Annotated in this window: 85 protein-coding genes, 1 tRNA gene and 2 pseudogenes (2 of these 88 running past the window's edge); 44 read left to right on the top strand and 44 right to left on the bottom strand. The window is 62.9% G+C overall.

Annotation, left to right across the window (positions count from 1 at the left end):
* The 4 genes from CFB17_RS10375 to CFB17_RS10390 form a co-directional block, all read left to right on the top strand.
* On the top strand, positions 1–651 hold the 3' portion of the coding sequence (locus CFB17_RS10375) for an ABC transporter substrate-binding protein (RefSeq protein ID WP_165769546.1). It extends 612 nt beyond the left edge of the window; the window shows 651 of its 1,263 coding nt (coding positions 613–1,263); the start codon falls outside the window, past its left edge; it ends in the stop codon at positions 649–651.
* A gap of 116 nt (positions 652–767) precedes the next feature.
* Positions 768–1,691, top strand: a complete 924-nt coding sequence (locus CFB17_RS10380) for a carbohydrate ABC transporter permease (protein WP_207762010.1) — start codon at positions 768–770, stop codon at positions 1,689–1,691.
* Entirely contained in the window at positions 1,684–2,739 is a 1,056-nt protein-coding gene (locus tag CFB17_RS10385; RefSeq protein WP_088561467.1) for a carbohydrate ABC transporter permease, read from the top strand. Before CFB17_RS10380 ends, CFB17_RS10385 begins: the two co-directional genes overlap by 8 nt.
* An 18-nt stretch (positions 2,740–2,757) precedes the next feature.
* Positions 2,758–3,876: an ABC transporter ATP-binding protein gene (locus tag CFB17_RS10390; RefSeq protein ID WP_088561468.1), complete on the top strand. Its 1,119-nt coding sequence runs from the start codon at positions 2,758–2,760 to the stop codon at positions 3,874–3,876.
* 504 nt (positions 3,877–4,380) lie between these two features.
* Here CFB17_RS10390 and CFB17_RS10395 read toward each other — a convergent pair.
* The gene (locus tag CFB17_RS10395) at positions 4,381–5,298 is read right to left on the bottom strand and encodes an aliphatic sulfonate ABC transporter substrate-binding protein (protein ID WP_165769547.1); all 918 of its coding nucleotides are present in this window, start codon (positions 5,296–5,298) and stop codon (positions 4,381–4,383) included.
* A gap of 719 nt (positions 5,299–6,017) precedes the next feature.
* On the opposite strand from CFB17_RS10395, the gene CFB17_RS19815 reads away from it, so the two are divergent.
* The 4 genes from CFB17_RS19815 (at position 6,018) to CFB17_RS19015 (ending at position 8,622) form a co-directional block, all read left to right on the top strand.
* Positions 6,018–6,152, top strand: a complete 135-nt coding sequence (locus CFB17_RS19815; protein ID WP_279311740.1) for a hypothetical protein — start codon at positions 6,018–6,020, stop codon at positions 6,150–6,152.
* Between the two features lie 249 nt (positions 6,153–6,401).
* Positions 6,402–6,857, top strand: coding sequence for a DUF488 domain-containing protein (locus tag CFB17_RS10400; protein ID WP_088561470.1), 456 nt, complete (start codon positions 6,402–6,404; stop codon positions 6,855–6,857).
* A 97-nt stretch (positions 6,858–6,954) separates the two neighbouring features.
* The gene (locus CFB17_RS10405; protein WP_088561471.1) at positions 6,955–7,695 is read left to right on the top strand and encodes a carbonic anhydrase; all 741 of its coding nucleotides are present in this window, start codon (positions 6,955–6,957) and stop codon (positions 7,693–7,695) included.
* 60 nt (positions 7,696–7,755) lie between these two features.
* Positions 7,756–8,622: a glycosyltransferase family 25 protein gene (locus tag CFB17_RS19015; protein ID WP_133063890.1), complete on the top strand. Its 867-nt coding sequence runs from the start codon at positions 7,756–7,758 to the stop codon at positions 8,620–8,622.
* A gap of 22 nt (positions 8,623–8,644) precedes the next feature.
* On the opposite strand, the gene CFB17_RS10415 is transcribed toward CFB17_RS19015, so the two are convergent.
* From CFB17_RS10415 to CFB17_RS10435, 5 genes are all read right to left on the bottom strand, one after another.
* Entirely contained in the window at positions 8,645–9,844 is a 1,200-nt protein-coding gene (locus tag CFB17_RS10415) for an MFS transporter (protein ID WP_207762011.1), read from the bottom strand.
* Between the two features lie 104 nt (positions 9,845–9,948).
* Complete coding sequence (locus CFB17_RS10420; RefSeq protein WP_088561474.1) at positions 9,949–13,056, bottom strand: efflux RND transporter permease subunit; 3,108 nt, start codon at positions 13,054–13,056, stop codon at positions 9,949–9,951.
* Between the two features lie 5 nt (positions 13,057–13,061).
* Positions 13,062–16,193 carry an efflux RND transporter permease subunit gene (locus tag CFB17_RS10425; protein WP_088561475.1) on the bottom strand — a complete coding sequence of 1,044 codons (3,132 nt, stop codon included), beginning with the start codon at positions 16,191–16,193 and terminating at the stop codon, positions 13,062–13,064.
* The gene (locus tag CFB17_RS10430) at positions 16,190–17,377 is read right to left on the bottom strand and encodes an efflux RND transporter periplasmic adaptor subunit (RefSeq protein WP_165769548.1); all 1,188 of its coding nucleotides are present in this window, start codon (positions 17,375–17,377) and stop codon (positions 16,190–16,192) included. Before CFB17_RS10430 ends, CFB17_RS10425 begins: the two co-directional genes overlap by 4 nt.
* Positions 17,377–18,837, bottom strand: coding sequence for an efflux transporter outer membrane subunit (locus tag CFB17_RS10435; protein WP_165769549.1), 1,461 nt, complete (start codon positions 18,835–18,837; stop codon positions 17,377–17,379). The genes CFB17_RS10430 and CFB17_RS10435 overlap by 1 nt, the downstream gene beginning before the upstream one ends.
* Before the next feature lie 328 nt (positions 18,838–19,165).
* Between CFB17_RS10435 and CFB17_RS10445 the strand changes: the two genes are divergently transcribed.
* Positions 19,166–19,843, top strand: a complete 678-nt coding sequence (locus CFB17_RS10445) for an HAD family hydrolase (protein ID WP_088561479.1) — start codon at positions 19,166–19,168, stop codon at positions 19,841–19,843.
* On the opposite strand, the gene CFB17_RS10450 is transcribed toward CFB17_RS10445, so the two are convergent.
* A complete protein-coding gene (locus CFB17_RS10450) occupies positions 19,840–21,891 on the bottom strand; it encodes an NAD(+) synthase (protein WP_088561571.1) in 2,052 nt (683 codons plus the stop codon). The genes CFB17_RS10445 and CFB17_RS10450 overlap by 4 nt on opposite strands.
* A 312-nt stretch (positions 21,892–22,203) precedes the next feature.
* On the opposite strand from CFB17_RS10450, the gene CFB17_RS10455 reads away from it, so the two are divergent.
* The gene (locus CFB17_RS10455) at positions 22,204–23,307 is read left to right on the top strand and encodes a glycosyltransferase family 4 protein (protein WP_088561480.1); all 1,104 of its coding nucleotides are present in this window, start codon (positions 22,204–22,206) and stop codon (positions 23,305–23,307) included.
* 185 nt (positions 23,308–23,492) lie between these two features.
* Complete coding sequence (gene dps / locus CFB17_RS10460) at positions 23,493–24,056, top strand: DNA starvation/stationary phase protection protein Dps (RefSeq protein ID WP_207762012.1); 564 nt, start codon at positions 23,493–23,495, stop codon at positions 24,054–24,056.
* A 38-nt stretch (positions 24,057–24,094) separates the two neighbouring features.
* On the opposite strand, the gene betA is transcribed toward dps, so the two are convergent.
* Positions 24,095–25,819, bottom strand: coding sequence for a choline dehydrogenase (gene betA / locus CFB17_RS10465; RefSeq protein ID WP_088561481.1), 1,725 nt, complete (start codon positions 25,817–25,819; stop codon positions 24,095–24,097).
* 44 nt (positions 25,820–25,863) lie between these two features.
* Positions 25,864–27,321, bottom strand: coding sequence for a betaine-aldehyde dehydrogenase (gene betB / locus CFB17_RS10470; RefSeq protein ID WP_088561573.1), 1,458 nt, complete (start codon positions 27,319–27,321; stop codon positions 25,864–25,866).
* A gap of 127 nt (positions 27,322–27,448) precedes the next feature.
* Between betB and CFB17_RS10475 the strand changes: the two genes are divergently transcribed.
* Positions 27,449–28,327, top strand: coding sequence for an HpcH/HpaI aldolase/citrate lyase family protein (locus CFB17_RS10475; protein ID WP_088561482.1), 879 nt, complete (start codon positions 27,449–27,451; stop codon positions 28,325–28,327).
* On the opposite strand, the gene serA is transcribed toward CFB17_RS10475, so the two are convergent.
* Entirely contained in the window at positions 28,312–29,550 is a 1,239-nt protein-coding gene (gene serA / locus CFB17_RS10480) for a phosphoglycerate dehydrogenase (protein ID WP_088561483.1), read from the bottom strand. The genes CFB17_RS10475 and serA overlap by 16 nt on opposite strands.
* 493 nt (positions 29,551–30,043) lie before the next feature.
* On the opposite strand from serA, the gene CFB17_RS10485 reads away from it, so the two are divergent.
* The 6 genes from CFB17_RS10485 to CFB17_RS10510 all read left to right on the top strand — a co-directional run bounded on the left by CFB17_RS10485 (position 30,044) and on the right by CFB17_RS10510 (position 40,387).
* A complete protein-coding gene (locus tag CFB17_RS10485) occupies positions 30,044–33,079 on the top strand; it encodes an alpha-1,4-glucan--maltose-1-phosphate maltosyltransferase (protein WP_243389845.1) in 3,036 nt (1,011 codons plus the stop codon).
* Positions 33,076–36,444: a maltose alpha-D-glucosyltransferase gene (gene treS / locus CFB17_RS10490; protein WP_088561574.1), complete on the top strand. Its 3,369-nt coding sequence runs from the start codon at positions 33,076–33,078 to the stop codon at positions 36,442–36,444. The genes CFB17_RS10485 and treS overlap by 4 nt, the downstream gene beginning before the upstream one ends.
* Positions 36,431–38,650 (top strand): 1,4-alpha-glucan branching protein GlgB, encoded by a 2,220-nt coding sequence (gene glgB / locus CFB17_RS10495; RefSeq protein ID WP_088561485.1) that lies wholly within the window; start codon positions 36,431–36,433, stop codon positions 38,648–38,650. Before treS ends, glgB begins: the two co-directional genes overlap by 14 nt.
* Before the next feature lie 113 nt (positions 38,651–38,763).
* The gene (locus tag CFB17_RS10500) at positions 38,764–39,720 is read left to right on the top strand and encodes an acetyl-CoA carboxylase carboxyltransferase subunit alpha (protein WP_088561486.1); all 957 of its coding nucleotides are present in this window, start codon (positions 38,764–38,766) and stop codon (positions 39,718–39,720) included.
* Positions 39,721–39,730: 10 nt separating this feature from the next.
* Entirely contained in the window at positions 39,731–40,237 is a 507-nt protein-coding gene (locus CFB17_RS10505; protein WP_088561487.1) for a prolyl-tRNA synthetase associated domain-containing protein, read from the top strand.
* Positions 40,238–40,312: 75 nt separating this feature from the next.
* Positions 40,313–40,387: transfer RNA gene (locus tag CFB17_RS10510), tRNA-Gly, on the top strand.
* A 781-nt stretch (positions 40,388–41,168) separates the two neighbouring features.
* Here the strand turns inward: CFB17_RS10510 and CFB17_RS10520 are convergent.
* The 3 genes and pseudogenes from CFB17_RS10520 to CFB17_RS10535 all read right to left on the bottom strand — a co-directional run bounded on the left by CFB17_RS10520 (position 41,169) and on the right by CFB17_RS10535 (position 43,053).
* Complete coding sequence (locus CFB17_RS10520; RefSeq protein WP_088561489.1) at positions 41,169–41,486, bottom strand: EthD family reductase; 318 nt, start codon at positions 41,484–41,486, stop codon at positions 41,169–41,171.
* Positions 41,487–41,502: 16 nt separating this feature from the next.
* Positions 41,503–41,865 (bottom strand): annotated as a pseudogene (locus CFB17_RS19935) (SDR family oxidoreductase); the annotation flags it as partial.
* Positions 41,866–42,186: 321 nt separating this feature from the next.
* Positions 42,187–43,053, bottom strand: coding sequence for a LysR family transcriptional regulator (locus CFB17_RS10535; protein ID WP_088561492.1), 867 nt, complete (start codon positions 43,051–43,053; stop codon positions 42,187–42,189).
* A 100-nt stretch (positions 43,054–43,153) separates the two neighbouring features.
* Between CFB17_RS10535 and CFB17_RS10540 the strand changes: the two genes are divergently transcribed.
* Together CFB17_RS10540 and CFB17_RS10545 are read left to right on the top strand one after the other, a co-directional pair.
* Entirely contained in the window at positions 43,154–44,236 is a 1,083-nt protein-coding gene (locus CFB17_RS10540) for an SDR family oxidoreductase (RefSeq protein ID WP_088561493.1), read from the top strand.
* 380 nt (positions 44,237–44,616) lie between these two features.
* Entirely contained in the window at positions 44,617–44,991 is a 375-nt protein-coding gene (locus CFB17_RS10545) for a DUF427 domain-containing protein (protein WP_088561494.1), read from the top strand.
* A gap of 2,748 nt (positions 44,992–47,739) precedes the next feature.
* Here CFB17_RS10545 and CFB17_RS10565 read toward each other — a convergent pair.
* From CFB17_RS10565 to CFB17_RS10575, 3 genes are all read right to left on the bottom strand, one after another.
* Entirely contained in the window at positions 47,740–48,378 is a 639-nt protein-coding gene (locus CFB17_RS10565; RefSeq protein ID WP_165769550.1) for a LolA family protein, read from the bottom strand.
* 107 nt (positions 48,379–48,485) lie between these two features.
* Entirely contained in the window at positions 48,486–51,368 is a 2,883-nt protein-coding gene (locus CFB17_RS10570; RefSeq protein ID WP_088561499.1) for a DNA translocase FtsK, read from the bottom strand.
* The gene (locus CFB17_RS10575) at positions 51,334–52,542 is read right to left on the bottom strand and encodes an aminotransferase class I/II-fold pyridoxal phosphate-dependent enzyme (protein WP_243389846.1); all 1,209 of its coding nucleotides are present in this window, start codon (positions 52,540–52,542) and stop codon (positions 51,334–51,336) included. Before CFB17_RS10575 ends, CFB17_RS10570 begins: the two co-directional genes overlap by 35 nt.
* Before the next feature lie 239 nt (positions 52,543–52,781).
* Between CFB17_RS10575 and CFB17_RS10580 the strand changes: the two genes are divergently transcribed.
* From CFB17_RS10580 to CFB17_RS10595, 4 genes are all read left to right on the top strand, one after another.
* Positions 52,782–53,819, top strand: coding sequence for a TAXI family TRAP transporter solute-binding subunit (locus CFB17_RS10580; RefSeq protein WP_165769551.1), 1,038 nt, complete (start codon positions 52,782–52,784; stop codon positions 53,817–53,819).
* Positions 53,809–54,582 carry an ABC transporter ATP-binding protein gene (locus CFB17_RS10585; RefSeq protein ID WP_088561501.1) on the top strand — a complete coding sequence of 258 codons (774 nt, stop codon included), beginning with the start codon at positions 53,809–53,811 and terminating at the stop codon, positions 54,580–54,582. The genes CFB17_RS10580 and CFB17_RS10585 overlap by 11 nt, the downstream gene beginning before the upstream one ends.
* Positions 54,572–55,423: an ABC transporter permease gene (locus CFB17_RS10590; RefSeq protein WP_088561502.1), complete on the top strand. Its 852-nt coding sequence runs from the start codon at positions 54,572–54,574 to the stop codon at positions 55,421–55,423. Before CFB17_RS10585 ends, CFB17_RS10590 begins: the two co-directional genes overlap by 11 nt.
* 102 nt (positions 55,424–55,525) lie before the next feature.
* A complete protein-coding gene (locus CFB17_RS10595) occupies positions 55,526–56,749 on the top strand; it encodes a M20/M25/M40 family metallo-hydrolase (RefSeq protein WP_207762014.1) in 1,224 nt (407 codons plus the stop codon).
* A 31-nt stretch (positions 56,750–56,780) separates the two neighbouring features.
* Here CFB17_RS10595 and CFB17_RS10600 read toward each other — a convergent pair whose 3' ends face one another.
* The 11 genes from CFB17_RS10600 to CFB17_RS10650 all read right to left on the bottom strand — a co-directional run bounded on the left by CFB17_RS10600 (position 56,781) and on the right by CFB17_RS10650 (position 71,439).
* Positions 56,781–57,095 (bottom strand): 2Fe-2S iron-sulfur cluster-binding protein, encoded by a 315-nt coding sequence (locus CFB17_RS10600; RefSeq protein WP_088561503.1) that lies wholly within the window; start codon positions 57,093–57,095, stop codon positions 56,781–56,783.
* 12 nt (positions 57,096–57,107) lie between these two features.
* Entirely contained in the window at positions 57,108–58,400 is a 1,293-nt protein-coding gene (locus CFB17_RS10605; RefSeq protein ID WP_088561504.1) for a quaternary amine ABC transporter ATP-binding protein, read from the bottom strand.
* A gap of 54 nt (positions 58,401–58,454) precedes the next feature.
* On the bottom strand, positions 58,455–59,285 hold the full coding sequence (locus CFB17_RS10610) for an electron transfer flavoprotein subunit beta (protein ID WP_088561505.1): 831 nt from the start codon (positions 59,283–59,285) through the stop codon (positions 58,455–58,457).
* Entirely contained in the window at positions 59,282–60,481 is a 1,200-nt protein-coding gene (locus CFB17_RS10615; RefSeq protein WP_088561506.1) for an electron transfer flavoprotein subunit alpha/FixB family protein, read from the bottom strand. Before CFB17_RS10615 ends, CFB17_RS10610 begins: the two co-directional genes overlap by 4 nt.
* A complete protein-coding gene (locus CFB17_RS10620) occupies positions 60,478–62,397 on the bottom strand; it encodes a DUF3483 domain-containing protein (RefSeq protein ID WP_088561507.1) in 1,920 nt (639 codons plus the stop codon). The genes CFB17_RS10615 and CFB17_RS10620 overlap by 4 nt, the downstream gene beginning before the upstream one ends.
* A 5-nt stretch (positions 62,398–62,402) precedes the next feature.
* A complete protein-coding gene (locus CFB17_RS10625; protein WP_088561508.1) occupies positions 62,403–64,445 on the bottom strand; it encodes an oxidoreductase in 2,043 nt (680 codons plus the stop codon).
* Positions 64,446–64,631: 186 nt separating this feature from the next.
* Entirely contained in the window at positions 64,632–66,008 is a 1,377-nt protein-coding gene (locus tag CFB17_RS10630) for an L-serine ammonia-lyase (RefSeq protein ID WP_088561509.1), read from the bottom strand.
* Positions 66,009–66,029: 21 nt separating this feature from the next.
* Complete coding sequence (locus CFB17_RS10635) at positions 66,030–66,641, bottom strand: sarcosine oxidase subunit gamma (RefSeq protein ID WP_165769552.1); 612 nt, start codon at positions 66,639–66,641, stop codon at positions 66,030–66,032.
* An 89-nt stretch (positions 66,642–66,730) separates the two neighbouring features.
* Entirely contained in the window at positions 66,731–69,781 is a 3,051-nt protein-coding gene (locus tag CFB17_RS10640; protein WP_088561511.1) for a sarcosine oxidase subunit alpha family protein, read from the bottom strand.
* On the bottom strand, positions 69,778–70,092 hold the full coding sequence (locus CFB17_RS10645) for a sarcosine oxidase subunit delta (protein ID WP_088561512.1): 315 nt from the start codon (positions 70,090–70,092) through the stop codon (positions 69,778–69,780). The genes CFB17_RS10640 and CFB17_RS10645 overlap by 4 nt, the downstream gene beginning before the upstream one ends.
* Before the next feature lie 96 nt (positions 70,093–70,188).
* Positions 70,189–71,439 (bottom strand): sarcosine oxidase subunit beta family protein, encoded by a 1,251-nt coding sequence (locus CFB17_RS10650; RefSeq protein WP_088561577.1) that lies wholly within the window; start codon positions 71,437–71,439, stop codon positions 70,189–70,191.
* Positions 71,440–71,650: 211 nt separating this feature from the next.
* Between CFB17_RS10650 and CFB17_RS10655 the strand changes: the two genes are divergently transcribed.
* Genes CFB17_RS10655 through CFB17_RS10680 form a run of 6 tightly spaced genes read left to right on the top strand, consistent with a single transcriptional unit; the run spans position 71,651 to position 77,922 of the window.
* Positions 71,651–73,258, top strand: coding sequence for an ABC transporter substrate-binding protein (locus CFB17_RS10655; protein ID WP_088561513.1), 1,608 nt, complete (start codon positions 71,651–71,653; stop codon positions 73,256–73,258).
* Positions 73,258–74,205, top strand: coding sequence for an ABC transporter permease (locus CFB17_RS10660; RefSeq protein ID WP_088561514.1), 948 nt, complete (start codon positions 73,258–73,260; stop codon positions 74,203–74,205). The genes CFB17_RS10655 and CFB17_RS10660 overlap by 1 nt, the downstream gene beginning before the upstream one ends.
* 2 nt (positions 74,206–74,207) lie before the next feature.
* Entirely contained in the window at positions 74,208–75,092 is an 885-nt protein-coding gene (locus tag CFB17_RS10665) for an ABC transporter permease (RefSeq protein WP_088561515.1), read from the top strand.
* Between the two features lie 9 nt (positions 75,093–75,101).
* Positions 75,102–76,082: an ABC transporter ATP-binding protein gene (locus CFB17_RS10670; protein WP_207762015.1), complete on the top strand. Its 981-nt coding sequence runs from the start codon at positions 75,102–75,104 to the stop codon at positions 76,080–76,082.
* A complete protein-coding gene (locus tag CFB17_RS10675; protein WP_088561516.1) occupies positions 76,079–77,059 on the top strand; it encodes an ABC transporter ATP-binding protein in 981 nt (326 codons plus the stop codon). The genes CFB17_RS10670 and CFB17_RS10675 overlap by 4 nt, the downstream gene beginning before the upstream one ends.
* Before the next feature lie 8 nt (positions 77,060–77,067).
* On the top strand, positions 77,068–77,922 hold the full coding sequence (locus CFB17_RS10680; protein WP_088561517.1) for an MOSC domain-containing protein: 855 nt from the start codon (positions 77,068–77,070) through the stop codon (positions 77,920–77,922).
* Here CFB17_RS10680 and CFB17_RS10685 read toward each other — a convergent pair.
* Positions 77,906–79,297: an ABC1 kinase family protein gene (locus CFB17_RS10685; protein ID WP_088561518.1), complete on the bottom strand. Its 1,392-nt coding sequence runs from the start codon at positions 79,295–79,297 to the stop codon at positions 77,906–77,908. The genes CFB17_RS10680 and CFB17_RS10685 overlap by 17 nt on opposite strands.
* Positions 79,294–81,144, bottom strand: coding sequence for a M3 family oligoendopeptidase (locus CFB17_RS10690; protein WP_088561519.1), 1,851 nt, complete (start codon positions 81,142–81,144; stop codon positions 79,294–79,296). Before CFB17_RS10690 ends, CFB17_RS10685 begins: the two co-directional genes overlap by 4 nt.
* A gap of 152 nt (positions 81,145–81,296) precedes the next feature.
* Between CFB17_RS10690 and CFB17_RS10695 the strand changes: the two genes are divergently transcribed.
* Complete coding sequence (locus CFB17_RS10695) at positions 81,297–83,060, top strand: AMP-dependent synthetase/ligase (RefSeq protein ID WP_165769553.1); 1,764 nt, start codon at positions 81,297–81,299, stop codon at positions 83,058–83,060.
* Between the two features lie 308 nt (positions 83,061–83,368).
* Here CFB17_RS10695 and CFB17_RS10700 read toward each other — a convergent pair whose 3' ends face one another.
* The 4 genes from CFB17_RS10700 to mnmG are packed head-to-tail and all read right to left on the bottom strand — an operon-like array spanning position 83,369 to position 87,627.
* Positions 83,369–84,256, bottom strand: a complete 888-nt coding sequence (locus CFB17_RS10700) for a ParB/RepB/Spo0J family partition protein (protein WP_088561521.1) — start codon at positions 84,254–84,256, stop codon at positions 83,369–83,371.
* Positions 84,256–85,068, bottom strand: coding sequence for a ParA family protein (locus tag CFB17_RS10705; RefSeq protein ID WP_088561579.1), 813 nt, complete (start codon positions 85,066–85,068; stop codon positions 84,256–84,258). Before CFB17_RS10705 ends, CFB17_RS10700 begins: the two co-directional genes overlap by 1 nt.
* 49 nt (positions 85,069–85,117) lie before the next feature.
* Entirely contained in the window at positions 85,118–85,744 is a 627-nt protein-coding gene (rsmG, locus tag CFB17_RS10710; RefSeq protein WP_088561522.1) for a 16S rRNA (guanine(527)-N(7))-methyltransferase RsmG, read from the bottom strand.
* 23 nt (positions 85,745–85,767) lie between these two features.
* The gene (gene mnmG, locus CFB17_RS10715) at positions 85,768–87,627 is read right to left on the bottom strand and encodes a tRNA uridine-5-carboxymethylaminomethyl(34) synthesis enzyme MnmG (RefSeq protein WP_088561523.1); all 1,860 of its coding nucleotides are present in this window, start codon (positions 87,625–87,627) and stop codon (positions 85,768–85,770) included.
* A gap of 185 nt (positions 87,628–87,812) precedes the next feature.
* On the opposite strand from mnmG, the gene CFB17_RS10720 reads away from it, so the two are divergent.
* Positions 87,813–90,395, top strand: a complete 2,583-nt coding sequence (locus tag CFB17_RS10720) for a cation:proton antiporter (protein ID WP_165769554.1) — start codon at positions 87,813–87,815, stop codon at positions 90,393–90,395.
* Positions 90,396–90,437: 42 nt separating this feature from the next.
* On the opposite strand, the gene mnmE is transcribed toward CFB17_RS10720, so the two are convergent.
* Both mnmE and CFB17_RS10730 read right to left on the bottom strand, forming a co-directional pair.
* Entirely contained in the window at positions 90,438–91,754 is a 1,317-nt protein-coding gene (mnmE, locus tag CFB17_RS10725) for a tRNA uridine-5-carboxymethylaminomethyl(34) synthesis GTPase MnmE (RefSeq protein WP_088561580.1), read from the bottom strand.
* A complete protein-coding gene (locus CFB17_RS10730) occupies positions 91,751–92,029 on the bottom strand; it encodes a DUF6489 family protein (protein WP_088561525.1) in 279 nt (92 codons plus the stop codon). Before CFB17_RS10730 ends, mnmE begins: the two co-directional genes overlap by 4 nt.
* 75 nt (positions 92,030–92,104) lie before the next feature.
* On the opposite strand from CFB17_RS10730, the gene CFB17_RS10735 reads away from it, so the two are divergent.
* From CFB17_RS10735 to CFB17_RS10745, 3 genes are read left to right on the top strand one after another with little or no spacing between them, the layout of a single operon-like run.
* Positions 92,105–94,129, top strand: coding sequence for a thioredoxin domain-containing protein (locus CFB17_RS10735; protein ID WP_207762017.1), 2,025 nt, complete (start codon positions 92,105–92,107; stop codon positions 94,127–94,129).
* A gap of 3 nt (positions 94,130–94,132) precedes the next feature.
* Positions 94,133–95,110, top strand: coding sequence for a quinone oxidoreductase family protein (locus tag CFB17_RS10740; RefSeq protein WP_088561527.1), 978 nt, complete (start codon positions 94,133–94,135; stop codon positions 95,108–95,110).
* A gap of 33 nt (positions 95,111–95,143) precedes the next feature.
* Positions 95,144–95,440, top strand: a complete 297-nt coding sequence (locus CFB17_RS10745; protein ID WP_088561528.1) for a YciI family protein — start codon at positions 95,144–95,146, stop codon at positions 95,438–95,440.
* A 59-nt stretch (positions 95,441–95,499) separates the two neighbouring features.
* Here CFB17_RS10745 and mgtE read toward each other — a convergent pair whose 3' ends face one another.
* The 4 genes from mgtE to hemE form a co-directional block, all read right to left on the bottom strand.
* Positions 95,500–96,876 (bottom strand): magnesium transporter, encoded by a 1,377-nt coding sequence (gene mgtE / locus CFB17_RS10750; RefSeq protein WP_088561529.1) that lies wholly within the window; start codon positions 96,874–96,876, stop codon positions 95,500–95,502.
* A gap of 467 nt (positions 96,877–97,343) precedes the next feature.
* Complete coding sequence (gene rho / locus CFB17_RS10755) at positions 97,344–98,594, bottom strand: transcription termination factor Rho (RefSeq protein ID WP_088561581.1); 1,251 nt, start codon at positions 98,592–98,594, stop codon at positions 97,344–97,346.
* A 680-nt stretch (positions 98,595–99,274) separates the two neighbouring features.
* Positions 99,275–99,694 (bottom strand): protoporphyrinogen oxidase HemJ, encoded by a 420-nt coding sequence (gene hemJ / locus CFB17_RS10760; protein WP_088561530.1) that lies wholly within the window; start codon positions 99,692–99,694, stop codon positions 99,275–99,277.
* A 226-nt stretch (positions 99,695–99,920) separates the two neighbouring features.
* The gene (hemE, locus tag CFB17_RS10765) at positions 99,921–100,991 is read right to left on the bottom strand and encodes a uroporphyrinogen decarboxylase (RefSeq protein ID WP_088561531.1); all 1,071 of its coding nucleotides are present in this window, start codon (positions 100,989–100,991) and stop codon (positions 99,921–99,923) included.
* Positions 100,992–101,467: 476 nt separating this feature from the next.
* On the opposite strand from hemE, the gene CFB17_RS10770 reads away from it, so the two are divergent.
* Complete coding sequence (locus tag CFB17_RS10770; protein ID WP_088561532.1) at positions 101,468–102,352, top strand: pyruvate, water dikinase regulatory protein; 885 nt, start codon at positions 101,468–101,470, stop codon at positions 102,350–102,352.
* Positions 102,353–102,372: 20 nt separating this feature from the next.
* Entirely contained in the window at positions 102,373–103,173 is an 801-nt protein-coding gene (locus CFB17_RS10775) for a hypothetical protein (RefSeq protein WP_088561533.1), read from the top strand.
* Between the two features lie 13 nt (positions 103,174–103,186).
* On the opposite strand, the gene dinB is transcribed toward CFB17_RS10775, so the two are convergent.
* Positions 103,187–104,338: a DNA polymerase IV gene (dinB, locus tag CFB17_RS10780; protein ID WP_243389848.1), complete on the bottom strand. Its 1,152-nt coding sequence runs from the start codon at positions 104,336–104,338 to the stop codon at positions 103,187–103,189.
* A 138-nt stretch (positions 104,339–104,476) separates the two neighbouring features.
* Between dinB and CFB17_RS10785 the strand changes: the two genes are divergently transcribed.
* From CFB17_RS10785 to CFB17_RS19650, 3 genes and pseudogenes are all read left to right on the top strand, one after another.
* Entirely contained in the window at positions 104,477–105,868 is a 1,392-nt protein-coding gene (locus tag CFB17_RS10785; RefSeq protein ID WP_088561535.1) for a TolC family outer membrane protein, read from the top strand.
* A gap of 440 nt (positions 105,869–106,308) precedes the next feature.
* Positions 106,309–106,617: pseudogene (locus tag CFB17_RS20075) on the top strand (FkbM family methyltransferase); the annotation flags it as partial.
* Positions 106,618–106,699: 82 nt separating this feature from the next.
* The gene (locus CFB17_RS19650) at positions 106,700–106,879 is read left to right on the top strand and encodes a hypothetical protein (RefSeq protein WP_243389850.1); all 180 of its coding nucleotides are present in this window, start codon (positions 106,700–106,702) and stop codon (positions 106,877–106,879) included.
* A 5-nt stretch (positions 106,880–106,884) separates the two neighbouring features.
* Here the strand turns inward: CFB17_RS19650 and ybaL are convergent, their stop codons facing one another.
* Complete coding sequence (gene ybaL / locus CFB17_RS10800) at positions 106,885–108,591, bottom strand: YbaL family putative K(+) efflux transporter (RefSeq protein WP_088561582.1); 1,707 nt, start codon at positions 108,589–108,591, stop codon at positions 106,885–106,887.
* Positions 108,592–108,709: 118 nt separating this feature from the next.
* On the opposite strand from ybaL, the gene CFB17_RS10805 reads away from it, so the two are divergent.
* Positions 108,710–108,991 carry a helix-turn-helix transcriptional regulator gene (locus CFB17_RS10805; protein WP_088561538.1) on the top strand — a complete coding sequence of 94 codons (282 nt, stop codon included), beginning with the start codon at positions 108,710–108,712 and terminating at the stop codon, positions 108,989–108,991.
* A 69-nt stretch (positions 108,992–109,060) separates the two neighbouring features.
* The gene (locus CFB17_RS10810) at positions 109,061–109,732 is read left to right on the top strand and encodes an ATP-dependent Clp protease proteolytic subunit (RefSeq protein WP_088561583.1); all 672 of its coding nucleotides are present in this window, start codon (positions 109,061–109,063) and stop codon (positions 109,730–109,732) included.
* 55 nt (positions 109,733–109,787) lie between these two features.
* Here CFB17_RS10810 and CFB17_RS10815 read toward each other — a convergent pair whose 3' ends face one another.
* The 3 genes from CFB17_RS10815 to CFB17_RS10825 form a co-directional block, all read right to left on the bottom strand.
* Complete coding sequence (locus CFB17_RS10815; RefSeq protein ID WP_088561584.1) at positions 109,788–110,048, bottom strand: GlsB/YeaQ/YmgE family stress response membrane protein; 261 nt, start codon at positions 110,046–110,048, stop codon at positions 109,788–109,790.
* Between the two features lie 174 nt (positions 110,049–110,222).
* Entirely contained in the window at positions 110,223–112,403 is a 2,181-nt protein-coding gene (gene scpA / locus CFB17_RS10820) for a methylmalonyl-CoA mutase (protein WP_088561539.1), read from the bottom strand.
* On the bottom strand, positions 112,400–114,325 hold the full coding sequence (locus tag CFB17_RS10825; protein ID WP_088561540.1) for a methylmalonyl-CoA mutase family protein: 1,926 nt from the start codon (positions 114,323–114,325) through the stop codon (positions 112,400–112,402). The genes scpA and CFB17_RS10825 overlap by 4 nt, the downstream gene beginning before the upstream one ends.
* 427 nt (positions 114,326–114,752) lie before the next feature.
* Here CFB17_RS10825 and CFB17_RS19185 point away from each other — a divergent pair, with 427 nt between their 5' ends.
* On the top strand, positions 114,753–114,899 hold the full coding sequence (locus CFB17_RS19185; protein WP_165769556.1) for a hypothetical protein: 147 nt from the start codon (positions 114,753–114,755) through the stop codon (positions 114,897–114,899).
* A gap of 73 nt (positions 114,900–114,972) precedes the next feature.
* A protein-coding gene (locus CFB17_RS10830; RefSeq protein WP_088561541.1) for a DMT family transporter crosses the window boundary here: on the top strand, positions 114,973–115,343 show its 5' end (the start). It continues 697 nt past the right edge of the window; the window shows 371 of its 1,068 coding nt (coding positions 1–371); the start codon lies at positions 114,973–114,975; the stop codon falls past the right edge of the window.

Here is a 115,343-nt window from a genome sequence, read left to right on the forward strand (position 1 = left end):
CACGTCGTGGATGACGGCTTCCGCCTCTTTGCCGACAAGTTCGTCGAATGGACGAAAGACGGCACCATCACCAAGGAACTCTGGGTAAGCCCGAGTGCTACGACACCACAGGATGCCGTTCAGCAATTCATCAATGGCAAGGTTGTCTTCTATTATGGCAGCAGCAATCAGGTTGGACGCTTCGAGGAAGCGATCAAGGACCGATTTGACTGGAAGGCCGCTGTAGCGCCTTGCGGTCCTGCAACTTGCACGGCGATGCCGGGGGGCGTTGCCGTCGTCGGCTTCAAAACGAGCAAGCACCCCGAGGCGGTCGCCAAGGTGCTGGATTTTCTCAGCCAGGAATCAACGCAAAAGGAACTGGCAGTGCGAACCCTCTCGATCCCCGCGAACGAGTCGCTGCTTCGCGCAGGCTTCAGCTATGGAGGCGCGTCGTCTCAGGCGGTCGATGCACTAGGCGTGTTGTCTCGCGAAATCGGCAAAATCGCGGAGCCGGCAGAGCTCTTGGAATCCTACAGGTTTAGCCAGGCCATCTTTAACGCTACGGTAGTGCGGCTGACCCAGGCAATCATCGGCGAGTCGAGCCTTGATGAGGCGCTCGAGAGGGTCAATCGAGACATCGCAGAAGCAGTGAAGGCTGCCGAAGGTCAGTAGGATGGGCGCTCCATAGGATGATTGACAACAGCTTCGGATCCAACGCGGATCGCCGGGGTTTTGGTCGCCGCCTTGCAAGCGCACTCGCGGCAGTGACCCGATTCGTTGAGCGGCCGATGGCCGCGCTGCAAAAGCGCGTCGGCCGCCGCGCCATGCCCTGGCTCTTTCTGCTGCCGAACTTCATTCTATTCGCCGTGTTCGCCTTCCTCCCGCTGGCCCTGGACCTCGTCTACGCGCTGACCGGTGGGGACCAACTCTCCCTCAGCTCACGTCCCTTCATCGGCGGAGAAAATTTTTCGAGCCTCCTCAGTTGCGGGAACTACCTGGATCCGACGACCTGCGAACGCGACCTCTTCTGGCGATCTCTGTTCAACACGTTACTCTTCGTCGTTGTTCAGGTGACAGCCATGGTATTGATCGCCTTGACGACGGCGCTGATACTTAATCGCAATCTTCGAGCGCGAGGCTTTTTTCGCAGCCTCGTTTTTTTCCCTGTCATGCTTTCACCCGTTGTCGTCGCATTGATCTGGAAATGGATGCTTTTGCGCCAAGGCGTCTTCAATGCTTGGCTGGAGAATGTCGGTATCGCGCCGATCGATTGGCTCTCAAGCCCCAATTGGGCCTTCTTTTGGGCAGTTCTCGTCAGCATCTGGGCGCATGTCGGATTTTACGTGCTCATCCTGCTCGCGGGTTTACAAGCCATTCCGCGCGACATCTACGAAGCGGCCGATATGGATGCTACCGGCAGATGGCGGAAGCTGACACGGATAACGCTGCCGCTTCTATGGCCGAATCTCCTCGTGGTCATCGTTTTGGCCTTGATCCGGGGCGTTCAGACATTCGACGAAGTCTATGTCCTGACGGGCGGCGGCCCCGGGTCCGCGACCAAGCTGATCGTCCAATTCATCTACGAGACCGGCTTTGCCACGCAGCCGAGATTGTACGGACTGGCTGCGGCGGCGTCTGTCTGTCTGGCCGTCCTTCTCATTGGGCTCACTCTTGCCCAACTGAGAGCAAACCGGAGGCCGGTCAATGAATAGCCTGCTCACCTTCGTATCGCGCCGCCGCGGCACGCACGGCAGCCTCCATTGGACCGACTGGGTATCTTATGCCTATCTCTGCCTAGGCACGATCGCGATGCTGTGGCCTGTTGCTTGGCTTGTCTTGTCCTCGTTCAAATCGGAGGGCCAGCTGCAGGATTTTCCCGCCAGCGTCATGCCTTATAGCCAGGTCAAGGTCGATGTCGCAGGCATGCAGGACCAATTGCCGCTCTTCAATGTTAAGACCACCGACGGCACCGTTACGCAGATGGTACAGATACGTCGGGTCGGCATCACGGCCGAGATGGCATTCCCGAACGAGCCGGGTCGGACCATCGAAGTCAACATTGATCAGCGACAGCCGGTAACCGAAACGAAATTCGCCTGGGGCAACTATCGAGATTTGTTCCATAGCTCGGATTTCGTCGGCTATGCCTGGAACAGTATTTTCATCACGGCGATGTCGACGATCATCGTGCTCTTCGTGAACAGTCTGGCTGCCTTCGCATTGTCGAAATATGAGTTCCGCGGCCGATCCACCGCCTACGTCCTCAGCATCGCCACGCTGATGATCCCACCTACGATTGTGCTCGTGCCGCTCTTTCTTGTCGTGAACCAATTGGGTTTGCTCAACACCCCCTGGGGCATCATATTGCCGGGCGCAGCGACGCCGGCCGGGGTATTCCTGTTGCGGCAATATATGCTCACGATCCCCGATGACCTGCTGGATGCCGCAAGGCTCGATGCGGCAAGCGAGTGGAAAATCTATTGGCGCATCGTCCTGCCGCTCGCTGCCCCGGCGCTGGCGGTCCTTGCGGTCTTCGCCATCGTCTGGCGTTGGAACGATTTCTTGTGGCCGCTCATCGTGCTCACGCGAGACGACCAGTTCACGTTGCAACTGGCCTTGAATTCCTACCAGGGGGAACCGCAAATGCAGTGGAGCAGCATTCTCGCGATGACGGTGCTGACGTTATTGCCGATCGCTTGTGTATTTACCTTTCTGCAACGCTATATTCAAACCGGCATTGCCGAAACCGGCATCCGCTAGAAAGATCCGATCTCACACATGGCGACGCTCGAGCTCATCAACGTCACCAAGCGCTTCGGCTCCACAGAAGTCGTCCGCGACGTCAATCTCTCGATTCGTACCGGAGAGTTCTTCGTGTTTGTCGGTCCTTCCGGCTGCGGAAAATCGACGATTCTTCGCATGATGGCGGGGCTGGAAAGTGTCAGCAGCGGTGAAATCCGCATTGACGGGACCGCCATCAACGATAAGCCTGCGGCCGAGCGCGGCTTCGCCATGGTGTTTCAGTCCTACTCATTATATCCGCACATGACCGTGCGGCAGAATCTCGCGTTCGGTCTCGAAAACATCGGCACGGCGCGGCCTGAGATCAACAGGCGGATCGAGGAAACAGCGCGGTTATTAAGAATAGACTCCTATCTCGATCGACGCCCCAAAGCTCTCTCGGGCGGCCAGCGACAGCGGGCAGCCATCGGCAGAGCCGTGGTCCGCGAGCCGGCGATGTTTCTTTTTGACGAACCGCTGTCCAACCTCGATCCCGAGCTCAGGGTGGCCATGCGTATCGAGATCGGCACCATTCATGCCAGGCTCGGCAACACGATGATCTATGTGACGCATGACCAGCTGGAAGCCATGTCGATGGCGGATAGGATCTGCGTACTGCGCGATGGCCAGGTAGAGCAGATTGGTGCGCCGCTCGACCTGTATAATCGACCGGCCAACCGTTTCGTTGCCGGGTTCATCGGCAATCCCAGAATGAATTTTCTCGACGCGAAAATTGAGAAGATCGAGTCAAACGGCGTCCAGGTTGTCGTCGAGGGCGTGGCTCCCATCTTTGTGTTAGCGGACGCAGGCGACTTGCGGCCTGGCGATCCTGTGACACTCGGAATCAGGCCGCAGGCGGTCGAGGTCCAGCAAGGTACCGGCCTCGACTTCATCGTCGAGGCGACGGAGCAACTGGGTGTCGAGAGCTATATCTATGGCGAACTGGTCAAGGGGTCCAAACTGATCATCCAGCAGCGAGGTCAGACGCCGGTCACGCGAGGCCAGCGAATCAAGATCTCATTGCATCCAAGATTCTGTCACCTTTTTAGAACCTCGCCAGGTGAGCCGGCGCTGGAGCCGGTAGAACAACGCCCATTGGTCACCGCCGCTCAGTAGCATCGCGCTCTATTAGCGCGATGCGGCCAGCGTGCGGCTGGCCCGGCGAAAATTGCGGTAGCCAAGCGACAATCCAATTGCCAGCGAGCATAGAGCAGAGGCGATCGCAAGAGATACCGACTGGGTAGACCACCATACAGCGGCGCCGCTCGTCAGCCCTATCCAGAAGCCGGCATCGGTCGAAGAATCGAAGGCACGATGAGATCGGGCATTACGTCTTCGTGTTTTGTCTATTCCGAGACCCGACATCGTGGGCGCCTCTAGCTTTTCGACATCGCCGCTCACGCCAATCCGAGAGCCTACCTGCCGATTATCAACCCTAGGTTTCCTAACCAATAGCGATAGTAAATACGATTAAAAATCACTCTAGCGTGATCGAACGCAGGAAACACGGTAATTTTGTTCGCGCCTGTATCCTGGAGCGGCACCCAACAAGGTCCAGATCGTAAGCCCTAGCTTACATTCCAACGGAAATCACTGTCGCGTAAGTTGGATGCTACAGCATCAGTTGCGCTCGGGTCCAGCAGGTAGGCTTGGCTCCAACTCGACAATCGCCTTCGACAGGTTTGGCAATTGGCCGATCATGCCGGCTTGCCGATACCATCGGCCGATCGTCTCCAATGTCTTAAGGTCGCCTCTCGCGATCCCTCTCTCCGGCACCGCATTGTGATTGCCCAGCGGCGCTCCGAGCGTCGACGGCAGATCCATCGCGGCCGCCCACATCGACCCGGCTTGCTCCGGATGAGCCACTGCCCATTGGTTCGCCTGCAATAGGGCGTCGAATAGAAGTTGCAGGCACTTAGGATCACGGGCGACGAATTCTTCGCTGGCCAATGTAACGATCGCGTTTTCGGAGCCAATGGCACTTCGATCCAGGAGGACCCGCGCGTCGTAACGCGTTAATGCGATCGTCAGCCATGGATCCCAGATGGCCCATGCATCCACGGCGCCCTGCAGGAATGCGTTGCCCGCATCAGCGGGACTGAGATAGACGGTCGTGAGCGATCCCTCAGGCAGGTCATATCGGCTCATCGCGAGCCTCAAGAGGTACTCACCCGTTCCGCCCCGATTGACGGCCACACGTCGTCCGACTAAGTCCGCGACCGTTCGAATGTCATCGGCCTTGCGAACGATAATAGCTTCGCCCTGTGGTCCCAGCGGCTGATAGGTAAACAGGACGATCGGAGCACCGGCGGCCAACGCTACGACCGATGACGTGGAGCTGCCCACCGTCACATCGATCGCACTAGCGGTCATCGCCTCGACGGCGGGAGAAGATGCCGGAAACGGCCCCGCCCATTCGACGTCAATGCCTTCCGCACCCATCCCCGCCAAAAACTCCTGGCGGGCTTTCAGCAACGTCAGGGTGTTGGTTCCCTTAAGCCAGCCGATGCGAAGGACGCTTGACGGCTTGGCAGACACGGCCCGATTGCCCGCGAGGGTGGCGGAGGTCGCTATCGCGCCTATAATGCGACGCCTCGTTTGACCTCGTAATATCATAGCTTCTCTTCAACGTGTGCAGGCCTGAGTCGGATCTCTCTGGATCGATGCGAGCGATGCGCTCGGGTGGGTGGAACAGGCATTGAACACGACCCACGAATGGTTCGGCAACCGGAAGCAGGGGGGGCGTGCATGAGAGCCAGCGGATCGTTGCCGCATCGCAACACGCAAGACTTACCCCCCTCTTCAGAGACCATTATCGGACGCCAGTCGTGGATCTACGGCGAAAATAACGCTCTATCGAGCTTTAGCTAAAAAAATTTTCTGCGCGTTTTTGAAATTAAATTGTTTGTATTTTTGCCTCATAAAAAAATATATCGATGCATGTAGCAGCACATATATTAATACGATCTGCTTATGTGAAGAACAAATAACTATATTATCAATATTTTGTTTTTTATTATATTTGTAGATTTGATTTTTTGCGTTTTATGGCTAATTTTATTTGAAATTTTGCATATCATTGCAAATTTATTATTTTACGATACTTATATATACCTAATAAATAATTTTATCACCTTTGTTTTCTTCAAAACATCGACATTTAGACACCTCGTTTTTGCATTGCACCATTGTCTTACTGACAGGGTCTCGCTACATGACGTTTTAGTGACATGATAAAAGGGCGCGGAGGCATTCAAATGAACGACACCACAACGCGGCGGCTGGATGCTGGGCATCGACCTCTAGGCGATTTCGCGTTTGCTGCAGGCGTGAGCCTTGCATCATGGCTGGTCATCGTGATCCTTGGAGTGTCGCTGTTCAAGCTGATCTGAGCTGTCTCGGCACAGCCGGCGGCAAGGTACGCAAAAAGCCTGCGCCCTTTGATAGCGCTTGCTGTCCAGGATGAACGGCGCGCCTGCTGAATCTTCGGATCGGCAGGCTTACTGACGTCCTCTTCGTCTGACGCCCGCCCGCGCGTACCGACGGGCATCTTTTCTCGCCTTGAACCCCGCTTATTTTTCATCTGATAAGACGTCGAGCTACAGCTCTGGGTGCTGCGGCCATCTTCTTGTGGGGTCCACATGGTAGCGTCGACTATCGGTTATCAGGACACGACGCTCGCTGCCTTTCACGACACGCTTCGTCAAAACGGCGTTGAAGTACTGATCGACGTGCGTGCCATAGCGGCGTCGCGACGGCCGGGCTTTTCCAAACGCCTTCTGGCAAACGGGATAGCGACGTTCGGCATAGACTATTTACATCTGCGTGATCTTGGTACTCCGGCGAGCGGCAGACAGGCCGCCCGTGAAGGCCGAACTGCCGAGATGCGGGCGATCTACGAAAAGCATCTTGAGACGCCCGAGGCTAATTTTGCCTTCATGGAGCTCAAGGAACTGGTCCGTGGAGGCAAGCATATCTGCCTGCTTTGCTTTGAGCGGGACCATAAGAGCTGCCACCGTGCGGTTCTAGCCGAGCGGCTCGAACAAGGCATTGGTGCCAAGTTCATCCACCTGGAACCGCTCCCTCCCCAACCGTGAACCCGATTGGCGAGACGTTGGGTCGCATCGAGAACGACCCAGCTTTCCCTTGGCAGACGATCGGGGCATAGAGCAGCAGCATTTGAGATGAGGCGGGATGGGACAGAGCGAAGTCGATGACGGGCCATTGACGCGGCTTATCAATGGGTTTGAGAAGTTTCGAGCGGATCATTTCGATACCGACGACCAGCTCATGGCCGACCTTGCGCAGTTTGGCCAGCGGCCCGCTGTCCTCGTGATCGCCTGTTCCGACAGCCGGGTCGATCCTGCCATCATGACTCGGGCTCGGCCGGGCGAGCTCTTCATTATCCGGAATGTCGCGGCAATCGTACCTCCCTATGCGCCCGCCTCAAAGGTGCAGGGTACGAGCTCGGCGATTGAATTCGCAGTACGAGCCCTCCGCGTTGACCATGTCGTCGTCCTCGGCCATGCCAAGTGTGGTGGCATGAAGCTACTTCATGAACGCGGCACCGCCGGTCATGAGGACCGCTTTGAGTTCGTCGATGCTTGGGTTGAACGAGCAGCGGCGGCGCGAACTGCCGTTCAACGTACCAAACTGCCGCCGGAGCAAGAAGAACGATTGCTGGAAGAGGCAGGCGTCGTGCTGTCGCTACAAAATCTTCTCACCTTTCCTTGGGTCAAAGAACGCGTGGCACACAATGACCTCGCCCTGCACGGGTGGTATTTCGACCTCACTATCGGCGAGCTTCTGGCGTTCGATGACAAAGATGCGCGATTTGTGCCGGCCAAAGGTGCAGCTCACCCGCTCTCAGGCGCCCGAGTCCTAGATAACGGATGGATCGCGCCCGAACGCTTCGTGCAGCACGCCGTCTCTTAGCACCCGCACGCTTTTGCGATCTGCTAAGAAGCTGCTTCCTACAGCAGCGTCGGTTACCCCATGCCCTCCGATCTAGCGGCGGATCACGACCGTACCGCCCTCTTTCATCCTTGCCAGGACGATCCAGACTGCCCGTACTGCAACGGCACGAAACAGGACACGCCCTGTGACTGGAGTTTTCTCGACGGCGCCTATTGCATATCGCTGCAGAGCCGGGCCGAAAGAACCGACCGTGCTACAAAGCATTTTCACGCCCTCGGCCTCTGTCGTCATGTCACGTTTTATAGGCCCGAGCGTCACCCAACTCGGGTAGTGGCCGGCATATGGGAATCGCACCGCGCGGTGGCGATGGACGCCTTAGCGAGAGGGCTGAAAAACGTTCTTATCATGGAAGACGATGTACGTTTCATGAACCGTGCTACCCCGAAGCGTATAGCTCGCATCCCGCGCGAAATTGCGAAATTGCCGGCTGACTGGCGTATCTATTTTCTCGGCCACTGGCCATTTTGGGCGCGCTTCCATACGCCATTCACGCTCAGGGTGTCCTCGGCTTGTGCCCATGCCTACATTGCCAACCGCCCACTGCTGCAATGGCTGGAAGCCCACTCATTCGACCAGCGACGGCACCTCCCTCGCCGTCAGATAGCCGGCAAGGGCATCGACGCTTACTACGCCATGCTGCCGGAGACGTTCGCGGCACTGCCTATGCTCGCGATCCAGGATGGTAGTGCCAGTGACCATTTCGCCGAGGCTCGCGCAAAGCGCTCACTGCGCCTTCACCATTTGATCACGAAGCCTCTCTGGTTCGAAAAAGTCTTCGCCCGCTTGCCGCTCCTTTTCGAAGCCTATGCAGTCTTCACAGCACTGCCGGTTGTCATCGGGTATGCAGTGTATCAGCGTCTTTGGGGTGGGCGCTCGAAGGTTTGAGGGCTTCTAACATCAGTTCAAGTTAGACTTTCTCGGCGCGTCCGGCGGCCGCTCTCGTATGCGTGGCAAGCACCATGGTGAGGACCAATCCGGCAGCCGATGCCATGGCAGCGGCGAGGAACGCCGTTTCGTATCCCGCTCGCGCTATCAAAAACCCTACAAGCGGGCCGCTTATACCGAGTGCCAAGTCGAGAAAGACTGAGTAGACGCCGAGCGCCGTGCCACGGCTCGCAGGCGCGATCTGACCCACAGCTTCGACGCCAAGCGCCGGAAAGACGAGCGCAAACCCACCACCAGTCAAAGCCGCGCCAAGCTGAGCGGCAATCGGGCCATTAGCGTGCCATAGCACCAATAGCCCCAGCCCCTCGACGACAAAGGAAGCCATCGCCACTTTGAAGCCACCAAAGCGTGCGATCGAGTCGGCAAAGAAAAGCCGGCTTAGAATGAAGAAGAGCCCAAAAGCACTGAGGGCCATGGCCGCATGTGGCCATGATTTGCTGGCGAAATAAAGCGTGATGAATGTCGCAATCGTGCCGAAGCCGATGGAACCTAACGCCAGTCCTAGGCCATGCGGCAGCACACGTAAGAGTACGCGTCTAAATGGCAGCCGTATGCCGGCGACAATCGCCGTCGCCTGTTTACGCCACGCAATCGATGCGCCGAGGACGGCTATGAAGAGGATGGTTGCACCGATCACACCAAAGCCAAAGGAGTCGAACATGACCACCCCCACCGGGGCGCCGATCGCTAGGGCGCCGAAGGTGGCGATGCCGTTCCATGAGATAACCTTGGCCGTCGATTCCGGGCCGACCGTTGCCACGGCCCATAGAATTGCACCTGTGCCAATGCAGCTTTCGCCGAAGCCGACGGCCAAACGGCCCATAATGAGGAATGCGAGGCTGAGAAGGGGGTAGCTCGAGGTGTAGGCGGCCGCCAGCATCAGGATGCCGCTGAGGAAGCAGGCGGCCATACCTCTGAGGACAGTCTTTCGCGGACCGTCGACATCGGCCATTCGCCCGGCTGACGAGCGAGATAGCAGGGTTGCCACATACTGGCTGCTGATCGCGAGACCGGCCAGCATTGATCCAAAACCCAGCTGCTCGTGCACGAAGCCCGGAACCACCGCCAGAGGAATGCCGATGGTAAGGTAGCATAGGAACGTGAGGATGACGAACCCGACGATAATCAACGTGGTTCGAACCGACTTATCGTTGCCGCGCACGATAATGGCCTTTGCAGAGAGAATAAAACCGGGAAGAGGCGGATGAAATGTCGGGGAGGACGTCTAACAGGTTTTTAGGCTCGAAGGGCTGCAACTTTATCGGATCACGGTTCCATCAACGGGGCCTGGCGGACCTTGGCCTCGCCGGAACGGCTGGCGAACGGCCAACGGATCTTATCCATCAACAGGTAGATGACGGGCGTGGTGTAGATCGTCAAAAGCTGGGAGATGAGAAGGCCGCCCACGATCGCAACGCCAAGAGGCCGCCTCAAAGCTGAGCCTGGACCTGTAAATATCAGGAGCGGTACCGCGCCGAGCAGGGCTGCCAGCGTCGTCATCATGATCGGGCGGAATCGCTCCACGGCAGCCCGTGTGATCGCTTCCTTAGCCGGCAACCCTTGATTGCGCTCGGCCTGCAGCGCGAAGTCGACCAGCATGATCCCGTTCTTCTTGACGATACCTATCAGAAGAAGGATCCCGATCAGCGCGATGAGCGAGAGATCCATGCCGAAAAGCTTGAGCGCCAGCAGCGCGCCCAATCCGGCGGACGGAAGGGTCGAGATGATCGTCAAGGGATGACGAAGGCTCTCATAGAGAATGCCAAGGGTGAGATAGACGGCGATTACGGCCGCAATAAGTAGCAGTCCCTCCTGGCTGCTGGACGCGGAGAAACCCGAAATGGGTATGGTGTGGATCTCGTCCGGCAAGTGTAAGCCGTCCACCATTTCATTGATGGCGGCGAGCGCTGTTCCTGGCGCGGTACCCGGTCGAAGATTGTAGCTTATAGTGACCGAGGGAAACTGCCCTTGGTGGTTGACGGTCAAGGGCGAAACATCACGGACGATTCTGATTAGCGCTGAGAGTGGTACCGAGGCCCCGTCCGTGCCCGCCAAGTAGATATGGCCGATGCCGGCAAGGCTACGATGCGTCCCACCTTCGGCCTCGAGCACCACCTGATACTGATTGCGCGAGCCGTACATCGTCGAGATCTGGCGCTGAGAGAATGCGTCGTTCAAAGCGGCGTCTATGTCCTGCATCGAAACGCCGAGACGCGATGCGGCATCTCGATCGACGATGAGGCGTGCTTGCGGTCCTGGCTCATTCCGGTCATTCGACACGTCGGTGACGCCATCGACCTTGCGCATCGCCTCCGTAACGGTCGCTGCATACCGAGTGAGCAGCGTAAGATCGGGGCTCCAGAGCGTGTATTGGAACTGGCCGGATGTCTGCCTTGGGCCCGTCGGCACCTCCTGAGCCGGAAAGAAAAACACTTGGGCACCGATAATACGCTGCATCTGTGGACGTAGGCGTTCGATAACCTGAAAGATCGATGCATCTCGTTGCTCGAACGGCTTGAGAGCAACAAACATGTTACTCGAATTTCCCGCCGAGAAGACGCTCGAGCCGATCGATGAGGCGACCGATTCGATGGCGGGATCCTGACGCAGGATGGCGATGACCTCTTCCTGCAGCGCCTTCATCCGTTCGAACGACGCATTGGCCGGTCCCTGCACGCTCCCGAACATCAAGCTCGTGTCGTCCTGCGGCAACGTGCCCGCCGGGATGATTCGAAATAGGCCAATCGTCATGATCAGGACGACCAAGGTGGCCCCGCTCATCCATGCCCGGCGCTTCAAAGCCCAACGAAGGCTGCGTTCGTAACCGCTGGCCAGGGCGTCGAGCAATGGTTCGATCCGGCGATCGAGCCAGGTCTCGCCAGGGCGTGGGCTGCGCTTGATGAAATAGGCGCAGACGACAGGGGTAACGACCAAAGAGACGATGGCCGAGATGACGACCGCCACGGAGAGCGTCACCGCGAACTCGCGCAGAAAACGCCCCTGGATGCCACTCATGAACAGAATCGGGATGAAGGCTGCCACCAGCGAAATGCTGATCGAGATGACAGTAAAGCCGATCTGCCGCGCCCCTTCCATGGCCGCACGCAGCGGCCGCATGCCGCGCTCCAGGTGGGCAAAGACGTTCTCGATCATGACGATCGCATCGTCGACGACGAAGCCGACCGATATGGTCAATGCCATCAACGAGAGATTGTCCAAGCTGTAATCGAGGATCCACATGACAGCGAGGGTGCCCGCGAGCGAGAGCGGCAACGCTAGGCCCGCGGCCAGGGTCGGCACAATGCGTCTTAGGAAAACGGCAACGACCGCCATCACCAGGACGGCGCTCAAGAGCAAGGTGAACTGCAAGTCGTGGACGGAGGCCTGGATGACCTCGGTCCGATCGGAAACGATGTTGACCGACATGCCCGCAGGGATGAATTCCGCCAGCTTCGGCAGTTGCGCCCTGATGCGGGCAACGGTGGCAACCGTATTCGCGTCCGCCGCCTTCTGTACGAAGAGAAGAATGGCCGGCTTCTGATTGAACCAGCCAGCGTTGAGTCTTGAACGACTGCCCTCTCGGATCGTGGCGATATCGCCCAGTCGCACGATCGTGCCGTCAGCCAGCTTTATCGGTACCTCGGCATAAGCAGCAGGCGTCTTCAACTGCCCATTCAGGCCGATGGTGATCGAAAGATCGCTGCTATCGAAGACGCCAAGAGGGCTGAGAACGTTCGAATTAGCTATCGCCGTCCGAACGTCATCCAGCTTGATTCCTCTGGCAGCGAGACGCCGGGGATCGACTGCGACCCGGATGGCGGGTTGTTCGCCACCGCTGACGGTCACTTCAGCCACCCCCTCGATCTGAGACAAACGGGGTCCCACCGTCGTGTCCGCGACGTCGTAGAGATCCCGGCTTGGCGATTGATCGGAAGTCATGGCCAAAATGAGAATGGGGATTGAGGCCGGGTTGGATTTGCGCAGCCGTGGTTGTTGGGTGAGGTCGGAGGGCAAGTCCTCGGCGGCTGCATTGATCGCGGCTTGAACGTCGCGCGCGGCGCCATCGATATCGCGCGAAAGATCGAACTGGACGTTAATATTGGTTGATCCGAGCGTGCTGCTCGATGTGATCGAGGTGACCCCGGCAATCTCGCCCATGCGCCGCTCCAGGGGCGCAGCCAGCGTTGCCGCGATCGTCTCGGGATCCGCGCCAGGCTCGCTAGCCGTCACCCTGATCGTCGGCAGGTCGACCATCGGCAAAGACGCGACCGGTAGAAAAGGATACGCGATGAGGCCTGTCAGAAGCAGCGCTATCGACAGCAGCAACGTTGCGATCGGCCGGCGGATGAAAGGTGCCGAGACGCTGAGCCGCATGGCCGCTACTCAGCGGGCCGGGCAAGGCCCGACGAACGAGGCCCTGCGACACTTCGAGATTTCGACCGACTGACTAGTCTGTCCTTGAGGCCACCCATCGCAAGGTAGATGACCGGGGTCGTGTAGAGGGTAAGAAGCTGGCTGAGCAGAAGGCCGCCGATGATGGTGATACCAAGCGGGACGCGCAATTCGGCCCCCGGACCGCTGCCTATTGCCAGCGGCACGGCGCCGAACAAGGCTGCTAGGGTAGTCATCGTGATTGGCCGGAAGCGGAGCGTTGCGGCCTGAAAAATTGCATCCAGCGGTGCAAGCTTGTCACGGCGCTCCGCCTCGATGGCGAAGTCAATCATGATGATGGCGTTCTTTTTGACGATGCCCATGAGGAGAACGATCCCGATCAGGCCCGGAAGCGTCAGTTCCAAATTGAAGAGCATCAGGGCAACGAGCGCCCCGACACCTGCCGATGGCAGGGTCGTCAGGATCGTGAAGGGATGGACGAGACTCTCATACAGAACACCCAGGACGATGTAGATGACTACAATCGCCGCCAAGATCAAAAAGGGCTCGTTCGCCGTGGATTTGGCGAACTCGGCGGCATCGCCGACAAAGACGCCCGATACTGTCTCAGGCATACGGATATCTTGCCGGGTAGCCTCGATCGCCGAGACGGCAGCACCCAGCGACATTGATGATGCAAGGTCGAAGCTGATCGTCGCAGCGGGAAACTGATCCTGGCGAAGGACGACCAGCGGTGCGGTCGTCCGCGAGATGCGCGCGACGGCCGTCAGAGGCACTTGCGTTCCATCGCTCGCACTGACGTAAAGCCGACTAAGCGTCGCTGGGTCGCGCTGGAACCGGGGCTCGGCTTCGAGGACGACGCGGTATTGGTTGGACTGACCGAAAATGGTCGAGATCTGCCGCTGCCCGAATGCGTCCGACAGCGCGTTCTGCACAGCACTCATCGTGACGCCGAGACGGCCGGCCAGGACGCGATCGACGTCGATTTGAACGCGTGGCCCGTAATCTTGAAGGTCTGAGGATACACCAATCAGTCCGGGGAGTGCCGACATCGCCGAGGTCAGACGCCCGGTCCATAGCTGAAGTGTTTTGCTGTCGCTGGAAGTCAGACGATACTGATACTGCGTCCTGCCTGTCGTCGTGCCGAGTTGCACGTCCTGGACGGGCTGGAAAAAAACTCGGACGGACGGCAACACCGCCAGACGTTGCTGCAGGCGGTCGACGACGGCCGAGATCGTCTGATCCCTGTCTTCCTTGGGCTTAAGAACGATCTGCAATCGCCCGGCATTCGGAGCCGAGACCGCTGTCCCGACACCGACTAGCGATGTCGTGCTGACGACGTCAGGATCCTGCCCCACAATTTCAGCAACCTGTTCCTGCGCGCGGCTCATAGCGTCGAAGGACACATCCTGCGCCGCTTCGGTTGTCGCAATGATCAGGCTGGTATCCTGTCGCGGCAAGAATCCTTTAGGCACGATGAGATATAGCCAGACGGTCAGGACGGCGGTGCCAATCGCCACCAGGAGCATCAGGATGCGATGCCTCAGGACGACACGCAGACTGCTGGCATAACCGGCTTGAAAGCCGTCCAGAATGCGTTCGATCCCGCGGCCAATAGGGCCTGGTTGCTTTGCATGGGAGCGATCGCGCATCAGGCGCGAGCACATCATGGGCGTGAGGGTCAAGGAGACGACCGCCGAGACGACGACGGCGATCGTCAAGGTCAGGGCAAACTCCCGGAACAGGCGCCCGACCACGCCAGTCATGAAAAGTAGAGGAATGAAGACCGCGATCAGGGACACGGTCAGCGAGATCACCGTAAAGCCGATCTCGCCAGCACCCTCGAAGGCTGCGCGTAGCGGCGGCATGCCAGCCTCGAGCCGACGGGAGATGTTCTCGATCATGACGATCGCATCGTCGACCACGAAGCCCGTGCCGATCGTGAGCGCCATAAGCGACAAATTGTCGAGCGAGAAGCCGCAAAGCCACATGACGCCAAACGTGCCGAGCAGGGACAAGGGCAGCGCGGTAGCGGCGATGAGCGTAGCACTTACCTGGCGAAGAAAGATGAAGACGACCATGACCACGAGGGCGGTCGAGAGCATGAGGGTGAATTGAACATCCTGCACGGAAGCGCGGATCGTCTCCGTTCGGTCATTGACGATCGAAAGGGCCGCACCTCGCGGCATCGCCTGCTTAAGGCGCGGCACAAGTTCGCGAAGGCTCTGAACCGTCTGGACAATGTTCGCGCCCGGCTGCCGTTGCACGTCGATCACGACCGCCGCACTCGCAGCCGACCAGGCGGCAACCTTGTCGTTTTCGACGCCATCAATGACGGAGGCGACATCACGCAGTCGGACAGGGGCGCCGTTCGCATAGGCAACGACAACGTCTTTATAGGCTTGTGCGTCCTCGAGCTGATCGTTGGCGGCGACGGTGAACGCCTTGTCCGCCCCGTTCAAGCTTCCTTTGGGCCCGTTCGTATTGGCATCGGCGATCGCCGTTCTAACGGTATCGAGGCCCAGCCCCAGACTGGCGAGCTTGTCGAGATCGACCTGGATCCGGACCGCTGGCTTGATGCCCCCTTGAACGGACACGCGCCCGACGCCGGCTACCTGACTCAGGCGCTGTGCTAGAAAAGTATCGGCAAGGTCCGCCAGCCTAGAAACGGGTAGCTCGCTGGAGGTCAGCGCGATGGTGAGGATCGGCACATCCGCCGGATTGACCTTCGAATAGGTTGGCGGATAGGGTAGGTTGCTTGGTAGCGTCGAGTCGGCCGCATTGATGGCGGATTGGATGTCCTGTGCCGCCGCATCGATATCGCGGTCCAATGCGAACTGAAGTGTGATCTGCGACAGACCGGCAGCGCTGGTAGAGCTCATCGACGTCAAGGACGGTACCTGGCCGAGCTGACGCTCGAGCGGTGCCGTCACCAGGTTGGCCATCGTATCAGCGCTGGCACCGGGCAGGCGGGTCGAAACCTGGATGGTGGGGAAATCGACCTCCGGCAATGAAGCCACGGGCAGTTCGCGATAGCCCATGATGCCCGCCAGCAGGAGGCCGACGGCCAACAACAATGTTGCTATCGGTCGGGCAATAAAAGGCGCCGAGACGTTCACGATCCTGATGCCGCACGGCTACCGGCGGCACCCGCATCACCAGCCGTACTGCGATCGATCCGGACCGCTTCCCCGTCGGTCAATCGGACAAACCCGGTCGTTATGACCTCGTCCTCTGCCGACAGGCCGCTCGTCACCACCGCCCGCTTTTCATCTTCTTGGGCCACCTGGATGGACTTGAGGCGAGCCACAGTCGCTGTATCGCCCTGCCTCTCGACAACGTAGGCAAAGGTACCATCGGGACCCTGCTGTACCGCTGCTGCCGGAATCGTCAGCGCATCCTTGCGAGTATCGATCTGCAACCTGACATTAACGAATTGACCGGGCCAGAGCTGCAACTCCGCATTTGGGAAGGTTGCCTTCAGCTTGATCGTTCCGGTGGTCGTGTCGACCTCGTTGTCGACGACTTCCAGTGAGCCCCGATCCAGCGGTTCGTCGGCACCACTCCGGAAGGCCTGCGCGGCTAGCGGCACGCCCGCAGCCATTGCGTTGCCTAGCGATGAAAGCTGGGTCTCGGGGAGAGTGAAGAGGACGGATATAGGCCGAAGCTGGGTGATCGTCACGATACCCGTTGTGTCCGATGCGCGCACGATATTGCCGACATCGACTTTGCGGATGCCAGTTCGCCCGTCGATCGGTGAGGTGATGCGCGTATAGCCAAGCGATGTGCGCGCGCTGTCGATGGCGGCCTGATCGGACTGGACCAGTGCCGTATATTGACGGACCTGCGCTGCCGCCGTGTCGGCTTCCTGCTTGGTGGCATAGTCGGTCTTGGCCAGCCGTTGATACCTTGCCGCGTCGAGCCTGGCATTGGCTAACTGCGCGTAGTCCTGGCCCATCTTGCCGATCGCCTCGTCCAATTGCGCCTGATATAGGGCAGGGTCGATGAGGGCCAGCAGGTCGCCTTTCTTGATATCCTGGCCTTCGCGGAAACGCAGCTCGAGCAGGCGGCCGTCGATCTGCGGCTGTACCAGCACGGATTGATAAGCCTGGACGGTCCCCACACCCTCCAAATAGACGGGCACGTTGGCTTGCTGAACGCGTGCTGTCAGAACCGGCACGATTGTCGATGAGGTAGCCTGCGCGTCGTGCTGGCCGGCGGTCTCGTGCCGCCGCCAAAAATACCAGCCAGCGCCGGCCAGAACGACGACCAGGAGAGAAATCAAGATCCACCGTTTGCGCATCACGGACGCCCACCGGCTCTGGAGACGCTGACGAGCTGCGCTTGCGCCGGTGTTTGGATAGGGTCGCCCGGTCGACTCCATCCACCGCCCAATGCCTGATAGAGGGTAACGATGGCTTGCAGACGGTCCAGCCGGACCTGTGCCAGCGAGTCGCGCGCGCTAAAGAGCGTCTGCTCCGTGCTGAGGGTGGTTTGGAGATCCACGATACCTTCCCCAAGACGCGCCAACGATATGTCATAGGCGCGTTGCGCCGCCTCAACTGAACGTTGTTGCAGGATTTCCTGCTCCTTGCTCTTTTGCACGGCGATGAGCGCGTCATCGACGTCCTGAAATGAGGCCAGGACGGCAGCTCGGTAATTAGCGAGCAGTTCCTCATAGACTGCCCTCTCGCCCGCGACCTGACCCTCCAACCCATAGAGGTCGAAGAGCGGCTGCGTGACGCCGGTGGCGAGTTGCCAGAACCGGCCGACGGGATCGAACAGTTCATGCAGGGCCGAACTCGTATAACCGGCGCTTCCAGTGAGCTGAATCGAGGGGAACATTTGCGCCTTCAACGCCTGGACATCGAATCGCGCTGCATCCAGGCTCGCTTCGGCATAAGCCACATCCGGCCGCCGGGCGAGAAGCTCGGAAGGAAGGCCGGGCAGGATTTGCGGCAACTGTAGGGAGGCAGGGTCGCTGCCCGCCACCTTCAACCGTTCTGGAGGTTCACCGACCAGAATGGCCAGAGCGTTGGTGTTCTGCTCGATAGCCTGCTCCAGCGGCGGAATGGCGACGCGAAGATCTGCTACCGCCGATTCCTGCTGGGTCTCGTCGAGCGCTGTGGCAAGGCCCGCTTCGCGTCTCGCCTGTAGGGCCTTGAGAATGTCCTCTGCCGCCTGGAGATTATCGTGCGCGATGCGAAGCCGTTCTTGGCCGACCAGGATGGCAAAATAAGTATTGGCGATCGACGCATCGATCCCAATCGCCACGTTTGCCTGATCGAAGCGCGTCGCTACCGCGCTAGCTTCGGCCGATTGGCGTTGCGCCCGGTTCTTGCCCCAGAAATCGATTTCATAGGATGCATCTAGCACCGCTTCATAGCTCTTCGAATCGTTGGAGCCGCCGGACGAGCTTCCCAGACTGGTTCCATCGACGCTCGTGAGTTTAGATGACGTTCCGCGCGTTTCCTGATGCGTGCGCGTCGCCGTCCCCGAGGCATCCAAACTGGGAAGCAGTGCTTGGGTAGCCACGCGGATCTGCGCGTCCGCCTGACGAACACGGGCGACGGCCGCCGCGATGTCCTGGTTGCTTGCTCGACCCCGGGCGATCAGGCCATCAAGTTCACCGGACCCGAACCCTCTCCACCATTCAGCATCAGGCCAAGCCGATGCGGCGCTCGCCGGCGTGGCTTTGAATGCTGCGGGAATATCGAGATCTGCTGGCGGTACGTTCGGGTTGAGCGCACACGCAGAGACCATGGCCGCCATCAATACCGTTGCGGATCCGCGAATGAGCACTGCGCGATGGAACGGGCGCCAGAACATTGCGCATGATTGGAGGTTCGGTGGGGCCATTCATGTCTCGACAGCTTCTTCGATAGAACCGGTTGTGCCAAGCTGGGTCATAAGGATCGAACGTTCGATCCGGGCAATCCCGTCGGTACAAGATGTGATCGTTAGCTTGGCCGCAAAATTGCCGGCGAAGCTACGCTGATGCACTCGCCTCGGCACTTCTTGCGCGACGCCGAGTTCCAGATTGATCGGGGGACGCAAGGTTCCGCGAATTGACGACAGCAAGGAGCTGCCTATGGCAAATGACGAGCAGGGTTTCCTCTTCGATCTCGACGGAACGTTGATGGACAGCGTGTATCAGCATGTGGTCGCCTGGTCCGAGGCACTGCAAAGCGTGGGGCTCGCCATTCCCGTCTGGCGCATTCACCGTCGCATCGGAATGAGTGGTGGGTTATTTGCCAGGGCATTGCAAAGAGAATCACCCATCCCGATCACCGACGAGCTCAGAGAGCAGCTCAACACGCTCCATACGGCCGCCTTCGAGCGCCACCTCGTCAACGTTCGTCCCCTGCCTGGAACCCGCGAGTTGCTCCAACGCCTCACCGACGAAGACGTGCCTTGGGCGATCGCAACGAGTGGAAGGGCGAGAACTGCTATGCCCATGATTGAGACGATCGGCCTCGACATGAGCAAGATGAAGATCGTCACCCGCGACGTGGTGCCGTATGCCAAGCCCAACCCAGACCTATTCCTGGAGGGTGCGCGTCAAATCGGCCTGCCGCCTGAAAAATGCTTCGTGATCGGTGACAGCATCTGGGACATCCTGGCGGCCCGCAGGGCAGGGTCCCTGGCCGTCGGCGTGCTGAGCGGCGGTTATGGCGAAAACGAACTCGTTCAAGCCGGGGCCTTTCGCGTGTTCGAGGATCCGGCACACCTCGATCGAGGCCTCTTCGAGCTGGGAGTTCGAATCTAGGCGCCCTCCCGATCGGGCACATACCGCTCGATGTCTGCAAGCCAAGCCCTCGCATTACCGTCCGAGGGCGCACGCCAGTCTCCGCGCGGGCTCAGTGAGCCGCCTGCCGCGACCTTGGGGCCATTGGGCAGGGCAGAGCGCTTGAATTGGCTGAACGCGAAGAACCGGCGAACGAACACCGTCAACCAGTGCTTGATGGCAGCGAGGTCGTAGGAAGGCCGGCGATCTGCCGGAAAATTCGACGGCCATGCGCCGGCGTCAGCGTCGCGCCAAGCGTGCCAAGCCAGAAAGGCAATCTTGGAGGGCCGCATTCCGTAGCGGAGCGTGTAGAAAAGGTTGAAGTCCTGCAAGGCATAGGGTCCGATGACCGATTCCGTGCTCTGGAGCGGCTGGCCTTCGCGCTGCGGCACCAGCTCGGGGGATATCTCCGTGGCGAGAATATCGGCCAGCACGGCCTCCGCCTGGCCCTTGAAGGCGGGCGTCGCCCCGACCCAACGGATCAAATGCTGAATGAGCGTCTTTGGCACCCCCGCATTCACGTTGTAGTGGGACATCTGATCGCCCACACCGTAGGTGCACCAGCCAAGCGCCAGCTCGGACAGGTCACCCGTGCCAAGGACGATGCCGTCATGCATGTTGGCCAAGCGAAAGAGATAGTCGGTGCGCAGGCCCGCCTGGACGTTCTCAAACGTGACGTCGAATTGCTCCTCACCTCGCGCGAACGGATGGCCGAGATCCGCCAGCATCAGGCGTGCCGCCGGGCGAATATCGAGTTCCCGCGCCGTCACACCCAGAGCAGTCATCAGGCGGTGGGCATTGGCCTTCGTCGCCTCGCCCGTGGCAAAGCCCGGCAGGGTGTAGGCGAGGATGTCGGCACGGGGCTTCTTGAGGACGTCCATGGCATGCGCCGCCACGATCAGAGCGTGGGTTGAATCGAGGCCGCCCGACACACCAATGACGATCTTGCCTATTCGCCCTGCTCGAAGGCGCTGCACCAGACCCGAGACCTGGATGTTATAGGCTTCATAGCAATCCTCTGAAAGTCGCGCTGCATTGGCAGGCACGAAGGGAAATCGCTCGAGCGGACGGCGTAAACCCAGGTCGATCGTGGGGGGATCCAACTCGAAGGTGACGCGCCGGTAGTCATTCGCGTTGACGGCAGCCTTGCGCGCATCGTCGAACGTACCGGTAGTCATCCGCTCCTGAGCGAGAAGGCCAAGATCGATATCGGCGATCGTGAGGGCCTCCACGTCGCTGAACCGGGGGCCCTCGGCCAGCAAAGCGCCATTCTCGAAGATGGATGTCTGTCCGTCCCAACTCAGATCTGTCGTCGATTCGCCAGCGCCTGCTGCCGAATATATGTAGGCGGCAAGACAACGTGCCGACTGCGAGCGGCAAAGGAGGGCCCGTTGCTCGGCCCGTCCGATCGTGATGGGGCTGCCCGAAAGATTAAAAAGCATATGCGCGCCAGCCAGCGCCAAGCTCGAGGAAGGCGGATTAGGAATCCACATATCCTCGCAAATCTCGATGCCGAAGGTGACGAGAGGAAGATCGGTGGCCGCAAAAAGGAGGTCCCAGCCAAATGGGACTTCACTGCCGCCGATAACGAGGCTGGCATTTGCGACGTCGTCGCCGGAAGCAAAGTGTCGACGCTCGTAGAACTCTCGATAGTTTGGCAAATAGATCTTTGGGACGATGCCCAAAATGGTCCCACGATGCAGGGCTATGGCGGTATTGTAGAGCCGCCCGCGATATCTGAGCGGGGCGCCGACGATCAGGACGGGCATCAATTCCCGCGTCGCCTGGCAGAGCTCGATCAGAGCGGCTTCAACGGCATCCAGAAGGGCGTTCTGATGCAAGAGATCTTCGATAGAATAGCCCGATAGGCTGAGCTCCGGGAACACCGCAACAGCCACGCCTTCGGCATGACATCGATGGGCGATCTTCAATATGGCGGCGCCATTGCCGCTAGGATCGGCCAACACCGTCGAGAAGGTACAGGACGCAGCCCGCACGAATCCGTGACTATAGAGCGAATGGAACGTCATGTTGCCCAACGTCGGCCGATCATTTGCCGCCATGATAGAACGCGCTCCGTTCCTTGTCACAGCCAGGTTGGGGCCCTGCCGCGCGGCGGCCGGAGGTTCGCGAAAAAACGCGACGGATCAGGAACTTCTATGCCCTCTCATCGCTTTATTTGCTGGCTGCAAATGAGCGAACCGTCGTATCAAGCGATGTCGTTATTTGAGGCCATCAACCTTGGGATCAGGGCAGCACGAACTTATCACGCCAAGGATTGGTTCCGCGATCGTGGCATAGGTTGTTGTGCTTCATGATGGTGTAGAGATGGATCGGATCGCATGAGAATTGCCCAGGTTTCGCCGCTCTTCGAGAGCGTGCCGCCCAGGCTTTACGGGGGCACGGAACGCATCGTGTCGTTTCTGACCGAGGAATTGGTGCGCAAGGGGCATCAGATCTCTCTGTTCGCCAGCGGTGATTCTTTGACGACATCCGAGCTTGTTCCTTGCGCACCGCGTGCGCTGCGCCTCGACAGTCGGGTCAAGGACCCCCTGCCACACTACACGCTCATGATGGAGAAAGTTCGCCAGCGGGCGCACGAGTTCGACATCATCCACTTCCATATCGACCATCTTCAGCATCCGCTCATGCGCATGGTCGACGTTCCGCACGTAACCACACTGCACGGCCGCCAGGACATGACGGATCTGCAGCCGCTTTATCGCGAATTCGACCGCGATCCGCGGGTATCGATCTCCATGTCGCAGCGCCAGCCTGTGCCTTTCTTGAACTTTGCGGGAAATGTCTATCACGGCCTGCCCAAGGATCTCTTGACGTTCAGCCCTTCGCCGACACGGGGCTATCTGGCGTTTCTTGGCCGCATGTCGCCAGAGAAAGGGCCGGAGGAAGCCATAGAGATCGCCGTTCGCGCGGGCATCCCCTTGAAGATGGCTGCCAAGATCGATCCCGCTGACCAGGCCTATTTCGACCAGCGCATCAAGCCGCTACTCGATCAGCCGCTGATTGAATATGTGGGCGAGATCAACGATCATCATAAGGCGGAATTCCTGGGCGGCGCCCAAGCGATGCTCTTCCCCATCAATTGGCCCGAGCCCTTCGGCATCGTGATGATTGAGGCCATGGCCTGTGGAACGCCGGTGATAGCGTTTCCCTGCGGCTCGGTTCTCGAAGTCATCGACGATGGCGTAACCGGGGTACTCGTCAACGACATCGAGCAGGCCGTTGAAGCGGCTCGAACCATTCATCGCTTCGATCGCCGGCGAGTCAGGGCGCATTTCGAGCGACGCTTTACTGCCAACCGCATGGCGGATGATTATTTGGCGATCTACGAGCGCGTGATCGCTGAGCGGCGACGAGACAAAGGTGAGCCGACGTCTGCTAGGTCAGGGATTGCCTCCATGAAGGCCAAGCCTCTGGCCTCGTGAGATAGGCGACGGAATGATGGGCAGGAAGCGGTCCGCGAGCAAAAAGTACGGTCAATTCATCATTGCTTATTGCCCTATCACGACATTGAGCGATCGGGTCTGCTCGTCGATCCGACGCGAGACTTCTACCAGCCCAAATTCCCGCTAGAGCCAGAGTTGGACGATCCTAGGAAAGGACCCTCGCCATGGCTACCGCCAAGAAGCCCGCCGACCTAAAGAGCCAAGGCGACGGCGCTCGCATGCATGCCACCCGTAACAACACGACCTCGAACGCGAAGACGGTATCGATCGATCTTCTATCCAAGCGTTTGGCCGACGGCATCGATCTCTCTTTGACGATCAAACAAGCGCACTGGAATCTCAAAGGACCGCAATTTATCGGCATCCACGAGATGCTAGACGGCTTTCGTGACGAGATGGACGATTTCAACGACAAGGTTGCCGAGCGCATTGCGCAGTTGGGCGGCACGGCCAAGGGTACCGTCCAGGCGGTTAGTGCATCGACTGCGCTCGATCCTTATCCAACTGATATCTATGCCATCGCCGATCATCTAGCGGCTCTTATTGATCGTTTTGCGGCTTACGCGAATGCGGTCCGTCAGAACATTGATGAGACAGACGAGGCGGGTGATCCCGGGACCGCCGACCTGTTTACCGAGATCTCGCGCGGCGTCGACAAGCAGCTCTGGTTCCTCGAAGCTCACGTGCAAGAGCCCACCGGCAAGCTGCGGGATGGCAACAAAGCCTGACCATACCAAAGCAGGTCGGGCTGCTAGGTAGCATTGCTCTAGGCAGCTTGTTCCTGATTGCCGGCGGCAGTGCTCGTCGCGCGAAGCGGTTGTCGCTCGCGAGGCGGTGCGGAACCCGCGACATGGTAGGGTGCATTGTCGCGCGGCAGAGGCTGCCGGCGTCGTAGGACATCAGCCATTTTTTCCGCGATCATGATCGTAGCCGCGTTGAGATTGCCCGTGATAATTTCCGGCATGATCGACGCATCGATGACTCGTAATCCTTCGATTCCATGCACGCGTCCCTCGGCGTCCACGACGGCATGATCGTCTGTTCCCATCCTGCAGGAACAGGAGGGATGATAGGCGGTCTCGGCGTGTCCTCTGACGAAGGCATCAAGCTCGGCGTCGCTCTGCGCGTCGATCCCCGGCTTGAGTTCCTGGCCACGGAACGGATCGAGCGCCGGCTGCGCCATAATCTCCCGCGTCAGGCGGATAGCCTGGCGAAACTCCAACCAATCCTGCTCGTGGCTCATATAATTGAAGAGTATGCTGGGCATGCTGCGAGGGTTTCTGTCGCGTATCTGGACGCGGCCTCGCGAAGGTGAACGCATAGAACCCACGTGAGCTTGAAACCCGTGCATTTCTATACCCTTCGAGCCATTGTAGTTGATGGCTATCGGCAGGAAATGAAACTGGATGTTGGGCCAGGCGAAACGCTCATCGGATCGGATAAAGCCACCGGCTTCGAATTGATTGGACGCTCCTATGCCTCGGCCGAAGAGAAGCCATTCAAGACCGATTTTCGGCTGGTTCCACCATTTTGTCGCGGGATAGAGCGACACGGGTTTGAGGCAGGCATATTGCAAATACATCTCAAGGTGATCCTGGAGATTACTTCCTACCCCCGGCATATCCTGAACAAGTTGAATATCATGCTGCCGCAGGAGGGCAGCCGGCCCCACGCCAGAGCGCTGTAGAATGATTGGCGAGGCGATGGCACCGGCGCAGAGCAGAACCTCGCGCTCGGCAATGGCCTCGAAGATCTGGCCCCTATGTTCGTAACGTACCTTAGTTGCCCGCCTGCCGTCAAAAACGATCACGTCGGTTAGAGCGTGCGTCCGGATGGTGACGTTCGGTCTACTCTTCGCCTGATCGAGATAGCCCCGGGCGGTTGAGGAACGACGCCCGTTGCGGGTAACCGAACGGTCCATCGGACCAAAGCCTTCCTGGCTATAGCCGTTGAGATCCTCCGTGCGTCGATAGCCAGCCTGAACGCCCGCCTCGACCATTGCTTCAAAGAGCGGATTCGCCCCGGGCTTGGACGTGGTGACGGATAGCGGCCCGCTATCCCCGTGATAGTCGTTGCCGCCAATATCGCGCGATTCCGCCTTCTTGAAATAGGGCAGGCAGTCGGCATAGCTCCAGTTCTGGAGGCCCGGCTTCTGCGCCCAGTTGTCATAATCCAACGCGTTCCCGCGGATATAGCACATCCCATTTATCAGAGATGAGCCGCCCAGCCCCTTGCCTCGCCCGCATTCCATGCGGCGATTATCCATGAATGGCTCGGGTTCGGTCTCATAGGCCCAGTTATATCGCCGTCCCTGGAGGGGATAGGCTAGTGCCGCTGGCATCTGCGTGCGGAAGTCGAAGCGATAGTCAGGTCCACCTGCCTCAAGCAAAAGCACGGTGATGTCTGGATCTTCGCTCAGTCGGGTGGCCAGAACGTTACCCGCCGAGCCGGCGCCGATGATGACATAGTCGAATGAGGTGCGCGGCTTCATTGGGATAGCTCCGATCGCTGAAATCTGCAGGCACGCATCCGGACCTAAAAGCTCGGCGGATAGGGACCCAACTCGACCTGAACGGCCTTGATGCGCGTATACTGCTGTAAAGTAGCCAGGCCATTCTCGCGCCCGATACCTGAACGCTTGAACCCGCCGACGGGCATCTCAGGTGGCGAACCGCCCCACGTATTGATCCAGCATATGCCGGCTTCCAGCCGGTGGATGACCCGGTGGGCACGGGCCAGATTTTCGGTCACGACCCCGCCGGCCAAGCCGTACGGCGTCGCATTGGCACGCCGAACAACCTCCTCTTCATCATCGAAGACAAGCAGACAGAGTACGGGCCCGAAAATCTCCTCGCGGACGATACGCATCGAATCATGGCAATCGGCGAAGATGGTGGGCTCGACGAAGCAGCCTCTGACAAAGGCGCCCTCCATCCTGTTGCCCCCGCTAAGGAGCGTCGCCCCTTCCCTTTTGCCGGCGGCGATATAGTCCAGCACCTTGGCCATGTGGGCAGCGCTGACCAGCGGGCCGAAATTCGTCGCCGGATCTTCGGGATCGCCGACGCGGACACGCTTGATCCGCTTCAGCAGACGTTGCACGAAGTCATCATAAACGCGCCGTTCGACGAAGACTCGGGTACCGTTGGTACATACTTGGCCGGAGCTATAGAAATTGGCCGTCATCGCAATGTCGGCGGCACGCTCAAGATCGGCATCGGCAAAGACGATAAGCGGCGACTTGCCGCCCAACTCCATCGTGACGTCTTTCAAGGTCGAGAGGGCTGCATCGGCCATGACCCGGCGTCCGGTTTCGACGCCGCCAGTGAACGAAATCTTCTCGATACCATTATGCTTGGTGAGGGCGCTCCCGACCTCCCGGCCGCCCTGGACGACATTGAAGACGCCCGGAGGAAGACCGGCCTCCAGGTAGATGCGTGCAAGCTCCAGCGCACTCAGCGGCGTGACCTCCGAGGGCTTGAAGATCATGGCATTCCCAGCGGCTAGCGCCGGTGCTGACTTCCAGAGGGCGATCTGGATGGGATAGTTCCAGGCTCCGATCCCGGCCGTGACACCCAGAGGCTCCCGGCGCGTATAGGCAAAGAGCGTCGAATTGAGCGGGATCGCTTCGCCTTCGATGGCACTGGTCAGGCCCGCGTAATATTCGAGCACATCGGCGCCCGTGGTGATATCGACGGTGCTTGTCTCGGCGATCGGCTTGCCGGTGTCCCGGGTCTCGAGCAGGGCCAGCGCCTCATTACGCGCGCGCAGAATATCCACTGCCCGCCGCAAAACGCGACCGCGCTCGACGCCGGTATAAGCGGCCCAGCGGCCCTGCCCCTCCGTGGCGCTTCGAACGGCCATGTCTATTTCAGCCGGGCCACTCGGCACGATCTCCGCTAGGATCTCGCCATTAGCCGGGTTGATCGAGTGGAAAGGTTCACCGCCAGCCTGGACTTCCCGTCCGTCTATGAAGCTTCCAACCCGTCCAACCATGCTCTTGGCTCCAATAACCGGTACGCCCATTATTTAACTTGGATGATCAATATAAATCCAGAACGGATTGGTCATAGGTGTCCACGGGTCTAAAGCTCGCGGATCACCACCTGTCGGACGAGGCGCAATGATTGGCCAGGATCGACCGCGACGAAGCGGTCTCTTTCTGCCGGCATCGAACGAGCGGGCGTTGAAGAAGGCGCGAAGCTTGGCAGCCGATGCCCTGATCCTGGATCTCGAGGATGCTGTGGCCCCGGAGAAAAAGCACTTGGCGCGGGATGCCATGATCGCGGCATTGACGGAACGGTCGAGCTTCAGGCCCCGGGAGATCGTCATCCGCGCGAATGCGCTGCGCACTCCTTGGGGGGAAGCTGATCTTACTGCTATCGGTAAGGCTGGACCGGATGCCGTCCTGTTGCCCAAGGTGGAGGCGGTGGCCGAGATCGAGGCTGCCTGTGCCGTTTTGGCTCATACTGGCAACAAAGACCTGCCCGTCTGGTGCATGATCGAGACTGCGTTGGGCGTCGTCAATGTCGAGGCGATCGCGTTCCATTCCCGGGTCCGGGGAATCGTCATGGGCACGTCCGATCTCGGCAATGACCTGAGGCTTCGCCCAGGACGAGACCGAGCACCGCTCCTCTATGCGCTCGGACGCTGCGTCCTGGCGGCTCGGGCCGCCGGCAGGATCGTCCTGGATGGCGTCCATCTCGACATGGACGACATGGAGGGCTTTCTGAGCGCTTGTCAGCAGGGCCGCGACATGGGGTTCGATGGCAAGACGCTGATCCATCCAGCTCAGATCGAGGGAGCGAACACCGCTTTCGGCCCATCGGCCGACGAAATCGAGGCGGCGTACCGCGTCATCGAAGCCTTCGAGTCGGCCCGTCAACACGGCAGCGGCCTTGCCGTCCTCGATGGCCGGCTTGTGGAGAATCTGCATGTCGAGGAGGCACGGCGCCTCCTGGCCCAGGCCGATGCTATCAGCGACGTTCAGGCGCGCTCATAGATGAAACGCGCGCGAATGGTCCCCTCGATGCTGACCAGATCGTTCAAAATGCCTTCGGGGTTGGCAGCCGTTCCCTCGACGTCCATGACGACATAGCCAATATCGCTATCGGTTTCGAGATATTGCGCGTTGATGTTGACGCCGCGCCGCGTGAAGACATCGACGGCGCGTGCCAGCATGCCCGGCATATTGCGATGCACATGCATGAAGCGGAGCCCCGACGGGCGCGGGTGTAACTGGACCTGAGGGAAATTGACGGCACCAGCAGTGGTGCCGACGTCGGAATACTCGATCAGTTTTTGCGCCACCTCATGGCCGATCCGCGCCTGTGCCTCGGATGTCGAACCGCCGATATGGGGGGTGAGGATGACGTTCGGGATGCCTCGCAGAGGCGAGATGAAGTCTTCATCGCCGCCCTTTGGCTCTCGGGGAAAGACGTCGACCGCAGCACCCAGGAGATGGCGGCGCCGCAAGGCATCGGCTAGCGCCTCAACATCGACCACGCGGCCCCGGGCGGCATTAATGAGAAAGCTGCCCTGGCGCATGCGGGCCAGTTCCTCGGCGCCGATCATGCCTTGCGTGCTAAGGGTGTCGGGAACGTGCAGGGAGATCACGTCCGCTGCTTCCAAAAGCTCGCCTAAGGATGAGACGCGCTCCGCCTGGCCCAAGGCTAGCTTGGGGACGGGATCGAAGAACAGGACGCGCATGCCGAGGGCCTCGGCCATCACCGAGAGCTGAGTGCCGATATTGCCATAGCCGACAATGCCCAACGTCTTGCCACGGACCTCCCAGCTGTTGGCAGCCGATTTGATCCACTGGCCCTCGTGCGCGGCGCTGGATTTAGGAAAGATCCCACGCATGAGCATGATGATCTCGCCGATGACCAATTCGGCCACGCTGCGCGTATTAGAGAAAGGGGCGTTGAATACCGGGATGCCCCTGCGTTTCGCACTGCTCAGCTCAACCTGGTCGGTACCGATGCAAAAGCAGCCGACTGAGACTAGGCTGTCGGCAGCCGCCAGCACGCGTTCCGTCACCTGGGTCCGCGAACGAATGCCGAGGAACCAGACGCCCGGGATTCGACGGATCAACTCTTCCTCGGAAATGGAGGCCGGATAATGTTCGACGTCGAGATAACCGGCGTTGTGAAGATCCAAAACGGCGTTCTCATGCACGCCTTCCAGCAGCATGATACGGATCTTGTCCTTGGCTAGAGGTGCCATGGTGACATTGCTTTCTCGTAGTGACCCGATCGGTCAAAGGGCGCCCTGAATAAGCCCCTCGACATCGGAGGGGAAGAGCCGATCCGAGGATCCTGCCACAAGAGGCGAGGCAGGCGTTCATGCTCTGAGGAAGAGGGCCGCGAGGGAACTGGCTTATCTCTATGCCGTTTGCCGTGTCGAGACGCAGGGATATCGGGGAGTTGTATTGATGCCGTCAGTGGCGCCGAGAATCTATGACCTCAACCCCCTGCTGGCAGGACCGATCGAGAGTTGGGGGCCACATCTAGAACGCATAGCCGCCATGGGATTCGACACTGTCCATGTGTTGGGGCTCATGGCGCCGGGCGCATCAGGCAGCTTGACGGCCGTCGCGGACCCTTTTGAGCTGCATCCGAGTCTGAGAGGCAACTCCCCACTATCTGCTGAAAAGCTCATCGCAGCGATGGTCCTTGCTGCTACCGGGCTTGGACTCAAAGTTTCGACCGATCTCCCGGTGTCACGGGTCGCAATCGATGCCAAACTGGTGCAATCCAACCCCAGCTGGTTCTCCTGGGAAAATGGACGCCCAGCGATTGCCGTCGAGGCAGGCCCAGGCGGCCAACCTCACGCCCTGGGCGATAGCACGGATCTTCCTTTCGACAATTCCAATCTTCTGGTCGAACAAGCAGACCATTCGGCAAAGATCGCAAGCCATTTCCTGGATCTGGGGCTGGCCGGATTCCGTTGCCCTCGAGCTTCGGCCGCACCATCGGATCTCTGGCGGAACCTTATCGGCCGGGTACGTACGTCCCATCCTGACGCGACCTTCATCGCAGCATCGTTGGGCGTGCCCTTCGAAGCCGTGGCGGCACTTGAGGGGTGCGGCTTTGATTACGTGCTCGACAGCAGCCGCTGGTGGGATCTTCGCGAGCGTTGGTTTCCCATGCAGCGCGAAGAACTCCGTCGGGTAGCCTCTCCGGCCGCTTTCCCGGAGGAGCCGCAAGGGCAGCGGCTGGCCGAATCGTTCGATGTCGGTGATACAAAATCACTACGCCGCCTCTATCTGGCGCGTTACAAAATCGCAGCTTGCATCGGCACCGCGCTGATCATGCCCATGGGCTACGAGTACGCCTCCCGCCGACGCTTTGATCCCATCCACGGAACGAAGGACGAATGGGACGCCGACGTGGCGGCAGCTGAAATAGAGCTCGGCCCCGACATCGCGATCATCAACGCCGCCAAATCGGCAAGCGCCGCGCTCAATTATAACGGCCCGCTGATCGTGGCGACGCCACCCAACGGTAATATCGTCGGCCTCATCCGTCTGGATAAGAGTGCAGCCGGCCTGGCGACGGCAGGGGCTGCTCTGGTCATCAACCCGGATCTGTCCCGCGTCTTTCCGGCTGAGGCCGGCCCCCTGCTCACTGCATCCGGCGGCAAACTCGGCGCCTTCGTTGAGATTGGCGATGGCGGTGCTCTCGACGCCAACCGGACCCTCGACGTCCAGCCCTTGGAAGCACGCCTCTTTCTGGCGACCGAGCCGCCTGCGCGAGCAATGCCCGCTCTCGAACCGCCAATTACCCACGGGCGCGTCGCCATCGAACGGGTCGAGCCCGAGGTGGATGGCGGCCGTTTTCCCGCCAAGCGGATCGTTGGCGAAAAAGTGGACGTCGAGGCCGATATCGTTTGCGACGGGCATGACATCATCGCAGCGCAGGTTCTCTTCAGAGCGATCGACGAGGCAGGGTGGCAGACGGCCCCGATGGCGTTCGTCAATAACGATCGCTGGCGGGGCAGCTTCATCGTCAGCCGCAACACACGCTATGTCTTCACCCTCGAAGGCTGGAAGGATCCGTTCGCCTCCTGGCGTTATGAGGTCACGAAAAAATTCGACGCGGGCGTGCCGATTGCCCTGGAACTGATCGAAGGGCGCCACATCGTCGAGCGGGCCGTCAAGGAGATGGACGGGAAGGAGAATGCGGCCGACGGCCAAGCACTGGCCGAACTTTTGACAAAGCTGAACCAGATCGAGGATGCGGACCAGGCCGGACAGTTGGCTCTTCTCCTCTCGCCTGCGGTGCAAGCACTGATGGAGCGGGTCGGCCCCCGCAACCAGATCAGCCGCTACGAGCGCGAGCTCGAAATCACTGTCGATCGCACGGCTGCCGCTTTTGCCGCCTGGTATGAGCTTTTTCCCCGCTCGATGAGCGATGATCCGGCACGACATGGGACGTTCGACGACGTCATCAAGAAGCTGCCTTACGTCAAATCAATGGGGTTCGACGTTCTCTATTTTCCTCCTATCCACCCGATTGGCCGGAGCAATCGCAAAGGCCGAAACAACACGCTCAAAGCCACAAAGAACGACCCTGGCAGCCCCTACGCGATCGGCTCCCCAGAAGGAGGCCACGACGCTATCCATCCGGAGCTTGGTACTATGGCGGGCTTCAAGCGCCTGATCGATGCAGCTGCGGATGCCGGTCTTGAGATCGCAATTGACTTCGCCATTCAATGCTCGCCGGATCACCCCTGGATAAAGACGCATCATGGCTGGTTCGAATGGCGGCCCGACGGCAGCATCCGCTATGCTGAGAACCCGCCCAAAAAATACCAGGACATCGTCAATGTCGATTTCTACGCGAAGGATGCCGTTCCTGGCTTGTGGGAGGCTCTGCGCGACGTCGTTCTTTTCTGGTGCGAGGCGGGCATCAAGATCTTCCGGGTCGACAATCCGCACACCAAACCTCTTCCGTTCTGGGAATGGCTGATTGCTCAGGTCCAAAAGCGCTATCCCGAGACGATCTATCTGGCCGAGGCCTTCACCAGACCAAAAATGATGAAGCGACTGGCAAAGCTCGGCTTCACACAGTCTTATAGTTATTTTACTTGGCGAAATACAAAATTTGAACTTTCTAATTATTTGACAGAACTCATTCAGGAAGATACCAAGGAGTATATGCGAGTCAATTTCTTCGTGAATACGCCCGACATCAATCCGGTCCCGCTGCAGACGGCCGGCCGTGCCGGTTTCAGGATTCGCGCGCTCATGGCGTCGACCCTCTCGCCCGTCTGGGGGCTCTATTGCGGTTTCGAGCTCTGCGAGGCAACGCCGATCCCGGGCCGGGAAGAGTATCTGGATTCGGAGAAATACGAGATTAGGGCCTGGGACTGGGATCGGCCCGGCAATATCCGCGAGGATATTGCGTTCTTCAATCGGCTACGACGGGAAAATCAGGCGCTTTGGGGTTTTCGCAATCTCGAATTCTTGCCGAGCTCAAATGACCAAGTGCTAGTCTACGTGAAGTCGACGGCAACCTTGGATAATATTATCGTCATCGCGGCCAACCTCGACACTTACAATCCGCAGCAGACCTATTTCGAGCTGCCCCTATGGCGTTACGGCCTTGCCGACGACGCTGCCGTCATCGTCGAGGATCTAGTAAGCGGCCAGCGCTTCGACTGGCACGGTAAAAATCAGCACGTGTGGCTCGACCATAATAACAATCCCTACGCAATTTGGCGCGTGGTGCTGCCTGGGCTTCCATCATGACGAAAACTATTTCGAATCCCTCGCCGATCAGCGCCGCCCTGGGAACCATCCCGGAGTCGGTGACCGTACCGCCTCTGCACGAAAAAGATCCTCAGTGGTATAAAGATGCGGTCATCTATCAGACCCACATCAAGGCTTTCGCTGATAGTAATTCCGACGGAATCGGCGACTTCGAGGGACTTATATCGAAACTAGATTATATTGCTGAGCTTGGTGTTTCGGCAATCTGGCTTTTGCCATTCTATCCCTCGCCTTTACGCGACGACGGGTACGACATCTCCGACTATCGAACGGTCAACCCGGCTTACGGGACGATGCGGGATGTTCGACGCTTGGTACACGAGGCCCATAGACGCAATCTACGTGTCATCACTGAGCTGGTGATCAACCACACCAGCGACCAGCACCCCTGGTTTCAGAAATCCCGTGCGGCTAAGCCCGGCTCCAAATGGCGGGACTATTATGTCTGGAGCGACAGCGACCAGAAATACAAAGACACCCGGATCATTTTTATCGACACCGAGAAGTCAAACTGGACTTGGGACCCGGTGGCGGGTGCTTATTACTGGCATCGGTTCTACAGCCACCAGCCTGATCTCAATTTCGACAATCCACGTGTGATGGACGAGGTGCTGGCCCTGCTCCGCTACTGGCTGGACATGGGTATCGACGGGCTGAGGCTTGACGCGATCCCCTATCTTATCGAGCGCGATGGCACAAATTGCGAGAACCTGCCCGAGACGCATGGCGTCCTCAAGCGTATCCGCGCTGCGATGGAGGAACGCTACCCCGACAAGATGCTATTGGCCGAGGCCAATCAGTGGCCCGAGGACACGCGACCTTATTTCGGTGACGGCGATGAATGCCACATGGCCTTTCATTTCCCGCTCATGCCGCGAATGTACATGGCAATCGCCCAGGAGGACAGGCATCCGATCACCGATGTGATGCGTCAGACCCCGGAGATCCCGGAGAATTGCCAGTGGGCAATCTTCCTGCGCAATCATGACGAGTTGACGCTCGAAATGGTGACGGAGAACGAGCGGGAATATCTTTGGAACACATATGCCGCCGATCGCCGGATGCGAATCAATCTCGGCATCCGCCGGCGCTTGGCCCCGCTCCTGGACAATGACAGGCGGCGTATCGAGCTCATGAACGCCCTGCTGTTTTCCATGCCGGGCACGCCGGTCGTCTATTATGGCGATGAGATCGGCATGGGCGACAATATCTATTTGGGTGACCGGGACGGCGTGCGGACCCCTATGCAATGGTCGGTCGACCGAAACGGCGGATTTTCGCGCGCGCAGCCTCAGCGACTCTACTCACCGCTCGTGCAAGATCCGATCTACGGTTACCAGGCGGTCAATGTCGAGGCGCAACAGCAGAGCCCTTCGGCGCTTTTGAACTGGATGAAGCGGATCATCGCGGTCCGCCAAGGTCGCAAGACCTTCGGACGCGGCTCCCTGACGTTCCTCTATCCACGCAATCGCAAGACTCTATGCTATCTGCGCGAATATGAGAGCGAGACTATTCTTTGCATCTTCAACCTTTCGCGCAATGCGCAGGCGGTCGACCTTGATCTTCGCGCCTACAAGGACCGGATACCCGTCGATCTGATCGGCCGGAGCCCATTTCCGCCAATCACCGAGCAGGCCTATCGCTTCACGCTGCCGCCTCATGCGTTTTTCTGGTTCACGCTGGCGGAAGCAAGCCAGGTCAGTGCGCTCGGCAGTCAGACGCCCGAGCCCTTGCCCGACTTCATCACGATGGTACTGGGGCCGGATTATCAGGAAATCCGGGGCGGCCACGCCGGCCGGGACCTCGTCCTTCAGGTCATGCCGGAATATCTACCCAAACAACGATGGTTCGCCGCGAAAGATCGGGTCCTCCAGAAGATTACGCTGGGCGCTCGTGCTCTACTGCGCGAGCCACAAGGAGGCGGCTTTTTCCTGGGAGAGCTCGAGGTCGCCTTCAAGGATGCGGCCGACCAGCGTTATCTTCTGCCTTTGACGATTGCCTGGGGCGAAGAGCATCTGGATCAAAATAGCGCTCTTCTTCCCTACATACTCGCACGCGTTCGCCGTGGCCCGAAGATCGGCGTCCTCTATGATGCGACCCAGTCGGATGAATTTCCACGGCGTATCATCCGGATGATGGCAGCCGCCCGAGATATCGCCGTCGAAGGTGGCAAGCTCAAATGCTACTCAGGCAGGCTGAGCAATCGGCTCGAGATCGAGCCGGATGTCAGCGTTCGACGGCTGAACGCCGAGCAGAGCAATACGTCGATCCTGGTCGGCGACGATGCGATCGTTAAGATCTACCGACGCCTCGAGCCTGGCATCCACCCGGAACCCGAGATCGGCCGCTTCCTGACCGACGTCGCAGGATTCGCCAACACACCGCCATTGCTGGGGTCGATCGAGCGAATCGCCGAGGACGGGACGTCCTGTTCCTATGCCGCTTGCTTCGGCTTCGTCGCCAATCAGGGCGACGGTTGGAGCTTCACGCTCGACCATATCGACCGCACGCTCGACGAATATCGGGTGGCGACCGACGAGGTTCGCGCATCGGAAGAACCGCACGGGATGTATCTCGCCATTGCCCGTTTGCTTGGGCAGCGCACGGGCGAGATGCACAAGGCCTTCGCCATCGACACCGACGATCCCGCCTTCGCCCGCGAGCCGCTGACTCGAGAAGACCTCGAGCTTATGCGAAGAGAGGTCCGCCAACAGGTCGAGGCGGGTTTTGCGGCACTCGAGGCCGCCCGAGAAGGGGCGAGCGACGCCATGCGCGCCTCGATCGACGAGGCACTCACCTACAAGGCCGAGGCGGAACAGATCATAGATGCCATCGCCGAGGTACCTGAGGGCCTGACAAAGACGCGCTTTCACGGCGACTATCACCTGGGTCAGGTGCTGATCGCCCAAGGCGACATCATGATCCTCGATTTTGAGGGAGAACCCGCAAAGTCGATCGACGAGCGTCGCGCGAAAAGCTCGCCCATCAAGGATGTGGCAGGCATGATGCGCTCGTTCGACTATGCCGCCTGGGCAGCCGTCTTCCGCTACGCGGAGAGCGATCCGGCCGCGTTTGATTCGCTCCTGGTGCCAGCTCTAAGCTGGCGGCAACAGGCGCAGGAAGCATTTCTTGCCGGTTACAACGACGCCATTGGCGAAGCCTCGTTCTACCCCGCCGACCCAAATTCGGCCGCGGCCCTCTTGGAACTCTTCACGCTACAAAAGCTCTTCTACGAAGTTGCATACGAGGCGGCCAATCGCCCGACTTGGCTGAGCATTCCGCTAAGCGGCCTGCACGACCTCTTCAGGGGTACAGGAACGGAGGACACTGATGGCCACGATTGAGCGAAAGGCGCCAGCTTACGCTGCCGAACCGGCGGCTGTGGCCGCTTTGGTCGAAGGTCGCCACGGCGATCCTTTCGCGATCCTCGGCATGCATGGCGGCAATGGCCAGCCACTGGTGGTGCGCACTTTTCAGCCCGGCGCCCGAGCCGTGCGTGTCCTGGCGGGCGAAGCGCTTGTCGCGGAACTGACGCAGACGCATGCGGCCGGTTTTTTCGAGGGTGAAATCCCGCTTCGCCAGGAGCCCTTCGCCTATCGCCTGCGTATCGCTTGGGCAGTAGGCGAGAGCGAGATCGAGGATCCCTACCGCTTTGGCAATATTCTAGGGGAGATGGACGTTTATCTCCTGCGTGAGGGGACGCACCGCAAGCTCTATGAAAAGCTGGGGGCTCATCCCAGCGAGATGGATGGCGTGGCGGGCACAAGCTTCGCGGTCTGGGCACCTAGTGCGCAACGCGTAAGCGTCGTCGGCGGCTTCAACTACTGGGACGGGCGTCGCCATCCGATGCGCAACCGTATCGAATGCGGGGTATGGGAACTCTTCATCCCGGGCGTGGGGGAAGGCGAACTCTACAAATACGAGATCATTGGTGCCGACGGCACGATGCTGCCGCAAAAATCCGATCCTGTGGCACTGGCGACTGAACGATCGCCATCCACCGCATCGATCGTCAAGGGTCTCGTCGACCGCCCTTCCCGCTCGAATTCATGGATGGTCCGGCGCGAAGCGCGTCAACGTCGCGATCAGCCGATCAGCATCTATGAGGTGCACGCTTTTTCATGGCGGCGCGTGCCGGAAGAAGACAATCGCCAGTTAAGTTGGCGTGAACTTGCAGAACAGCTCGTGCCCTATGTCAAGGATATGGGCTTCACGCATATCGAGCTTCTTCCTATCAGTGAGTTCCCGTTTGAGGGCTCATGGGGCTACCAGCCGATCGGCCTCTTCGCCCCCACAAGCCGGGGCGGCGATCCGCGCGACTTCGCGCTCTTCGTTGACGCCTGTCATGATGCCGACCTTGGACTGATCCTGGACTGGGTACCGGGTCACTTCCCGACCGATCCTCACGGCCTTGGCCATTTTGATGGGACCGCGCTCTACGAGCATGCGGATCCGCGCCAAGGCTTCCACCAGGATTGGAATACGCTGATCTATAATTACGGCCGCCGCGAGGTCAGTAATTTCCTGCTGTCCAATGCGCTTTTTTGGCTGGATCGATTTGCCATAGACGGGCTCCGCGTCGATGCGGTGGCCTCAATGCTCTATCTCGATTACAGCCGCGCCAGTGATCAGTGGGTGCCGAACAAGTATGGTGGCAACGAGAACCTTGAGGCTATCTCCTTTCTCAAGCAGATGAACGAGCTTGCCTACTCCGAGGTCGACGGCGCCGTCACGGTGGCTGAAGAGTCGACGTCCTGGCCTGGTGTCAGCCGCCCCGTCTACCTGGGCGGCCTCGGCTTCGGCTACAAATGGAACATGGGCTGGATGCACGATACGCTGAACTACATCCAGACCGATCCGCTCTATCGCCGATTTCATCAAGGAGAACTGACGTTCGGGCTCGTCTACGCCTTCTCGGAGAATTTCGTTCTCCCGATCAGCCATGACGAGGTCGTTCATGGCAAAGGCTCGCTGATCAACAAGATGCCAGGCGACCTCTGGCAGAAATTTGCCAATCTGCGAGCCTATCTCGCTTTCATGTGGACCCACCCGGGCAAGAAGCTTTTGTTCATGGGCTGCGAGATTGCCCAATGGCGCGAGTGGAACCACGATAGCAGCCTGGACTGGCATCTGCTCGCCGACGGACCTTACCACAAGGGCGTGCAATCGCTGGTCCGCGACCTCAACCACACCTACAAGAAGACGCCAGCACTCCACGAGTTCGACTGCGAGGCCGAAGGCTTCGAGTGGATCGACTATCTCGATGCCGAGAAAAGCATTCTCGCCTATCTTCGCAAGGGCACGGACAGCAACAGGTTCGTCGTCGTGGTCTGCAACTTCACGCCGGTCGTGCGTCACGGCTATCGCCTCGGCGTGCCACACGGTGGCCTCTATCGCGAGGTGATCAATACCGACGCCGGCGACTATGGCGGTAGTGGCGTGGGTAATGGCGGTGTGGTCGAGGGTGTGGAGGAGGGCTTTCACGGCCGGCCCGCTTCGATCACGCTGACTTTGCCACCTCTGTCGACGCTCGTCCTCGAGCCCTACTGAGGCTGATCATGATCGCCGATTTGTTGACCTGTGGGAAAGCGACTAGATAAGGGTCCACGAGACGGCCTTTGCCCGATACCCGTAAGCCTGACTATCTGGATCGATCCCCTCGCATGAGCAGCCTACTGGATTTCGAAAAGCCAATCGCCGAACTCGAGGGCAAGGTGAAGGAGTTGCGTCACCTCGCGGATAGCAGTGACAGCGGGTTGGACGAGGATATCGCCAAGCTCGAAACACGCGCCGCTAAGATGCTGGCGCAGACTTACGCTAAGCTCACACCTTGGCAAAAGGCCCAGGTCGCCCGCCACCCGGACCGGCCGCATTTCAAGGATTATGCGGCGGCGCTGGTTCCTGATTTCCAACCTCTGGCGGGCGACCGCAGCTTTGCCGACGATGCCGCCATCCAGGCGGGATTGGGCCGTTTTCGCGGCCGCTCGATCCTGCTCATCGGGCACGAGCGAGGCTCGGACACGGAAGAACGCGTCAGACATAATTTCGGCATGGCTCGGCCCGAGGGTTATCGCAAGGCCATCCGCCTCATGCGCTTGGCCGAACGCTTCGGACTCCCCGTCGTGACCTTGGTTGACACCATGGGCGCACATCCTGGCATCGACGCCGAGGAACGCGGCCAGGCCGAGGCCATCGCCCGCTCGATCGAGTGCTGCCTGGATCTGGCGGTGCCGGTCGTCTCGATTATCGTCGGAGAAGGGGGCTCGGGCGGCGCCATCGCTCTGGCCGTGGCCGACCGGGTGCTGATGCTGGAACATTCGATCTATTCTGTCATCTCACCGGAGGGATGTGCCGCAATTCTCTGGCGAAGCGCGGAAAAGGCCGCCGACGCGGCGGAGGCATTACGGTTTACCGCCCAAGACCTTCGCGAGTACCGGCTGATCGACGAGATAATCCCCGAGCCAGTGGGCGGTGCTCATCGCGCGCGCGACGTCACGATCGATGCTGTTGGCGACGCCATCGAACGCCATCTTGCTGATCTTGAGGGTGTGCCCGGTCTCGATCTTCGGCTTCTGCGCCGCGAGAAGTTCCTGGCCATGGGCAGGCCCGCAGCGGCATAAGGCGACGACCATGTTATGCGACGTTTCCGCTATGCTGGCCTATCTCGACGAGCTGGGCATTGCTGCACGGACACAGGAGCATCCGCCGGTCTTCACGGTTGACGAGGCAGCCCTCCACACCGCCCATATGGCGGGTGGCCATACAAAGAACCTCTTTCTCGAAGACAAGGCCGGTGGTTTCTGGCTGGTGACCTGCCTCGATCGGCAGGTCGTCAAGATAAACGGCTTGTCCCGGCTGCTGAATGTGCCGCGCTTTCGCTTTGCGACACCGGAAAGACTGGTCGAGTTCCTTGGCGTCGAGCCAGGCTCGGTGAGCCCGCTGGCACTCGTCAATGATAAAGATCTACGGGTAAAAGTAGTCTTCGATAAAAAAATGCTGGCATTGGCGGAGCTCAATTTCCATCCACTGCGCAATACGGCGACCACGACTCTGGCGACGAGCGACTTTCTCCGCTTCGTCGCGGCGACCGGCCACGATCCCATGGTCGTAGATCTTGATCTGACCCTGACGAGCTGAGTGTCATTTTTCGATCCCAGGCCCTTGCCAAAATCCGGCCACCCGGATAGATACCGCCTCCGCAAACGGAGCGTCGCGGGCGTAGCTCAGGGGTAGAGCACAACCTTGCCAAGGTTGGGGTCGAGGGTTCGAATCCCTTCGCCCGCTCCAAATTTCCATCAGAAATCAGAGCGATATAGACAGCCCATCGGGCCGTTTTTGCTTACCCAAGCCCATTCCAAATTCTGGGTAAGCAAAAGGTAAGCAGGCGGTGATTGACTCCGCTAGTCGGGCGCCAGCGGGCTGGCAATGCCCCGTGGTCTTCCGCATGAGCAAAGCTCGCCTGCTAAGATCAACGCGATAACCAGGGCCACCGCGGGCGCCCGGTTGCCCGCGGAACGCTAAGGAACGAAAAGCCGAGCGGTGCTGCGTCGGGCCAACCAGCGTCAAGACATGCGGCCGTGCTGCGCCAGATGATCGAGAAGCACTCGAACCCAAACCGGGAGGATGCGGGCTGGTACCACAAAGACGGCATCGAACGGCTCGCGGCCGTCGGCTGACTGGGTCCGAGCCGGGCGGGCGGCCGAAAGATCATCGCGCACGGAGAGCTCCGCGACATAGGCCGGTCCCAAATCCAAGCGTGAGGCGGAACGTTTAGCCGCCGTTGATTCGGAAGCAGTGACCTAGACACGGCACAGGACATGGTCGACATAGCCTGCTGAACTAAGGCCCGAAATCGTCGTTTCGGGCCAAAAGTGTATGTCCACCGGAAAGGCCGACAATCCAGATTGCGCCACCGCGCCCGACCATCCTCCGTGGCCATCTGCATTACCGAACTTCGAGCATCTGAATCGTTCGTGCCTCCGGCCGTCCGGTTGCAGCCAGAGTCACGTATTTCAAGGATGTCGACGGCGCACAGAGCGTGGCGACATGTTCTCCTAGATGTTCATGATCAAAGTGCCACGGCCCTGGCGAGGTCCGGCTGGACATCGGTAAAGCGTGCCACGTCCGCCATCACTGCTGGCGTCTCAGGCGCAGCAAACGCGGCCTCCATTGCGGCGGTGTCGCGAAAACGGATTTCACAGATCGCGATCGTGCCGCTGGCTTCGACCGCCGGGAAGAATGCGGATGCGCTCTCCAAGCCGTGGCGCTGCCAAGACCGTACGACGAGCGGCAGATGATGGGCGACATAATAGTCGCGGTCAAAGCGCGTCTGCGGTGTTCCCTGGTAACTGACATAGACGATTGCGGGTGCGTTCTGCTCGGTCATGATCTTTCCCCTTGATTCAGGCGCCGAAGCCGCCATCGATGGTGTGCATCGCATCTGTGATACCACGCGCCCGCGACCTGGCGAGATAGAGGACGAGGCTGGCAACCTCATCGGCGATGCCGTGGCGCCTGATAGCCATGATGCTATGCATCGCGGCCACTAGAGGGCCACCTGCCGCATTCATGTCAGTGTCGGTAGAATTCCGGCTGAACAACGCACACAGTGATGCCTCGCGCGCCGAAACTCAGGCCATTCCTTGTAGGGCAGATTTGCTCATCGCGTAAGACGCAAATCCCTCGAAAGGCATGCGCTCGCCATTGACCGGACCGATGATGAGGATCCAACAACCAGCGGGCATGTTCCGGGAGGATTCGCCGCTAGGTGGTAGTGACGACGGCGGCCTTCTGCTCGATACTCTTGGTGCGACCTCGTTCCCATGTGTCATCGTGATCTTGATGACTGCAACGCTTGGCAGTTGCCTGGTCTGCCAGCGCACACGGCTTTCCAGCCAATGCGCGACAGATGCGTTGATTTATTAGGCGTCGTCACACCTATTTCGAGGTCTCCGCCATTGCCAAAAGGCGTCGCTGGCGGCGTTCGTCTTCCCTTAGATCCGGATTTAGATCGGGGCCGTCCAGAGCACTGGATGCCTGGCGGAACGCCGAAAGGGGCTGTCATGCGAACGCTGGATCACCCGACGTCACGACACGCGGCCATGCTCTGCCAGATGATCGAGTAGCACACGCACCCGGACCGGGAGGATGCGGGCCGGACCCACGAACACGGCGTGGAACGGCTCGCGCGCGCCGGTTGACCCGGTTCGGATTTCGGCAAGGCGACCGGCCGAGAGATCGTGACGTACCGTGAACTCCGCGACACGTGCCGGTCCCAGACCGGCCAGTGCGAGAAGCCGGACTCCTTCGCCATCGCTGATCCGGAAGCGTTGCTTCCCACCGCCATCGGATGACTGCCAGGGATCGCTCTTGCGCGGATAGGTGAAACCGATCGACGGGGTGGCAACCCCGGGCTCGTCATATCGGGCAAGCCAGTCAGGGGCCGCCACCTCAATGATGCGGGTCTCGCCCAACGAGCGGGCGATAAGATCCGCGTCCGCCATCGGGCCCGCGCGGATGGCGATGTCAATCGGCTCCTTCACCAGATCGACCACCGCATCCTGCTGGACGATGTCGATGGCGATTGCGGGATAGCGCTGCGCAAAGCTGGGCAAGATACGGCACAGGACATGGGCGACATAGCTGGCGGAACTGCTGATCCGCACCCGCCCGGTTGGCTCCGCGGCACTGGCCGCCTCGCGTTCCGCGGTTTCGAGGTCGGCGAGAATCGCGCATGCCCGGGCATGAAAGCTGCAACCTTCATCGGTCAGACTGAAGCGCCGCGTCGAGCGGCGCAAAAGTTGGACGCCGAGCCGCCGCTCCAGCCGGGCAATGGTGCGGCTCGCCGCCGACGGAACGATGCCCAGAGTCCGCCCCCCTGCCGCGATACTTCCCGCTTCCACGGTCGCGATGAAAACTTCCAGTTCTCCCAGCCGATCAGGGCGTCGCGGCATTCGTTACCTCAAGACACGTATGTCGTTCCGGAGATGATTCTAGCGCCGTCCTGATGCCTCGGCCATGTGGACACGAGCGCGACATTCAAAGGAAAGCACGATGGCGGACGACGGCGCGGGACAACGTCACCTCGCGGTATTCGGCGGCTATGGCGTGGTAGGCACAGGCATCGTCAGCCGGCTGCTGGATCAGCCAAGGTGGCGAATGACCACCATCGGGCGCACAGCGGCGCCTGCCAGGCTCATCGACGGACGATCACCGCCTCGACATCTCCAAGCTGACTTGCTCGATGCTGTTAAGACAAGGACTGCCCTGGCGAGCCTGTCCGATGTGACCGACATGATATTCTGCGCCTATGTCGAGCGCGATACGATGGCGGCGACGGTCGCACCCAACGTGGCCATGCTCGCCCACGCTCTCGATGCCCTGGAGGCTGCATGCGCGCCGCTACGCCGGGTCGTGCTGATCGGAGGCGGCAAGTCCTATGGCGAGCATCTCGGCCCTTACAAAACGCCCGCGAAGGAACGCGATCCGCGTCACCTCGGCCCGATCTTCTACAACGATCAGGAGGACCTGCTGCGCGAGCGGGCGAAGGGTTCCGGCTTCGAATGGACGGTGCTGCGGCCGGATGGCGTACTGGGCCCGAGCATTGGTTCGCCGATGAACATGCTCATGGGGGTCGGCGCCTATGCCGCAATATGCAAAGAGCTTGGTATCCCGCTGCGGTTTCCGGGCAGCCCGGCAGCATGGTCGGCGCTGCATCAGGCAACAGACGCCGGGGTGCTGGCCAGTGCGGTGGAATGGTCGCTCACAACGCCGTCTGCGTCCGGCCAGATATTCAACGTCACGAATGGCGACAATTTCCGCTGGCAGAACGTCTGGCCCGAGATCGCCGCTGTCTTTCAGGTCGACGTGGCGCCGCCGCAACCCATGCACCTCGGCGAGCAGATGGCGGACAAGGCCGGGCTTTGGCAGCGGATGGTCGACCGGCACGGCCTGCTCCCCATCGCATGGGAGAAGCTGGCGGCATGGCCGTTCGTCGACGCCTGGTTCCACATGTCCTTCGACATGGTGCAAAGCACGATCAAAATCCGCCAGGCCGGCTTCAACACGTGCATCGACACGCACGACGCCCTGGTAACCGGCTTGCAAAAGCTGCGGCGCCATCGCGTGCTTCCGTAGAACCGTAGATCGGATCGATGGAGAAGACGGGGGCTGCGCGCGGCGATCGGAGCCGGCTCAGGAGGAGACGATCCCGTAGCGCTCCAAGAAGATACCGCACAATCGCCCAGGGTGATGGGTTGTCCGATCGCTCCCAAGGTCGGCAGCGACGACGCCCAGGATTGTCTTCATCTGGGCCGCGCCGGGCGACATGGGGCGTGAAGCCGGCGTTAGTGCGGGCTCGAGGAGCGTCGCCTGCAGCCTGGGCGAATTCGCCGGAGCGATCTTTGGGGAGCAGGCATGTTCTTCCGCTTGATGAAGACCAATATGCGTTAGGGCATCGTTGCGGCCGGACGGATCGCGGTGCCGCAATGAGCGTCCACGCCTCAAGGAGAAACGCGGTGGCCGACCGAATCGTCAAAATTCCAGGTGCCGATCACCCCATCAGCATCGAGCCCAGCGGCGAGCGGATCGTCGTTACCGTCGCCGGGCAGATCGTGGCGGATAGCCGGAACGCGTTAGTCCTGCGCGAGGCCGATTATCCGCCAGTCTATTATATTCCGCGCGGCGACGCGGAGCCGGGCCAGCTGACACGCAGCGCGCATGCTACCTACTGCCCCTATAAAGGCGAGGCTTCCTATTTCGACATTCCGGCGGGAGGCGAGCGTTCGCGTAACGCCGTCTGGAGCTACGAGGCGCCCTACTCAGCGGCCGGAGCGATCAAGGACCATCTGGCATTCTACCCGAACCGCGTAGACGCGATCGAGATCGGCTGAGACGGCCAGCCCCGCGCGGGCGGATTGCCTCGATGGCTGTGCCTCTTCAGCGCCGAGCCGCACATGATCGCCACGGGCAACGCCTCGCAACGGAGGATCGCCTGCTCTGGTCACTGGCAAGCGGCCTGCCGCGCCGCGCCATCGCCCAAGAATACGGCGGAGCGCATGGGCCGGGAGTGCCGCCCCGGAGGAAATTGCCGCTATCGGCAGACGGACCTCGGCGAAGGCCGCCCCTTGAGGCGTTCGAAGCGACCACGCAAATCGACTGCGTCTACAGGACGGCAATCAAACGCACCACCCTCAAGCTGCGCAACGGCGGGAACTGACACATGGATGGATGAACGATCCTGCATCCACGTTTTCATCGACTAGAAGCGACATGACAACCTGCAAAACCTTGCGTTCGGTCCTGCTCGTTGCTGTCGTCGGAGCCAGCCGTCCTTCCGCCTTACGCGGTCGTGAAGTTCGGTCATGTTATTTCTCCTCCGCCGCAAGACCTATCTTATCTACAGCCGCATGTCAGTTTGTGATGTAGCGACCGTCCACAGCCTGCCTTTGGGAAAGCGATTTGGCGCTATTAGTAAGCTTCTTATAGGCTGTCGCTAGGTCACAAAACTCATCCGCCGAATTCCCATTTCCGACGCCAGAAAAGTACCCCCTACTCGTCCCCATAAGACCGCTTTGCTTCGATCTTCGCGTACCGGTCGGCGACCATGCGCCTCAGTAATTCAGTATTATCGATGCCCAAGCGAGCACGCAAAAGAGCTATCTGCTCGATTGTCTCTTGCGCCGGATAGGCGCCGATGTGCTTGCCTCTCGGTTTGGCTATCGGTTTCGCGACCGGCGCGACTTCTGTTTTCTCCGCCGTCTTAGGCTCTGATGCGAAAGTGGGCTTAGGCTCCCTCACGCCCAGGACCGCCAGGAACGGATTTACCTTAGGCTTCGCTCTTGCAAGTATAGCTTTGACCTTATGTGCACGTGTGCCCCAGTGCTAAGACCCACTTATGCGGATATGCACACCTCAGCTGCTGCGGAGAAATGAGGCCGCCCGACCGGCGAAAGAGCAATGCCGATAGCCGTAAGGCGGCCTAATCAAGCACCTTGGCAGCCCAGGAACAAAGAACTCTACTCATAAAAACGCGTCGGGAGTTTATGAGGAGCGACAAGCCAAGAATGGCTGATTATATGTTGATGTGTTCTTAATAATTTAGGGCTCATCAAGATGATTCATGGATTTACCTTCGAACCGAGCGACCCACAAGAACACGGCGAATTCGTCACCTGTAATGGAACGCTAGATAGCCCCCTACGAATCGAAGGAATAAATCGGGAACTCGATTTTACTTTCCGGAAAGGCGACAGACGTGTGGTGACCAGAGTAACACTCGGGCGCGTGCGGGTAGACGTGACGCTTCCAGACGACGAATTCGAAGAAGTCAATGAGCGCGTCCGAGCCCCGAACGGGCTGCCTTTGCGCGCAGCTGTGATGAATGTCATCGACACTCAGCCTTATGATAGAGCGCTACGGACGGTGCCTCCTGGGGAGCCTGAGATCGACAATATTCGCACGCTGACAGCCCCATCTAAATGACGAGCGGGACAATACGACGCGCGTAGCGTCCTCCGTGCGGTCCCAAGCGAGCAACGAGGCCGCCCGTGTGCCTATCCACCGACTTCGCGGAGCACACAACGCACCCGCGATCGTCGAGTACAGGGGCCAAAATCCCGTGCTCGCAGAAAAGCTCGCGCGGCGGAAACACCGCCATTACCTAGGAGAACGCGCGCATGATCAGCATCCCGCATCCGCCACCAAGCCCTCCAGAGACCCGCACCAATTGGGTCCGTTGGCTGGCGCAAGGGTACCCTATCTCGCTGGCGGTCGTGCTGAACAGCTTGCCTCGCGATCCCGAAACAGGTTGGCCGGCGGGCGGCTTGCCCGCACCACCGCTCCGGCTATTGCTGGGCCTTCCCGAGGAGCCCGAGGCCGATAAGCCCGCATCGCCTAAATCACCCGCCCAAGCCACGCCCCCAGGCGGGAAGCCATGACGCGCCTTGGAGCGGCCCTGCTGCTGGTGCTGTTAGCCCAGCCTCACGCGGCGCTTGCGCTTGAGCCGGAGTGGAAGCCGGGCCACACGGCTGCCGAAGCACGCCAACTACGCGAGAAGCGCGAGGAGAATCGGAAGGCAGAGCAACGGTATTGGCGGTCGAAGCCCCTTCATTGTGACACGGCCACCGAATGCCAGCGCGCACGCCGTTTGCGCGGCGACGGCTCTTACTAGGACCATGTCGTTACCGACCTATAGCGCGCGCCCTCGCTGCGATAGGCTCTGCTGAGGGCCAGAGCCGGACACCGGCGTGTTTGCTCGATGGCGGCGGAATAGTTGTTACCCGATATCTTCATGCCAATTGCCTCATGGAGCGACCGAGGGTCACCTGCCTCGAGCTGGTCCGGATCGCTTCCGCCTGGAGGTAAAGCAAAATCAATCGGGCTTTGGGGTGCTAGGCTCGCGGACAAATCGCGCCGGCGATGGCCAACGCTGCAGTCGTACCACGTTGACGATGACCTCAGGCGCCTGGCGATACAAGGCTGCCGCTTCGGAGCCACTGGCGACGAAGCCTGGGAGTCCATCGGTCGCATGGGCTCGAGCCCTGCCGTCGCATTCATGGCCGGGCCAAACACGGTAGAGCCCAAGCGCTCCAAGCCGCCGCGGCGCCTTTATGGCGCATCGTCCGGCACCTCGGGTCAGTTCAGTCGGAGGGCCAGCCGAAAAGCTTGGGATCCCGCCAATGAAAGAGGTCGGGATCGAGAGTCACGCCGGTCTTGATGTCGGCAAGGACGACCTGCGTGACCAGGCCTTGCGGGTCGGTCACCGTCCAGCGGCGCAATTCCATGGGCGACTGGGCGAAATAGACGATGACGTTGCCCTGATCGGGCTTATCCTTCTGGATCACCTTCACGCCGACCTCGTTGCCGACATGCTGGACGGCCTCGACCTCGACCGAATTGTTGAGGTCCACCTGGCTGGCCAGGAGGAAGGCCAGGGGTGTCTGTGAGAGAGGAATCTGGTTGACCTGCTTGACGGCCGCGTCCTGGAAGATCAGGCGCCAGTCGGTGGCGACCAGCGTGATCTTCGAGGGCGGGTCATAGTCGAGGCGCATCTTGCCCGGCCGCGAGATGTAGACGGTGCCGGCAGCCATGCCCCCATTGGGGTTGATTTGCTGGAAACGGGCCTGGAGCGTCTTGATCCCGTCGAGATAGGATTCGACGGCGTTGACGGCACTCTGGTCACTCGGCGGCAGCGCGGCCCTGGCACTTTGCGCGAGGAGACCAGTCAGGAGTCCGGCGGCTGAGGAGCCAAGAAAAAAACGGCGATCGAAAGCGGACATGGAAACCATCCCAGGGGTCGAGGCGCCGGCGACCCTGGCCGGCCGAGCCTATGAATAGGCGATCTTGAGGCGCGCTCCAAATCGCCGGCCGACGCCGTCCTTCAGGATCAGTCGAAGTCGCTGACCTCGTTGCCGTCGACGCCACCCCGGCCCATCAGCACCTGCCGACGGCCGACATGGTCGGCCGAGGAGATAAGGCCGTCCTGCTCCATGCGTTCAATCAGCTTGGCGGCGCTGTTATAGCCGATCGACAGCTTGCGCTGCAGATAGGAGGTCGAGGCCTTGCCGTCGCGCGCGACGATCTGAATTGCCTGATTATAGACGGCATCGCCGCCAGCCGCACCTTCGACGCCGCCGAACGCCCCGACATCGTCGCCGCCACCCTCCATGCCACCCTCACTGGTCACGGCATCGTCGTAATCCGGAGTTCCTTGGGCCTTGAGATGCCTCACCACCTGCTCGACCTCGCCGTCCGTGACGAGGGCGCCATGGACGCGCACGATACGGTCGCCTGGCATCAGGTAGAGCATGTCGCCCTGACCCAGTAGCTGCTCAGCCCCGCCGTCGCCCAAGACCGTCCTGCTATCGATCTTGGAGGAAACCCGAAAGCTGATGCGGGATGGGAGGTTTGCCTTGATGACGCCGGTGATGACGTCGACGGAAGGCCGCTGGGTGGCGACGATCAAGTGAATCCCGGCGGCGCGCGCCTTCTGCGAGAGGCGCTGAATCGCGTTCTCGATCTCCTTGCCTGCCGTCAGCATCAGATCGGCCACTTCGTCGACGACGACGACGATCAGGGGCAACGGATCGTTGGCGAGCGGCTGCTCTTCGAAAATGGGCTGGCCTGTCGCGGGATCGAAGCCGGTGCGCACGCGACGTTTCAGCTCCTCGCCGCGTGCTCGCGCCTGCTCCAGGCGGCGGTTGAAGGCGAAGATGTCGCGCACGCCCAGATGCGACATCAGGCGGTAGCGCTCATCCATCTGACGGACGACCCACTTGAGCGCCACGACGGCCTTTTGCGGCTCAGTGACGACTGGCGAGAGCAGATGCGGAATGTCGTCATAGACCGACAGCTCGATGACCTTGGGGTCGATCATGATGATACGGCACTGGTCGGGGGTCAGCCGATATACCAGCGAGAGGATCATCGAGTTGATGGCGACCGATTTGCCAGAGCCCGTCGTGCCGGCGATCAGAAGATGCGGCATGCGGGCGAGGTCGACGATGACGGGCTTGCCCGAGATGTCCTTGCCCAGCGCCAGCGCCAGCCTTGCCTCGCTGGAGCCGAATGGGCCGCTCTCCAGGATGTCGCGCAGATAGACCGTCTCACGGCGATCGTTGGGCAGCTCGATACCGATGACGTTGCGCCCCGGCACGGTCGCCACGCGGACGGAGAGAGCACAGAGCGAACGGGCGATATCGTCGGCAAGGCCGATGACGCGTTGCGAGCGGGTACCCGGTGCTGGCTCCAGCTCGTAGAGGGTAACGACCGGCCCTGGCTTGACGTCGATGATCTCGCCCTTGACGCCGAAATCGTCGAGGACGCTTTCAAGCTGGCGGGCATTCTCTTCGAGGACGCCCTTGGTGAGACCGGGATTGGCCGTGCGCTGCGGCACAGCCAGAAAATCGAGGCTGGGCAGCTCGAAGGATCGATCGCGTTCGCGATCGACAGGCGCCGGCGGTGAGGGGGGCGCGTTGCTACGCACGGGCGGGGGCGCATCGGCCGGACCGGCCACCCCGCGGAGCGGCGTCGGCAGTCGGCGCGCGGGCAGGGGACTCTCGGCCCGGGACTCGAGCCCGTTCTCGTCGTCATCGACATCGTCGTCGAGCGCGAGTGGCTCAGGCACCGGTACGGCGACCGCGCGTGCATCGCGGCCAAATGGCTGTTGCGGTTCGCTTGCGACTAGCGGACGCTCTTCCTGCGGCTCCGCTGGGGGTGTTTCGTCCTGCGGCTCCGGCCGGCTTCGCCGCCTCAGCTGAACGACCTTGCCATCCTCGCCGGTCTCGCCGCTGCTCAGCTTGGCGCGCAGATTGCCGCCCAGGCGGCCCATGAGGCCGGGTTTGGCCTCGGCAGGCTCGGGCGGCTCGAATTCCGGCCGCTGGCGACGCGTGAAGCTCGGCACGACGTCCGGGGTGTTGTCGACGGCGTCCAAGTGGTCCTGGCGGGCAGCCCGCCGCGCGCGCATGGCTTCGAGCGCCACATCGTAGCCAGCGCTGGCCATGCCGGCAGCTGCGCCCGCCATGCGACCGGCGGCGGGACGTAGGAGCCGGCCTGTCCAGCCGGCGATGCGATTTAGGGTGCGAAGCAGGGTGGCGACGGCCAGCCGCGTTTCCCGCACGCGCAGGCCCAGCGCGACGAAGGCGAAAGCCGCGCAAACGACCGCCGCTATGAGGGCGAAGCCGCCGCGGCTGCCGCCGGCGATGGCGCCAAAGATGAAGTCGCCAGTGAAGCCGCCGAGGCCAACGCGATAGGGCCAGACGTCACGCGATGGCAGCGGGGCCACCGTCGCCAGCATCGCACTGGCGGCCATGACGGCGAGCGGCAGGGCCAGGACCGGTAGCCAGGGCCAGGCGAGGGGGCGGTTGAAGACCAGCCGGATGCCCCACGCGATCGCCGCGACCATGGGCAGCCAAGCGGCGAAACCCACGACTTGGTAAAGGAGGTCGGCCAGGATCGCCGCCATGTAGCCGCCGGGATTGGTGACGGCAGCCGCCGTTGCCTGGCCCCAGGACGGATCGTGTGGATTATAGCCGGCAAGAGCCACGAGGCCGAAGATGCCGAGCGCGATCACGCCAAGCCCGCCAACGAAGCGGCTGGCATTGCCGAAGACGATGCTCGTCAGCGAAGCCTCGTCTTCCACAATTTCGGGACGCACGCTACTGCTGGTCGTCAGCGCCGGCGAGCGCACGGCACGACGCGTGCTCGGCAGATCACGGGCACGACGTCCCTGATCTTCAGAGCGTCTGGGCGATACGCTCGAGCGCCGCATCGATCATCCCTTCTTCATGAACCAGGGCGACTCGGAGATAGTCGCGACCCGGGTTGATACCGTTCGTGTCGGTGACAGCCAGATAGCTGCCAGGCAGGACCTTTACCCCTGCCTCACACCACAATTTCAGCGCTGCCGCCTCGCCGGACAGGCCGGTCTCGGCGACATTCAGCCAGAGAAAGAAGCCGCCGGCCGGGCGGAAGAAGTCGAAGCGTCCCTGCAGTCTCTTGGCAGCGAGATCGAATTTGCGGCGATAGGCCAGCCGGTTGCTCTCGACATGCGCGTCGTCGCGCCAGAGCGCGGTCGCCGCTGCCATCAAAGGCATCGGCTGGACCGCCGCCCCGTAGGCACGCAGGCGGAGGAAACGACTAAGCACCTCGCTGTCACCCGCAACGAATCCTGAGCGCAGGCCCGGGGCACTCGAGCGCTTGGAGAGCGAGTGCATCGTCACGACGTTGGAAAAGTCGCCCCCTTCGGCCAGCGCAGCGTTCAGGCCCGAAGCGGGCGGCTCGCGATCGAAGATCTCTGCATAGCATTCATCGACGATGAGCAGGAAACCGTGGGTCCGGGCGAGGCGGACCAGCCGGCGCAGATACGCAAGATCGGCTACGGCACCCTGGGGATTGGCGGGCGTACAGATGAAACAGGCCGAGGTGCGATCCAGCACCGCGGGCTCCAACTGATCGAGATCGGGCAGGAAGCCGCTTGCCGCGTCCGCTCTTAGGTAAATGGGCTCCGCGCCGGCGATCGTGGCGGCACCGACATAGGTCGAGTAGACCGGGTTCGGAACCAGAACCACGGGCCGCCCACCGAACCGCGATACGTCCGGTGTGACGATCTGGGGCAGCATGAACAGCCCCTCCTTCGTGCCTGCCAGCGGTACGATATGCCGCTCCGGATCGAGCGCTGCCTCTGGCAGGCCGAAACGCCGGATCATCCAACCGGCCGCGGCCTCGCGAAAGGCAGCCGTACCGGCCATGGGCGGATAGCGGTTCCAGTTCGCCGACTCCTCGGCGATCGTGGTCGCCAGAAGAGCTGGAGGCGCGTGCTTGGGCTCGCCTATCGAGAGATCGAAAGGAGGTGCGCCCGGCGTCTTGCCCGCCAATAGCTGGGCCAGTCGCCGGAACGGAAAATCGTTCAGGCCGTCGAGCCGGTCGTTCCACTTCATCGGCATGAGGCGGCTTTTCGCTCGCTCCTTTCGGTCGCGGCCTGGGCGGGGCCGCTCAAAGGGATTTCGATCCAGCTTTAACACCAGGTCGCAAGTTCCTTCAACCACGTGATTTCTTTGCGACGAGAACACCACTCGAGTGTGTCTGTCATGTCGGTCGAGACGGCCTCGCGGCAGCAATGTACTGGCGATTTCGCGCTGTTGCGCTACCTCTTGAGCGCCACCAAACCCCTGTCAGGTCCGCCATGTCCGCGCCATTGACGCTACCCCGCCGGAGCCTGGGTCTGGCGGCTCTCACCCTGGCCTTCTCCGCTTCTCGGTCCCGAGGTCAGGATGCGTCGACGACGACATTCTTTCGAATCGGCACAGGCGGCGTCAGCGGCGCTTATTTCGCCGTGGGTAGCGCGCTCGCCAGCGCCTTGAGCGATCCCCCGGGCTCGCCGCCCTGCCGGCGGCAGGACGAATGCGGGATCGAGGGTCTGGTAGCAACGGCCCAGACCAGTGCGGGCTCGGTCGCCAACGTGGGCGATCTCGCCTCGGGTGTGGTCGAAAGCGCCTTCGTGCAAAGCGACGTCGCCTTTATGGCGACGCAAGGCAAGGGACCGTTCAAGGCCGGACCGGTCGGCGATCTGAGGGCACTGGCGGCCTTCTACACTGAGAGCCTGCATCTCGTCCTTAGAGCCGGCCTGGAGGCTAAGAGCATTGCAGAAGCACTGCACGGCCGCCGCGTGGCGTTGGACGAGGAGGGCTCGGGCACACTGCTGCAAGCTCGATTTCTGCTGGAGGCCTCGGGGCTGAACGAAAAGGACCTTAAGCCCTTTTACGTCAAGCCAGCAGCCGCGCTCGCCATGCTGGGAGAAGGCCGTCTTGATGCCATGCTTGTCACGGGCGGCGTACCGATGCCGCCCGTCGCTGAGGCCATCTCCTCCAAAGCGGCAACACTGCTGCCGATCGAGGGCAAGGCGATCGATTCCCTGCTCCAGCGCTATCCCTTCCTCACCCGCACCATCATTCCGGCCAGCGCCTATGGACTCGCCGCCGACACACCCAGCATCGGCGTGACGGCGCAATGGCTGGTCAGCGACAAGCTCAGCGACGCCATGGCCTTCAATCTCGTACGCGTTCTCTTTACCAAGCGGACCATGGACATTTTGGCAAAATCCCATCCTCGCGGTGCCGACATCACGCCGGCCAATGCCTTCTCCGGCCTGGCGGTGCCGCTGCATCCAGGCGCCTTGCGCTTCTATCGCGAGCAGGGCCTGGCGCCAGCCGATGCGCATTGAGCCAGGGCTGGAGCCGAACCGCCTCATCGAGCCGGCCATCAATGTCTTCGAACTCAGCAAGAGCTATGGCGAGACGGTGGCGGTCGACCGGCTGAGCTTCAGTGTCGCCCCGGGGCAGACCGTGGCCCTTCTTGGTGCCAATGGTGCTGGGAAAACGACGACCATCGCCATGCTCCTCGGCCTCCTGTCGCCGAGCGAGGGCAGTATCCGGCTCTTTGGTCTCGAGATGCCGAAGCACCGCTACCGGGTGCTGTCGGCCATGAACTTCTCCAGTCCTTATGTCGACATGCCGATGCGCCTGACGGTCCGGCAGAATCTGCGTATCTATGCGGGCCTCTATGGCATCGAGCGACCGCACGAACGCATAGCGCAGTTGGCGCGCGACCTCGATCTCGAAAGCTTCTTCGACCGGGCGACGGGAAGGCTTTCAGCCGGGCAAAAGACCCGCGTGATGCTGGCCAAGGCGCTCATCAACGAGCCTTTGCTCCTCCTCCTGGACGAGCCCACCGCCTCGCTCGACCCGGATACGGCCGATCAACTGCGCACGATGCTCCTGGATTATCAAAGGCGCAAAGGTGCGACGGTCTTCCTGGCGTCGCACAATATGGGCGAGGTCGAACGCATGGCCGATCGCGTCCTCGTCCTTAATCGGGGCCGGCTCGTCGACGAAGGCACGCCCGAGGAACTCATGACCCGCTACCAACGCCTAAATCTCGAGGAGGTCTTCCTCGACATCGCCCGCGAGCGTCGCCATGTTCGCTGAACCGGAACAGAGCTTCGTGCCGGCCGAGCTCGGCTTCGATCCGCGCCGCTCGGTCCGGCGCATGCTGGCGGTCATGCAGCGCCATCTGTTTCTTCTCACCGGCTCCTGGCCAAGGCTCTTCGAGCTGGTCTACTGGCCGACGGTGCAGATGATCCTTTGGGGCTTCATTACGCGCTTTCTGGTCACGGAAAGCAGCTTCGTTGCCCAGTCAGCCGGTATCTTCCTCTCAGCCGTTCTCCTTTGGGACACGCTTTTTCGTGGCCAGCTCGGTTTCTCGCTCGCCTTTCTCGAAGAACTCTATGCGCGCCATCTGGGCCATCTCTTCGTCAGTCCGCTTAGGCCCTGGGAGCTCGTGGTCGCCGTCTTCGGCATCAGTCTCGTGCGCGTCCTGGTCGGCATCGGCGGCGCCATGCTGCTGGCCGTGCCGATCTTCCATTTCTGGTTGCCAGGCGTACTCGGCTGGGCCCTGCTTCCCTTCTTCGCCATGCTCTTGATGTTCGGCTGGTCGATCGGCCTGATCATTGCAGGGTGCCTCCTGCGCCTTGGACTGGGGGCAGAAAGCCTAGCCTGGGGCATCGTCTTTCTCCTCCAACCCCTCTCGGGCGTGTACTATCCGGTGAAGACCTTGCCAGGATTCCTGCAGCCCATCGCTTGGTGCCTCCCTTCCGCGCATGTCTTTGAGGGCATGCGTGCCGTCCTGGTCGAGAATAGCTTCGATCTGACGCATTTCTTCCTGGGGCTGCTGACACTGGCCGTCTGGATGGCGGTCGCGGCCTTCTTTTTCATTCTCTGCTTCCGGCACGCGCTCCGCGAGGGACTCCTGCTGCGCCAGGGAGAATGAGGCAAGAGGACGAGATTAGGAAGAACGCGGCCGATTTGACGCCCAGTACGAAGGGGTCGAAGGAGGCGCAGAACACAGGTTTGGCAAGCAACGGATATCGCCATGACGCATGCGGGCGGCAGTGACAGCCTTATGGACAGGATCGTGGCGAGCCCGGCTTTCGCACGCGCGGTGACAACGCTGGCGGCAGAGCATGAGCAGACGGTAGCCGACATCATCGAACTGACCGAGATCCCCGCACCTTCGCGCCAGGAGGCAAAACGGGCGGCGGCATTCGAGGCGAAGCTCAGAGCGCACGGACTTGAGGACGTCGAACAGGATGTCATGGGCAATGTCCTGGGACGGCGCCGGGGGACGGGCAACGGCGCCGTCTTCATGCTGGCGGCGCATCTGGACACGGTCTTTCCGGCGGAAACGGAGATCAAGGTCCGCCAAGAGGGCACGCGACTGCTCGCACCTGGCATCGGCGACGATACGCGCAGCCTCGCCATGCAGCTGGCTCTCCTCCGCGCCATGGATCAAGCCGGGATCAGGACGCGCAGCGACATCGTCTTTGTCGGTAATGTGGGCGAGGAGACCGATCTTCGTGGCTCGCGCTATCTTGTCAGCGAGGGGCACTACGCGCAGCGAATCGGTGCCTTCGTCACGCTGGACGGCGCTGATCCCGGACAGCTGACGATCCAGGGCGTCGGCGCGCGCAGCTACCGCCTGACTCTGCGGGGTGCAGGGGGCCACGCCTATGGTCGCTTCGGCGCGCCCAATCCGGCCTTCGCGCTTGGCCGCATCATTGCCGATTTTGCCTCGATGCCGGTGGCTCTGGAACCCAAGGGCAGCCTCAATGTGGGTCGGATCGGCGGTGGCACGGCTACCAATGCGATACCCGAGATTGTCTGGGCGGATTTCGAGATCCGGGCGCCGGACGCCCAGGAACTCGATCGCATGGACGAGACCTTCAAGGCTATCGTGCGAGAGGCGATCGCGGCCGAGACGCTGGCGCGTCCGGGGGAGGACGAAACGCTCGTCTTCGAGCTCGACCTCGTCGAGGATATTCCGGGCGGCCGGACGGACGAGGGAGCGGAGATCGTCCAGCATGCGAAAGCGGCCTTGCGAAGCCAGGGGTTCGAGCCCGAACTCAGGCCCGCCATCACCGATGCCAACAGTGCCATGAGCGTCGGCATACCGGCCATGATGCTCAGTGCCGGCGGCAGCGGCGGAGGTGCCCACACGCTGGATGAATGGATCGACATCGAGCCGACCCAGCATCTGCGTGGGATGAAGGCAGCGCTGGCGGCAATCCTGGCCGTTGCCGGCATGGAACTCGACTAGGCGGCCAACGCCGCGCCAGCCGGATCGGCCCTCAGGCCGGTTTTAGGCTTACGCGCATGCCGTCGAGTTCCGGCCGGAGACGGATCTGGCAGCCAAGGCGGGAGGTCTCCTCGATACCCGGGACGATATCCAGCATCTCGTCCTCTTCGGGCGCCGAAGGCGGCAGAAGGTCGAACCAGGGATCCGAGACGACGACATGACATGTGGCGCAAGCGCAGGCGCCCCCACAGGTTCCCTCGATGAGATCGGCATCCCGGCCAATCTCCATGAGAGAGCGCCCTGCCTCTGCCTCGAGCGTCTGCTCCCGACCGTCGGGCAGGATGAAGGTAACGGCGAGGCCCGTCATCGACTCGCGAACTCAATCCTTGTGGAGCACGTTGAGCAATTGGCTGCGCGACAGAGCGCCGAGGAAACCGCCGCTCTGATCGACAATCGGCACGGGGCAAGGTGCGCGGGCCACGTCGCGCATGATATCGCTCAGCCGGCTATGACCGGCGATGGGGCTGACATCAAGGCCCGCAAGGTCGTTCAGGTTCTGTCGGTTGAGACGCACAGCCTCGCTTACGGCCTCGCGTCCAAGGGTGCCTCGATAGCGGCCCTCCGCGTCGACCACGTAAAGGACGTTGCTCGCAGCGACGTCGAGCTGGCGAAGAAGTACGACCGGGCTGTCGGTGTTTTCAGCCGATGCGATTGGTAATCCTTCGGCGCGGACGACGTCGCAGGCACGCAGTACCTTGGCAAGGTCGACGTTCTTGAAGAAGGAGGCGACATAATCGTCATAGGGATTGAGGAGGATGTCGTAGGGTGTTCCCACCTGAACGATTCGGCCGCCTTCCATGATGGCGATGCGATCGCCGATGCGCATGGCCTCGTCGAGATCGTGGCTGATGAAGATGATCGTCCGCTGCTGCTCCTTTTGCAGGCGGATCAGTTCGTCCTGCATCTCGGTGCGGATCAGGGGATCGAGTGCCGAAAATGCCTCGTCCATGAACATGATCGAGGGGTTCTTGGCCAGCGCTCTCGCCAGGCCCACACGCTGCTGCATGCCGCCCGACATCTCATGCGGATGACGCTCGGCATATTGCTCGAGGCCGACCTTGGCGAGCGCAGCCCGGGCGGCCTCGCGGCGCTTGCGCAAGGGGCTGCCCGACAGGGTCAGGCCGAACGCTGCATTGTCGAGGGCTGAGAGGTGCGGAAGGAGGGCGAAGGACTGGAAGACCATGCTCATCTCGCGCCGGCGCACGTCGATAAGTTCCTTGCGGCTCATCCGGACGAGATCCTGGCCACCCAGCAGCACCTGCCCGGCCGAAGGCTCGATCAGCCGGTTGAGAAGGCGCACCAACGTCGACTTGCCCGAGCCCGAAAGGCCCATGATGACGAAAATCTCGCCGGTCCGGACGGCGAAGCTGGCATCGTCGACGCCGACTACGGCACCTGTCTCGTTATAGATCTCGTCCTTGCGCCGACCGTTCTTGAGCATGGCCAGCGCCGGCCTTGGGTCCTGGGCAAATACCTTGAAGACGTTTTTAGCTTCGAGGCGGATGTCCTCGCTGATCGGCCGGCGGTTCGGGTCAGTGGCGCGCGGCGCTGCCCGGTCTGCCGGATCGACCCGGGCTGGAGCATTCGCGTCGTTCGGCAGTGTAGCCCGCATGTGATGTCGCCTTCTCGATCTTTAAAAAAAATGGCTGCGCGCCGCAGCACCCGCTCAGCGTTCCGTTCGTCCGTCAGTGTCTCTTGAAGTGACGGATTGATGACTAGCACGAATCAGGCCGATTTCGCCAAGTCGATCAAGAATCTGGGCGGCCGCGGTCTCGGGATCGGGATCGACGAGCAGCCGACCTTTGGCCTCGCCCCCGCCCGTCATGCTCTTCAGCCTGTCGATGGCGCTGCCCTTGAGGCGCCGGGGCTGCGGTCGTGGCAGTTGGCGCCAGGGCTGGCGCTCGATGGCCACCAGATGCGGATCGGGTGATGCAAGGGCGGGCAGGGAGACAATGCGGCCTCGCCGTGCGGCCGCGAACGAGGGTAGGGGCAGGCCAGCGGTACCGGCCGGGATCGTAGCTGCAAGCGGCAACCGGGCCTCAATCTGACGTCGGCGTCCGCGCGGCAATGCCTGGGTGAAGCGGCCCTGGTCTCCTTGGAGGTCCAGGCCGACCACGCCCGGCACCAGCGTCATGCCCAGCGCCTCGGCCAGCAGATAGGGCAAAAGCCCGCTGGCCTCGCCATTCTCCGCCCTCTGGCCGGTCAGGAGCAGGTCCGGTGATAGGGCGACCAGATGCTCACGCAAGGATGGTAGCGGATCACTGCCTGACGGCATATCGAGGACGGTGAGTTCGTCCAGTCCCTGGCCCAGATAATCGCGGAGTACTGGCGCCCTCGGATCGCCCGCATGCACCGCCAGCACGCGGCTGCCGGACCGCGTTGCCGCCAGGGCCAGCGCCGTCGCGAGTGCTCGGGCGTCGTCCGGATTGCGGCGCGGCCTGCCGGTCGCCGGATGGCGGCCAAGCGAAAGGAGCACGACGATGGCAAGGCCGGTCATGGTTTCTCCTGCCGCTGGCGGGCAAGGCGAGCCAATGCCGGCATGACCGCCTGGGCATCGGCGATGATCGAGAGATCGGCACGCTTGATCATCTCGGCATGCAGGTCGGTATTGACGGCAATGACATGGCGCACGCCGGTAATACCCTGGAGGTGCTGCGGAGCGCCGGCGATGCCGAGTGCCAGGTAGCAGCGTGCCGTGACCACGGTACCGGAAGCACCCACCTGCCTGTCACGCGGCAAGAGCCCTGCGTCGCAGACGACTCGGCTGCCGGCCCGGGTCGCGCCCAGTGCCGCTGCCGCCTCGGCGAAGGCCGCAAAATCGGTAACGCCGTTGCCGGCGGAGGCGATGAAGTCCGTCTCGTCCAGCGGCAGGGATTCGGGATCGACCGGGAGAAGCCCGATGTTGGCAAGACGGGCCGCCTCGAAGGCGATGGGCGGCAGTTCGAGCGGCCTCGCCTCGCGGAGCGCCTGTTCGTCGGCGGCGAAGCTGCCGGGCATGATCGTCATGAGGGCGGGCGCTGGCTGCAACCAGGTCTCGTCACCTGCGCGCCGGCCGATACGGCCATCGGCCGTCAGCGAGTTGACGGCCGACACGAGCCGGAGGCCCGCTTTGGCGGCAAGGCGGCGGGCGATGTCGCCGCCCGCCACGGGATCGTCGCTGCAAAGCACATGGCGTGGCTTAACGCTCTCGACCAACGCTTGGACCGTGGCAGCCCGGGCCTCGGCCGCCGCTGGATCGACGGCCGAGGCCGGCCAGACAGCAAGCCGGTCCGCCCCGGCAGTGGCTAGGACCGGATCAGCCAAGGCCAAGGCGACGACACCACCCTCATCGCCGGCGAGCCGCCGCGCTACGGAGAGAAGCTGCAGGTCGGTCTCGTCCAATGCACCCGTCGATTGGTCCAGAACCGCGAGCACCCAGAATGCCGGAGATTCGACCCGGATCGGCTCATTTGCCGGCACCGGGTCCACAGCGGGCACCGCCGACGGGGCGCCGGACGCAGCATCGCGCTTCCAGTCGTAGCGTGGCCGCCGCGCGCCCGGCACCAGGGCCCGCATGCGCAAAAGGCGTGGATCTCGCCGACGGCTATGCAGAGCTGGCGGGTCAGCCTTCAAGGCGAAGCGTGGCCGTTTTCCGCCGCCTTCGACCTGACGTGCCAGGCGCAGGGCGCGCGGGTCGAGGCGTGGCCGGCTCATGCGGGCATGCCGGATCTGGCAGCGGCGATGCCGCCACGCTCGACGGCCTGCCAGAGGAGCTCCGCCACATCCAGAACTTCCGGCCGCTTGCCCGTCACCCCCTCCAGCATGACGGTGCAGGTAGGGCAGGCGACGGCAATGACGGCGGCACCGGTCTCTGTCGCCTGCGCCATGCGAATGTCGGGAATGCGACGCTTGCCCGGGATGTCGGTGAGCGTGGCACCGCCACCGCCACCGCAACATTGCGAGCGCAATCCCGAGCGCTCCATCTCGACCCGCTCCAGGCCCAGCGCGTCCAGAAGGGCGCGCGGCGCTGCCGTCTCGCCATTGTAGCGCCCGAGATAGCAGGGATCGTGGTAGGTCACCTTGCGCCCATCCGGCGAGAGCGGACCGAAAACGCCGCGCTCGATCAGACCCGCCAGAAAGGTCGTGTGATGAACGACCTCATAGCCGCCCCCGAAAGCAGGATACTCGTTTTTCAGCACGTGCAGGCTGTGCGGATCGGCGGTGACGATGCGATCGAAGCGATAACGGCTAAGAGTGGCGATGTTCCGTCCTGCCAGGTCCTGGAAGGTCGCCTCATCGCCAAGCCGCCTTGCCGTATCGCCGCAATCCAGCTCCTCGGGGCCGAGCGTCGCGAATACGACACCTGCCTGGCGAAGCAGCCGCACAAGCGCGCGCAGGGTCCGTTGCGCGCGCAGATCGAACGCGGCCTCGCCCAGCCAGAGGAGAACCGGTGCCTCCATGACCTCGCGCATGAGCGGTATCCGGAGATCGACTGCCCAGTCCAGCCTTGCTCCCGGTCCGCGACCGGAGAGCGTATCGGTCAGGCGGAGATCCTCCAGGACCAGGGCCGCCTTGCCGGGCAGGGCCGCCAGTTCCAGCGTCTGGAAGCGACGAAGATCGACCATGGCATCGACATGCTCGATCATCATCGGGCATTCATGCACGCAGGCGCGGCAGGTCGTGCAGGACCAGAGCGTAGCGTCGCTGATCATGGCGCCGATCAGAGGCTCCCCTGGGCCGCCATGGGCGCTGCCCAGGGCCTGGCCAGGATGACCGTGCCCTGCATAGGCATCGTCACTGGCGCCAGGCGCCAGTGCCATGGCGAGATCCTGGATGAACTTCTTGGGATTGAGTGGCTGTTCCGCGGCATAGGCCGGGCAGACCTGCTCGCAGCGGCCGCATTGAACGCAGGCATCGAAGCCCAGCAGTCGGTTCCAGGCAAAATCGACGGGTCGTTCGACTCCGAGTCTCGCCGAGGCGAGGTCCAGAGGCACAAGACCCGTATCTCGCTTGCCGCCAACAAAGCGTGCTGGTCTCGGATGAAAGGCCAGATGCAGCATGCCGTTGATGGCGTGCTTGAGTGGACCGCCGATCGCCAAGGAAATGATGCCGGCGAGCCCGAACGTACCGACGATCAGCCCCAGCGAGGAGAAGAGGGTCGCCGCGGGGCCGGTAAAGAGCTCGGCCAGGGCAAGGACGAGAAAACCCCCAGCATAGAGAAGGAGGGCCAGCGGCAGCCGATCAAAGCCCCCGCCGGAAAGCTCGACCGGCCGATCGACTTGGCGGCGCCGCCAGACGCTGATCGCGCCCATGAGCATGAGCGCCAAGACCAGTGCCAGGACGCCCCAGAGCGGCCGGTAACGCAAGGGCGGCACCGCGAGGACGCACCAGAGCGCCAGGGAGGCCAGCAGGCCGCCCGCCGCCAGGGCATGGAAGCGGGCATTGCGCGGCCGCCTTGCCACGACCTGGTGGACGTCGACGAGATAGCGCCCGGGCATGGCGATCAGGCCCTGAAGGCGCGCCACACGAGCCGGGGCGCCCTGCAGCCACCGGCGCGTCTGCCAGGCGGCGGCGACGAGGCCGCTCAGGAGGCACGCAAGGACGATGAGTGGGGCAAGCCCGGCCAGCATCGGCGTCAGATATCCTTCATCAGCCGGGCGGCATCATAGATGGCCGCATGCACGTTGCGCCCGGCCACCGCATCACCGATCCTAAACAGGGCGAAGCCGCCGGCACCGTTCGGCAGCTTGGGCTGGATGCGACCCTCCGTGAAGGCGTCGAGATCGAGCTCGCCTTTGTTAAGCGAGCGCGCCTTCAAGTCGAAATAGAGCTGGTCGACCGGCAGCGTGCCCAGTTCGACCACGATCTGGTCCACGACCCGCTCCTCCTCCTCGAGCGTATAGTCGTTGCGCAGGACGACGATGCGCTTATTGCCCTCTGGATAGACCTCGACCAGGTCGTGATTGGGCGTCAGCATGACGCCAAGCTTGTAGAGCTCGCGCAGATGGACCGGCCGGTTGGTGCCGCCGATATCCTCGCCGATCATCTGGTCCTGCGTCGCCAGCTCGACCATGGCGCCACGCCTTGCCAGAAATTCGGCGGTCGAGGCTCCATTATGCTGTCCCATCCGGTCGAACAGCAGCACCGTCTCGGCGGGATCGACCCTGCCCTCCAGAATGTCCCAGGTGGTGGTGACGAGATCCTTGCCCTTGAAATCGCCGTCGTTGGGCAGCCCGCCCGTCGCAATGACGACGATCTCGGGCATTTCAGCCTCGATCAGGGCGGCCGTCGCCTTCGTATTCAGGCGGATATCGACGCCCTTCTTCTCGACCTGCTGGCCAAGCCAGCGGGCCACGCCCGAGATGGCCTCGCGCCAGCCGGCCTTGGCGGCGACGTTGATCTGCCCGCCCAGTTGCGCCTTGGCCTCGAAGAGCACCACCTCGTGTCCCCGCTCGACCGCCACGCGGGCGGCCTCGAGGCCGCCCGGCCCGCCGCCGACGACCACGACCTTGCGCTTTTTCGGCGAGGGAGTGTGAACATGGGGCATTCGCGACTCGCGCCCGGTGGCGGCGTTCTGGATGCAAAGCGCATCCTTGCCCTCATAGATGCGATCGATGCAGTAGCCGGCGCCGACGCATTGGCGAATATCGTCGACCCGGCCTTCCATGAGCTTGCTCACCAGATAGGGGTCGGCAATGTGGGCGCGGGTCATGGCGACCATGTCGGTATGACCCTCCTCGACCGCGCGGGCCGCCGTCGCGATGTCGGTGACCCGCTGGGCGTGAAAGACCGGCACGCCGACCTCGCGCTTGATGCCGGAGGCCAGATGCAGGAACGGGGCCACCGGAAAAGCCATGTTTGGCAAGGAGATGGCGTGGGCCAGATGGTCCCTGGCCTGGCCGCCTATGACGTTGACGAAATCGATGAGGCCGCGCTCGCTATAGGCCTTGGCGATGGCAATGCAGTCTTCGTTCGTCAGGCCGTTTTCAAGGAGCTCGTCGCCCGACATGCGCATGCCGACGACATAGTCCTGGCCGACCTCGGCACGAATCGCCTCGAAGACCTCGATGCCAAAGCGCATCCGGTTCTCGAGGCTGCCGCCGTAGGCGTCGGTCCGCTCATTGACCGACGGGCTCCAGAACTGGTCGATGAGATGACCATGCGCGCAAGACACCTCGAAGCCATCCAGCCCGCCTGCCTTGCATCGCCTTGCCGCCGCCGCGAAGGCCTTGGTGATCCGGACGAAATCCTCGCTCTCCATGGCCTTGGGCACGGATTTATGCGCCGGCTCCCGCTTGGGGCTGGGGGCCACGGTCGGCAGCCAGTTCTCCAGGTCCCACTTGGTGCGCCGGCCCATGTGGGTGAGCTGGATCATCAAGGCGCCGCCATAGCCGTGCACCCGGTCGGCGAATTCCTTGAAATAGGGGATGACGCTGTCATCGGCGACGGAAATCTGATTCCAGGGCGTGGCCGGGCTGTCGACGGCGACCGAGGAGGAACCACCGAACATGGTCAGACCGATGCCGCCTTTGGCTTTTTCGGCGTGGTAGAGCTGATAGCGCTCCTTGGGCTTCCCGTCCGAGCCATAGGAAGGCGCATGGCTCGTGCTCATCACGCGGTTTCGCAGCGTGAGACCCTTGATTGTCAGCGGCTTGAGCAGAGCGTCGAAGGCGGCCATGTCCGTCCTGGTCTTTCTATGAACTGCTTCAATCAACAAAAACTGCTGCTACACGACTGTCCGCCCCGCGACGGCAAGGCTTCGAATTGCGACAGCGACTCGCCCTCATGTGGGTCAGAGGGACTTTCGATTTCTTCTAAAACATCCTGACAGCGGGCGAAATCGAGCGCTGCCCTGGTCCCGCGGCTAACACTCGACGACGTTGACTGCCAGTCCGCCCAACGAAGTCTCTTTGTATTTCGATGCCATGTCCGCGCCCGTCTCGCGCATCGTCTTGATCACCTTGTCGAGCGAGACGAAATGCGTGCCGTCGCCACGAATGGCCAGGCGCGCGGCATTGATCGCCTTGGTGGCACCAATAGCGTTCCGCTCGATACAGGGGATCTGGACGAGGCCGCCAATGGGATCGCAGGTCAGCCCGAGATTATGCTCCATGCCGATCTCGGCCGCGTTCTCTATCTGGCTAGGCGTCGCCCCCCAGGCAGCTGCCAGGCCGGCCGCCGCCATCGAGCAGGCCACGCCCACCTCGCCCTGGCAGCCAACCTCCGCCCCGCTGATGGAGGCATTGCGCTTATAGAGCGTACCGATAGCGGCGGCGGTCAGGAGGAAGTCGCGCACCCCGTCGCGCGTCGCCCCATGGCAGAAGCGATCGTAATAATGAAGGACGGCCGGAACGATGCCGGCAGCACCGTTGGTCGGCGCCGTGACGACACGGCCGCCAGCGGCATTCTCCTCGTTGACGGCGATCGCATAGAGGCTGATCCAGTCCATGACCGCCAGCGCATCGCGAAAGCTCATCTCGGCCTTGGCCTTGAGCTCGCGATGGAGGGCCGCTGCACGACGTTTGACCTTGAGCCCGCCCGGCAGGATGCCGTCGGTGACAAGCCCGTGGGCGACGCATGCCTCCATCGTCGTCCAGATCCTGTCGAGCCCGGCATTGATCGCTGTGTCGTCATGACGCGTGCGCTCGTTGGCGCGCATCAGTGCGGCGATCGAAAGACCGTTCGCCTCGGCCATGGCGACCAACTCGTTGCCGGTGTGGAAATCAAACGGCAACGGCGCCTGTTCGGGCGCTGGCGCGTTGCCGTGCAACTCCTCCTCGGCGAGGACGAAGCCGCCGCCCACCGAATAATAGATCCGCTCGTCGATGATGCCGCCATCCTGGGCATAGGCGAAGAAACGCATGCCGTTGGGATGGCCCGGCAGTGTCTCGGACATGCGGAAATCGAGGTCCGGCCGCTCGAAGGGAATGAGGCGGCTGCCCAAGAGAGCGATAGAATTCCTCTCGTGCACGGCCGCGACCTTACAGTCCACCGAATCCGGATCGACCAGATCCGGCGCCTCTCCCATGAGGCCGAGGAGGATGGCACGATCGGTGCCATGGCCGAGACCGGTCAGCGCCAGCGAGCCGAAGAGTTCGACTTTGACGCGGGCGACATCGCCCAGCACGGCGCGCTCTTCCAGCCGGCGAACAAAGGCCATCGCCGCCTTCATCGGCCCTACCGTGTGCGAGCTGGAAGGGCCGATACCGATCTTAAAGATGTCGAAGACGCCAAAGGTCATGCTCGGGGCCGATCCTCGTGATCAGGCGGCGTTGAGGAAAACACCCTCATGATCGCGCATGGCATCTACGAGCCAGGCCACGACATAAGGCGCGAAGGAGCGGCGCGGAAAGAGGTCGAAGGTCGGCGCGTCGTCCAGAAGATGCAAAAGCATCGAGGTCCGCGCAAGCACGGTCTGCGCACAACTGCCGGGCTTGAACATCCTCGGGTGCAGATCCAGCGGGCAGCCCTTCGCCAGGACCTCACGTGCGGCGGCCCCCTTCAGACGGAGATGCGCGCGGTTACCGGAGACATCGGTGACGGCGACGTGCGTTTCAAGGAGAGCTTCCTCCAGCCGCTCGGCAAGCGAAATCTCACCGCCGGGTGCCGTCAAGACGAGCCATTCGTCCGGTCCAAGCCAAAGGACGGTCAATTCGCCTGCCGATTGCACGCTGTTGGGGGCACGCGGCAGCTCGCAACCGAGCACGGCGCATGCCTTGCTAACGAAACCATGATCGGCGAGATCACCACGGAGATTGAGGGCGCCAGGCGGCACCAGTTCCGCAAGGGCTAGGCGGGTCCCTGCGGCCTCCGCGAAGGCTTTCGCCGACAGACCCAAGGGTACCGTGCAGGCAGCCCGATCGAGTTCAGACATGAGATCGTCCCCGATGAGAAACCAGGCCCCGTCCAGGGCCAGGAAGATGCTGGAACCTCCGGTTCCTGCCGGCATTGGGCGGCAATGCCTCAACCATTGGCTCGCTTGCCCTCGGCATCATAGAAGACCGGACCCGTGATCGTGCAGCGCACGGCGCCCGTTGTGAGCGGCGCCATGATGACCTGGCCGTGGCGTGCAGAGCCGCCCTTGACGAGAGCCAGCGCGATCGAGCGACCGAGCGTCGGGCTCCAATAGCTGGAGGTGACGTGGCCGATCATCGGCACTGGCGCCGGCAGAGGCGAGGTTCCACCCTTGGTGAGGGCCGGATCGTCGCTGACCTCGACCAGTTGCGCGCCTTCGGGCAGGACCGTCTGCGGCTCGTCCGTGAGCAGGCCCACCAACTGCTTCCTGTCGACACGTGCGGTATCGGCGCGGGTATAGGCACGCTTGCCGACGAAGTCCGGTTTCAGCCTGGAAACCATGCCGCCCATGCCCAGATCCTGCGGCGTCACGGTGGCGTCCGTCTCCTGGCCGACGATGATGAAGCCTTTCTCCGCCCGCAGGACGTGCATGGCCTCGGTACCGAACGGCGTGATGCCGAATTCGTCGCCCGCGGCGAAGATCGCCTCCCAGAGTTGTTTGCCCTGATGGGCGGGGACGGCCACCTCGAAGCTGAGCTCGCCTGTAAAGCTGACACGGAAGATGCGCGCCTTCAGGCCGGCCACGGTCGCATCCTTCACCGCCATGAAAGGGAAGCTCTCCTTGTCGAGCTTGGTGTCGGTCAGTTTCTCGAGAACCGCCCGCGCCTTGGGACCGGCCACCTGTGCGACGGTCCATTGCTCCGTGATGGAGGTGAGATAGACCTTGAGATGGGGCCACTCCGTCTGGAGATAATCCTCCATCCAGTCCAGGACCTTGGCGGCCCCGCCGGTCGTGGTCGTGAGGTAGAATCGGGAAGGCCCGACCCTTGCCACGATGCCGTCATCCATGACCATGCCGTCCTCCTTGCATAGGAGGGCGTAACGCGCCTTGCCGATCTCGAGCTTGGAGAAGGCGCTCGTGTAGAGAAGGTTGAGGAACGTGACGGCATCCTGTCCCTGGACGTCGATCTTGCCGAGCGTGCTGGCATCGAGCACGCCCACCGACTCGCGCACGGCACGGCACTCGCGGCTGACGGCTGCCTCCATGGTCTCGCCGGGCCTGGGATAATACCAGGCCCGCTTCCACTGGCCGACATCCTCGAACAAGGCCCCTCTGGCCACATGCCAGGCATGGATCGGCGTGTGGCGCTCCGGATCGGCCAGATGCCCGACATCGCGGCCGGCAAGGGTGCCGAATGTGACCGGCGTGTAGGGTGCCCTGAAAGTGGTCGTGCCGATTTCGGGAATCGACGTCCCGAGCATGGTCGAGAGATAGCCCAGCGCGTTGACGTTGGATGTCTTGCCCTGGTCGGTCGCCATGCCCATCGTCGTGTAGCGTTTTAAATGCTCCACGTGCTTGTAGCCCTCGCGATGGGCAAGAGCGACGTCGGCGGCCGTGACGTCGTTTTGGAAGTCGATGAAATGCTTGGCCTTGCCGTGGCCCACGGGCCGCAGCGAGGGCACGACCCAGGTCTGCTTGATGGTCCCGAAGGCGCGACTTTGCGCAACGGGCGCCACAAGCTTCGCCGTCGCGGGAAAGCCAGCAGCCTCGGCTGCAGCCGCGCCGGCATCGAGCCCCTCGGCCAGGCATGCGCCAAGCTCGAAGCTGCCATTGCAAGCGCCGACCGAGGCCTGATGCTGGGCGGCGACGTCGGGCACGAAACAGGCTTTGGCGTCGTCGAAGCGCAGTTTACCCTGGCTCTGCGAGAAGAGGTGGACGGCAGGACTCCAGCCGCCCGACATGGCGATCGCGTCGCATTCCAGCTCGGCCGGCTGCGTGTCGGCGAAGGCCTCGCCAGCCTCGGCCAGGCGCATCACCAAGGCGCCGGCCACCCGCTTGGTCCCCTTGACGCCGACGATGGCCCCCTGCGCGATGACAGGAATGCCCAGATTGCGCGCACGCTCGAGCAGGCCCTGGCCTGCCTCGGGCCGGAGGTCGACGATGGCCGGGATGGCGGCACCGGCGATCTTGAGATCGAAAGCCGCTTCGTAGGCACTGTCATTGTTGGTGAAGACGACGACCTTCTTGCCGACCAGGGCCCCGTAGCGGTTGGCATAGGTCCGGGCGGCGGCCGCCAGCATGACTCCCGGCCGGTCATTGTCGGCGAAGACCAGGGGACGTTCATGCGCGCCGGTCGCCAGAACGACGCGCGCCGCCCTGATCTTCCAAAGACGCTGGCGGGCCGTCTTGCCGGCCGCGCGGCGGGGCAGATGGTCGGTGCGACGCTGGGCGGCGATCAGATAATTATGATCGTAATAGCCCGTGACCGTCGTGCGGGTCAGGATTCGCACTTCGGGATTGGCCAGGAGCTCTGCCTGGATGCCGGCGACCCAATCCAGGGCCGGGTTGCCGTCGATCAGCTCATCGGCCGAGAGGAGGGCACCGCCCAGTTCGTTCTGCTCGTCGATCAGGATAACCCGCGCGCCGCTGGCAGCCGCCGCGCGTGCTGCCGCAAGGCCGGCCGGGCCGCCACCGACGACAAGCACGTCGCAATGCGCGTGCATCTTGTCATAAATGTCGAGATCTCCTTCAGTCGGCGCCTTGCCGAGGCCGGCCGCTCTCCGAATGAAGGGCTCGTAGACCTTCATCCAGAAGCTCTTCGGGCTCATGAAGGTCTTATAGTAGAAGCCGGCGACGAAGAGCTTCGAGAGAAGGCCGTTGACCGCGCCAATGTCGTGCTCGACCGAAGGCCAGGCATTCTGGCTGGTCGCCGCGAGGTCGTCGTAGAGCTCGACCACCGGTGCCCGCATGTTGGGCTCGGTCAGGCCGCCTTTTTCCAGTTGGACCAGGGCCGAGGGCTCCTCGCAACCGGCCGAGAGAATGCCGCGGGGCCGGTGATATTTGAAGCTTCGCCCGACCAGATGGACGCCGTTGGCCAGAAGAGCGGAGGCCAGGGTGTCGCCGGCGTGGCCCGCATACTGGCGACCATTGAAGGTGAAGAAGACGGGCCGGCTACGATCGATGCGGCCACCCTGGGCGGTGCGGAATGGCTGCTTCATGGCTGGCCTCCCTGGCGCGCCGGGCTCGTGGCGTCGGCTGAGGCCTCGGGCTGTTCACCCATCTTGTAGATGCGGGTGATCTCGTGGGTGATCGTGCTGCGCTCAAGGTTGAACCAGCGCCGGCAGCCCTGGCTGTGGCACCAGCGCTCGCGCTGCAGCCCCTTGGGGTTGGTGCGCATGAAGAGAAAGTCGGCAAAAGCGGCGTCGTCCGTGGCCGCCGGATCCTGGGGCCGCGCGCGATGCGCCTCGCCACCGCAGGTGAACTCGATCTCGTCGCGCGGCCCGCACCAGGGGCAAGTGATCAAAAGCATCGATCGTCTCCGAGAAGACCAGGGTGCGGCCCTGGACTAACCTGGGGTCGCAGGACCCCCGGATTCATTGTTCCAACCGCCAGACCGGGCGGACCCTCAGTGCGCCACGGCCGCGGCGCCATGCTCGTCGATGAGCTTGCCGGTCTCGAAGCGTGAGAGGGCGAAGGGCGCGTTGATCGCATGTGGCTGGCCGGTCGCCAGCGTATGGGCAAAGACCCAGCCCGAGCCCGGCGTCGCTTTGAAGCCGCCCGTGCCCCAGCCGCAATTGATGAAGAGATTGTCGACCGGCGTCTTGCCGATGATCGGGCTCGCATCCGGCGTCACGTCGACGATGCCGCCCCACTGGCGCAGCATGCGCATGCGACTGAAGATCGGAAACAGCTCCAGGAGCGCGCCCATCTGGTGCTCGATCACGTGGAAGGACCCGCGCTGGGCGTAGGAAGTATAGGCGTCGACGCCGGCACCGATGACGAGTTCGCCTTTGTCGGACTGGCTCACATAGACATGGACTGCGTTCGACATGACGACGCAGTCGATGATGGGCTTCACCGGCTCCGAGACCAAAGCCTGCAAGGGATGGCTCTCGACCGGCAGGCGGATGTCGGCCATGGCCGCCACGACCCCCGAATGACCGGCGGTGACGATGCCCACCTTGCCGGCCTTGATATAGCCCTTGCTGGTCTCGACGCCGACCACCTTGCCGCCCTCGCGACGGATGCCCTGCACCTCGCAACGCTCGCAGATGTCGACGCCGCGCTCGGAGGCGGCGCGCGCGAAGCCCCAGGCCACCGCATCGTGCCTGGCTGAGCCGCCCCGCCTTTGCAGGGTGCCGCCCCAGACCGGATAGCGGACGTCCGGCCTGATATCGATGATGGGGCAAAATGCCTTCACCTCGTCCCGGCTCAGATATTCGCTGTCGATGCCATTCAGCCGAAGCGCGTGCACCCGCCTTTGCGCCTCGAGGACATCACCGTGATTATGGGCGAGATTGAGGACTCCGCGCTGGGAGAACATCGTGTTGTAGTTGAGGTCCTGCGAAAGGCCCTCCCAGAGCGAGAGCGCCTTTTCGTAGAGGGCGGCACTCTCGTCCCAGAGATAGTTGGATCGCACGATCGTGGTGTTGCGCCCGGTATTGCCAAGGCCGATCGGCCCCCGCTCCAGAACGGCGACATTGGTGATGCCGTGCACTTTGGCCAGATAATAGGCCGTAGCCAGACCATGGCCGCCGCCACCGATGATCACGACATCGTAGCTGTCCCTGGGCTCGGCCTTGCGCCAGGCGGGGGCCCACGCCTCGTGATGCGAGAACGCGTTCTTGAGCAGCGAGAGAGCCGAATAGCGCGTCATCGAACGTTTACCCTCAAAGCCGGCCATGGCCGAAAAGCACGCCATGGGTACCTGGACCCTAGTCTTAGGCTGAGAGCCGCCATGGGGCCTAGAATGAACCAGTCGTTCCACTTGAATAAATCCGACAAGGATGGTGTCGGCCGACCAGGGGGGTGCGCTTGGCATAGATCCTGCCTGATTCCTGGCAACCAATTGCCTTGGAGAGCGTGCGGTGGGGGAAATCGATCACAGGAATGTCCTGGCAAAGATGCTCGATCGGCGCTTTGCCAGACGGGGCCTGCTGCGCGGCGCCGGCCTAGGTGCCGCTGCTTTGGCGGTCCCGGCTTTCGGCCCGCAGCCCGTTCGAGCAGCCGAACCCGGGCATATCAACCTGGCTTTCATCGAATATATCGACACGCTCGACCCGCATTTCACCGGTTTTCTCGGCGCCATCATGGTGCACAACAATATCTTCAATGGTCTTTTGAAGATTACCTATGATGGGCAGAAGGTCAGCTTCGTGCCGGACCTGGCCGAAAGCTGGGACATGCCGGACGACAAGACCCACATCTTCAAGATCAGGCCGAATGTCCATTTCCATGACGGCACGGCCTGCGATGCCGAGGCCATCAAATGGAGCCTGGAGCGCGTGGCCAGCGGCAAGCCCACCTCGCCGCACGCCTGGAAACTAAGCAAACTCCAAAAGATCGAAATTATCGATCCGCTTACGGTGAAGTTGAGCTTCGCTACCCCCTACGCCTTCCTGCCGGTGGCCCTGACAGGGAGCACCGGGCGAGCCGGCACCATCGTCTCGCGCGCTGCGGTTGAAAAATACGGCAAGGATTTCGGCCGCAATCCGGTAGGCACCGGCCCCTTTCGTTTCGTCAGCTGGCGTGAGAACGATTCGATCGAGCTGGAACGCAATCCAGATTATTTCGAGGAGGGCCTGCCCAAGCTCGATCGCGTGACGATCAAGATCATGAACGAGGCCTCCTCGGCGGTGGCGGCCTTGATGGCCGGCCAGGTCGACGGGATGAACGAGAGCCCGCTGCAGTTCGTCAAGGCGTTGCGCGCCAACCCCAACCTCACCGTCTATGGCGAGCCCGAGGGCAATTACTCCTTCGTGGCGATGAATGTGCGCCGGGCGCCCTTCGACGATGTCGAACTGCGCCGAGCCGTTGCCTTCGCCATCGATCGTGAGGCCATCATCAAGCAGGCCTTTTTCGGCATTGGCGAAATTGCCTACTCGCCGATCTCGCCGCCGATGACGGGTTTCTTCAACAAGGACATCGCCAAGACCGGACGTGGCCAGTTCTTCGATCCGGAACGGGCCAAGAAGCATCGCGCGGCTGCCAAGAACCAGGACGTGATTGAGCCCGTCTTCATCATGAGCGAGCAGGGTCCCTATGGGACGCGGGTGGCGCAGACCGTGCTGCCGATGCTCGAGAAGATCGGCATCAAGCCCAAGCTCGAACTGATGGAGCGGGCCGCCTGGGTGGCCAGGCGCAATGCCGGCGATTTCGACATGTTCGACCTCAACTGGGTGGGCGATCTCGATCCGGACGAGACGCTCTATCCGGAATTCCATTCGGGCGAGGACTGGAATTATCCGGGCTGGAGCAATGCCACCTTCGATAAGTCGGTCGAAGAGGCCCAGGTCGTGCTCGACGTCGAGACGAGGCGCAAGCTCTACGAGACGGCCGAGGATGCGCTCATGGACGAGGCGCCGATCGCCATCATCTCGCACATGCCGGCCTTCAAGATCATCTCCAAACGGGTGCAGGGCTTCCAATATATCCCGGCCGATCTCTTCAATCTGCACACGGTAAGCGTTGCCTGATGCTCCTCTTCGTCGGTCGCAAGTTGGCCCAGACGATCTTCATTCTCCTCATGGTCTCGATCGTCAGCTTCACCCTTTTAAAGCTGGCGCCGGGCGATCCGGTTCAGATGGCGCTGGGCTCCGAATATTCGCAGGAAGCCTACGCCTCCCTGACCCATGAGATGGGCCTGGATCAGTCTTTGGTCGTCCAATACGGCCATTGGCTCTGGGGTTTTATCACCGGCGACTGGGGGCGCTCCTATGTGGGCCGCACGCCGATCTTCCAATATGCCTTCGTGGAGGCCCTGCCGGTCACCTTGACGCTGGCTGCCTCCGCATTGTTCCTGGCGATCCTGATCGGCGTGCCCCTTGGCGTGCTATCGGCTGCCCGCCAGGACACGATCCTGGATGCCGGAACCGCCGCCCTGTCGCTGACCGGCACGGCCTTTCCGAGCTTCTATCTGGGCATCCTCCTGATCTGGATCTTCGGCGTCCATTTCGGGCTCTTTCCAACCATGGGGTTCGTGGCGCCCTGGCAGGATTTCCTGGATGGCGTCTATCACATGACCCTGCCGGCGCTCACGCTCAGCACCTATTTCATGGCGATGATCGTCCGGCTGGTGCGCGCCAACCTGATCGAGGCGCTCCAGCAACCCTATGTGGCGGCTGCCAGGGCAAGGGGCGAGAGTGAAAGGCGGGTCATCTGGCTGCATGGCATGCGCAACGTACTCATGCCGCTGGTCACCGTTTTGGGCCTGCAGCTGGGTGCCCTCCTTCAGGGTGCCGTGCTCACAGAGACCGTCTTCTCCCTGCCGGGGGTCGGGCAGATGATCACCAACGCGGTGCTGAACCGCGAATATCTGGTCGTCCAGGCGGGTGTCATGATGACTGGCTGCCTCTTCATCTTCGTCAATCTTCTGGTCGACCTCGCCTATCCCTGGCTCGATCCCCGCCTGAAGCCGCGCTAGCCATGAGCGAAACCCTGCTCGTCGACAAAATTGCGCGCCGTCCGGCCTGGTGGGCCGGGCTCGGCAGCTATATCCGCCACCGCCCCTTCTTCATCCTGGCACTGCTGGTCACGCTGGCCTTTTTGGCCATCGCCCTGCTGGGGACGGCCGTCACACCATTCGATCCCACCTTCCAGGACATGGAGGCGCCCATGTCGCCGCCCAGTTCGACGCATTGGCTGGGGACCGACTCCTATGGGCAGGACCTGCTCTCGCGCGCCATGGCCGGTGCCCGCTATGCCTTCCTGACCGGCATCTGCTCGGTACTCCTGGGAGCCCTGGGCGGGCTGGCCGTCGGCCTGATGGCCGGTCTTGCTGGCGGGCGGACCGAATGGTTCTTGATGCGGATCGTGGATGCGATCTTGGCCCTTCCCTCGCTGGTGATGGCGATCGCCTTCATCGCGATCCTAGGCCAGGGGGTCGACAAGGTGATCCTGGCGGTGGGCCTGGCCCTGATCGGCCCTTTTGCCCGAACGGTGCGCGCCGACGTCCTGCAGGTGCGCGCTTTGCCCTTCGTTGAGGCAGCGGGCCTGATGGGCATCGGCAAGCTGGCCATCGTCCGGCGACACATTCTCCCCAACGTCTTCTTTCCGCTGGTGGTCCAGGCGACGATCCGGATCAGCGAGGCCATCCTGGTCTCCTCCAGCCTGTCCTTCATCGGCATCGGCATCGTGCCGCCGACGCCGGACTGGGGTCTGATGATCGCGGAAGGCCGGGGCTTTGTCAGTTTCGCGCCCTGGATGTCGGGCGTGCCGGGCGCTGCGCTCGCCATCCTCCTGATCGCTCTTGCGATCGTCGGCGACGGGATCCGCGAGCAGATGGACCCCAAGCAGCGCGCCGGTCACTAGGAGCAGCCCATGTCGCTTCAGATGAGCAGCAGCGCGGTGCAAGCAACGAGCCGGCCTTTGGTCGAGCTCGAGGACTTCTCGCTCTGGCGCCAGAACCGCTCGGTGCTGGACGGACTGAGCTTTACCCTGCCGAAAGGCCAGAACCTGGCGCTGGTGGGCGAATCGGGTGCCGGCAAGTCCACCATCGGCCTGGCGCTCATGGGTCTGCTTCAAAGCCAGGGCGTGAAGATGGCCGGGCGGGCCCGCTTTGACGGGCAGGATCTGGTCAGCCTGAACGCACGGGCCTGGAACGGATTGCGCGGCCGCAGGCTCGGCATGATCTTCCAGGATGCCGGTGCGGCACTCGATCCCTGCTTTACCATCGGTCACCATCTGGCCTTTCCGCTCCGCCGGCTCTTGGGCCTGAGCAGCAGGCAGGCGACCGAGCGCGCATTGGCACTTCTGGAGAGCGTCGGCATCAACGACGCCAAGGCCCGACTCAAGGCCTACCCGCACGAGCTCTCGGGCGGCATGCAGCAACGGGTCATGATCGGCATCGCGCTGGCCTGCGAGCCCGATCTCTTGATCGCCGATGAGCCCACGAGCGCTTTGGACGTCACGATCCAGGCGCAGATCGTCCGCCTGATCCAGGATCGCGTACGAATGCAGGGTGCCAGCTGCATCTTCGTCCTCCACGATCTGGCCTTGGCCTCGCAGGCCTGCGAGCGGATCGTCGTCCTCTATGCGGGCCAGGTGATGGAGGCTGGGCTGGCCGAGGTGGTCCTGGGCCGCTCGCGCCATCCTTATACGCAGGCGCTTAAATCCTGCGTCATCGAACTCGATACCGCAGCCCTCGAACCGCCACCAGGTGCCGCCCCCTCCTTGGACCGGATGCCCTCCGGCTGTCGGTTCGCGCCCCGCTGCCCGCGAGCCAGCGAACGCTGTACCGCGGAAAAGCCGCCTTTGCAGGGCACAGAGGCGCATCAGATCGCCTGCTGGCATCCAGGATGACCGCCTTGTTGTTCGAACTTTTGGACGTCGAGAAGAGCTATGAGTTGAGGGGCGGCGGTGCTGCGTTCCGGCCGGGTCCCAAGCGCCGGCTGCGTGCGCTGGATGGCGTGCGCCTCACCGTGGCGCGCGGCGACAGCGTGGCCCTGGTGGGCGAGAGTGGCTCGGGCAAATCGACCTTGCTCCGCGTCCTGATGGGCCTGACATCGCCAACCGACGGGCGGGCCCTTTATGGCGGCCAGGACGTGACACAGCTCAAAGGAGAGCGCCGCGCTGCCTTCCAGCGCGAGGTCGCGATGGTCTACCAGGACGCCCGAGGCTCGCTCAATCCGCGCCTGCCGGTCCTAGATCTCATCGCCGAGCCGATCCGGCATCATAAACTGCGCGCCGGGCCGGCGGTGCGCGACCGCGTTTTGGAGTTGCTGGATCAGGTGGGCCTGCCGGCCGCCACCCTGAAGCGCTATCCGAGCCAGCTCTCGGGCGGTCAGGTCCGGCGCGTCGCGATCGCGCGCGCCTTGGCCAGCGAGCCGCTCACCATCGTAGCCGACGAGGCCGTCTCCGGCCTCGATGTCTCGACCCAGGCCCAGCTCTTGAACTTGCTGGTTGAGCTGCAGCGGCGGATGGGCCTGACCTTGATCTTCATCACCCACGATCTGGGAGTGGCGAGCTTTCTTTGCGACCAGATCGCCGTCATGTATCTGGGCCGCATCGTCGAGACCGGCCCCACGCGCGCCATCCTGGAGAGGCCCGCCCATCCCTATACGCAGGCGCTCTTAAACGCCCAGCCACGCTTCTTCGCCCCCATCGCCCAGCCCTTGCAGGGTGAAATCCCGAGCCCCATCGACCTGCCGCCCGGCTGTCGCTTTGCCGGTCGCTGCCCGCGCGCCGTTCCAGCCTGCCGAGAGGACGATCCGGCCCTCATGCCGAGCGGCCAGGGGCGTGCCGTGGCGTGCATCCGCCCGCTGACGGCCGCCGCCTGAGATCAGACTTGCAATCAAGCCGCATCGCCGGCTTGCTGGCGATGCGGCTACGAAGCTTCGCTCTGGCAATGGGAGTCTCGACGGTGACCGGCAGGCTGCTTTCCATCACCCGCTTTGCGGTCAAGGGCCTGACCGGCGAGGCGCTGGAAGAGGCCTTGCTTGAGGCCGGACGAGGCCTGAAGGACGACCGGCGCTATGCGCTGGCTCTCCCGGGCACGGTCTTCGATCCGGCCCATCCCGTCCCCTTGCCCAAGACCCGGTTCGCGGTCTGGGCACGCTTTGCCCGCATGGCGGCCCTCAAGAGCCGGTACGTACCGGCCACCACCATGCTGACGCTCGAGGTGCCAGGCGGCCCGGCCGTAACCGCGAGGCTGGACCGGCCGGAGGACTATGCGCGGATCGAGCGGGCGGTCGAAGAAATCATCGGTGCCGAGATCGACGGGCGCGTCCGGCTGATCGACGGCCGGAGCCATCGCTTTACCGATGTCAGCGTCGTTTCGCCCGAAATGATGGAGGCGGTCTCGCTGATCAACCTCTCGTCGCTCGAAGCCTTCGCCGCTCACCTGGGCCGGCCCATTGATCCCCGGCGCTTTCGCGGCAACCTACTGATCGACGGCATCCCGCCCTTCGCCGAGCTGGATTGGGTCGGTCGCACGATCGAGATCGGCGGGGTGCGCTTCAAGGGAGCTCTGCGAACGCAACGCTGTGCGGCGACAGAGGTCGATCCGGACCGGGCGGTGCGCGACATCCGCCTGCCCTTGGAACTGCGGCGCGCCTACAGGCACGCGGACATGGGGATCTATCTCTATGTCGAGACAGAAGGCGTCATCCAGCCTGGCGATCCGGTCAGGATGGCGGCCTGACCTGTTCTGGCCCCTCGAGGCCGGCCGCCTCCAGGCTTGCCGCCTGACGCCTTGCCAGCGCGTCGACGTCGAAATCCTCGATCAGCCCCATGAAAAGCCGGTGCCAATTGATCTCGGCCTTGAGATGCAAGAACACCGAGCCCAGGCCGACAGCTGCCCTGTCCATGAAGACGAACTCGCGCGGGGGGCGCACACCGCCTGCTTCCCGCAGCTTAGCGCGCACGTCCTGGACTATGTTGCGACCGTCATTGCCGGGCGCGGCCTTTTCCTGAATCAGACGGGTGCGATCCTCCAAAAGCGGTGCATAGATGAAAGACGCCCAAAGATTGAGCGATTCGACCAGATCGTTGGTGAGATTTTTAAAGCCCCATTGCTCATAGGCGCTGACCGCCAAGGCGCGATCGCCGGATTCGAGGGCACGGTAGAGATCGATGACGCCTTTGACGAAGGCCGGCGGGAAAATGCGCACACAGCCAAAATCGAGCAGATTGATCCCCAGATCAGGGCGGACGGCGTAGTTGCCCAGATGCGGGTCGCCGTGGATGAGGCCATAACGATAGAACGGCGTGTACCAGGCCTTGAACATGTTCATGGCCAACCTGTTGCGCGCCTCGATCGGCCGGTCCTTGAAGGTCAAGAGCGGCTGGCCCTCCAACCAGGACATGGTCAGGAGTTTGCGCGTCGAGAGCTCGCCCACGATCGCCGGCACATGAATCTCGGGCTCGCCGGCCAGCATGTCGGCATAGAGCCTGGCATGTCTGGCCTCGCGGTCATAATCCACTTCCTCGCGCAGGCGGTCCGCCAGTTCGTCGTAAATGTCGGTGGTGTCGATGGACCGTTCATAGCGGCCGAAGATGCCGAGGATGACGCGAAGCTGGCCGAGATCGGCATCCACGGCGGCGCCGATATTGGGATATTGCAGCTTGCAGGCGACCAGACGGCCGTCGCTCAAGGTCGCCTTGTGGACTTGGCCCAGCGAGGCTGCCGCGGCGGCGGTCAGGGGGAACTCCTTGAAGTGCCTTTGCCAGTCCGGGCCAAGCTCGCTCATCATCCGGCGCCGGACGAAGGGTGGCCCCATCGGCGGCGCGTTGCTCTGCAGCTGTGCCAGTTCCGCCTGAAACTCCTTGGGAACCGCCTCGGGGATCGTGGCCAGGATCTGGGCCACCTTCATGAGTGGGCCCTTCAGCCCGCCCAGGGCCGCACGCATGTCCCCAGCAGCGGCCGCCTTGTCATAGTCCGGTCCGCCGAAGACGCGCCGGCCAGCCAGCCTCGCCCCCACGCCCGCGACCGTACTGCCGACTGCGGCGTAGCGGCGGACACGAGCGCCCAGAGAATTTTCCGGATCCGGGGCGACAGGCCGCCTGGGGCCGCTCATGCGGCTGACCGGGCCAATCCGGCGGCCTCCAGCTCGTCCTCGAGGCGCTGGATAAGCTGCTCGGTGACGGCTAGGCCCTTGGACCAGAAGGCGGGATCGCTGGCATCGAGACCGAAAGGTGCCAGCAATTCCTTGTGCCCCTTGGTGCCGCCCGCCGCCAGTAGGGCCAGATATTTCTCCTGGAAGCCCTCGGGCTTTTCCTGGAACACCGCGTAGAGCGAACTGACGAGACAATCGCCGAAGGCGTAGGCGTAGACGTAGAAGGGCACGTGGATGAAGTGGGGGATGTAGGACCAGAAATGCTGGTAGGGCGCATCGAATTCGAAGATCGGCCCGAGGCTCTCTTTTTGCACCCCCATCCAGATCTCGCCTAGTTCCTCGGGGGTCAGCTCGCCTTCCTTGCGCCGGTCATGGACCTGTCGCTCGAACTCCGAAAAGGCGATCTGGCGGACGACCGTGTTGATCTTGTCCTCGATCTTGGAGGCCAGGAGCACACGGCGCTGTGCCGGATCGGTCTCCTTGGCCAGCATCGCCTCGAAGGTCAGCTGCTCGCCAAAGACGGAGGCGGTCTCGGCCAGGGTGAGCGGGGTCCCGGCCAGGAGATAGCCCTGGCGGCCGGCCAGGACCTGATGCACGCCATGGCCCAGCTCATGCGCCAGCGTCATGATATCGCGCGGCTTGCCCTGGTAGTTCATGAGGACATAGGGGTGCACGGAAGGAACGGTCGAGTGACAAAAAGCGCCGCTGTCCTTGCCCTCGCGGACGTCGGCGTCGATCCAGCCGCGCTCGAAGAAATCGGAGAGGATGCGGGCGATCTCGGGCGAGAAGCGGCGATAGGCATCCAGCACCGTCAGTCGCGCATCGTCCCAGGAGCGACGGCGATCGACGTCCTCGGGCAACGGGGCGTTGCGGTCCCAGGTATGAAGCTTGTCCAGGCCCATCCACTTGGCCTTGAGCGCGTAGTAGCGGTGCGAGAGGCGCGGATAGGCCTCGCGCACGGCGCTGATCAGTGCTGCCACCACCTCGTCCTCAACCTGGTTGGCGAGGTTGCGCGAGGAGATCGGGCGGGCGAAATGACGCCAGCCATCCTCGATCTGCTTGTCTTTGGCCAGAGTGTTGGTGATCCGCGCCATGAGCTTGACGTTGCGGCCAAGAACATGGCCCACGGCCTCGCTGGCCTTGCGCCGGGTCTCGCGATCATGGTTGGAGAGCAGGTCGAAAATCTCCTGCGATGACAATTCCTTGCCCTCGTAGGGGAAGCGCAGTCCCGCCATCGTCTCGTCGAAGAGACGGTTCCAGGCCGCCCGGCCGGTCACATGCTTCTCGTGCAGGACGCGCTCGATCTCGTCGTCCAGCTGATGCGGACGGAAGGCCCGGACCTGGTCGAGCCAGGGCCTGTAGCGGGCAAGGGCGGACGAGCTCGCCAGGGCCGCCGCGTACTCATCGTCCTCGATCTTGTTGAGTTCCAGGGTCACGAAGAGCAGGCCGGTCTCGATGTCGCTCACCTTCTCCTGGCAGGTCGCATAAAAACGGCTGACCGCGGTATCGTCGCGCTGCGCCGCGAAGAGGAGGCCCGCAAAGGACATGACCCGGCCGAGCTTCTCCTCGATCGCCTCGTAGGCTTCGACAAGCTTTGCGAGCTCGTCGCCGTTGGCGGTCGCGATCTTGCCCTTGAAACGGGCGGCAAGCTCGCCGGCGGCTGTGGCGGCTTCGCCGAGCGTGGTTGCTATGGCCGGATCCTCGCGACCGGCATACAGATCGCCCAGATCCCATGAAGGGGCATCCGGCGATGTGTTGCCGCCGGTCGACTCCAATGCGGCCCTTGGCGAGATGCCCTGTCCGACCATGCTATGCTGCCTCGAAACCGTCACTTGAGCTACCTTTCCTGCATCAATCGGCAGGACAAGATATAAGGCGGCACGTCCGTCGTTTGAGGGGCCACCACCTTATTCACCGCGCCGGGCCCGTCAAAAGCCAGAACGAGAACGAGGAAGCCACGTTGTCACCGGTCCCGCAAACGCTTCTTGCCCTCTTCGAACGCAGCCTCAAAGAGCGCGCCGACAGGCCCTTTCTCTACGCCAAGATAGAAGGTCGCTATCGCGCGCAGAGCTGGACCGAGGTGGCGACGGCTGTTGGCGCGCTGGCGGCCAAGCTCGCTGCCCTGGGCGTCATGCCGGGCGATCGCGTGGCGATCATCGCCGAAAACGGCCCCCGCTGGGCCATCGCCGACCTCGCCATCCAAAAGGCCGGCGGCGTCACCGTGCCGAGCTACACGACATATACCAGCGAGGATTACCAATTCGTCCTGGCCAATGCCGGGGTAAAGCTCGTCCTTTGCAGCGGCGGTGCGATCGCAAAGCGCGTCCTACCCGCGATCGCGCTCACGCCGGACATCGTGGCAGTTGTGGGCCTGGATGGACCGCTGCCGGCAATGACGGGCCTGCCGCCGCTCCTGACGTTCGACCAGGCGCTGGAGGAAGGCGCAGGCCTGCCACCGGCAACGGGTGGCGCTGAACGCGGACCCGACGATCTGGCGTGCCTGATCTATACCTCAGGAACGGGGGGCAGGCCCAAAGGCGTCATGCTCAGCCACAAGAACATTCTCTCCAACATTCGAGGGGTGGAAATTCTCTTCAGGCAGCTGGGAATCCGTGACCTCGTCTTTCTCTCCTTCCTTCCACTCTCCCACGCCTATGAGCACACGGCCGGGCTGATGGCGCCAATCGCGATGGGCGCGGAGATCTGGTATGCCGAGGGCGTGGAGACGCTGCAGACCAATCTGCAGGAAGCCCGGCCGCATGTCCTGACCTGCGTTCCCCGGCTCTTCGAAGTGTTCAAGCAGCGGCTCGAGCAAGGGATGGCACGCCGAGGCGGTTTGCAGGCCAAGCTTTTCGCCAAGACGGTGGCACTCGGCACCAAGGCCTATCACGGCCGGCTGGCGCCGCATGAATGGCTGCTCGACAGGGTGCTCGACCTTCTGGTGCGGCGCAAGGTCAAGGCCCGCTTCGGCGGCAGACTTGCGGCCATGGTCTCGGGCGGGGGCGCCCTCAGCCATCCGGTCGGCATCTTCTTCCAGGCCTTGGGCCTGCCGGTCTGCCAGGGCTATGGGCAGACCGAGACGTCGCCCGTCGTCAGTGTCAATCCGCCCTGGGAGCATCGCGTGGAGAGTGCCGGGCCGCCATTGGCCGGGGTCGAAGTTAAGATTGCCGACGACGGCGAGATACTGATCAAGGGTGATCTCGTCATGCAAGGCTATTGGCGGGAGCCGGAAATGACCGCCGCGGCCATCGAGAACGGGTGGCTGAAAACAGGCGATATCGGCCATCTCGATGCCAAGGGCGCTCTCCACATCACCGACCGCAAGAAAGACATTATCGTCCTCTCGGGTGGCGATAACATAGCGCCCCAGCGGCTTGAGGGGATGATGGCGCTGGAGCCCGACATCGCCCAGTCATTGGTCTTCGGCGACGGCAAGCCCTATGTGGGAGCGCTGATCGTGCCCTCGGCCGAGCTATTGCGCGATTATGAGCGTCCCGATGGCCCCAAGCGCGTCGAGCAGCGGATCGAGGCCGCCATGAAGCGGGTCAACGCGCATTTATCCTCCGTGGAGCGCATCCGGCGCTGGCGGCTGGTTACAACGCCGTTCTCGATCGAGAACGGCATGATGACGCCCACGCTCAAGCTGCGGCGCGGAATTATCGCCAAGACATATCAATTGGAAGTTGATTCTTTATTCAGCGGCAATCGCAGCCTGGCCGCCTAACCCAGGTTATCCACAGGCTGTGCGTTAATTTTTGTGGCTGCATTGGCCAAATTGCGCGAACTTCACGAAGCTATGTTAAGATAGGGCCGCCCTTTCGGACGACCCCATCATTTGCTTATGTTTTACGAATTCTTGTTTGCGAATACTGGCGGGCAAGGGGATCTCTATTGGAACAACGGGACGAACCCCAACCTGGGTACGGTTTAATTCACCATTTATCCACAGGTTATGCTCAATATTCTCCTCTGCGCGCCATAACCTCACATAAGCGCGACCCTGTCAATTCAGTTTTCGCCCTCGCGCAAAGCTTATCCACCGGAAAGTAGGCGGCCTAATAAGTCATCAAGCTGCTCGTTATTTGAGTAGCTGAGCACCAGGGTGCCGCCATTCTTCTTCGGTCGGATGGCCGCGACGACACCCAAACGGCTGCGGAGGCGGTTTTCCAGCGCCGTGACGTCCGGATCGGGGTCTGGACGCGATTTCGCCCCACGATTGAGATTTCGCTCGGCAACGCGGACGAGATCCTCGGTCGCGCGCACTGAAAGCTGCTCCTCGATCACCCGGCTGGCCAGGGCCAGGGCCGCGGGATGCCCAAGGAGGGCGCGGGCATGGCCAGCCGTGAGGCGGCCGCCGATCACCAGGTCCTGGATGGCGTCGGGAAGCGCCAGGAGCCGCATCGTGTTGGCGATGTGGGGGCGACTCTTGCCGACGACTCGCCCCAGTTCATCCTGCGTGTAGCCGAATTCCTGCATGAGGCGGCGATAGGCGCGCGCTTCTTCGAGCGCGTTGAGATCGGCCCGCTGGACATTCTCGATCAGGGCGAGCTCGAGCACGTCGCGGTCTGATAAGTCGCGCACGAGGGCAGGGAGATCGTGCACGCCGGCCAGCTGTGCTGCCCGCCAGCGCCGCTCACCAGCGACGATCTCGTAGCCAGCCCCCTCGCGCCGGGCGCGCACGACGATCGGCTGCAAAATGCCCTTCTCGCGAATCGAGACCGCCAGGCTCTCGAGCTCGTCAGGATCGAAATGGCGGCGCGGCTGATAAGGGGAGGGTTGCAGCATCTCGATCGGCAGCCGCTTCAGCCCGAGGGCGGCAGCATCACCTCGAAGCTCGGCCTGGGACGTCTCCGTCTCACCGCCAAGAAGGGCCGACAGGCCCATGCCCAGGCGACGACGGGGTGGCGTGGCACCGGTCATCAGGCCGCCGTCGGCTCGGGTCGGGCGAGGCTGCCGCCGCCATCCCGACGGAGAACCTCCCTGGCCAGCGCCAGATAGGCAACCGAGCCCGGGCATTTGAGATCGTAGATCAGGACGGGCTTGCCGTGACTGGGGGCTTCGGACACGCGGACATTCCTCGGGATCACGGTTTCGTAGACTTGCCGGCCCATGAAGGCCCGCACGTCGGTCTCGACCTGCTCCGACAGATTATTGCGACGGTCGTACATGGTGAGGACGACGCCGTCGATCGAAAGCGTGGGATTATAGTGCTTGCGCACCTGCTCGACGGTGCGCAGCAACTGGCTCAGGCCCTCCAGCGCGAAGAACTCGCACTGGAGCGGCACCAGCACGGCCTCGGCTGCGGCCAGCGCGTTGATCGTCAGGAGCCCCAGCGAGGGCGGACAGTCGATGAGGATATGGTCGAAGGGCTCGTCGAGGCGCCTTAGCGCCTCTTTGAGCTTGTAGGCGCGCGATGCATCGTCGACCAGTTCGACCTCGACGCCGGAGAGGTCGACCGTCGCCGGGATGATGGCAAGGCCTGGCACCGCGGTCGGCTGCAGCGCCTCGGTGACCGTGGCCCGGCCGATCATCAGGTCGTAGCTCGTCAGCCGTCGCGCCTGCTTGGCGATGCCCACACCCGTGCTGGCGTTGCCCTGCGGGTCGAGGTCGACAAGGAGGACGTGCCGCCCGATCGCCGCCAGCGCTGTCGCGAGGTTGATCGAGGTCGTAGTTTTGCCGACGCCGCCTTTCTGATTGGCCAGGGCCAGGATGCGGTTGCCGGTTCGCCCCAGCCGGGTGCCGGAGGGAGAATGATCAGGACGCGTCTGGCTCGCCGCCACGTCAATATACCTCGTAGGGATTGAGCCCGTCGATCATCACGATCCGCCCGTCGCGCGATGAAAGACTGTCGAGAAGGGTTACACGGGCAGTATGCCCTATTTTTGACTTTGCGTCCGCCCCGGTCAATTCACAGCCGGCACTTCGCCCCTCGAGAAAGAGCAGCCGGGTTGTGGGCGTCATGAAAGGTCGCGCCATGACGACCAGACGATCAAGGGGGGCCAGCGCGCGGGCGGTGACGAGATCGGCGGCAAGAGGAGTCATCGATTCGATGCGCCGATCATGCACATGGACGGGCAGATCGAGCCTGGCAGCCGTGTCACGCAGGAAGGCGGCCTTGCGCCGATCGCTCTCCACCAGATGCACCTCGGGGGCCCCCATGATCGCCAGGATAAGGCCGGGCAGGCCGGCACCGGAGCCGAGATCGACCAACCGCTCCAGCACCGCCGGCCGATGCCTCCAAAGCTGGGCGGAGTCGAGGATATGCCGGCGCCAGGCGTCGGCCAGTGTCGAGGCGGCCACAAGGTTGATCGCCTTGTTCCATGTGCCGAGCGCTGAAAGATAGGCATCGAGCTTGCCGAGTCGCACATCGTCCAGCTCGAGCAATGCCGCCACCTCGGCGCGGCCCATCGATGGTGCCGGGCGCGCCACCTTCAGGCTGCCCGGACGGCGTGGCGATAAAGGAGGGTCAAGGCGGCCGGTGTCATGCCCGGAAGGCGTGAGGCTGCCCCCAATGTGGGAGGCCGCGCCTGGATGAGCTTCTCGCGCAGCTCGCCGGAAAGGCCGCCCAATGCCGCATAGTCGAGCGTCACGGGCAGGCGGATGCTCTCCTCCCTCCGGAACGCCGCGACGTCGGCGGCCTGTCGCCCGAGATAGCCTTTGTAACGCTGCTCTATCTCGATCTGCTGTACGGCCTCGGGCGGCGCATCGGCCAGATCCGGCCAGATGGAAGCAAGCCGCGCCATGTCGATGCCCGGCTGGGTCAGAAGGTCGAGCCCCGTCCGCCGCCTGCCATCCAGATTGACGGAGAGGCCCAGCGCCACGGCACGACTGGGTGAGAGATCGCGCTTTGCCAGTCGGTTGGTGAGATCGGCGATGGCCGCCTCCTTGGCGGCAAGTCGCGCTAATCGCCGGCCGCCATCCTGGCCGGGCAGCGCGCCCAGGGCCTCAGCCTTGGGTGTGAGCCGCCGATCGGCATTGTCGGCGCGCAGGGTGAGGCGGTATTCGGCGCGCGAGGTGAACATGCGATAGGGCTCGCTCACGCCCATCGTCACGAGATCATCGATCAGGACGCCGATATAGGCCTCCGAGCGATCGAGGACGAAGGGCGACATGCGGGCAGCGGCGCGAGCGGCGTTGAAGCCGGCGATGACGCCTTGCGCGGCTGCTTCCTCATAGCCGGTCGTGCCGTTGATCTGCCCGGCAAGGAAGAGACCGGGCAGGGCCCGCAGCTCGAGGCTGCGCTCCAGACCCAGGGGATCGATATGATCATATTCGATCGCATAGCCGGGCTTGAGCATCACCGCCCGTTCCAGGCCTGGAATCGTCTTGAGTAGCTCGGCCTGCACGTCAGCCGGCAGCGAGGTGGAGATGCCATTCGGATAGACAGTGTCGTCGTCCAACCCTTCGGGCTCGAGGAAAATCTGATGGCGCTGACGATCGGCGAACCGGACGACCTTGTCCTCGATCGAGGGGCAATAGCGCACGCCCGTCGCCTGGATGTGGCCGCCATACATGGCCGAGCGGCCGAGATTGGCGGCGATCAGTGCATGAGAGGCAGGTGTCGTCGCGGTGATCAGGCATTCGACCTGCGGATTGGTGAGCCCATCGGTGAGGGCGGAGAAGAATGTAGGCTCAAGGTCACCCGCCTGTCGCTCCAGGCCGACAGCATCAATGGTCCGCCCGTCGAGCCGGGGCGGCGTGCCGGTCTTCAGGCGACGAAGGGCCACACCCTTACGCATGAGACTTTCCGCCATCCTGACCGAGGGTGCGTCGCCCATCCGACCGGCGGGCCAGCTCTCATCGCCCAAATGGATGCGGCCGCGCAGAAACGTACCGGTCGTCAGGACCACCGATCCGGCGCTGAAGCGCCGTCCGGTCGCATCGATGATGCCGGCGATCCGACCTTGCTCGACAACGAGATCGGCCGCCTCGCCATCCAGGATCACCAGCGTCTCGATCTCGGCCAGCAAATCCTGGACCGCCTGGCGATAGAGCCGGCGGTCCGCCTGAGCCCGCGGCCCCTGCACGGCCGGGCCCTTTGAGCGATTGAGCAGACGAAACTGGATGCCGGCTTTGTCGATCGCCCGCCCCATTACGCCGCCCAGTGCATCGACCTCGCGCACTAGGTGCCCGCGCCCGAGGCCGCCGATCGCCGGATTGCAGGACATGGTGCCGATGCCGGCGCGCGCATGAGTCAGAAGGAGAGTCCTGGCCCCTAATCTGGCGCTGGCGGATGCGGCCTCTGTGCCCGCATGGCCGCCGCCGACGACGATGACGTCAAATTTCTGCATAAGCCAGGGAGATGCCGATGGCCGGCGGGAGCGTCAAGCGACTTTACCATCTAGCCCGGCTTCGCGGTCGCGGGTTGACGCTGAGCCGCCTATTCCGGAAGGTACTCTCTAGCAAAATAAGGTCGTGCGAAAGTGCGCCTCGTTTCCTCTTTGCTCTGACTCCTGTCTTTTGGGATCGTCTCGACATGACGTCGATCGCCGCGCTCGTGCTCGGTATCGGAGGCCTACTGGCATTGATTGCCGTGCTGCCACTGGCAGCCACGCGCTTGCGCCTGCCTTATTCCGTCCTACTCGCGGTCGTCGGCTCCCTGCTGGGCGCCGCCATCGGTGTCGCCGAAGGCCTGAGCACGCATGGCATTGACGCGCCGCTGATCGCCTTCCTGCAATTGCTGGGCACGATTCCTATCACCGCAGAGATCTTCCTTTGGATCTTCCTGCCGCTGCTCCTTTTCGAAACGGCGCTGAATCTGGACGGCCGTGACCTCCTTGACGATCTGGCGGCGATCCTGGTGCTGGCGGTCGTGGCTGTGGTGCTCTGCACGGTCATTGCCGGCTTTTCGCTCTACTACACGACCACGTTCGGCATCATCACCTGTCTGCTCGTAGCTTCGATCATTGCGACGACCGATCCAGCCGCCGTCATCAGTATCTTCCGGGAAGTCGGGGCACCGCGCCGCCTGGCCTCCCTGGTCGAGGGCGAGAGCCTGCTGAACGACGCCGCCGCCATCGCGCTATTCTCCGCCCTCCTGGCAACCCTGCTGGGCCCTGATGACACGCCCAATGTGTGGGCCATGATCGAGGCCTTCCTGCGCGAGTTCCTGGGCGGTGCCGTCTTGGGCCTGATCTTCGGCCGGATCGCCGCCACGCTGGTCAGCCGCGTCGATCAGGGCGGCCCGGCGGAGGTCACCGCCAGCCTAGCGCTGGCCTATCTCACCTACGCCATCGCCGACTTCAACTTCCACGTCTCGGGCGTGGTCGCCGTTGTCATGGCGGGCCTCGTCTTCGGCACGGTTGGTCGCACACGTATCGGCGCCAAGGAATGGCATACGGTAACGACCATCTGGAGTCAGTTGGGATTTTGGTCCTCGTCCTTGATCTTCATCCTGGGCTCGATGTTGGTGCCGCGCACATTGGCCTCGGCCACTTGGTCCGACATGCTGGCGCTGGGTGTCCTCCTCGTGGCCGCCATCGTTGCGAGACTCATGGCGCTCTTCGGCATCCTGCCGGTTGTCAATCGACTGGCAGGTGCGACGTTCGTCGATAATCGCACCAAGTTGGTGATCGTCTGGGGCGGCCTGCGCGGCGCCGTCACGCTGGCCCTAGCCCTGGCGGTCAGCGAGAACCGTGCGGTGCCGGAGGATATCCGTCATTTCGTTTCCGTGCTGGCCACCGGCTTCGTTCTGTTCACCCTCCTGGTTCAGGCGACGACCCTGCGCGGGCTGATCAGCTGGCTACGACTGGATGAGCTCTCGCCGGTCGAGAAAATGCTCCGGCTGCGGGCCCTCGACCTGGCGCGTGTCGAGGTGAAAGACCGGCTCTCGGCGGCAGCGATCAATAACGGCCTCGATCCCGACGTACTGAAGGGAATTGAACCGGTTCTTATCCCCTCCGCCGACCTGGAAGAGCTCAAGATCGAGCCCGGCGAAGACCTCAGGCGACAGCAGAACATCACGGCCCTGGCGACTGTCACCGGGCGCGAGATGCAGCTCTATATCGAGGAGATGGCGCGGCGCATGGTCTCGCGCGTCAGCGGACGCCAAGCTCTGCGCAACGCCTCGCTGCTCTTCGATCAGGTTAAGGCACGCGGCTTCGCCGGTTATCGCAACGGCGTCAAAAGGATCGACCGCTTCGACCGCGGCACCCGCTTCGCCGCCTTCCTGCAACGCCGCTTCGGCATTCAAGGTCCGCTCGCAAGACGCTTGTCGATCCGCGTCGAGATGTTTCTCATCAAACGGCGGATCATTGAGGAATTACTAGGCTTCACCAACGGCCGCATCAAAGCGCTGTTTGGCGAGCGCACTGCCGAGCTGATCGACAAGGTGCTGGAAGCACGCTTTGAACAGATCGACCGCAATCTCGACGCACTGCGGCTGCAATATCCCCGGCACTGGGATGCGGCGCTCAAGCAATATCTGGGTCGCATCGCGACCAGGCTCGAATATGATCGCTACCAGCGAATGTATGAGGAAGGCCTGCTCTCGCCGCAATTGCTCCACAGCCTGATCAGCAGTTTGCGTGAACGGCGTAGGCGATTGGAGCGCGTGCCAAAACTCGATCTCGGTCTGGATGTCGTGGCCCTGATGCGGGACGTGCCGTTGTTCGCGGGCCTGCCCGATGAGCGTTTGCGCGACTTGCGTCGCTTGCTGCGGCCGCGCTTGGCCTTGCCCGACGAGATCATCATGCGCCAAGGCGAATATGGCGACACCATGGTGTTCGTCGCGTCGGGCGCCCTCGAGGTGGGCGTGGGGGATAGCCCGGTGCGGCTGGGCACGGGCGACTTCGTCGGCGAACTGTCGCTGATCCAGCGGCGGCCGCGTGTCGCCACAGTAAGGGCGTTGGGTTATTGCCAGCTTCTTGAGCTTAACCGGGACGCTTTTCGGACCTTTCTCAAGCGGCACCCCGACCTCATGCGAGAGGTACGCAAGACCGCCGAGGCGCGCTTGAGGGGACGGCAGGACAATGGCGACGGGTCGAGCGCCGAAGGGGAGCTTGCCGCCACGGATCTCGACGACGAGGCCGACAAGGAAAGTGTCGCTCCAGCCGAGTGAGCGACGACCTCTTGTTTCACGTGAAACAATGGATCCTTCGGACTATTTGCCGACGCAAAACGTTGAAAAAATCCGATCCAGCAGATCCTCGACCGTCACGCGGCCATCGATAGCACCCAAAGCGCGCATCGCTACGCGGAGATCCTCGCAGGCGAGCCCGAGATCGCCGCCTTCAAGGCTATCGGCGTGAGCAGCGAGCGCCTGGGCCGCTTCCTCTAGCAGCTGCCGGTGGCGCTCGCGAACCAATAGTCCGGCGTCCTCGGCTGGCAGGAGAGGGCGGATGGCGGCGGCGATTGCCCGCTCCAGCGCCGCTAGACCTTCGCCTGTCCGGCAGGAGACACCGAGCTCCGTCGACGGCATGCGCACTCTGCAAAGATCGATCTTGGAGCGGATGAGCAGATCGGCCTTCGGCAAGTCAACCGGCATCGGCGCGTCAGCCGTCAAGAGGAGGAGGCGGATATCGGCGGCTTCGGCCCGCGCCTTGGCACGTTTGATGCCTTCCAGCTCCACTGGATCATCGCTCTCACGCAAGCCGGCGGTGTCTAAAACGGTTACGGGTATCCCCTCGAGATCGAGCTGGACCTCGATGACGTCGCGGGTTGTACCCGGCATCTCGGAGACGATCGCAACGTCGCGACGGACCAGTGCATTAACCAGGCTCGACTTGCCGGAGTTCGGCGGCCCGATGACAGCGACGACGATGCCCTGCCGCAAGCGCTCGGCGGCCCCAGCACCGCTGGCCAGGCTTCGCATGTCCTGCGCCGCTGCGGATAGCTCGGCGCGCAAGGCGGGTGGGAGCGCGGCATCGACATCGGCCTGCTCGGCGGCGAAATCGATCATGGCCTCGGTGCGCGCCAGGGCCTCTAGCACGCAACCATGCCAAGCTTTTACCTGTCTGCCGAAATGACCATCGAGTTGTCGCGTCGCGAGCCTCGCCTGCAGGGCTGTCTCCGCGCTGATGAGGTCTGCTAGCGCCTCCACTTGGGTCAGGTCGACACGACCATTCAAAAAAGCGCGCCTGGTGAACTCACCGGGGCCAGCCGGTCGCAGGCCGGGCAGGGAACCGAACGTCTGGCTCAAGGCGCGTAGCACACCCTGGCTGCCATGCAGATGCAGCTCCGCTATGCACTCACCCGTGAAGCTACCCGGAGCCGGGAAGAGAATTAGCAGGCCGCGATCGACCGCGTCGCCATCGAGGGTATGGAAGCGACGCAACGCTGCTCGTCGCGGTGGCGGCAACGGCGCATGCGTCAGCCGCGCGGCCACGTCGAAGGCGTCAGGGCCGCTGATACGGAGGACGGCCACGCCTCCCTGCCCAGGTGGCGTGGCGACCGCCCAGATGGTCGAGGCCGGGACTATTTCCGACCGTCCTTGCCGGTGGACTTGGGTGGCTGCATGCCAGCCATGCTGGCGGCCGCCATCTGTGCCCAGAGCGTCGGCAACTGTTCCATGGCCTTGAAGCCCATGGGCATCCACTGGTCCATCATCACCTTCGGGTCGGCGGTCTTGATATATTCCATGAGCCGATCCTGTAGCGACTGCATCAGTGCCGTCTGCATCGGCGTCACGTCCGGAAGGCCCAGGAACTGGCGCGCTTCCTCGGGCGTGCAATCCACCTCGATATTGAATTTCATGAGCGCTTCCCCTGAACACGGCTGATCTTAGGGCCCATTATAGGTAGTCCGAGCCCCATCCGGGAGATGCCCCTTATGTCGAACCGCCTGGCTGACGCCACCAGTCCCTATCTGCTGCAACATGCCGAAAATCCGGTTGCTTGGCAGCCTTGGGGCGCGGAAGCCCTGGCCGAGGCCAAGCACCGCGATGTGCCGATCCTCCTCTCGGTCGGCTATGCCGCCTGTCACTGGTGTCACGTAATGGCGCATGAAAGCTTCGAGGATCCCGCCATCGCCCAACGGATGAATGCGCTGTTCGTCAACATCAAGGTCGATCGCGAGGAACGCCCCGACCTGGATGGGGTCTTCCAGCACGCTTTGGCGATGCTGGGCGAGCAAGGGGGCTGGCCGCTCACCATGTTCCTGACACCCGATGGCGAGCCCTTCTGGGGTGGGACCTATTTCCCGCCCACACCGCGCTATGGACGCCCGAGCCTGCCGCAGGTGCTGGAGCATGTGGCACGGCTGTGGCATGAGCAGCGCGATAAGCTCCTGGGCCAGCGGGACCAGTTGAAGGCGGCACTGATCGACCTGGCGGCGCCGGGCGACGGCGACATCCCGGCGCCGGCACTGGCCATCGAAACGGCCGAGCGGCTCCTCCAAGGCTTTGATGCCCGCCATGGTGGGCTCGGTGGCGCCCCCAAGTTCCCGCAGGCGCCAATCCTCTCCCTCCTTTGGACGGCTGGGCGTGGTGGGGGCCCCCTGCGAGCAACCGTGCTGCACACGTTACGACGAATCAGCCAGGGGGGCATCTACGACCATCTGGGCGGCGGTTTCGCTCGCTATAGTGTCGACTCGCGCTGGCTGGTGCCGCATTTCGAGAAGATGCTCTACGACAATGCCCAGTTGCTGGCTCTGCTGGGCGAGGCCTGGGCGCTGACCGGCGAGCGGCTCTTCTTGGAGCGCGCCGAAGAGACGGTCGGCTGGCTGCAGCGGGAAATGCTGGTCGATGGCGCCTTTGCCGCATCGTTGGATGCGGACAGCGAGGGCGAGGAAGGCAAGTTCTATGTCTGGCGCCAGGAAGAGATCGAAGCACTGCTCGGCGAGCGAGCAGCTGCGTTCGCAGCTCTCTATGGCGTGACGCACGAGGGAAATTTCGAGGGTGCTTCGATACTGCATCGCTTGCAAGCCGAGGGCCTGCCGGATGCGGCAGCTGTGCCAGACCTGCCAGCCTTGCGCCAGAAGCTACTTGTTTCACGTGAAACAAGGCCCCGACCGGCAAGGGACGACAAGATCCTGACCGACTGGAACGCCTTGGCGATCACCGGACTCGTCATTGCCGGTCGCCGATGTGGGCGGGACGACTGGATCAGCCTCGCAGGCCGGGTCTTTGCCTCGATCGCCGGGCAGGCTCCAGATGAGCGGTACCTCGTGCATGTCCGGCGCGGTACGCGGGCGGGCAACATTGCCTTTCTCGATGACTACGCGGCCATGGCGGAGGCGGCGACCCATCTCGCCATGGCGACAGGCGACCTCGATTATGTAGCCAAGGCCGAGGCTTGGCTGGATACGATCGATCGGGATTATTGCGACGAAATGGGACAATTCTATCAGACACTGGCCAGTAGTGATGGACTCCTGCTACGGCCGCGCAGCGCCGCAGATGGTCCCGTCCCGCCAGGTGTGGCCATGGCGGCACGTGCCAGCACCCTGCTCCACAGCCTGACCGGCAAAGAGGGGCATGGCTTACGGGCCGAGGCGATCTTCAAGGCCTTCGCCTCGGAGATCAAGCGCAGCGCCTACGCACATGCGGCGATGCTGGAGGCACTGCTCCGGGCAGCGGACGCCTTTCAGATCATTGTCATCGGCGCGGCGGACAACGCTGCCACGCGCGAACTGCGTGACATTGCCGATCGCCACGCGCCACCCGGTGCCGCCTTTCTTCAGCTGGCACCAGGCGATAATCTGCCCGGCGGCCATCCGGCGGCGGGGAAGGGGTTGGTCGGAGGGGCGCCGGCCGCGTATATTTGTGCAGGAGCGACGTGCAGCCTGCCGATCACGACAGGTGCTGAATTACGCCAGCAACTCGACGGCTGGAAGCGGGAAGAAGCGGAAAGGTAGCAGATGGCCACACGTATCATCGTCAAGCAGACGGGCGGACCCGAGGCTCTGGAGAGCGAGACCTTCGATCCAGGCCAGCCCGGCGAGGGACAGGTTCGCCTGCGCCAGACGGCCATCGGCCTGAACTTCATCGATACCTATTATCGCAGCGGCCTCTATCCAGCCCCAGGCGGCCTGCCCATGTGCCTGGGCGGCGAGGGAGCCGGCGTCATCGAGGCCGTCGGTCCCGGCGTCGAGGATTTGCAGGTGGGCCAGCGCGTGGCCTATGGCACTGTCCTTGGCGCCTACGCCAGCGAGCGGCTGGCTCCTGCCGCCCAAATGGTGCCGATTCCAGATGGCGTGGACGACGCCACGGCCGCCGCCATCATGCTCAAGGGGATGACGGCGCATTATCTCCTGCACACCACCTATCCCCTGAAGTCGGGCGAAACAATTCTCTTCCACGCTGCCGTCGGTGGCGTTGGCCTGATCGCCGTCCAATGGGCCAAGGCCCTGGGCGCCACGGTCATCGGTACGGTCGGCTCGAAGGAAAAGGCCGAACTGGCACTAGCCCATGGAGTTGACCACGTCATCCTCTACAAGGAAGAGGATGTGGCGCGGCGGGTAATCGAGATTACCGGCGGCCAGAAGCTGCCGGTCGTCTATGATGGCGTCGGCAAGGACACCTTCATGGGATCGCTCGACAGTCTCGCCGTCCGCGGTCTGCTTGTCAGCTTCGGCAATGCATCGGGTGCCATCGAGAACTTCAATGTCGGTATCTTGAACCAGAAGGGCTCGCTCTACATCACCCGGCCTGCCTTGAACGCGCATACTCGCACACGCGAGGAACTTCTCTGGCGGGCAGGCGACCTGTTCGAGGCGGTGGCGAACGGCACCCTCAAGATCCAACCTCCACAGACGTTCAAGCTTGCCGACGTGGCGGCGGCGCATCGGGCTCTCGAGAGCCGCGCTACCACCGGCTCCACCGTTCTCATTCCCTGATACGACCAGAGCCAAGCAAGGGCCATCCTCTTCATGCCTTACATGATCGAGACCTTCGACAAGGATAATCACCAGGAAGTTCGCGCCAAGAACCGGCCCGAGCATCTGGAATTCCTCCGCCGGGAGGCGGCCAAGCTCCTGGCCTGCGGTGCCAAGTTGCTGGAAGACGGCGTCACGGCAACCGGCAGCTTTTATATCGTCGACGTGGAGACCCGGGCCGAGGCGGAGACGTTCTTAGCCGCCGACCCCTACAGCAAGGCCGATCTCTTCAAGGAAGTGCGCATCACGAAATGGCGCAAGGCGATCTTGGACCGCAAGACCTATATCTGAGATCTAATGATGCGCAGCTTTGCCCGAGCTTAGAAACCGGGCAAAGCTTCGTCCCGCGACTAGAGCAGCGTGCCCTTCAGGATGAGACTGGCGATAGAGAAATAAATCACCAGTCCGGTGACATCGACGAGCGTTGCCACTAACGGCGCGGATGCGCTGGCCGGATCGAAGCCCAGGCGCTTCAGCGCGAAAGGCAGCATCGAGCCCGCCAGCGAGCCGAACGTGACGATGCCGACCAACCCCGCACCGATCGTCACCGCCACGAGCTGCCAGTGAGGACCGTAGTCGAATATGCCTGTCTGCTGCCAGACAGTGATGCGTACCATGCCGAGCACCGCCAGGACGATGCCCAGGACGATGCCGGTCGGTATCTCGCGAATGACCACGCGCCACCAGTCGCGCAGGCGAAGTTGGCCCAGCGCCAACGCACGAATCAGGAGAGAGGTCGCCTGCGAGCCAGAATTTCCACCTGAGCTCATGATGAGCGGGATGAAAAGAGTCAGGACAACCGCACGCTGCAGCTCGTCGGCAAAATGCTGCATGGCGCTGGCAGTGAGCATCTCGCTGAGAAACAGGACGCACAGCCAGCCGGCCCGTTTCTTGATCATCGTCAAGAAGCTGATCTTGAGATAGGGCTTGGCATCGTCGAAAGCCTCGACGCCGCCGAAGCGATGCACATCCTCGTCGCCCTCCGCCATGATCGCATCGATAACGTCGTCGATCGTGACGATGCCAAGGATCTGCCGGCGATGATCGACCACGGGCAAGGCCAAGAGGTCGTGCTGGCGGATGAGCCGCGCCACTTCCTCCCGGTCCATATGCGGCTCGACCGTCACCGGTGGCTCGCGGCGTGGTTCCAGCTTGACGATCAGATCATCCGGTGCAGCGACGATGAGCTGCCTGAGCGTGACGGCGCGGATAAGATGGCGCGTCTTCGGCTCGACGACGAAAATGGCGTAGATCGTCTCCCGCGTGCGCTCGACGTGGCGGAGATGCGCCAATGTCTCCGCCACCGTGGCCGTGGCCGGCATGACGACGAACTCGGTCGCCATCATGCTGCCGGCCGTATGTGGTGGGAACGCCAGGAGGGCGCCAATCGCACGCGCCACTGCCGGCTCCAGCTCGCGCAGGAACCGCGCGCGTTCCTCCGGCCGCAGCAACAGCAGAAGATCGGCTGCCCGGTCCTCGGCCATGTCGGTTAAAATCGCCAACGCGCGTTGGCGACTGATCGCCAGGATGAGCTCGACCGCTCGCTCCAGCTCGGGCTGGTCGAAGAGCTCGGCCACGCGCTCAATGTCGAGCCTGGAGAGGATGGCCTCCGCCTCCGGCAGGCTCGCTTCGTTGAGGCGAGCGATCAGGTCGGCATTGTGGAGCCGGTCGAGTTGCTCTGGCGCAGGCGCGACCGAAGCCGGCATGACGCTGACATCGTCAATCATGGGACACCTACCTGTTCCGCCGTTCACCGACGCAGCGAGGTATCCCGAGCTTCAGCCGGGACGATCCCTAGACGGCGGCAAACGGCGGCGACAATCGACTAAGACTGTCGCTTTGCATGCGTTGCTGATCCTTTAGAATTGCCAGGCCCAGGCAGATCCGCCGGGGCATTGGCCGAGCGGAGCTATAGGGCCGCCGTCGGTCGCCGCAAAGCCTCTTTTTCGCGACCCTACGTTAAATCGCCATCAGACTCGCGGACGGTCTCATTCACTTGCGCTGGCGGACGCGGGGATACTGCCGGTGGGATCACGCCTTACCGGGAGAGCATAAGTCCCCGGCATGACGAAAAGGGCGAGGAGGAGGCCCATGATGATCATCACCCTGTCCCCCTCCGGCCTCCCGGCCCGGGGGAACACCTCCCCGGTAACAGCCGGCAAAACCTCCGCCGAGCGGAGGAGTCCCGGGCGGTCTAGGAGTTCATCGAGCCCCAGAAATCGTCGTTGGTCTTGGCGAACTTCATCTTGTCGGTGAGGAAGTCCATTGCATCGACCGTACCCATCGGATTGAGGATGCGGCGCAGCACCCACATGCGCGACAGGGTCGCCTTGTCGACCAACAGCTCCTCCTTGCGGGTACCCGACTTATTGACGTCGAGGGCCGGGAAGGTGCGCTTGTCAGCCAGTCGGCGATCGAGGACGATCTCGGAATTACCCGTGCCCTTGAACTCCTCGAAGATGACCTCGTCCATGCGCGATCCGGTGTCGATCAGCGCGGTCGCGATGATGGTGAGCGAGCCGCCATCCTCGATGTTACGGGCCGCACCCAGGACACGCTTGGGACGCTGCAGGGCATTGGCATCGACGCCACCCGTCAGGACCTTGCCCGACGACGGAACGACCGTGTTGTAGGCTCGGGCCAGGCGGGTGATGGAATCGAGAAGGATGACGACGTCCCTGCCGTGCTCGACCAAGCGTTTGGCCTTCTCGATCACCATCTCGGTAACTTGGACGTGGCGCTGGGCCGGCTCGTCGAAGGTCGAGCTGACGACCTCGCCCTTCACCGTCCTTTGCATGTCGGTCACTTCCTCGGGGCGCTCGTCGATGAGGAGCACGATGAGGTAGATATCGGGATGGTTGGCGGCGATCGCGTGGGCGATGTTCTGCATCAAGACTGTCTTGCCGGTCTTGGGCGGCGCGACGATCAAGGCGCGCTGGCCTTTGCCCAGGGGCGAGACGATGTCGATGATCCGGGTGGAGACGTCCTTCGTGCCGATGACCTCGAGCTTCAGCTTCTCGGTCGGGAAATAGGGCGTCAAATTCTCGAAATGGACGCGATGGCGCGCGACGTCGGGATCGTCGAAATTGATCGTGTTGGCCTTGAGAAGCGCGAAGTAGCGTTCGCCCTCCTTGGGTGCCCGCACCTGGCCCTGGACGATGTCGCCGGTGCGCAGCGCGAACCGGCGGATCTGTGAGGGCGAGACATAGATGTCGTCGGGGCCGGCCACGTAGTTGACATCCGGGGTCCGCAGGAAACCGAACCCGTCGGAGAGGATCTCGAGGACACCCTCGCCATTGATTGGCACGTCCGCCTCGGCAAGACGCTTGAGGATGGCGAAGACGAGATCGCCCTTCTTGAGCGTGCTGGCGTTCTCGACACCCAATTCCTCAGCATAGGCCAGGAGTTGGGCTGGCGAGCGCTTCTTGAGTTCGACCAGGTTGATGGCCGGGATCTCGATGCCGGGCGGCAGCGGGTTGCGCTGCGGCTCCTCCTGGCGCCTGGACTCGAAGCGACCTTCACCCCGGTTGCCGTCGAAATTTCCGCGATCGCCGCGGTCGCCGCGGTCGCCACGCTGACGGTCGCGGCGATTGCCCTCGAAGCGATTGTCGAAGCGCTGACGGCGGCCCTCGTTACGGTTGCGGTCACCCCGATTGCCGTACTGACCGGACTCGAGGCGATCGCCCTCCTCGTCCTCGCTACCGGCGTTTACGTTGGGACCGGCCGCAAGGTCGGCTAATGGCTCAAGGCTCTCGGGGGTCGGCGCCTGTTCCTCGGCGGCGACGAAAGCCTCCAGGGAAGGGCCCGAGTCGGATGGCGAACCCAGGAAGGCCGGCATGCCCTCGCCAAAGCCCTGCTCTGTGACCTCGGGAGCCGGCTGGCGCGCGGGACGGCGACGGCTGCGACGCGGCGGCTCATCGAGGGGCGTGCCCTCGGCGGCGGGCGCACCCGTGCCAGCGTCGCCGGCAGGCTCGCTCTCAGGGCGTGCCGCGCGGGCACGGGGACGACGCCGACGCGGCGCTTGCTCGTCCTTGAGCTCGCCAAACGGCAGGTTGGCTTCCTGGGTGTCTGAATCTGACAAGACGGCTTATCCGTTCGCGAAGGTCGCGCCCTTTTGGCGCGCGATCAGAAGGGTTTCACCACCGCCAGGATGACGATGGCGATGAAGAGGACGGTCGGAACCTCGTTCAGGATCCGATAGAAACGTGGACCATGCTTGCGCTTATCCGCGGCGAAAGCGGCAACATTAGCGGCCAGCATACCGTGAGTTGCCGCCAAGAGGAGTACGAGCGTGAGCTTGACGTGGAGCCAGGGCTCGCTCCAGGCACCTTCCGAGGTCGCCAGCACGATGCCCAGAATGATCGTCGCCAGCATGGCCGGGGTCGTGATCACCTTGAGCAGACGGCGCTCCATCACCTTGAACTGCTCCGACATCGCCGTGCCTATGGCCGTCTCGCTATGATAGACCATCAGTCGCGGCAGATACCACATGCCCGACATCCAGGCCGCGAACGCAATGATGTGAAATGCGATGAGCCAGAGCATCTGGGCTAGTCGTTCAACAATCTTTGGGGGCTTCGGGCAAGCATGAGGGCGTATCGGGGGGGGCGAAACAGCGTTCGAGGCTGAACTGCAAATCGGCGAGAGCGACCTTCAGGTCTAGATCTACCGGCTGGCAAGATGATATCAGCCAGTGGCGATACCCGGGACCACGAACCCTTGATGGTGGGACATATCGTCTTCGGCCAGGAGCGTTGCGAGACTCAATGCCTCAATCAGGCTGGGATTGCAAGTAGCTGACGAGCGTCGCCACCGTTTCCGGTGCCGTGTCCTTGATGACGCCATGGCCGAGATTGAAGATGTGCGGCCGGCCGGCCGTGGCTTTTAAAATGTCGCCTGCCGCCTGGAGCATCCTGGCCTCGGGGCCCAGGAGCAGCTCGGGGTCGAGATTGCCCTGGATACAGCGCGTAGCCGGCCCGAACAGATCGGCCGCCCAGCGCATCGAAACGCCAGTACCAAGGCTGATGCCGGCCGCGCCGCTGCCGAGCGCCACGCGCGCGAGATCGGCCGGGCGCTCAATGCCGCGCGGAAAGAACAAAAGCGGAATGTCGGGGTGGCGCTGCCGGAGTGCTTCCTGGATGCGGGCGGCCGGGGTCAGGCACCATTCGTCCAGGCGCGCTGCCGGGATCAGACCGGCCCAGCTGTCGAAGAGCTGGACCGCCTCGGCACCGGCCCTGATCTGCGCGTCCAGATGCTCGACGATCGCCAGGACGAGCTTGTCGAGAAGGAGCGCGAAAGCCTCGGGATGCGTCGTGGCAAAGTGCGTCAGCGCGGCGAACTCACGCGAGCCCCGTCCCTCGATCATATAGGCAGCCAGCGTCCAGGGCGCGCCCGAGAACCCGATCAGGGCGACGTCAGGAGGCAACGCCCGGGCGATCCCACGAACGGTCTCATAGACCGGCTGGAGGTGCCGCCTGAGCCCGCTTCCGTCCAGGCGCTCGACGTCGGCTGGGCCCTTGAGCGGTTCCAGCCTTGGACCTTCGCCCTCGACGAAGCGGACATCCATACCCATGGCATCCGGCACGACCAGGATGTCGGAGAAGAGGATCGCTGCGTCCAGGCCGAAACGACGGATCGGTTGGAGGGTGACCTCGACGGCCAGGCTTGGCGTGTAGCAGAGGTCGAGAAAGCTGCCGGCACTGGCGCGAACCTCGCGATATTCCGGCAGATACCGACCGGCCTGACGCATCAGCCAGATGGGCGGGCGACCGGCAGCCGTGCCCTTGAGCTTGGCGAGGAGGCGCTTTGGAGGCCCTTTTCGTCCCTCTTGGCCCTCACTCATGCACAGGTGCCGACATCATCATGAAAAGGATTCTTTTAGGATTAAGGGTTGAGGTTGTTGTTGTTGGCAGGCGCGAATCGGGGATCCCCCTGTTTACGCCTGAGAGAGCAGTCTTTTCCACAGATTTGCACCCCGCATGTGGATAGCTGTGGGCGGGGAGGATGGATGCGTGGATCATTTATGGACAAAATCCTGCCCATATGGCGCGGTGGATCAAGTCCTTTAGCTGCCCTTGTGTATGACGGGGAAGACGCGGATAATCCAGGCTCCGCGAACAAGGTTTCGGATCCGGCGTGGAGCGATCGGGCGAAAAGGTCGATGAGCGGGGAGGAAAGCCGGGCGGTCTGAGGATGACGAGAGCAGCCTCGCAGGGCGGCCTTTTCATCAGCAAATCGTCCACCATTCGCTCCACCTTAAGCCCAAGCGAAGCGGCCAGGGCCGGCCGGATGGTTGCCAGCTAAGGGAGCGCCAGCCACGTGCGGCTGCATCTGCATCTGATCAGCGATTCCACGGGCGAGACGGTCACGGCCGTCGCCCGGGCCGCCGTCTCGCAGTTCGAGGATGTGGTGCCGGTGGAGCATGTCTGGTTTTTCATCCGCAGCACCAGCCAACTGGACAAGGTCCTCACCATTGTCGACACGCTGCCGGGCCTCATTCTCTTCACTCTCGTCTCGCCCGAGCTGCGCTTTGCCCTGACCGAGCGCTGTCGGGCGCTCAACATCCCCTGCGTCTCCGTCCTCGATGCGTCGATGAACGCGCTCTCGGCCCTGGTGGGCTCGAGCGGCACGCCGGCCATCGGCCGCCAGCACGCTATGGATGAGGGCTATTTTTCGCGCATCGCCGCCATGGATTTCGCCATGCGCCATGACGACGGTCAGTTCGCTGATGAATTGAACGATGCGGATGTCGTGCTGGTCGGTGTATCGCGCACCTCCAAGACCCCGACTTGCGTCTATCTGGCCAATCGCGGCATCCGGGCGGGCAACGTCCCGCTCGTGCCGGACATGCCGCAGCGCCACCTTCTGGAGCGCCTGAACAAGCCGCTCGTCGTCGGCCTGACCATCAATCCCGATTCCTTGAGCTCGATCCGGCGCACGCGGCAGCAGTTCATGGGGGTCAAGCCCGGCGACGACGACCATCTGGGCGGCGACTATGCCGACATCGAGCGGGTACGCGCCGAACTCCTGGTGGCAAGGCGCCTTTTTGCCCGCATGGGGTGGCCCGAGATCGACGTGACGCGGCGCTCAGTCGAGGAGACGGCCGCTTCCATCTACCAGATGCTGCGTGCCCGCAAGGAGCCGGAACTGGGCGAGGTGGGCTTCGCTACCACGAGCGGCAACGGTTCCGCCGAGCCTTCCTGAAAGACAGAGCGAGCCTGACCTTGCGCTATTCTCCCGAGCCTCGGCGGCGATCCAACCGCCTGCTGATCTTCTTCCTGGCCCTCATCGTCATCGCCGGCGGAATCTTGTCGCTTGGCATCGCCTACCAGGTGGGCGTTGCACAGTCGTCCGACCGGATTGCCAGCCTTTTGAACGATCTGGAGGCACATCGCCGCCTTGTTAGCGATCTTAGCGCCCGGGCCGCTCGGGCCGAGCAGGAGCTGGCGCGCCTACAGGCCGGCCAGCCGGCCGAGGCGGTGACCCCGGCCGGATCTGCCGAAGGGCCCTCTCCGACGGCAGATCCCGCTGTCGCGCCGCCGGGAACGCCTTCCGCACCGCCGGCACCTTTGCCCTTGTCGCAGGACGCCATGCAAACGCTGGTCGCCGCCATCCATGAGCGGTTGGGGGCAGGGGTGCCGGCCGATCGCCTCGTCGCGGCGATCAGCGCCATGTCGGCCCCCGCCCAGCAGGGCTGCACGGCGCCAAGGAGCGAGAGCCGCTCCTTCCTGGCGAAGACGCCGGTCACCCGCGACCCGTCGACAGCACGGCTCATGGATGGCCATCTGCGGGTGAATGGCAGCGGCATCTCGGTGAAGGCGCAAAACGGCCGGCCGGAAGCCTGGTTCGATCCGACCCAGCCCGTGGCGATCGTGATCGATGCCGATGGCCAGACGACGACGCTGAACGGCGTGCTGCCGATCGAGGGCGATGTCGAAATCGAGGGCAAGCCTGTCCATCTGGCGGCGGCAAGCGATGCCGACAAGCGGGGCTTCATCGCGATCACGACGACGAGTTGCCCTTGAGAGCCTGGGCCGTTCAGCCCCGATCGGCATCGAAGATCAGGGGCAACTGACGGGTTTCCGTCTGGCCCACCACCGGGTTGTGAACGCCCAGCCCCAAAAGGCGCACGGGCCGTTCAGGCGCGTCCGGATGTGAAAGCAGATGCAGGGCACCGGCTAGCAATTCCTGCTCAGTCGCTAGCCGCGGCAGAATGGCGCGGCTGCGTGTGCGAATGACGAAATCATCCGTCTTGATCTTCAAGGTCAAGGTTCGGCCGATGAAATCCTGGCGTTCAAGGCGGCGGGCCAATTCGACCGCCATGGGTCCGAGTGCGGCCCGCATAGCGGTTGGATCGCGCAGGTCGACACCGAAGGTCTCCTCGACGCTCAAGGATTTGCGCCGCCGGTTGGCCTCGACTGGTCGGTCGTCCTGGCCCCGGGCGATCCGCCAGAGAAAGGCGCCAAAACGGCCGAGCCGTTTAACGAGCTCGCCCTCTTCCGCCGCCTGAAGGTCAGCACCGGTGCGGATGCCCAACGCTTCAAGTCGACGCGCCGTGGCCGGTCCCACCCCATGGAAGCGCGCCACCGGCAGGCTGGCGATGAAGGCTTGTGCCTGGCGCGGCCGGATGACGGTCAGCCCGTCGGGCTTCTCGAGATCGGAGGCGATCTTGGCCAGGAATTTGTTGAAGGAAACGCCGGCAGAGGCTGTTAGCCCCGTGCGGGCCAGGATCAGTGCCTTGATTTCGCGGGCAATCTCGACGGCCGGCCGGGGACCACCCGTCGGCGACGTGACGTCCAGATAGGCCTCGTCCAGGGAGAGCGGCTCGATCTTGTCGGTGAAAAGCGCGAAGACTTCGCGAATGACGCGACTCGCTTCCTTGTAGGCATCGAAGCGCGGCTTGACGAAGAGCAGTCCCGGACAAAGCTCGGCCGCCCGCACCGAGGGCATGGCCGAGCGCACGCCGAAAGGGCGCGCCTCGTAGCTGGCCGTCAGCACGACGCCGCGCCGGCTGCTGCCGCCTACGGCCAGGGGGCGACCACGCAGGCTGGGGTCGTCGCGCTGTTCGATCGACGCATAGAAGGCATCCATATCGACATGGAGGATCTTGCGCGACGCTGCTGGCGCGTCCATAGGCAGGCTGGCGTGTAGGATTGGATTGGATCGTGACAGGACGGTGGGGCTGCTCAATATGTGTCCCATTTCCAACGCGAGCCGATCCAAGTGCCTAAGGCTTCTCGAGTTAGGTTTGAACTCACTTGCCCTTTCCAGGAGCCAGGACCTACGGTTCGCGCCCAATATGGAAGGGCTTTGCCCTCGGAGGAACCCTTGCCCGCGCGCAAGATGAACGTTGCTGGCCTGGCGCTTGCCGCATCGCTCGTGGCGATGTCAGCCCAAGCCGACTCGCTCGATACGGCCCTCGTCGAGGCTTATCTGGGCAACCCCGACCTTAAGGCCGCCCGCGATGAGCTCCGCGCAACCGACGAGCAGGTACCGCAAGCACTCTCCGGCTATCGGCCGACCGTCGGACTTCAGGGTTCCTATACCCGTACCGACGGGCAAGGCGGTCTGGATCGTGACGCTGTCGGCAGGGGCAATGGTGGACGGACCTCGTCCTTCACCAACCTGAGCCGCTCGGGCAGCCTGGTGATCAACCAGAATCTTTATCAGGGTGGTGGCACGGTGGCCTCGGTCTCACAGGCCGAGAATCAGGTCCGGGCTCAGCGTGCTTCGCTCGTCGCCACCGAGCAGTCGACGCTGCTCTCGGCCACCCAGGCCTATGTGAATGCCTGGGTGGCGCGGGCGACGCTCGACGAATCGCTGCAGAACGAGGTGCGACTGCGCCGCCAGCTGCAGGCGACGCAGGACCGCTTCCAGGTGGGCGAGGTGGCCAGGACCGACGTGGCTCAGGCGGAGGCCTCGCTCGCGGGCGCCCACGCCGACGTCGAGGCCGCCAAGTCCAACGTCGCTTCGGCGGATGCAACATATCGTCAGGTGATTGGCCGGGCACCCGGCAAGCTGCAGCAGCCGAGCAAGCTATTGCTGCTGCCGGGCTCGATCGACGAGGCCTACGCGCTTGCCCGCAACAATCCCGACATCATCCAGTCGACTTACCAGTTGGCCGCAGCCAAGGACAATATCGACGTCCAGTTCGCCAGCCTCCTGCCGACGCTCGATTTCCAGGCGACCTTCGGGCGTCAGGACGATCCGGTCGGCAGCTCGTTCCGCTGGTCGAAATCCTCGGCGGTCGGCCTGCAACTCACCATCCCGCTCTATCAGGGTGGTGCGGAATTTTCCCGGGTGCGACAGGCCAAGCAGCGCATGCGCCAGAGCCGCAACCAGCTCGAGAGCGTGAACCGCACTGTCGAGCAGAGCGTCGGGGCCAACTGGGACAATCTGGCGGCTCAGACTGCCCAGATCGAATCGCGCCGGGCTCAGGTGCGCGCCAACGAGATCGCGCTCGAAGGCGTGCAGCAGGAAGCTCTGGTCGGCACGCGCACCGTGCTCGACGTGCTCGACGCCGAGCAGGCGTTGTTCAATTCGAAGGTGCAGCTCATTCGCTCGCAGGGTGAGGAAGTGCTGGCCAGCTACGAGTTGAAGCAGGCAGTCGGCCAACTGACGACGGTGGCCTTGAACCTGTCCGTCGATCCTTATGACGCGGACGCCTATTATGCGCGCAACCGCAACCGCCTGGTGGGCACGGGCAAGAACGAAAAATAGGGCGCAGCGACTGGACGAGGGCAGGCGGACGAAGGTTCCGCCGGCTTCGTTCACGCGGTGGACGATGTTTCGCTAGACAAAGGCTCGATGCCTTCGACAAGCTCTGCGTCAGCCGAGGCTTGGTCAAGGTGTGTTCATGTATCAATTGGCTCGTGCGTTTTTCCGCCGCGACATGCCCGACAAGGACGAGCGCTCCCCGGTCGAGGCGGGGCCGGCATTGCCGGATCCGCGTTCACAGCCGCAGCCTATGGCAACGCCGGGCGAACGCGCCGCCGTGGCCGGAAAACTCGCGCGGGAGATCATGGCCCAGCTCGGCAGGCCGCTCCACGTCGTTGATGTCGGCGCGCAGTTGCTAGGCGACGCTCAAGGCATAGGTCGAGCTCGATATCGTCGGCTTCGATCCGCTGTCGGAGCGGCTGGCCGATGAAGGCGGCGAGAGCTTGACGCTCCTGCCTTATGCCATCGGCGATGGCTCGCCTCATCCCCTCTACATCAACGATTTCGACGCCACCTCGTCGCTCTTACCTCTCGACCGCGGGCACAACACGGCGTTTCCCAACCTGGACGCGCTTCATACCGTCCGCACGGAGGACTTGGTGACGCATCGGCTGGACGATGTGCTCACCGATCGTCGACCCGTGGATTTCTTCAAGATCGACACGCAAGGTGCCGAACTCATGATGCTGCAAGGGGCGCCGGCAATGCTCGGTCGCACCGCCATTGTCCATTGCGAGGTCGAATTCAATCCGATCTATCGGGGCCAGCCGCCCAATCCCGCCATCCAGACTTTTCTGGCGGCGCATGACTTCTACCTCGTCGACCTTTTTGACCATGGCGCGCTACGCCAACGAGGATCTTCGCTTCGTCGATACGCTGGTCTGGGCGGATGCGATCTTCTTTCGCCGCCACGTCGATGCGGCGACCAAGCGGGTGCAGGCCCTGATCGCCGCTGCCGTCTACCATAAGCCCTCTCTTGCCCTGCATCTGCTGGATGCGGCGGCCGAAAGCTGACCCCGTCAGGCCCGGCTCAAGGTCTGGGCGATTTCGGCCCCGGCCACGGGGCGCGCGATGTGGTTCAGCATGCCGCGCGCGATCTCGCGCTCGCCCATGATGGCGAGCGTGGCGCCGTTCGCCAGCAGATGTTCGACTTCCGCGTCCGAATGTGCCCTGGCGACGATCTCGAGGCCGGGATTGAGCTTGCGCGCCTGGGCTGCCACCTGGCCTGCCTCGAAGCTTTGTGGAATGGCGATGAAGAGGAGGCGGGCCTGTGCGACGTTGGAGGCGGCCAGGATCAGGGGATCGGCGGCGTTGCCGAGGATTGCTTCGCCGCCCGCCTGCCGCGCGGCATCGACGGCACCTTGCCGCTCCTCAATGACGAGGAAGGCCTTTCCCGCCTCGGCCAGGCCGGCGCCGACCAGAGCGCCCACCCGACCGAAGCCGACAAGGACGGCATGATCCTTCAAGGATGAGACGGATGGTTTTTCGACGGGAGCAGACTCGCAGCGTTCCGGTGCCGCTTCGTCGGCGCGTTTTTCCGTCGTGCGCCCAAAGCGCGCGATCAGCGTGAAGAGAAGGGGATTGAGGATGATCGAGATAATGGCGCCGGCCAGCACGAGATCGTTCGCCTCCTGGGTGACCAGGCCAAGTTCGCCGCCGAGCGCCATCAGGATGAAGGAGAACTCGCCGATCTGCGCGAGGCTGGCGGAGATGGTCAGGGCCGTGCGGCTGGCATGGCCGAAAGCGCGTACGATCAGGTAGGCCGCCACCGACTTGCCGATGATGATGATACCAAGCGTGGCCAGGAGGTGGAGGGGCTCTTCGATGATGATCTTGGGATCAAAGAGCATGCCGACGGAGACGAAGAAAAGAACGGCGAAGGCATCGCGGAGCGGCAGCGTCTCCTCGGCTGCCCGTTGGCTGAGCTCGGACTCGCTCAAGACCATGCCGGCAAAGAATGCGCCGAGCGCGAAGGAGACGTCGAAGAGGAGGGCGGCGCCGTAGGCGACACCCAGTGCTATCGCTAGGACCGCCAGTCGGAACAGTTCGCGTGAGCCCGTGTGGGCCACATAATGCAGCAGCCACGGGATGACTCGCCGGCCGACGATCAGCATCACCGCGATGAAGGCCGCGACCTTGCCGATGGTCAGGAAAATCGTCATGAGGATAGCGCTGCTGTCGAGGGCCTGGCTGTTGTCGGCCAGGAGATCGGCAGCGACCGGCAGCAGCACCAGCGTGAGGACCATGGCCATGTCCTCGACAATGAGCCAGCCAACGGCGATCCTGCCTTGCTCGGTCTCGACCAGGCGGCGTTCCTGCAGGGCGCGAAGGAGGACGACGGTGCTGGCGACTGAGAGGGCGAGGCCGAAGACCAGCCCGTTGCCGGTCGGCCAGCCCATTGCCCAGGCAAGCCCCATGCCCATGAGGGTGGCGACGGCGATCTGCGCCACCGCACCTGGCACGGCTATGCCTTTGACTGAAAGCAGATCCTTGAGCGAGAAATGCAGGCCGACGCCGAACATGAGGAGGATGACGCCGATCTCGGCCAGTTCGTTCGCCAGATTCTGGTCGGCGACGAAGCCCGGCGTGAACGGGCCGATCAGGATGCCGGCCAGGAGATAGCCCACCAGAGGCGAGGCCTTGAGCCGCTGCACGATCGTGCCCAGAATGAAGGCCAGGACCAGGGCGGCGACGATGGTGGCGATCAACGGGCTGTAATGTGGCATGGCGGTCCGATCGGCAGGCAAGCGGGGACCCTTGAAAATGGGGAGCATCGGCGCCAATTCAACCAAATTGGTTGAAATTTAGCCTTTGCCGGCGCGCATTCCGCGGAGCCCGAACGCCATGTCTCAACAGGCACTCATGCCAAGCCAGTGCCGCGCGGCACGCGGACTTCTAGCCTGGACCCAGGATCTGCTGGCGGCACGGGCTGGTGTCTCCAGGAGCACGGTACGTGATTTTGAAAATGGCCGGCATGATTTGCATCGTTCGACAGCCAGCCAGATCGCCCGGACCCTCGAAGAGGCGGGCGTGATGCTGATTGCTAGTGGCGAGTTCGGTCCCGGCGTCCGGTTGCGTCGGCCTTTCGAGCCGGCCCTCGCTGCCGCGGCGCCGCCCGAGCCTTAAAACTGGGCCGGATGGCTCGACTTCTTCGCGCGCATGGCTCAGCCTTGCCCGAGTTCCTTGGAGCAGACGATGATCGACGAGTACGAGTTGAAGGCAACGGCCCGCAACGACGAGGAACCCGAGGTTCCCGATAGTCCCGGTCCGGACAAGAAGGAGCCGGGCGACAACAAGGCGCTGGGCACGCCTGTGAACGAGCTGGAGCAGCGGCTCTTCAGCCAGCGCAAGGTGCTGATTTTCGGCGCCATTGACGACAAGCTGGCACGCGACGTGACCGGTCGTCTGCTGGCGCTGGCTGGCGACAATGACAAGCCGATTGACGTCTATGTCAACTCGCCCGGCGGTCATGTCGAGAGCGGCGACACGATCCATGACATGATCAAGTTCGTCGATTCGGTTGCCCCGGTGCGTATGATCGGCACGGGCTGGGTTGCCAGTGCTGGCGCACTTATCTACGTGGCGGGCGCCAGGGAGCGGCGGGTGTGCCTGCCCAATACGCGCTTTCTTTTGCACCAGCCGATGGGCGGCGTACGCGGACCGGCCGTCGATATCGATATCGAGGCCCGCGAGATCGTCAAGATGCGCGAGCGGCTTAACCGCATCTTCGCCAAGGAGACGGGGCAGTCCGTCGAGAAGGTCGAGCGGGATACGAACCGCAATTATTGGATGAGTGCGTCCGAGGCCATCGAGTATGGCATGGTCAGTCGGATCATCGGCTCGGCCAAGGACTTGGAGAGTATCTGATTCGTGAGTCGGGCCGGTGCGACGCACCGGCCCGTCACGCATCCGTGTTGCTCGGTCAGGCGCGCCGGCCGGTGACCATGCGGTAGATGATCAAGAGGATGATGGCGCCGATGACGGCAGTGACGAAGCTGCCGAAATTGAAGCCGTCGACAGGGCCGCCGATACCCAGCGTCTGGCCGAGAAAGCCGCCGATGACGGCGCCGACGATGCCGATGATGATCGTCACGATGAACCCACCCGGATCCTTGCCCGGCATGATGAGCTTGGCGATGGCACCGGCGATGAGGCCGAAAACAATCCAGGCGATGATGCCCATGGGAAGCTGCTCCTTCTTGCCGTAGCACGGCGATTTCACAGCGGCATCAACGCGGCAAACCGGCAAAAAGTCCCCGGCTAAAGAACGATTCCGCGTCGGGCTTTGGGTATTATCGCCGAAGAGCCCCGCATTGTTGCAGCCTTGCAGCATCTCGGGCGAGGTTGTGGGCGCGCTTCAGCCGACGGCGTCCAGCCGATAGCCGAGATGACTGGCCAGGCAGCGGAGCAGCTCTGCCGCGGCCTCGGGAATGGCCGTGCCCGGTCCGAAGATCAAGGCAGCACCGGCCTTGCGCAGGGCCGTATAGTCCTCGGGCGGCACGACGCCGCCCACCACGATCATGATGTGGCGCCCCCCGGCTCGCGCCAGGGCCGCCTGCAGTTCCGGCACCAGCGCGCGGTGACCGCCGGCCAAAGAGGAGACGCCGACGACATGGACGTCGTTGTCGACCGCCTGGCCGGCGGCCTCGGCCGGCGTCTGGAAGAGGGGCCCTATATCGACGTCGAAGCCCAGATCGGCGAACGCGGTGGCGATGACCTTCTGGCCGCGATCGTGGCCGTCCTGGCCCATCTTGGCCAAAAGGATGCGCGGCCGTCTGCCATCCGCCTCGGCGAAGCGCTCGACCAGCGCCCGGGTCTCGGCCAGCCGCTCCGCCTCGTTGTCCATCGCCATCTCCCGCCCGTAGACGCCGCTGATCGCCTGGATCGGGGCGACGTGCCGGGGCCAGACGGCCTCGAGTGCCGCGGTCATCTCGCCGACGGTGGCACCCAGCCGTGCCGCCCGGATCGCCGCCTCGAGAAGATTGCCCTGGCCGCTTGCCCGCTGGGTAAGCTCAGCCAATGCGGCTTGGACCGCCCGCCCATCGCGCTCGCTGCGCAGCCTCGCCAAGCTGTCGAGCTGGCGCTGGCGGACGCTCTCATTGTCGATGCGCAGCACCTCGACGGGGGCTTCCGCCCGCGGCTGGAAGCGATTGACGCCGACGACGGTCTGCCGGCCGGAATCGATGCGCGCCTGGGTGCGGGCGGCGGCCTCCTCGATGCGCAGCTTGGGAATCCCGGCGACGATGGCCTGCGTCATGCCACCCGCTGCCTCGATTTCGGCGATGTGGCGCCGGGCTGCCGCCGCCAGGTCGGCGGTCAGCCGCTCGATGTAAAAGCTGCCGCCCCAGGGATCGATCGTCCTTGTGAAGCCGGCCTCGCTTTGCAGAAAGAGCTGCGTGTTGCGCGCGATCCGCGCAGAGCGCGCAGAGGGGAGTGCCAGGGCCTCGTCGTAGGCGTTGGTGTGCAGGGATTGCGTGCCGCCCCAGGTTGCGGCCATGGCCTCGAGACAGGTGCGCACGACGTTGTTTTGCACATCCCTGGCCGTGAGCGACCAGCCCGAGGTCTGGCAATGCGTACGCAAAAGGAGCGATTTCTTCGAGCCCGGCTGGAAATGCGCCCGCATGAGTTCGGCCCAAAGGAGGCGGGCGGCGCGCAGCTTGGCGATCTCCATGGCGACGTTCATGCCGATCGCGAAGAAGAAGCTGAGGCGCGGGGCGAACGCGTCGACGTTAAGGCCGGCGGCGATGCCGGCCCGGACATACTCGATCCCGTCGGCCAGGGTATAGGCCAGCTCCAGGTCGGCCGTCGCCCCGGCTTCCTGCATGTGGTAGCCGGAAATGCTGATGGAGTTGAAGCGCGGCATGCGTGCCGCCGTGTAGGCGAAGATGTCGGTGATGATCCGCATCGAGGGCACGGGGCCGAAAATATAGGTGTTGCGGACCATGAACTCCTTGAGGATGTCGTTTTGGATCGTGCCGGCCAGCCTCTCCTCCGGCACGCCCTGCTCCAGCCCGGCGACGATGAAGAGGGCAAGGACCGGCAGGACGGCCCCGTTCATCGTCATCGAGACCGTCATGCGCTCGAGCGGGATGCCCGCGAAAAGCGTGCGCATGTCCAAGATCGAATCGACCGCGACGCCGGCCATGCCGACATCGCCCCTGACTCTTGGATGGTCGCTGTCATAGCCCCGATGGGTGGCAAGGTCGAAGGCGATCGAGAGCCCCTTTTGCCCCATGGCAAGGTTGCGGCGATAAAAGGCGTTGCTCTCCTCGGCCGTCGAGAAGCCGGCATATTGCCGGATCGTCCAGGGCTGCGTCGTGTACATCGTCGGATAGGGGCCGCGCAGGAAGGGCTCCTGGCCCGGCAGCGAGGCCGGGGCCGCGAGATCGGCGATATCCTCAGGTCCATAGGCGGCCTTCACCCCGATTCCCTCCGGCGTCGACCAGTGCGGCGCCGTTTCCATGGAGGAGGTGGAACTGTCGAGTCCGTCGCAGGCGGCATCGAGATCGAGCGCCCAGAAATCGGGGATACGGCTCATGTGGGCCCTCGCCGCAGCAGGCTCAGCGCTTCCTCGAACAGCGTCACGCGGTCCACCCCTGCGGCCAGATGGCGATCCAGGGCCGGGTGCGGCCGCAACCCCCATATCCCCGCCACGCCCTCGGCGCGCAGCCGCCGGGCGGCCGCCTCGATGTCGATGTCCGCCGCGCCGCCATCCAGGAGGAGGACGATCCGAACCGGCAAAGGCGGCTGCTCCGGAGCGATGAGCTCGATACCGCCCGTAGCCAGCCAGCGGGCCGCCTCCGCCCGTTGCGCCGCCGCCAGGGCCGGATCGCCCAGGGCCCGGGCCTCGAGGCAAGGGCGGCGGCCGATTTTGTCGGTGATCGCATCGCTCTGATCGCGCAGGGCCTCGAAAGGCTCTGCCAGGCGGAGCGGGCGAAGGGCGGTGATCGCCTCGCGCGGAAAGCCGCGATGGATCGGCCGGCCGGCCGCCGCCAGCGCCACCTGCGTCTCGATGTCGAGATGCTCGATGTCGGGTGCGTCGGCCAAGCGCGCCTCGATTCCCTCGCGCAGGACCGGATCCGCTGCCGCCGTCAGCGGCGGTCGATCTTCGAGGTCGGCAAACAGCGAGACGCCCAGGATCGGATCCCGGACCCGGGCCGCGGCCTCCAGCCTCGCCGCGGCCGTCTCCTCGATCCAGTCCTGGATCGAGCCACGCAGCAGCATGCCGGCCATGCCGCCGCCGCTCTCGATGAGCTGGAAGAGCGACCAGGCCTCGCGGGCGAGGTTGCCGGTCATCGCCTCCAGCTGGTAGCTGCCGCCCGCCGGATCGAGGACGTGATGCAGATGGCTTTCGTTCCGGCAGATGAGCTGCGTGTTGCGCGCCAGCCGCCGCCCGGCGGACGAGCCCGGTCCGCCGATGGCATCGAAGGGCAGGAGCGTGATCGCATCCGCACCGCCGCCGATTGCGCCCACGCAGATCGCCGTCTGCCGCAAAAGATTGGTCTCGATGTCACGCGCCGCCTGGCCGCGCTGCCCGGCCATGGCATCCAGCACCATGCTGTGACCGCCGCCACCGCAGGCGCTGGCGATGCGGTGCCAGAGGCGCCGCGCGGCGCGCAGTTTCGCCATGTTGCTGAAGATGTCGCAGTCGAGGCCGAGGCGGAATCCTATGATGTCCAGGGCGACCGAAGGCTCGATGCCCAGCGGCTCCAAGGCGCGCAGATAGGCAACGGCCGTCGCCATGACAATCGCCAGTTCCTGGGCCGAGCTGGCGCCGGCATTGTGATAGACCTCGCCGCCGGCGCGAAGGAGCGGTCCCTTGCTGCCGGCCCGGTACCACATCGCCGCCAATTGGGCTGTCTGCTGAAGACAGGCCTCGATATCGAGGGCGGCACCGTCGGCCGCGGCTCCCAGGGGATCGAGGTCGAGCGTCACGGTAAGCTCGGCCAACGGCCAGCGGCGACTGGCGGCGAAGGCTGCCAGGATCACGCCCATGTCGCAGCCACGGCTGCCGGCGTCGATCGCCACCTTGACCCGGCAAAGATCGATATCGGCGAACGCCACTTCGACATCGGCCCGATCGACGATCAAGGTGCCCCGGCGTCCCAGCATGGCATCGGCGACGACAAGGTGAATCGAGGTCGCCCCGCCCGCCAGGTCCTCCTTGATGGCGTCGTTCGCCAGGCGTGGCGCCGCATGCTCGACGCGGGCGCGCACATCCCACCCGGCTTCGAGACGCGCCTTGGCCCCGGGCGTGCCTCGGCCGAAGGGCGCCTGGCCTGGCCATTCGTCCGGCATGGCGGGCCGCCTGACATAGAGCGGCTCGATCGCCAGGCGATCGAAGCTTTCATGCACCAGCGAGGCGACACCATCGGGGCGGCCGAGGATTGCGTCGACCTCTTGTCGCCAGGCCGCCAGCGCGGCCACCGAGGGCCCCGCCGGCAGCGTCGTCGCGCTCATGAGGATCGCCCCTGGCCAGCGGTGACCCGCCGAACGGGCGCGCCCGGGGTCGCATTCGCGCCGCCCTCCGACTGATCCGCGCGGCGGTGGTGTCGAGTCCGCTCCGGCAGGTCATCGGCGGCGACACGTTCTGATTCGATTGAGGATCGGGCGCTGCCATGGTCGGGTCTGATCATGCCATGAACAAAGCACGGCGCCGTCCTGTCCGCCAAGGCCATCCTTGTCCACCGCCTCCCTGCGGCTCCAGTCCTCGCTCGCAGCCATGATACCGGACGTCGGTTACCCATGGATCGGGGCTTCCGCCATTCTGTCCGGCGGCCCCGAAAGACCATTGCCGGTTGGGGCGCACGATCGGGACAGGGCTGCGGGCGGGCGCTTGTACCCACCGACGAGGCCCCCTAGGATCGAGGCCCGCCAGGGAATGAGGATGAGTTCCCGGCTGGCAGGCCTCTCGACAAGGAAAGCCTCGGCCTTCTACCGTCCCGCCGCCACGGTCGGCCTGACGGTCCCTGCGGCCACCACCCCGGGGATGGCGCGCGACCGCCCGCATCGTCGACGCCCGGCCACCCGCTGATAATTTCCGACTGGAAGGTCCGGCAGGCATGGCCTTATCCTCCTAGCCATGTCGTCCGGGAGCGGTTGGAGCGATGATCAGCTTGCGCGACTATGGCCCCCCCATTGTGGCCTTGGCCTCGGCGGCGCTTTTCGGGATGAGCATGCCGCTGGCCAAGCTTTTGCTGGGTGGCGGGATGGACCCGTGGCTGCTGGCGGGCCTTCTCTATCTGGGGGCTGGCCTCGGCCTGGGTCTCCTTCATCTCGTGCAGCGCGCCAGGAAAGGGGCGGCGGCCGAGGCGCCGCTCGCCCGAGGCGACCTGCCGTGGCTGGCACTCGTCGTCCTGGCCGGCGGTGTGGCCGGGCCGCTTCTTCTCATGATCGGCCTGACCTCGACGCCCGCCTCCAGCGCGGCGCTGCTCCTCAATGTCGAGGGATTGGCGACGATGGCGATCGCCTGGCTCGT

The sequence above is a fragment of the Arboricoccus pini genome (genome assembly GCF_900187945.1).
In the GTDB taxonomy this organism is placed as follows: domain Bacteria; phylum Pseudomonadota; class Alphaproteobacteria; order Geminicoccales; family Geminicoccaceae; genus Arboricoccus; species Arboricoccus pini.

Bases quoted from the DNA above. Each gene is read 5' to 3' on its own strand.
- CFB17_RS10445 (WP_088561479.1), top strand. From the start codon at position 19,166: ATGGCAAATGACGAGCAGGGTTTCCTCTTCGATCTCGACGGAACGTTG.
- serA (WP_088561483.1), bottom strand. From the start codon at position 29,550: ATGGCACCTCTAGCCAAGGACAAGATCCGTATCATGCTGCTGGAAGGC.
- mnmG (WP_088561523.1), bottom strand. From the start codon at position 87,627: ATGCAGAAATTTGACGTCATCGTCGTCGGCGGCGGCCATGCGGGCACA.
- hemJ (WP_088561530.1), bottom strand. From the start codon at position 99,694: ATGCTCTGGCTCATCGCATTTCACATCATTGCGTTCGCGGCCTGGATG.
- CFB17_RS10815 (WP_088561584.1), bottom strand. From the start codon at position 110,048: ATGGGCATCATCGCCTGGATTGTTTTCGGCCTCATCGCCGGTGCCATC.
- ybaL (WP_088561582.1), bottom strand. From the start codon at position 108,591: ATGCCACATTACAGCCCGTTGATCGCCACCATCGTCGCCGCCCTGGTC.
- CFB17_RS10380 (WP_207762010.1), top strand. From the start codon at position 768: ATGGCCGCGCTGCAAAAGCGCGTCGGCCGCCGCGCCATGCCCTGGCTC.
- CFB17_RS10535 (WP_088561492.1), bottom strand. From the start codon at position 43,053: ATGCCGCGACGCCCTGATCGGCTGGGAGAACTGGAAGTTTTCATCGCG.
- CFB17_RS10450 (WP_088561571.1), bottom strand. From the start codon at position 21,891: ATGACGTTCCATTCGCTCTATAGTCACGGATTCGTGCGGGCTGCGTCC.
- CFB17_RS10475 (WP_088561482.1), top strand. From the start codon at position 27,449: ATGATTGGCCAGGATCGACCGCGACGAAGCGGTCTCTTTCTGCCGGCA.
- CFB17_RS10620 (WP_088561507.1), bottom strand. From the start codon at position 62,397: ATGCTGGCCGGGCTTGCCCCACTCATCGTCCTTGCGTGCCTCCTGAGC.
- CFB17_RS10420 (WP_088561474.1), bottom strand. From the start codon at position 13,056: ATGCGGCTCAGCGTCTCGGCACCTTTCATCCGCCGGCCGATCGCAACG.
- CFB17_RS10660 (WP_088561514.1), top strand. From the start codon at position 73,258: ATGCTCCTCTTCGTCGGTCGCAAGTTGGCCCAGACGATCTTCATTCTC.
- CFB17_RS10600 (WP_088561503.1), bottom strand. From the start codon at position 57,095: ATGACGGGCCTCGCCGTTACCTTCATCCTGCCCGACGGTCGGGAGCAG.
- CFB17_RS19015 (WP_133063890.1), top strand. From the start codon at position 7,756: ATGCCCTCCGATCTAGCGGCGGATCACGACCGTACCGCCCTCTTTCAT.
- CFB17_RS10740 (WP_088561527.1), top strand. From the start codon at position 94,133: ATGGCCACACGTATCATCGTCAAGCAGACGGGCGGACCCGAGGCTCTG.
- CFB17_RS19650 (WP_243389850.1), top strand. From the start codon at position 106,700: ATGGCGCGCTACGCCAACGAGGATCTTCGCTTCGTCGATACGCTGGTC.
- CFB17_RS10575 (WP_243389846.1), bottom strand. From the start codon at position 52,542: ATGCCGATGAAGTGGAACGACCGGCTCGACGGCCTGAACGATTTTCCG.
- CFB17_RS19815 (WP_279311740.1), top strand. From the start codon at position 6,018: ATGAACGACACCACAACGCGGCGGCTGGATGCTGGGCATCGACCTCTA.
- CFB17_RS10685 (WP_088561518.1), bottom strand. From the start codon at position 79,297: ATGAGCGGCCCCAGGCGGCCTGTCGCCCCGGATCCGGAAAATTCTCTG.
- CFB17_RS10520 (WP_088561489.1), bottom strand. From the start codon at position 41,486: ATGACCGAGCAGAACGCACCCGCAATCGTCTATGTCAGTTACCAGGGA.
- CFB17_RS10570 (WP_088561499.1), bottom strand. From the start codon at position 51,368: ATGCGGCGCTCGAGCGTATCGCCCAGACGCTCTGAAGATCAGGGACGT.
- CFB17_RS19185 (WP_165769556.1), top strand. From the start codon at position 114,753: ATGAGTTCCCGGCTGGCAGGCCTCTCGACAAGGAAAGCCTCGGCCTTC.
- CFB17_RS10400 (WP_088561470.1), top strand. From the start codon at position 6,402: ATGGTAGCGTCGACTATCGGTTATCAGGACACGACGCTCGCTGCCTTT.
- glgB (WP_088561485.1), top strand. From the start codon at position 36,431: ATGGCCACGATTGAGCGAAAGGCGCCAGCTTACGCTGCCGAACCGGCG.
- CFB17_RS10690 (WP_088561519.1), bottom strand. From the start codon at position 81,144: ATGGTCGGACAGGGCATCTCGCCAAGGGCCGCATTGGAGTCGACCGGC.
- CFB17_RS10585 (WP_088561501.1), top strand. From the start codon at position 53,809: ATGCGCATTGAGCCAGGGCTGGAGCCGAACCGCCTCATCGAGCCGGCC.
- CFB17_RS10630 (WP_088561509.1), bottom strand. From the start codon at position 66,008: ATGACCTTTGGCGTCTTCGACATCTTTAAGATCGGTATCGGCCCTTCC.
- CFB17_RS10640 (WP_088561511.1), bottom strand. From the start codon at position 69,781: ATGAAGCAGCCATTCCGCACCGCCCAGGGTGGCCGCATCGATCGTAGC.
- CFB17_RS10595 (WP_207762014.1), top strand. From the start codon at position 55,526: ATGACGCATGCGGGCGGCAGTGACAGCCTTATGGACAGGATCGTGGCG.
- CFB17_RS10500 (WP_088561486.1), top strand. From the start codon at position 38,764: ATGAGCAGCCTACTGGATTTCGAAAAGCCAATCGCCGAACTCGAGGGC.
- CFB17_RS10805 (WP_088561538.1), top strand. From the start codon at position 108,710: ATGTCTCAACAGGCACTCATGCCAAGCCAGTGCCGCGCGGCACGCGGA.
- CFB17_RS10455 (WP_088561480.1), top strand. From the start codon at position 22,204: ATGAGAATTGCCCAGGTTTCGCCGCTCTTCGAGAGCGTGCCGCCCAGG.
- CFB17_RS10610 (WP_088561505.1), bottom strand. From the start codon at position 59,285: ATGACCGGCCTTGCCATCGTCGTGCTCCTTTCGCTTGGCCGCCATCCG.
- CFB17_RS10735 (WP_207762017.1), top strand. From the start codon at position 92,105: ATGTCGAACCGCCTGGCTGACGCCACCAGTCCCTATCTGCTGCAACAT.
- CFB17_RS10665 (WP_088561515.1), top strand. From the start codon at position 74,208: ATGAGCGAAACCCTGCTCGTCGACAAAATTGCGCGCCGTCCGGCCTGG.
- CFB17_RS10430 (WP_165769548.1), bottom strand. From the start codon at position 17,377: ATGCGCAAACGGTGGATCTTGATTTCTCTCCTGGTCGTCGTTCTGGCC.
- CFB17_RS10720 (WP_165769554.1), top strand. From the start codon at position 87,813: ATGACGTCGATCGCCGCGCTCGTGCTCGGTATCGGAGGCCTACTGGCA.
- CFB17_RS10645 (WP_088561512.1), bottom strand. From the start codon at position 70,092: ATGCTTTTGATCACTTGCCCCTGGTGCGGGCCGCGCGACGAGATCGAG.
- mgtE (WP_088561529.1), bottom strand. From the start codon at position 96,876: ATGATTGACGATGTCAGCGTCATGCCGGCTTCGGTCGCGCCTGCGCCA.
- CFB17_RS10565 (WP_165769550.1), bottom strand. From the start codon at position 48,378: ATGTCCGCTTTCGATCGCCGTTTTTTTCTTGGCTCCTCAGCCGCCGGA.
- CFB17_RS10700 (WP_088561521.1), bottom strand. From the start codon at position 84,256: ATGACCGGTGCCACGCCACCCCGTCGTCGCCTGGGCATGGGCCTGTCG.
- CFB17_RS10385 (WP_088561467.1), top strand. From the start codon at position 1,684: ATGAATAGCCTGCTCACCTTCGTATCGCGCCGCCGCGGCACGCACGGC.
- CFB17_RS10580 (WP_165769551.1), top strand. From the start codon at position 52,782: ATGTCCGCGCCATTGACGCTACCCCGCCGGAGCCTGGGTCTGGCGGCT.
- CFB17_RS10590 (WP_088561502.1), top strand. From the start codon at position 54,572: ATGTTCGCTGAACCGGAACAGAGCTTCGTGCCGGCCGAGCTCGGCTTC.
- CFB17_RS10745 (WP_088561528.1), top strand. From the start codon at position 95,144: ATGCCTTACATGATCGAGACCTTCGACAAGGATAATCACCAGGAAGTT.
- CFB17_RS10390 (WP_088561468.1), top strand. From the start codon at position 2,758: ATGGCGACGCTCGAGCTCATCAACGTCACCAAGCGCTTCGGCTCCACA.
- treS (WP_088561574.1), top strand. From the start codon at position 33,076: ATGACGAAAACTATTTCGAATCCCTCGCCGATCAGCGCCGCCCTGGGA.
- rsmG (WP_088561522.1), bottom strand. From the start codon at position 85,744: ATGGGCCGCGCCGAGGTGGCGGCATTGCTCGAGCTGGACGATGTGCGA.
- CFB17_RS10435 (WP_165769549.1), bottom strand. From the start codon at position 18,837: ATGGTCTCTGCGTGTGCGCTCAACCCGAACGTACCGCCAGCAGATCTC.
- betB (WP_088561573.1), bottom strand. From the start codon at position 27,321: ATGGTTGGACGGGTTGGAAGCTTCATAGACGGACGGGAAGTCCAGGCT.
- CFB17_RS10505 (WP_088561487.1), top strand. From the start codon at position 39,731: ATGTTATGCGACGTTTCCGCTATGCTGGCCTATCTCGACGAGCTGGGC.
- CFB17_RS10405 (WP_088561471.1), top strand. From the start codon at position 6,955: ATGGGACAGAGCGAAGTCGATGACGGGCCATTGACGCGGCTTATCAAT.
- hemE (WP_088561531.1), bottom strand. From the start codon at position 100,991: ATGAGTGAGGGCCAAGAGGGACGAAAAGGGCCTCCAAAGCGCCTCCTC.
- CFB17_RS10635 (WP_165769552.1), bottom strand. From the start codon at position 66,641: ATGTCTGAACTCGATCGGGCTGCCTGCACGGTACCCTTGGGTCTGTCG.
- CFB17_RS10730 (WP_088561525.1), bottom strand. From the start codon at position 92,029: ATGAAATTCAATATCGAGGTGGATTGCACGCCCGAGGAAGCGCGCCAG.
- CFB17_RS10540 (WP_088561493.1), top strand. From the start codon at position 43,154: ATGGCGGACGACGGCGCGGGACAACGTCACCTCGCGGTATTCGGCGGC.
- dps (WP_207762012.1), top strand. From the start codon at position 23,493: ATGGCTACCGCCAAGAAGCCCGCCGACCTAAAGAGCCAAGGCGACGGC.
- CFB17_RS10615 (WP_088561506.1), bottom strand. From the start codon at position 60,481: ATGAGCCGGCCACGCCTCGACCCGCGCGCCCTGCGCCTGGCACGTCAG.
- CFB17_RS10675 (WP_088561516.1), top strand. From the start codon at position 76,079: ATGACCGCCTTGTTGTTCGAACTTTTGGACGTCGAGAAGAGCTATGAG.
- CFB17_RS10825 (WP_088561540.1), bottom strand. From the start codon at position 114,325: ATGAGCGCGACGACGCTGCCGGCGGGGCCCTCGGTGGCCGCGCTGGCG.
- CFB17_RS10605 (WP_088561504.1), bottom strand. From the start codon at position 58,400: ATGCGGGCTACACTGCCGAACGACGCGAATGCTCCAGCCCGGGTCGAT.
- betA (WP_088561481.1), bottom strand. From the start codon at position 25,819: ATGAAGCCGCGCACCTCATTCGACTATGTCATCATCGGCGCCGGCTCG.
- CFB17_RS10810 (WP_088561583.1), top strand. From the start codon at position 109,061: ATGATCGACGAGTACGAGTTGAAGGCAACGGCCCGCAACGACGAGGAA.
- CFB17_RS10670 (WP_207762015.1), top strand. From the start codon at position 75,102: ATGTCGCTTCAGATGAGCAGCAGCGCGGTGCAAGCAACGAGCCGGCCT.
- scpA (WP_088561539.1), bottom strand. From the start codon at position 112,403: ATGAGCCGTATCCCCGATTTCTGGGCGCTCGATCTCGATGCCGCCTGC.
- CFB17_RS10650 (WP_088561577.1), bottom strand. From the start codon at position 71,439: ATGACGCGCTATTCGGCTCTCTCGCTGCTCAAGAACGCGTTCTCGCAT.
- CFB17_RS10625 (WP_088561508.1), bottom strand. From the start codon at position 64,445: ATGGCCGCCTTCGACGCTCTGCTCAAGCCGCTGACAATCAAGGGTCTC.